The organism is Pseudomonas sp. Irchel s3f10, from assembly GCF_900187515.1.
Classification (GTDB): domain Bacteria; phylum Pseudomonadota; class Gammaproteobacteria; order Pseudomonadales; family Pseudomonadaceae; genus Aquipseudomonas; species Aquipseudomonas tensinigenes.
In genome coordinates this window covers 569627-682562 of the sequence record NZ_FYDZ01000002.1, presented here as the reverse complement: position 1 = coordinate 682562, position 112936 = coordinate 569627, and the positions used below count along the sequence as shown (strand labels likewise).

The window sequence follows — 112936 nt, the reverse complement described above, 5'->3', positions numbered from 1 at the left end:
CTTCCGCACTGGTCAATGAGAAGGTCGAAGTGGCCGAGCTGATCGGCATGGATCCCAATCCCTTCACCCATCGAATCATCATCAATAAAGGTGAGCGCGACGGCGTGGTGCTCGGTCAGCCGGTGCTCGATGCTCGCGGTCTGATGGGGCAAGTGGTCGAGTTGATGCCGTACACCTCGCGTGTATTGCTGTTGACCGACACCACCCACAGCATTCCTGTGCAGGTGAACCGTAACGGACTACGGGCGATTGCCAGCGGTACCGGCAACCCGGAGCGCCTGGAATTGCGGCATGTCGCTGACACGGCGGATATCAAGGAAGGCGATCTGCTGGTCAGCTCCGGGCTCGGACAGCGTTTCCCGGCGGGTTATCCGGTGGCGACGGTCAAGGAAGTGATCCATGACTCTGGCCAGCCATTTGCGATCGTTCGCGCGGTACCGACCGCTGCGCTGAACCGCAGTCGCTACTTGCTGCTGGTGTTCAGTGACTCGCGTACGGCTGAGGAACGCGCCAACGACGCTGCGCAGGCTCAGGAAATTCTGGATGCCCATGGCGGCGGTCCGATGATGCCTGCCAACGTTTCGAAACCTCTGGTCATGCCGGTGCCTGCCGCCCCTTCGACTCCCGAACAGGCGCCGGCAACCACAGCGCCCGCCGCGACGGCGGTCAAACCGGGTGCAAGCAAACCGCCAGCGACTGTACCGGCTGCGTCGAAGCCGCCGGCCTCTTCGCCAGCCGCCGGCAAACCGACCGCCAAACCACCGGTCACGGCGCCAGTCACCACCAGGGGACGAGAATAATGGTCGGTGTGAAAGCTTCTCGAAATGGCTGGATGGTCTGGCTGACATTTTTGATCGGCCTGTTGCTCAGCGTGTCACCGTTGCCGATCTTCATGGAAATCCTTCGCCCGCTGTGGCTGGCCTTGCTACTGACGTTCTGGGCGCTGTACATGCCGCAGACGGTCGGCATGGTCACAGCGTTCTGTCTGGGGTTGGCCGAAGACGTATTGCAAGGCGATCTGTTTGGGCAAAACGCGCTCATCCTCTCGCTGATTACGTTCCTGGTGCTGTCATTGCAGCAGCGCTTGCGGATGTTCCCGATGTGGCAGCAGTGTCTGGTGATCCTGGTGATCTTTGGCCTCGCGCAACTGGTGCAATTGTGGCTCAGCGCCCTGACTGGCAACCGCCAGCCGACCCTGGCGCTGGTACTGCCGGCGCTGGTCAGCGCATTGCTCTGGCCCTGGGTCAGCTTCGCCCTGCGTGGATTGCGCCGCCGCTACAAAATCAATTGAGCCGGTGAAGCAGGGCACTGAACAGGGAGATGTTTTGATGAAGCCGCTTTACCTCGCCTCCGGATCGCCGCGTCGCCGTGAATTGCTCACGCAGATCGGCATTCCGTTCTCCGCCATCAGTGCGGATATCGACGAAACCCCGTTACCCGAAGAATCGCCGTCGACCTATGTCGAGCGTCTGGCGCGCGGCAAGGCCGAAGCCGGGCGTCGCAGCGTCGTGTCCGCTCAGCCATGCTGCGTGCTGGGTGCCGACACCGCCGTGGTGCTTGATGGCAAAATTCTTGGCAAACCGGTGGACGAAGCCGATGCATGCGCCATGCTGATGATGTTGTCCGGCAAGGAGCATGAAGTGCTGACCGCCATCGCCGTGCTCGAAGGCGATCGTTGCGAATCGCGGGTGGTGCGCAGTCTGGTGCGGTTCCGGCCGATCAGCGGGGATGAAGCTGCCGCCTATTGGGCTAGCGGTGAACCGCATGACAAGGCCGGCGGCTATGGCATTCAGGGGCTCGGCGCGGTATTCGTCGCCGGGCTCAATGGCAGTTACTCGGCGGTGGTCGGGCTGCCAGTTTGCGAAACCGCAGAACTGTTAGGCCATTTCGGCATACCCTGTTGGCAAAACCTGAACGCGCAATAAGCGTCGTACGAATCCAGATGCGGCCATTATCGTGAACACGCCTGAACGAGATCCTGCCATGAGTGAAGAGATTCTGATCAACATCACGCCGATGGAGTCGCGCGTGGCGGTGGTCGAAAACGGTGTGCTGCAAGAAGTCCATGTTGAGCGCACGCAAAAGCGCGGGATTGTCGGCAACATCTATAAAGGCAAGATCGTCCGCGTGCTGCCGGGTATGCAGGCAGCATTCGTCGACATCGGCCTGGATCGCGCGGCGTTCATTCACGCTGCCGAAATCTCCCTGCGCGAAGGCCCGGCAGTGGAAAGCATCAGCGCGCTGGTGCACGAAGGCCAAAGCCTGGTGGTGCAAGTCACCAAGGACCCGATCGGCTCCAAAGGCGCGCGGTTGACCACGCAGTTGTCGATTCCGTCGCGCTATCTGGTGTACATGCCGCGCACCGCCCACGTCGGCATCTCCTTGAAAATTGAAGACGAAGCCGAGCGCGAACGCCTCAAACAGGTGGTCAGCGATTGCGTGGCCAAAGAAGGCATCAAGGAGGCCGGCGGTTTCATTCTGCGCACCGCCGCCGAAGGCGCTGGCGCCGATGAAATCCTCATGGACATCCGTTACCTGCGACGCCTGTGGGATCAGATCAACGAGCAGATCAAAACCATCTCCGCGCCTAGCGTGATTTACGAAGACCTCGGTCTGGCGTTGCGTACGCTGCGTGATCTGGTCAACCCGAAGATCGAGAAGATCCGCATCGATTCCCGGGAAACCTTTCAGAAAACCACGCAGTTCGTCGCCGAACTGATGCCGGAAATCGCCGATCGTCTGGAACACTATCCAGGTGAGCGGCCGATTTTTGACCTGTACGGCGTCGAAGACGAAATCCAGAAAGCCCTCGAGCGCAAGGTACCGCTGAAATCCGGCGGTTATCTGGTGGTGGATCCGGCGGAAGCCATGACCACCATCGATGTGAATACGGGCGCGTTCGTCGGCCATCGCAACCTCGAAGAAACCATCTTCAAGACCAATCTCGAAGCGGCCACCGCGATTGCCCGGCAGATGCGCCTGCGCAACCTTGGCGGGATCATCATCATCGACTTCATCGACATGGAAGACGAAGAGCATCAGCGCCAAGTGCTGCGCACCCTGGAAAAACAGCTGGAGCGCGATCACGCCAAGACCAACATCATCGGCATCACTGAGTTGGGCCTGGTGCAGATGACCCGCAAGCGTACCCGCGAAAGTCTCGAGCAAGTGCTGTGCGAACCGTGCAGCAGTTGCCAGGGCCGCGGCAAACTGAAAACCGCGGAAACCATCTGTTACGAGATTTTCCGCGAGATCCTCCGTGAAGCCCGGGCTTATCAGGCCGAGGGTTATCGGGTGCTGGCGAACCAGAAAGTGGTCGACCGCTTGCTCGATGAAGAGTCGGGTAACGTCGCCGAGCTTGAAGGTTTCATTGGTCGCACCATACGCTTCCAGGTGGAAACCATGTATTCCCAGGAACAATATGACGTGGTGTTGCTCTGATCCCCTGCGTCACTTTTATTCCACCGCGGCTGGCCTCAGCTTTTCGCAGTATTTTTGCCATGGGAGCCGACTGACATGGAGCGTCTGACACGCATTTTGGCCGCACTCACCCGCTGGGGGCTGGGCCTGTGCGCGTTGGTTCTGGTGTTGATGGCGTTGTATGTCAGTCTCGGCCGCGAACTGACCCCGCTGGTGGCTGAGTACCGCGCCGACATTGAAGACAAAGCCAGTGCCGCCCTCGGCATGCCGTTGCAGATCGGCGAACTGGAAGGCAACTGGAGCGGTTTTGCCCCGATCGTGCTGGCCCACGACGTGATGGTCGGCAGTGGCGCCAATGCCTTGCGTCTGGATCGGGTGCGCGCGGTACCGGATTTGTGGGCCAGCCTGTTGGCGCGCGAAGTGCGCATTGCCCACTTGGAACTCAACGGCCTGAAAATCAGCCTCAAGGAAGCCGGGGACGGCACTTGGGCGTTGGAAGGTCTGCCGGTGCAGAATGATCAGCCGCTCGATCCGCAGCAATTGTTCAATCGCTCGCAAATGATTCAGCAACTGTCGGTACTCGACAGTCAGGTGACCTTGCAGCCCCTCGATCACGCGCCACTGACGCTCACCTATGTCGGCCTCAATCTGAAAACCGGCGCCAGCCGTCAGCGCCTCGATGCCCGTTTGACGTTGCCGGATGGCCAACCCGTTGCACTGAGCCTGCGCACGCGGATTCGCCCCGAGCAATGGCAGGACAGTGTGGTGGACGGTTACGCCAGCCTGCCGCAAAGCGACTGGTCGAAGTGGCTGCCGGAGCGTCTTACCCAACAGTGGAATTTCTCCGAGATCAAGGCTGGCGGCGAGCTCTGGGTCAATTGGGCCAAGGGCACGCTGCAAAGTGCCGCGTTACGCTTGAATGCACCACAACTGACCGGCGCCTACGCCGATCGCAAGCCGATCCAGATCAATAATCTGGCGCTTAACGCCTACTACGAGAACAGTGATGAGGGCGCGACCGTTACCCTCGATTCACTGGCGATGAATTTCGGCGAAAACCGCTGGGAGTCACATGTACAGGTGAAGCAGACGCGCGCGACCGACAAGGTCGAAGAACTCTGGCACTTGCAGGCGGATCGCCTCGATCTGACCCCGATCACTCCACTGCTCAATGCCTTGGGGCCGTTACCGCAAGGTTTCGCCACGGCCATTGATCATCTGAAAGTCACCGGTGGCCTGCGTAACGTGCTGCTGGATTTCCGCCCCAATGCCACCGACGGCAACAAATTCAGTTTCGCCACCAATCTGGAAAACGTCGGTTTCGATGCCTACCACGGCGCGCCGGCGGCTCGGAACGTCAGCGGCAGCCTCAGCGGCAACCTCAACGGTGGCGAGTTGCGCATGGACAGCAAGGATTTTGTCCTGCACCTCGACCCTATTTTCGCCAAGCCATGGCAGTACATTCAGGCCAACGCACGCCTGACCTGGAAGCTCGATAAAGACGGCTTCACCCTGATCGCCCCGTATCTGAAGGTGCTCGGCGAGGAGGGCAAGATTGCCGGTGACTTCCTGATTCGCCTGCATTTCGACCATAGCCAGGAAGACTACATGGACCTGCGTGTCGGTCTGGTCGAGGGCGACGGTCGCTACACCGCCAAATACCTGCCCGAAGTCTTGAGCCCGGCGCTCGACGAGTGGCTGCGTACGGCCATCCTCAAAGGTGCGGTCGACCAGGGCTTCTTCCAGTATCAGGGTTCGCTGAGCAAGAATGCCGGTGAGGCCGACCGCAGCATCAGCCTGTTCTTCAAAGTGCACGATGCCGAACTGGCGTTCCAGCCGGGCTGGCCGCACGTCAGCAAGGTCAGTGGTGACGTGTTCATCGAAGACAGTGGCGTACGGATCTGGGCCAATAAAGGTCAGTTGCTCGACACTCAGGTCAGCGATGTCTTCGTCAATATTCCCCACGTACCGGCCGGGCAACACACGCACATGTATCTCGATGGCGCGTTTGCCGGTGGCCTCGGTGATGGCCTGAAAATCCTTCAGGACGCACCGATCGGTACCGGTGAGACCTTTGCCGGTTGGGAAGGCGCGGGCGATCTGCAGGGCAAGCTCAAGCTCGATATCCCGCTGGACAAGGGCGGCGACCAGCCGAAAATCCTCGTCGACTTCAAAACCGCCAATGCGCGGCTGAAACTGGCTGAGCCGAAACTGGAGCTGACTCAGCTCAAAGGCGATTTCCGCTTTGACAGCGCCAAAGGACTCAGCGGGCAGAGCATTGCGGCGCGCGCGTTCGACAAACCGGTGACCGCGCAGATCTTCGCCGATGGCAGCCCTGGCAAACTCAGGACTCGGGTGGCGGCATCCGGGCAGGTCGAAGTGAAAAAACTCACCGACTGGCTGGGCGTGACACAACCATTGCCGGTTTCCGGAACCATTCCTTATCAATTGCAATTGAATCTGGACGGCGCCGACAGCCAGTTGCTGGTCAGCTCCAGCATGAAAGGTGTGGCGGTGGACTTACCCGCGCCGTTCGGCATGGCGGCGGACGTCGGGCGCGATACGGTGTTCCGCATGACCTTGCAGGGGCCGGAGCGGCGTTACTGGGTCAACTACGACCAACTGGCCAATTTCACTTTTGCGGCACCACCGACGAACTTCGCCGATGGCCGAGGCGAGCTGTTCCTCGGAGCCGGCGAAGCCGTGCTGCCGGGTGCCAAAGGCCTGCGGATTCGTGGAGTACTGTCGGAGCTCGACGTCGCACCGTGGCAGGACCTGGCCAACAAATACGCCGGGCAGGATCCGGGCGGCAGCGCCAAACAGTTGCTCAACAGTGCTGATTTCAAGGTTGGCAAACTCACGGCATTCGGGACCACGCTGGATCAGGCGTCGGTTCAGGTCAATCGCAAGCCAGGCGCGTGGAACCTGGCCCTCGACAGCCAGCAGGCGAAAGGATCGGCAAGTCTTCCTGACGCCAAGGGCGTGCCGATTGCCGTCAATCTGCAATACGTGAAACTGCCGGCGCCGGACCCGACGGTACAGGCTGACGAAAATTCGCCAGACCCGTTGGTATCGGTCGACCCGACGAAAATTCCGGCACTGGATATCACCGTCAATCAGCTGTTTCTGGGGCCGGATCTGGTCGGCGGCTGGTCGTTGAAGGTTCGGCCGACTGCCAAAGGCATTGCCCTGAACAACCTCGACATGGGCCTCAAAGGCATCCTGTTGCAGGGTAACGGTGGCTGGGAAGGGCCGCCGGGCGCGACCACCAGTTGGTATAAGGGGCGCATTGGTGGCAAGAACCTCGCGGACGTCCTCAAGGGCTGGGGCTTTGCCCCGAGCGTGACCAGCGAAGAGTTTCACATGGACGTCGATGGCCGCTGGCCGGGCTCTCCGGCATGGCTGGCGACCAAGCGCTTCTCCGGCACCCTCGACGCATCGCTGAACAAAGGCCAGTTTGTTGAAGTGGAGGGCGGCGCGCAGGCGTTGCGAGTGTTCGGTCTGCTCAACTTCAACTCCATCGGCCGCCGTTTACGTCTGGACTTCTCCGATCTGTTCGGCAAAGGCTTGAGCTATGACCGGGTCAAAGGTTTGCTGGTCGCCACCAACGGTGTCTACGTGACCCGCGAACCGATCCGCCTGACCGGCCCGTCGAGCAATCTTGAACTCGACGGCACGCTGGATCTGGTCGGCGACAAGGTCGACGCCAAGTTGCTGGTGACGTTGCCGGTGACCAACAACCTGCCGATTGCGGCGCTGATCGTCGGCGCACCGGCGGTTGGCGGCGCGTTGTTCCTCATCGACAAGCTGATCGGCGACCGGGTGGCGCGCTTTGCCAGTGTGAAATACACCGTCAAAGGCCCATGGAAAGAGCCGAAAATCACCTTTGACAAGCCTTTTTGAGTAGCATGACTCTATTGCCGATGTAGGAGCTGCCGCAGGCTGCGATCTTTTGATTTTGCTTTCTAAGAGCCAGATCAAAAGATCGCAGCCTGCGGCAGCTCCTACACGGTTATGTGCAGATCCCGAGGAGTGGCCATGTCTTTAGCGGTGATTCAAATGGTCAGCCAGAGCGACGTGCTGGCCAATCTGGCTCAGGCCCGACGCCTGCTCGAACAGGCTGCAGCCGGCGGTGCGAAGCTCGCGGTGCTGCCGGAAAACTTCGCCGCCATGGGCCGTCGCGACGTCGCTGACATCGGCCGTGCCGAAGCATTGGGCGAAGGACCGATCCTGCCATGGTTGAAACAGACCGCCCGCGACCTCAAGTTATGGATAGTGGCTGGCACCTTGCCGTTGCCGCCGGTTGATCAACCGACGGCCAAGGCCAATGCCTGCTCGTTGCTGGTCGATGATCAGGGCGAAACCGTTGCCCGCTATGACAAGTTGCACCTGTTCGATGTCGATGTGGCGGACAATCGCGGCCGTTATCGCGAATCCGATGACTATGCTTATGGCAGTGGCGTCGTGGTTGCCGACACGCCGGTGGGCAAGCTCGGTCTGACTGTGTGTTATGACTTGCGCTTTCCCGAGTTGTACAGCGAATTGCGTGCCGCCGGTGCCGAGTTGATTACCGCACCGTCGGCCTTTACTGCGGTGACAGGCGCAGCGCACTGGGATGTCTTGATCCGTGCGCGGGCCATCGAGACACAGTGTTATGTACTGGCCGCAGCGCAAGGCGGAACCCATCCGGGACCGCGGGAAACCTTCGGCCATGCGGCGATCATCGACCCGTGGGGCCGTGTGCTGGCGAGTCAGGATCAAGGCGAAGCGGTGTTGTTGGCCGAACGCGACAGTATTGAACAAGCGTCCATCAGGGCGCGAATGCCGGTGGTGAGTCATCGGCGGTTTTTCTCGCAGGGCGCACAGCGGCCTGCTTCAGAACACGAATTTAAGGCGTAAACCTATGAGCGAGTTGTTGTCCTCAGTCAGTGATCACCTGTTGGCGCCCGGCGGCGTGACGATCGAGAGCCTGCAAGGCGTGCTCGGTGATCTGGCCGGTCCTGGCATCGATGCGGCCGACCTGTATTTCCAGGGCCAGATCTCCGAGTCGTGGGCGCTGGAAGACGGCATCGTCAAGGAAGGCAGCTTCAATCTCGACCAGGGTGTCGGCGTGCGCGCGCAGTCCGGTGAGAAAACCGGTTTTGCCTACAGCAACGCGATCACCCTCGAAGCGCTCGGCGCAGCGGCTCGTGCTGCGCGTTCGATCTCCCGCGCCGGGCAGAATGGCACGGTGCAGGCGTTCACCACGCAGGATGTCGCGCAACTGTACGCGCCGGATAATCCGCTTGAAGTATTGAGCCGGGCCGAGAAAGTCGAGCTGCTCAAGCGCATTGATGTGGCTACCCGCGCGCTCGACCCTCGTATCCAGCAGGTCAGCGTGAGCATGGCCGGGGTTTGGGAGCGCATTCTGGTGGCATCCACCGACGGCGGGCTGGCGGCGGATGTGCGGCCACTGGTGCGCTTCAACGTCAGTGTGATCGTGGAGCAGAATGGCCGTCGCGAGCGCGGCGGACATGGCGGCGGCGGGCGTACCGACTACCGTTATTTCCTCGCTGAAGACCGCGCCATGGGCTATGCCCGCGAGGCGCTGCGTCAGGCGCTGGTGAATCTGGAAGCGATTCCGGCACCGGCCGGTACTCTGCCGGTGGTGTTGGGTTCGGGCTGGTCTGGCGTGCTGTTGCACGAAGCGGTCGGCCACGGTCTGGAAGGTGATTTCAACCGTAAGGGCAGTTCGGCGTACAGCGGTCGTATGGGTGAAATGGTTGCGTCGAAACTCTGCACCATTGTCGATGACGGCACCTTGAGCGGTCGTCGCGGTTCGCTCAGCGTCGACGACGAAGGCACGCCGACCGAGTGCACCACGCTGATCGAAAACGGCGTACTCAAGGGCTATATGCAAGACAAGCTCAACGCGCGGTTGATGGGCGTGGCCCGCACCGGTAACGGTCGTCGTGAATCCTACGCGCACCTGCCGATGCCACGCATGACCAACACCTACATGCTCGGTGGCGAAAGCGATCCGGCAGAAATCATCGCGTCGGTGAAGAAGGGCATCTACTGCGCCAACCTCGGCGGCGGTCAGGTCGATATCACCAGCGGCAAGTTCGTGTTCTCCACCAGCGAGGCGTACCTGATCGAAGACGGCAAGATCACTGCGCCGGTCAAAGGCGCGACGTTGATCGGCAACGGCCCCGAGGCGATGAGCCGGGTGTCGATGGTCGGTAACGATCTGGCGCTGGACAGCGGTGTGGGCACGTGCGGCAAGGATGGGCAATCGGTGCCGGTAGGCGTCGGTCAGCCGACGTTGAAAATCGATGCGATCACCGTGGGTGGCACGGGCGCATAAATAAACGTGTTTAGGAGCTGCCGCAGGCTGCGATCTTTGCTCTTAAGATCAAAAGATCGCAGCCTGCGGCAGCTCCTACAGGGGCGAGATATCAACGCAGGCCGCGTTGAGTCTCGTCCAGCTCACGGATGTACTTGAAGATCTTGCGGCTGGAAGCAGGAGGTTTGTTTTGCGCAACCTCGTGCTGAGCCTGACGGATCAGGGAACGCAATTGCTGGCGATCGGCGTCCGGGTACTCGACGACGAATTTTTCCAGCACGGCATCGTCGCCCGCGATCAGGCGATCACGCCAGCGTTCGAGATTGTGGAAACGCTCGTTGTACTGACGAGTCGAGGCATCGAGTTGATCGAGCAAGGTCAGAATCGCGTCAGTGTCCTGATCGCGCATCAGTTTGCCGATGAACTGCAGGTGCCGTTTACGCGCGATGTTCGCGGTGTGCTTGGGCGCATCGGCCAAAGCCCGGCGCATGGCGTCGGTCAGTGGCAGTTTTGCAATCAAGTCAGGCTTGAGTGTTGTCAGGCGCTCGCCGAGGTCAACCAGAGCATGCAGCTCGCGTTTGACCTGAGATTTGCTTTTTTCTCCCGTATCGAGGGAGTCGTCGTAAGAATCAACCATGGTGGCAGTCCGCAAAGAAACGCCGCCATGATAACCAGTCGGGGGCCGCTTGTCCGGCCCGGTCGCTCGATGACCCCAGCCGAAAGCAGAATTTGAGTGGAGATGAGCATGAGTGCAGTTCAAAGCGTCGGCCCGCAGGCATTGCCGGCACTGCAGGAGCAGGTCGAGCAGATCATCGCCGAAGCCAAGCGTCAGGGCGCCAGCGCCTGCGAAGTAGCCGTGTCGCTGGAGCAGGGCCTGTCGACCTCGGTGCGTCAGCGCGAAGTCGAAACGGTTGAATTCAACCGTGATCAGGGCTTTGGCATCACGCTGTATGTGGGCCAGCGCAAAGGCTCGGCCAGCACCTCCGCCACCGGGCCGGACGCCATTCGCGAAACCGTCGCGGCGGCACTGGCTATCGCCAAACACACTTCCGAAGACGAAGCCTCGGGCCTGGCCGATGCGGCGTTGATGGCCAAGGAACAGCACGATTTCGATCTGTTCCACGAGTGGGACATCACGCCGGAGCAGGCCATCGAGAAGGCCTTGCTCTGTGAAGCAGCGGCATTCGACGCCGATGCGCGGATCAAGAACGCTGACGGCACCACCCTCAGCACTCATCAGGGCTGCCGTGTGTACGGCAACAGTCACGGTTTCATCGGTGGCTACGCATCGACCCGACACAGCTTGAGCTGCGTGATGATCGCCGAGGCCGACGGCCAGATGCAGCGCGATTACTGGTACGACGTGAGCCGTCAGGGCGAATTGCTCGACGATCCGGTCAGCATCGGTAAGCGTGCTGCGCAACGAGCCGCGAGTCGCCTGGGCGCGCGGCCGGTGCCGACCTGTGAAGTGCCGGTACTGTTTTCCGCTGAGCTGGCCGGTGGCCTGTTCGGCAGTTTTCTTTCCGCAGTGTCCGGCGGCAGTCTGTATCGCAAATCGTCGTTCCTTGAAGGCACTCTGGGGCAAAAATTGTTCCCGGAATGGCTGACCATCGATGAGCGTCCGCACCTGATGCGCGCAATGGGCAGTGCTTCGTACGACGGTGATGGGCTGGCGACGTACGCCAAACCGTTCGTCGAAAAGGGCGAATTGGTCTCGTACATTCTCGGCACGTACTCCGGACGCAAACTAGGCATGCCGAGCACCGCTAACGCGGGTGGCGTGCACAACCTGTTCGTCACTCATGGCGATGAGGATCAGGCGGCGCTGTTGAAGCGCATGGGCCGTGGCTTGTTGGTCACCGAGCTGATGGGCCATGGCTTGAACATGGTCACCGGCGACTATTCGCGCGGGGCGGCGGGTTTCTGGGTCGAGAACGGTGAAATCCAGTTCGCGGTGCAGGAAGTTACCATCGCCGGCAACATGCGCGACATGTTCAAGCAGATCGTGGCCGTTGGTAATGATCTTGAGCTACGCAGCAACATTCGCACCGGTTCGGTGTTGATCGAGCGGATGACTGTCGCGGGCAGCTAAACCGCAGCCGTCATACACAAAAGGCGCGCCACCTCATCGGGTGGCGCGCCTTTTTTATTGGCTCCACACAAAACCAATGTGGGAGCGAGCCCGCTCGCGAAAGTGATTTTACTGCCGACCGCCCGGGAGATTGACAGGACGCCTTCGCGAGCAGGCTCGCTCCCACAATGGAGTCTGTGTAACTAGGCACTCTTGTTTTGGTTCTCATTATCATCTAATAATAAATCTCATTATCGGATGAGCCCGGATCATGAGTTCTGCCTTGCACGAGCAGCCGTACCTCGAAAGCTGGCGCTGGATGAGTCGCCAGATCCGTTGCGCGATGGATCCCGACGAGCCGCGCCTGATCGAACACTATCTGGCCGAAGGCCGGTATCTGGCCTGTTGTACGGCAACTTCTCCCTGGACCATCGCTGAAACTTCCTTCCGTTTGCTGCTCGACACGGCCACCGACATCGCCTTGCCGTGGCACTGGCGCAGCCTCTGTCTCGATCAAGCCTGGCGCCCGCTGCGTGAAATGGAGCGCCTGTCCCTGTGCAAATGCCGGCTCAACCGCTGGCAACGCTACACCTGGCAGCTCGCCACTTGCGAACTGCTTCCCTCGATTCCTCTCATTGAATTAGTCCAAGGATTTACCGATGACCAAGACACGTATTGAGCGCGACAGCATGGGCGAACTGCAGGTGCCGGTGGACGCTCTCTACGGCGCGCAAACCCAGCGCGCAGTGGATAACTTCCCGATCAGCGGCAAGCCGATGCCGACGCAATTCATCCGCGCACTGATCTTCGCCAAAGCCGCCGCAGCCCGCGCCAACGTCGAACTCAACCAGATCACTGCCGCTCAGGGCAAAGCCATCAGCGACGCCGCGCAAGGTTTGCTCGAAGGCGATTTCATGCAGCATTTCCCGGTGGACATCTTCCAGACCGGCTCCGGCACCAGCTCCAACATGAACGCCAATGAAGTGATTGCCACCCTGGCCAGCCGTTTGCTCGGCGAGCCGGTCAACGCCAACGATCACGTCAACTGTGGCCAAAGCAGCAACGACATCATCCCGACCACCATCCACGTCAGCGCTGCGCTGGCCCTGCACGAACAACTGCTGCCGGCGCTGCTGCACCTGGTGCAAGTGATCGAACAAAAGGCCGGGCAAGTGCATCACCACGTCAAAACCGGCCGCACGCATTTGATGGACGCGATGCCGGTGCGCATGAGCCAAGTGCTCAATGGCTGGGCGCAGCAGCTCAAGGCCAACATCGGCCACCTGCAGGATTTGCTGCCGAGCCTGCAATCGCTGGCGCAGGGCGGCACGGCGGTCGGCACCGGGATCAACGCGCATCCTGAATTCGCCGCGCGTTTCAGCCGTCAGTTGAGCCAACTGACCGACGTGCAGTTCACCCCGGGCAAGGATCTGTTCGCGCTGATCGGTTCGCAAGACACCGCCGTCGCCGTTTCTGGCCAGCTTAAAGCCACCGCCGTGTCGCTGATGAAAATCGCCAACGACCTGCGCTGGATGAACTCCGGCCCGCTCGCCGGCCTTGGTGAAATCGAACTGGAAGCCCTGCAACCGGGCTCGTCGATCATGCCGGGCAAGGTCAATCCGGTGATCCCGGAAGCCACCGCCATGGTCGCCGCGCAAGTCATCGGCAACGATTCGGTGATCACCATCGCCGGCCAGTCGGGCAACTTCGAACTCAACGTGATGCTGCCGATCATCGCGCAAAACCTGTTGAGCAGCATCGAACTGCTGGCCAACTCCAGCCGCCTGCTCGGCGACAAAGCCATCGCCAGCTTCAAGGTCAACGAGTCGCGCTTGAAAGAAGCGCTTTCGCGCAACCCGATTCTGGTCACCGCGCTCAACCCGATTATCGGTTACCAGAAAGCCGCTGAGATCGCCAAGCAGGCCTACAAGGAAGGCCGCGCGGTGATCGACGTCGCCCTCGAACATACCGACCTGTCGCGCAGCCAGCTGGAAGAGTTGCTCAATCCCGAGAAACTCACCGCCGGCGGCGTGTAAAACCTGCAACCGCTTTGGAGGCTCACCATGGAGCACTGGAAACGCACGATCGAACGGGCCAATCGCTGCTTCATGCTCGGCGAATTGATCGACGCCCGTGAGGCTTACCTGCAAGCCCTGGCCCTGGCGCAAGTGTTGTTTGAACGCTGGGCGGACGCCGACGAAGCGGTGGCGGCCTGCGTCATCTCGCACCACAACCTCGCGGATTTGCACTTGCGTCTGAACCAGCCGGAGGAGAGCGCCGAATACCTCTGCGCGATCCATCAACGACTGTTGCAGACCATGCAGGACGAACGTCAGCGCCTGGCGTTGCGTGAAGCGGCGCTGCGCCAGAGCAGCAAGACCTACGTCGAGCTGCTGAATTTCATCAGCGAACACGGCGAATACCCGCGCACCCAGCGCCTGCTGCACCCGGATACCGGCAATGCGCGCCGTGCGCCTGCCCCACATCACCATGGAGTCCATTGAAATGGCTTTTACCTTGCCTGCCTTGCCTTACGCCTACGACGCCCTCGAGCCGCATATCGATGCGCAGACCATGGAAATTCACTACACCAAGCATCACCAGACCTACATCAACAACCTCAACGCGGCGGTAGAAGGCACTGAATACGCCGAATGGCCAGTGGAAAAACTCGTCGCCAGCGTTCAGCAATTGCCGGAAAAGCTCCGTGCGGCGGTGATCAATCAGGGCGGCGGTCACGCCAACCACTCGCTGTTCTGGGAAGTCATGGTGCCGAGCGGTGGCGGTAAGCCGGACGGCGTACTGGCCAAGGCGATTGATGAGCAACTGGGTGGTCTCGACAGTTTCAAGGAAGCCTTCACCAAAGCCGCGTTGACCCGTTTCGGCAGCGGCTGGGCCTGGCTCAGCGTCACCCCGGAAAAGAAACTGGTGGTGGAAAGCAGCGGCAATCAGGACAGCCCGTTGATGAATGGCAATACGCCGATCCTCGGTCTCGACGTCTGGGAGCACGCCTATTACCTGCGCTATCAGAACCGTCGCCCGGAATACATCAATGCGTTCTACAACGTGATCAATTGGCCTGAAGTGGCTGCGCGCTATCAGGCCGCACTGGTTTAAGTCTTCTATAAAAACAATCCAAGGCTGACTATGGGCACTGAAACACTGGCGATCGGAAGTGGGCGTATGTTTCGTTACGCAGTGGGATCGCTGTTGCTGTTGGCGGGCATGACCTTGCTGGTCGCCCACGGGCTGGAATGGCTGAATCTCGAACCGAGGCTGTCGCGGGCGTTGCAGGGTGGTGCGATCTGCGCCCTGGGCACGGCGCTTGGCGCTGTGCCGGTGCTGGTGATTCGGCGTATGCCGCAGGCGCTCAGCGATACTTTGCTGGGGTTTGGCGCCGGCGTGATGCTAGCGGCGACGGCGTTTTCGCTGATCGTACCGGGAATTGCCGCCGCCGAAAGCCTGGGTCTGACTCCGTGGGGTGCCAGCGGCCTGATCTGTTTCGGCATCATGCTTGGTGCGTTCGGGCTGTACCTGGTCGATCGCAAGATTTCCGGCGCTTCCCCGGAAATGCTCGTCGGCACCGTCGAGCATCCGGTGATACCGCCGCGGATCTGGCTGTTCGTGTTCGCCATCATTGCCCATAACATTCCTGAAGGTATGGCCGTTGGCGTTTCTGCCGGCGGCGGCATGCCGGACGCGGACAGTCTGGCCATGGGCATCGCTTTGCAGGATGTGCCGGAAGGTCTGGTGATTGCGCTGGTGTTGGCCGGGGCGGGGATGTCGCGGGTCAAGGCGTTTCTGATCGGCGCGGCGTCAGGTCTGGTCGAGCCGGTGTTTGCGCTGTTGTGCGCGTGGCTGGTCAGTCTGGCGCAGGTGTTGTTGCCGTTAGGTCTGGCACTGGCGGCGGGGGCGATGCTGCTGGTGGTGACCCACGAAGTGATTCCCGAGTCGCGACGCAATGGTCATGACAAACTGGCCAGTCTTGGCCTGTTGATCGGGTTTTGTCTGATGATGGTGATGGATACGGCGTTGGGCTGAAGCAGATCAAAAGATCGCAGCCTTCGGCAGTTCCTACAGGGAACGCATTCCAATGCAGGAGCTGCCGAAGGCTGCGATCTTTTGTTTTTGGCTATCAGCCGCCTTCGTCGAAATAGTTGTTGATCAACGCCACCAGCGCATCCAGCGCTTCCTGTTCCTGATGCCCTTCAGTACTCAGATAGATCTTGGTGCCCTTGCCTGCCGCCAGCATCATCATCGCCATGATGCTTTTACCGTCAACCGTGGTCTCTGGTGTACGACCCACTCTGATAGTGCAATCCGGATACTGCCCGGCCACCCCGACAAACTTGGCCGATGCGCGGGCATGCAGGCCCAGCTTGTTGATGATTTCGATTTCCAGAGCAGGCATCGCGGTGTGAATCCTTTAAGTGAGGTCGCGGTGGCGAACCTGGACGTTCTTCAGGGTTTTCTGCAGGGCCTGACCCAGACGTTCGGTCAGGTAGACGGAGCGGTGATGCCCGCCGGTGCAGCCAATGGCAATGGTGACGTAGGCACGGTTGCTGGCGGCGAAGCGCGGCAGCCATTTGTGCAGGTAGGTGAAGATGTCCTGAAACATCTCTTCGACCTCCGGCTGTGCCGCCAGGTATTCAGCCACCGGCGCATCGAGACCCGATTGCGCACGCAGTTCCGGCTTCCAGTACGGATTGGGCAGGCAGCGCACATCGAACACCAGATCCGCATCCACCGGCATGCCGCGCTTGAAGCCAAATGACTCGACCAGAAACGCGGTGCCCGGCTCCGGCTGATTCAGCAGGCGCAGCTTGATGGAGTCGCGCAACTGGTACAGGTTGAGGTTGGTGGTGTTGATTTTCAGATCGGCGAGGTCGGCGATCGGGCCGAGCAGGGCGGTTTCATCCTGGATCGCTTCGGCCAGCGAGCGATTGGCGTTGCTCAGTGGATGGCGACGGCGGGTTTCGGAGAAACGCTTGAGCAGGGTTTCTTCGTCGGCGTCCAGATACAGGACATCACACTGAATGTGCTTGGCCCGGACATCTTCAAGCAACTCGGGAAAGCGCGTCAGATGGCTCGGCAAGTTACGCGCATCGATCGACACGGCCACCAGCGGTTGCGCCAGCTCAGTGTGAATCAGTGCGCGTTCGGCCAGTTCCGGCAGCAAGCCTGCGGGCAGGTTGTCGATGCAGTAATAGCCGTTGTCCTCAAGGACATCCAGAGCCGTACTTTTACCCGAGCCGGAACGGCCGCTGACGATGATCAAACGCATGATTAATGCCCGTTCTGCTCGCTCAGGACGACCTGATACAAGGCTTCGCTACTCGGTGCGCTACGCAGCTTTTCGCGCACTTCCTTACGATCCAGCATGCTGGCGATCTGACGTAGCAACTCCAGATGCGCATCGGTGGCGGCTTCCGGGACCAGCAAAACAAACAGCAGGTCAACCGGAGCGCCGTCAATGGCGTCGAAATCGATCGGAGCGTCAAGGTGCATCAGCGCGCTGATCGGCGCCTGGCAACCCTTGAGGCGGCAATGGGGGATGGCGATGCCGTTACCAAAACCGGTGGAACCGAGTTTTTCACGGGCAATCAACGCCTCGAAGACATCCTGCATGGCCAGATCCGGCACTTCGCGGGCGATCAGGTTGGCAATTTGTTCGAGGGCTTTCTTTTTACTGCCACCCGGCACGTTCACGAGGGAACGGCCGGGGGTCAGGATACTTTCAAGTCGGATCATGGAATGGGGGGTTATCGACCTGTCGCGCCCTGGAGGAGGCTTTGGGTCTTTTCCTTATGCTTTTTGAGTTGGCGATCCAGCTTGTCGGTCAGTAGGTCAATGGCGGCATACATGTCGTCATGCTCGGCATTGGCAACCACTTCTCCGCCGGGAATATGCAAGGTGGCTTCGATTTTCTGCTTCAGCTTTTCGACGCACATCGTGACTTGCACGTTGGTGATCTTGTCGAAATGGCGCTCTAATCGGTCGAGTTTTTCGTTGATGTAGGTGCGCAGAGGTTCGGTCACTTCCAGTTGGTGTCCACTGATGTTGACTTGCATACAGCTTCTCCTTCGTTGCCAGTGCATAAAGCGGCAGGCTGGATAGCCTGCCACTGGAACGCTGTAACGTGGCTTACATCAACCGCTTGCGTTCGCTCGAAGGCGCGATCCCTAAGGATTCGCGGTACTTGGCGACGGTGCGGCGAGCCACCTGAATGCCTTGTGCCTCCAGTAAACCAGCGATCTTGCTGTCACTCAACGGCTTTTTCTGATTTTCCGCAGCAACCAGTTTTTTGATGATCGCGCGGATCGCCGTGGACGAGCATTCGCCGCCTTCGGAGGTGCTGACGTGGCTGGAGAAAAAGTATTTCAGTTCATAAATACCGCGCGGGGTATGCATGAACTTCTGCGTGGTCACCCGCGAAATCGTCGATTCGTGCATGCCCACGGCTTCGGCGATGTCATGCAGCACCAGTGGCTTCATGGCTTCGTCGCCGTACTCCAGGAAGCCGCGTTGATGTTCGACGATCTGGGTAGCAACTTTCATCAGGGTTTCGTTGCGGCTCTGCAGGCTCTTGATGAACCAGCGAGCTTCCTGCAACTGATTGCGCATGAACGTGTTGTCGGCGCTGGTGTCGGCGCGACGGACAAAACCGGCGTACTGGGCGTTGACGCGCAGACGTGGTACCGATTCCTGATTCAGCTCGACCAGCCAGCGCTCGTTGTCCTTGCGCACGATGACATCAGGGACGACGTATTCCGCTTCAGTGGACTCGATCTGTGAGCCCGGACGCGGATTGAGGCTTTGCACCAGCTCGATGACCTGGCGCAACTCGTCTTCCTTGAGCTTCATGCGCCGCATCAACTGGCTGTAGTCGCGGCCGCCGAGCAGGTCGATGTAATCGCTGACCAGACGCTTGGCTTCAGCCAGCCAAGGCGTCTTGGCTGGCAGCTGGCGCAATTGCAGCAGCAGGCACTCGCCAAGGTTGCGGGCGCCGATGCCGGCCGGCTCAAACTGCTGGATGCGGTGCAGGACGGCTTCGATTTCGTCCAGTTCGATGTCCAGTTCCGGATCGAACGCCTCAAGGATCTCTTCGAGGGTTTCGTCCAGGTAGCCCTGATTGTTGATGCAGTCGATCAGGGTCACGGCGATCAGGCGATCGGTGTCGGACATCGGCGCGAGGTTCAGTTGCCACAGCAGGTGGCTTTGCAGGCTCTCGCCAGCGGAGGTGCGGGTGGTGAAGTCCCACTCGTCATCATCGCTGCTGGGCAGGCTGCTGGCGCTGGTCTGGTAAACGTCTTCCCAGGCGGTGTCGACCGGAAGCTCGTTGGGAATGCGCTCGTTCCATTCGCCGTCCTCGAGGTTGTCCACCGTCGGGGCGGTTTCCTGATAGGAGGGTTCCTGGATTTCGGTGGGTTTCTGTTCGGCGTTGTCGGCCATGGGGTCGGAATTGTCGAAGTCGTCGCCTTCTTCCTGGCGTTCGAGCATCGGATTGGATTCCAGAGCCTCCTGGATTTCCTGTTGCAGATCCAGGGTCGACAATTGGAGCAGGCGGATGGCCTGTTGCAGCTGCGGTGTCATCGTCAGCTGCTGGCCCATTCTCAAGACTAGCGATGGTTTCATGGCAGGGGCTTAACACCTTATTCGCCGGCGCTATGCGCCATCCACTACAGGGCGCCGGGGCGCCAAACTTAAGCAAATTATATGCCTGAAACTGAAGTGTTTGCCTAGAGCGCTGTAACAATTAAAGCGTATTAATTCCTGCTTGAATCGATACAGCGCCCGGGCGGCGCACCGGGCACTGTTACGCTTACAAGCGGAACTCGTGACCCAGATACACTTCCTTGACCAGATCGTTGGCCAGGATGGTTTCTGCATCGCCTTCAGCAATGAGTTGGCCATCGTTGACGATGTAAGCGGTTTCGCAGATGTCCAGCGTCTCACGGACGTTGTGGTCGGTGATCAATACACCGATGCCCTTGGCCTTGAGGTGGTGGATGATCTGCTTGATGTCGCCGACCGAAATCGGATCGACACCGGCAAACGGTTCGTCGAGCAGGATGAATTTCGGTGCCGTTGCCAGCGCGCGAGCGATCTCCACCCGGCGGCGTTCACCACCGGACAGGCTCATGCCAAGGTTGTCGCGGATGTGGCTGATGTGGAATTCCTGCAGCAGGCTTTCCAGCTCTTTGCGGCGACCGGCCTTGTCGAGTTCCTGACGGGTCTCGAGGATGGCCATGATGTTGTCAGCCACCGACAGTTTGCGGAAGATCGACGCTTCTTGCGGCAGATAGCCAATGCCGGCCTTTGCACGACCGTGCATCGGCTGGTGGCTGACGTCCAGATCGTCGATCAGTACGCGGCCCTGATCGGCCTGTACCAGGCCGACGATCATGTAGAAGCACGTGGTCTTGCCGGCACCGTTCGGGCCGAGCAGACCGACGATCTGGCCGCTGTCGATCGACAGGCTGACGTCACGCACGACCTGGCGGCTTTTATAGGCCTTGGCCAGGTGCTGAGCTTTCAGAGTTGCCATTACTGGGTTTTCTCGTCGGTTTTCTTCTTCGGCTGGATCACCATGTCGATGCGCGGACGCGCCTCGGTGACCTTGCTTCCGGTAGCGCGACCGGCGCTGGCCAGTTTCTTCACGGTGTCATAGACGATTTTCTCGCCCTGAGTGACGTTGCCGTCTTTGTCGACGACCTTGGCCTTGTCGATCAGCACGACGCGGTTTTGCTGGGCGTGGTATTGAATCGTCACGCCGTAGCCCTGAACCGGTTTGGCGTCGCCCTGGGTTTGCAACTGCTCGAAGTAAGCCAGGTTGCCCACGGAGGTCACTACGTCGATATCGCCATTCGGCGCGCGAGTCATGGTGACGGTGTTGCCTTTAACGATCATCGAGCCCTGGGTGATGATCACATCACCTTTATAGGTAGCGATGCCGTTCTTGTCATCCAGTTGGGCGTCGTCGGCCTGAATACGGATAGGTTGCTGCTGATCGTTCGGCAGAGCCCAGGCGCTCACGCTTCCCAGTGCTGCGCCCAGACTGAGCAAAATAGGGAGGGTTTTAACGAGCCTCATACTGTCCTCTTACGTTCGATAGCAGGTGTATCCTGCTTTCCTTCAGGTACGCTTTCATTCCAACGCCAGTCGATACACCGCCAGCGCCGTCGATTCTAACGGGTTGCTCGGTCTGCGCATATTCCTGCTGCGGGAACACGGTCATGCGAGTGGAAGTGATCAGGATGTCACGCTTCTTTTCATCGGTGCGCGCAACGCGTACCGAATCGATCAGTTCGACTTCGGTGCCGCCTGAGTTCACTTCACCGCGCTCACTGGTCACGTGCCACGGAAATTCCGTTCCGCGATACATGTTCAGGTCGGGTTTGGTCACGAGCGTGACGTCAGTTGCCTTCACGTGCTCGGCTTTCTCGGACGTCATTTCATACTGCACCTTGCCATCCGGCAGGTATTGCAGGGTATGGGTGTTGGTTGCATACCAGTCGATAGGCGTTTCCACCGAGGTGACCGGTGGTTTGTCGAGAAAGCGTTCCGGGCTGATATTCCAGTAGCCGACCGCTGCGAAAATCGCAGCGATGCAGCCGAACAGCAGGAAGTTACGAAATTTTTTGCTGAACATGGTTTGGCTCACAGGTACGCGGCGTTGGCCGCATCGAGGCGGCCCTGGGCGCGCAGGATCAATTCACAGAATTCGCGGGCAGCACCTTCGCCGCCGCGAGCCCGGGTAACGCCATGGGCGTGTTCGCGGACAAAATCAGCAGCGTTGGCCACTGCCATGCCCAGACCAACCCGGCGGATCACTGGCAGGTCGGGCAGGTCGTCACCGAGATAGGCGACCTGTTCATAGCTTAGGCCCAGTTGCTCAAGCAGGCCGTCGAGAACGACCAATTTGTCTTCGCGTCCCTGAAACAGGTGGGGGATGCCGAGGTTTTTCGCCCGGCGTTCGACCACTGGAGTCTTGCGACCACTGATGATGGCGGTCTGCACGCCGGCGTTCATCAGCATCTTGATGCCCTGACCGTCGAGAGTGTTGAAGGTCTTGAATTCGCTGCCGTCTTCAAGGAAGTACAGGCGACCGTCGGTGAGAACGCCGTCGACGTCGAAAACCGCCAGTTTGATCGCTTTGCCGCGTTGCAGCAGATCGTTGCTCATTACATCACTCCTGCGCGCAGCAGATCGGAGAGGTTGAAGGCGCCGACCGGGCGATCTTCTTCGTCCACAACGACCAGTGCGTTGATTCGGTGGTCTTCCATGATTTTCAGGGCTTCGGCGGCGAGCATTTCGGGCCGGGCAGTCTTGCCGTGGGCCGTCATTACCTGGTCGATGGTGGCGCTGCGGATATCAATGCTGCGATCCAGGGTTCGGCGCAAATCGCCGTCGGTGAAGATCCCGGCGAGTTTGCCGTCAGTTTCGAGGATGACGGTCATGCCCAGACCCTTGCGGGTCATTTCCATCAGCGCGTCCTTGAGCAGCGTACCGCGTTGTACTTGCGGCAACTCCTGCCCGGCGTGCATGACGTTCTCCACTTTCAACAGCAGGCGACGGCCAAGGGCGCCACCCGGATGAGAAAAGGCGAAGTCTTCGGCAGTGAAACCGCGCGCTTCCAGCAACGCTACGGCCAGCGCATCACCCATGACCAAAGCTGCGGTGGTCGAGGAGGTCGGCGCCAGGTTCAGCGGACAGGCTTCATGCTCGACGTGAACGTTGAGATTGACCTCGGCCGCCTTGGCCAGCGGCGATAGCGGGTTGCCGGTGAGGCTGATCAACTGGATGCCCAGACGTTTGATCAGCGGCAGCAGGGTGACGATTTCGTTGGTCGAGCCGGAATTCGACAGGGCCAGAATCACGTCATCACGAGTGATCATGCCCATGTCGCCATGGCTGGCCTCGGCCGGGTGCACGAAAAAAGCCGGGGTACCGGTGCTGGCCAGAGTCGCGGCAATCTTGTTGCCGATGTGCCCGGATTTGCCCATGCCGACCACAACTACACGGCCCTTGCTGGCCAGAATCATCTCGCAAGCGCGTACGAAATCGGCGTCGATATGGGGCAACAAGCCTTGTACGGCTTCCACTTCGAGTTGGATGGTGCGTTGTGCCGATTGAATCAGGTCGCTGGATTGGCTCATGTCAGAAATCGTATAGCCCGATGAAAAGGCGGCGATTATAGCGGTTATGTGGCAAAGCCTCACGCAAGTTCGTCGTGCTTTGTCATTACTCGTTACCAAAACCCGGTAAAAGAGCCTGCGCACCTGTCATATCGCCGAACTCAGGCTGGTACAAGCCTTGGGCGCGTAGCCTTTGCAGTGATATAGTTCGCCGCCAGTTCGGCCTGCCCGGGATGTACGTACTTTTTAAGTAAAGACAGGCGTCCGAGTGAGAGGCTGCATCGCAAGGAGTTTAGATGAGTGCCGATAACGCCTACGCGGTCGAGCTGAAGGGAGTCTCCTTCAAGCGCGGTGCGCGCAGCATTTTCAATAACGTCGATATTCGCATACCGCGCGGCAAGGTCACCGGCATCATGGGGCCTTCCGGGTGTGGCAAGACCACGCTGCTGCGATTGATGGGCGCACAATTGCGTCCTGCCAGCGGCGAAGTCTGGGTCAACGGCCAGAACCTGCCTGCGCTTTCGCGCAGCGATCTGTTCGATGCGCGAAAGCACATGGGTGTGCTGTTTCAAAGCGGCGCGCTGTTCACCGATCTCGATGTGTTCGAGAACGTGGCTTTCCCCCTGCGTGTTCATACCGATTTGCCGGAAGAAATGATCCGCGACATCGTCCTGCTCAAGTTGCAGGCGGTTGGTCTGCGCGGTGCCATCGAGTTGATGCCGGATGAGCTGTCCGGTGGCATGAAGCGCCGCGTCGCACTGGCGCGAGCGATTGCGCTCGATCCGCAGATCCTCATGTACGACGAACCGTTCGTCGGGCAGGACCCGATCGCCATGGGCGTGCTGGTCCGTCTGATTCGCCTGCTCAACGACGCGCTGGGGATCACCAGTATCGTGGTGTCCCACGATCTGGCGGAAACCGCTAGCATCGCCGACTACATCTATGTCGTCGGTGATGGTCAGGTGCTGGGGCAGGGTACGCCGGACGAGTTGATGAACTCGGACGAGCCGCGTATCCGTCAGTTCATGACCGGCGATCCCGATGGCCCGGTGCCGTACCATTTTCCAGCGACGGATTACCGCGCAGATCTTCTGGGGAAGCGCTGATGCGCAGAATTTCATTAATAGAACGCGTGCGCCGGTTCGGCGAGGCGGCGATCGACGCCGTCGCGGTGTTCGGTCGTGCGACGCTGTTCCTGTTTCATGCCTTGCTGGGGCGTGGCGGGATCAGCGGCGGTTTCGGCCTGTTGGTCAAACAACTGCATTCGGTCGGCGTGATGTCGCTGGTGATCATCGTCGTTTCCGGGATTTTCATCGGCATGGTGCTGGCGCTGCAGGGCTTCAGCATTCTGTCGAGCTACGGTTCGGAGCAGGCGGTGGGGCAGATGGTTGCGCTGACCTTGCTGCGTGAGCTGGGTCCGGTGGTGACTGCACTGTTGTTTGCCGGTCGTGCCGGGTCGGCGCTGACCGCAGAGATCGGCAACATGAAGTCCACCGAACAGCTTTCCAGCCTGGAAATGATCGGCGTCGATCCGCTCAAATACATTATTGCCCCGCGCCTGTGGGCCGGCTTCATTTCCCTGCCGGTGCTGGCAATGATTTTCAGCGTCGTGGGCATCTGGGGTGGTTCATGGGTGGCCGTCGACTGGCTGGGTGTGTATGAAGGCTCTTATTGGGCGAACATGCAGAACAGCGTGAACTTCACCAGTGACGTGCTCAATGGCGTGATCAAAAGCATCGTTTTCGCCTTTGTAGTGACCTGGATCGCCGTATTCCAAGGCTATGACTGTGAGCCCACTTCCGAGGGCATCAGTCGCGCCACCACCAAGACTGTAGTGTTTGCCTCGCTGGCAGTGCTCGGCCTGGACTTTATTCTGACTGCTTTGATGTTTGGAGATTTCTGATGCAAAACCGCACCCTGGAAATCGGTGTCGGCCTGTTCCTGCTGGCAGGGATCCTGGCTTTGTTGCTGCTTGCTTTGCGGGTCAGTGGTCTGTCTCCGACGTCGACCACCGACACCTATAAACTGTATGCCTACTTCGACAATATCGCCGGTTTGACGGTCAGAGCCAAAGTGACCATGGCCGGTGTGACTATCGGCAAGGTCACGGCAATCGATCTGGATCGCGACAGCTTCACCGGTCGGGTAACCCTGCAAGTGGATAAAAAGGTCGACAACCTGCCGACCGACTCCACAGCGTCTATCCTGACCGCTGGTCTGCTGGGCGAGAAGTACATTGGTATCAGCGTAGGCGGGGAAGACAAGCCGCTGAAGGATGGTGGAACCATTCACGACACGCAGTCGTCACTGGTACTGGAAGACCTTATCGGTAAATTCCTGCTCAATACCGTTAGCAAAGACGCCAAATGAGGAGCTTTTGAATGATCTCTATCTTGCGACGTAGCCTGTTGGTGTTACTGGCGGCTCTGCCGTTGATGGGTAACGCCGTGGCTGCTGCAACTTCGGCACATGATCTGGTGCAGGACACGACCAGCCGGTTGCTGGCCGACCTGGCTGCCAACAAAGAGAAATACAAGCAGGACCCGACCGACTTCTACACAGCGCTCAACAACATCGTCGGGCCGGTGGTGGATGCCGAAGGCATTTCCAAGAGCATCATGACGGTCAAGTACTCGCGCAAGGCCACGCCAGCGCAGATGCAGACCTTCCAGGAAAACTTCAAGAAAGGCCTGTTCCAGTTCTACGGTAACGCCTTGCTCGAGTACAACAATCAGGGCATTACCGTTGACCCTGCCAAGGACGAATCGGGTGACCGCACCAGCGTCAACATGACCGTCAAGGGCAGCAGCGGCGCAATCTATCCTGTGCAATACACGCTGGAGAAGATCAACGGCGAGTGGAAACTGCGCAACGTGATCATCAACGGCATCAACATCGGCAAACTGTTCCGCGATCAGTTCGCTGACGCGATGCAGCGCAATGGCAACGATCTGGACAAGACCATCAATGGTTGGGCCGGTGAAGTGGCCAAGGCCAAGGAAGCCACCGAAAAGAATCCAGCACAATGAGTGAGGCCGCAGTTCGTATGAGTGATGTCGACGAGCTTCTGCTCAGCGGAGTGCTGGACTATCGCACCGGCGCCGACCTGCGCAAGCAAGGCCAGACGCTGATCAAGTCCAGCAAGGCTGCTTCGCTGGTGATCGACTGCTCGGCGGTGAAGAAGTCCAGCAGCGTCGGCTTGTCGTTGCTGCTGTGCTTCATGCGCGATGCGAATGCGGCCGGAAAGGCTGTCAGCATCCGCTCGATGCCCGAAGACATGCGCGAAATCGCTCAGGTCAGTGAACTGACCGAACTGTTGGCGCACCCCTGAAACAGCATCTATAAAGAAGCCCCCCGTCAGAGTCCTGCCATGCGGGGTTCGCAGGCGCGGGGCTTTTTTGTATGATGTCCGACCCGTGCGCACAGGGCGCCGATTGAGGTTGAGCATGCAGGCCGTAGAAGTGAAGAGCTTCCTTGAAGGAAAGCTGCCCGGAACGTTGGTAGAAGTTGAGGGCGAAGGCTGCAATTTCCAGCTGAACGTGATTAGCGATGAACTGGCGGCGTTGAGCCCGGTGAAGCGTCAGCAGCAGATCTATGCCCATTTGAACCCGTGGATCACCGATGGCAGCATCCATGCGGTCACTATGAAATTTTTCAGCAGCGCGGCCTGGGCCGAGCGCACCTGAGCCTAAGGGCGTCGAGATTCTTATGGATAAATTGATTATTACCGGTGGCGCTCGTCTTGATGGCGAGATCCGCATTTCCGGCGCAAAAAACTCCGCCCTGCCGATCCTGGCTGCCACGCTGCTGTGCGATGGCCCGGTGACCGTTGGCAATCTGCCGCACCTGCACGACATCACCACCATGATCGAGCTGTTCGGTCGCATGGGCATCGAGCCGGTGATCGACGAGAAACTCAGCGTCGAAATCGACCCGCGCACCATCAAGACCCTGATCGCGCCGTACGAACTGGTGAAAACCATGCGTGCGTCGATCCTGGTACTGGGCCCGATGGTTGCCCGTTTCGGTGAAGCCGAAGTGGCACTGCCTGGCGGTTGCGCCATCGGTTCGCGTCCGGTTGACCTGCACATCCGTGGTCTCGAAGCCATGGGCGCGGTCATCGACGTCGAAGGCGGCTACATCAAGGCCAAGGCCCCTGAAGGCGGCCTGCGCGGTGCACACTTCTTCTTCGATACCGTCAGCGTGACCGGTACCGAGAACATCATGATGGCCGCCGCTCTGGCCAAGGGCCGCAGCGTGTTGCAGAACGCCGCTCGCGAACCTGAAGTGGTTGACCTGGCGAACTTCCTCAACGCCATGGGCGCCAAGGTTTCCGGTGCTGGCACCGACACCATCACCATCGATGGCGTCGAGCGTCTGGGTTCGGCTTTCTATAAGGTCATGCCTGACCGTATCGAAACCGGCACCTACCTCGTTGCCGCTGCCGTGACCGGTGGTCGCGTCAAGGTCAAGGACACCGATCCGACCATCCTCGAAGCCGTTCTGGAAAAACTCCGTGAAGCCGGCGCAGAAATCACCTGCGGTGAAGACTGGATCGAGCTGAACATGCACGGCAAGCGTCCGAAAGCAGTCAACGTGCGCACCGCGCCGTACCCGGCTTTCCCGACGGACATGCAAGCGCAGTTCATCTCGCTCAACGCCATTGCCGAAGGCACCGGTGCGGTAATCGAGACGATCTTCGAAAACCGTTTCATGCACGTGTACGAACTGCACCGCATGGGCGCCAAGATCCAGGTCGAAGGCAACACTGCCATCGTTACCGGTACTGAAGTCCTCAAGGGCGCGCCAGTGATGGCCACCGACCTGCGGGCTTCGGCCAGTCTGGTGATCTCGGCACTGGTTGCCGAAGGCGACACGCTGATCGACCGCATCTACCACATCGACCGTGGTTACGAGTGCATCGAAGAAAAACTGCAGATGCTGGGCGCCAAGATCCGTCGCGTTCCGGGCTGATAGCTGCATTGGGACACAGGGACGTGTCCACTGATTTTAAGAGTCGAGCCGGTTTCCGGCTAGATGTGTGTCCGGCGCCGATTGCGACCGGACATGAGTACCTTGATAAGGACTGACGTTTCCCATGTTGACCATCGCACTGTCCAAGGGCCGCATCCTTGACGACACCCTGCCGCTTCTCGCCGAAGCGGGCATTGTGCCGACCGAGAATCCGGACAAGAGCCGCAAGCTGATCATCCCCACGACGCAGGACGACGTTCGTCTGCTGATCGTGCGTGCCACCGATGTGCCGACTTACGTTGAGCATGGCGCGGCTGACCTCGGCGTTGCCGGTAAAGACGTGTTGATGGAATACACCGGCCAGGGCCTGTACGAGCCACTGGATCTGCAGATCGCCCAGTGCAAGCTGATGACCGCCGGCAAGATCGGCGCGCCTGAGCCCAAGGGCCGTCTGCGTGTGGCGACCAAGTTCGTCAACGTCGCCAAGCGCTACTACGCCGAGCAGGGCCGTCAGGTCGATATCATTAAGCTCTACGGCTCGATGGAGCTGGCACCGTTGATCGGTCTGGCCGACAAGATCATCGACGTGGTCGACACCGGTAACACCCTGCGCGCCAATGGCCTGGAACCTCAGGAACTGATCGCCACGATCAGCTCGCGCCTGGTCGTCAATAAAGCTTCGATGAAAATGCAACACGCCCGAATCCAGGCGTTGATCGATACCCTGCGCAACGCAGTGGAATCGCGACACCGCGGCTGATTTACCTGCGCGCCGTTAAGTCGCGCCCGTCTATCCGCCTCATAGCCAGAATCTCAGGTGCCCAAGCGGAAACGACTGCTAAGTTAGGGCGCCTGAGTTTTTGCCATTCCTATGAGGCTCTCGCTATGACCGCACCGACTGCAATTCGCCGACTCAACGCTGCTGACCCGGATTTCGCGCATCATCTGGATCATCTGCTGAGCTGGGAAAGTGTGTCTGACGACTCGGTCAATCAGCGCGTGCTGGACATCATCAAGGCTGTGCGCGAACGCGGTGACGCGGCGTTGGTCGAGTTCACCCAGAAGTTCGACGGCCTCGAAGTCGCGTCGATGGCTGACCTGATCCTGCCGCGTGAACGTCTGGAACTGGCCCTGACCCGCATCACCGTGCCACAGCGCGAAGCACTGGAAAAAGCCGCCGCTCGCGTGCGTAGCTACCACGAAAAACAGAAGCAGGATTCCTGGAGCTACACCGAAGCTGACGGCACGGTATTGGGCCAAAAGGTCACACCGCTGGATCGTGCCGGCCTGTACGTGCCGGGTGGCAAGGCGTCGTACCCGTCGTCGGTGTTGATGAACGCGATTCCGGCCAAGGTCGCCGGCGTGACCGAAGTGGTCATGGTCGTGCCGACCCCGCGCGGTGAGATCAATGAGCTGGTGCTGGCGGCTGCGTGCATCGCTGGCGTTGACCGGGTATTCACCATCGGTGGCGCACAAGCTGTCGCTGCCTTGGCTTACGGCACCGAAAGCGTGCCGAAAGTCGATAAGGTGGTTGGCCCGGGCAACATCTATGTCGCCACCGCCAAGCGTCACGTGTTCGGTCAGGTCGGCATCGACATGATCGCCGGCCCTTCGGAAATCCTCGTGGTGTGCGACGGCCAGACCGATCCGGACTGGATCGCCATGGACCTGTTCTCGCAAGCCGAGCACGACGAAGATGCGCAGGCGATTCTGGTCAGCCCGGATGCAGAGTTCCTCGACAAGGTCGCCGCGAGCATCGACAAATTGCTGCCGACCATGGACCGCGCGACCATCATCGAAACCTCGATCAATGGTCGCGGTGCACTGATTCACGTGAAGGACATGGCCCAAGCCATCGAAGTCGCCAACCGCATCGCTCCGGAACACTTGGAGCTGTCGGTCGCTGACCCACAGGCCTGGCTGCCGCAGATCCGCCACGCTGGCGCGATCTTCATGGGCCGTCACACCTCCGAAGCGCTGGGCGATTACTGCGCAGGCCCGAACCACGTGCTGCCGACCTCGGGCACCGCGCGGTTCTCCTCGCCGCTGGGCGTGTACGACTTCCAGAAGCGTTCGTCGATCATCTTCTGCTCCGAGGCCGGTGCTTCCGAGCTGGGTAAAACTGCATCCGTGCTGGCCCGTGGCGAATCGCTGAGCGCGCACGCGCGTAGCGCCGAATACCGCATCAAAGACGAAGACTTTCTACAAGGGCAGGGGAACTGAGCGATGAGTAAATTCTGGAGCCCGTTCGTCAAGGATCTGGTGCCGTACGTGCCGGGCGAACAGCCAAAGCTGACCAAACTGGTCAAGCTCAACACCAACGAAAACCCGTACGGCCCGTCGCCAAAAGCCTTGGCCGCGATGCAGACCGAACTGAATGACAACCTGCGCCTGTACCCGGACCCGAACAGTGATCTGCTGAAAACTGCGGTCGCCAGATACTACGGCGTGCAGAGCAATCAGGTGTTCCTCGGCAACGGTTCGGATGAAGTGCTTGCGCACATTTTTCACGGCTTGCTGCAACACGATAAGCCGCTGCTGTTCCCCGACATCAGTTACAGCTTCTATCCGGTGTATTGCGGTTTGTACGGCATCGAGTTTGATGCGGTGCCGCTGGACGCGCAGTTCCAGATCGACCCGGCCGACTACGCCAAGCCGAACGGCGGGATCATTTTCCCGAATCCGAATGCGCCAACCGGTTGCCTGCTGGCGCTGGACGCGGTCGAGCAAATCCTCAAGTCCAGCCCGGATTCGGTGGTCGTGGTGGACGAGGCGTATATCGACTTCGGCGGCGAAACAGCGATCAGTCTGGTGAACCGTTATCCAAACCTGCTGGTGACGCAGACCTTGTCCAAGTCGCGTTCGCTGGCGGGTTTGCGCGTTGGTTTTGCGGTCGGCCATCCCGATCTCATTGAGGCGCTGGAGCGGATCAAGAACAGCTTCAACTCTTATCCACTCGATCGTCTGGCGATTGTCGGTGCGGCAGCGGCGTTCGAAGATCGTGAGTATTTCGACAAGACTTGCCGTCTGGTCATCGAGAGCCGTGAGTGGGTGATTGCGCAGTTGCAGGCCAAGGGTTTTGAAGTGTTGCCGTCGGCGGCGAACTTCATCTTCGCCCGGCACCCGCAGCATGATGCGGCGGGGCTGGCGGCCAAACTGCGTGAGCAGGGCGTGATTGTGCGGCACTTCAAGCAGGAGCGGATTGCGCAATTTTTGCGGATTTCGATTGGTACGCCGGAGCAGAATCAGGCGCTTATCGATGGACTTGGCGACCTCTAAAAGCAAGAGCCCCTCACCCTAACCCTCTCCCAGAGGGAGAGGGGACTGATTGGGGGATATTGCAGAGCTTCGTCGACGTGAAAGTGCTGTACCGAATCCATAATCGACTCGGTCTTTCAGGTCGACGTACTTCGCAAGACAACTCGGTCGGCCCCCTCTCCCAGAGGGAGAGGGGACTGATCGGGGGATGCTCCCGAGTTGCACCGACCTGAACTTGCTTTACCGAATCCATAATCGACTCGGTAATTCAGGTCGATGCATGACGCCTTACAACTCGGTCGGCTCCCTCTCCCGGAGGGAGAGGGCTGGGGTGAGGGTCTGCTCTTATTCGTGATGCGCTTCGCCAAGGAACGTCAGTGAGGTAAACAACCCACGACTATCCACATCCACACTGCCCTTCACCGGCACTTCTACCTGCGCCGCAATCACATTCAACCCTTCATTCCTCACCAATACCTGCGCCCGACCATCCTTGTCAGTCTCGGTGCTCAACGTGTTCGGCGCATTGCGATAGTCGCCAATCAGCTTCACCCCTGCCGCCGGTTTGCCATCGAGCAACACCCGCACCGGCAATGACTTGCCCGGCCCAACCGTCAGCGGATCAACCTCCGGCAAAATCAGCAACTTGATCTGATCAAGCTTGGGCAACTTCGCCCCCGGCTGATAAATCGCCAGGCTGTACTTGAACGTCTCGGTTGCCTCAATGGCGCCCGGCACTTTGCTGCGACCTTGGTTGATCCATTTCTTGTCAGCCGTCTGCGACCACATGCCATTGTTCAATGCCACGGCCATCACCGCAGGCGCCTTCAAAGGTTTCAAACGAGCATGATCCGCCAGGCGCTCGACGCTCACCGGAATCATCCTGCCGGCCGCATCGTAGGCCCAGGCACCGCTGACCTTCTGCGCTTTGAACGCGTTGTCCTCAGCGCCGTGACCGTAGACCACTTCGATATTGCCGCGCCGTTGCTCCGTCCACAGGCCATGGGCCGAGACCTGGCCTGTGAACAGCGCAGCGATGAGCACAAAGGTTTTGCCGTATTGCATGGTGACGTCCTTTTACAGGTTGAGTGTCAGGCTGACGGTGAAATTGCGCGGCTCACCGGGGTTGACCCAGTAATTGCTGTAAGAGCGCTCGTAATACTTTTCGTCGAAGACGTTATTGAGGTTCAGGCCGACAGTGACGTTGTCGCTGGCCTTGTAATGCGCGAGCAGGTCGACGGTCTGGTAGGCCGGTAATTCGAAGTCGCTGCCGGATTCGCCTGAGCGATCACCGACATAGGTGAACGCTGCGCCGACGTCCGAGCCGCGCAAATGTCCATCCTGAAACTCATAAACGCCGAGCAGGCTGCCGCTGCGTTTGGCCACGCCGAGGATGCGGCTGCCGGTGGCAATCACCGCGTCGCCCTTGGTCACTTCGGCGTCGATGTAGGCGAAGGCGCCGATGATTCGCACCGCATCGGTGATTTGCCCGGTGACCTGCCAATCGAAACCGCGACTGCGTGCCTTGCCCATGGCGCGGCTGGTGTCGGTGGCCGGGTCGAGGGCAAGGACGTTTTCCTTGTCGATGTGGAAGAAGGCGAGGGTGCTGCTCAGGCGCTCATCGAACAGTTCGTTCTTGATCCCGACTTCATAGCCGACGCCTTCTTCCGGATCGAAGGATTTGCCGGAGGCGTCGAGGCCGTTGTTCGGTTTGAACGAGGTTGAGGCGTTGGCGAACAGACCGGTGTCTGGCGTCAGTTGATAGAGCAGGCCGACACGCTGGGTCAGGGCGTCGTGGCGTTGGTTGCTTGTGGCGTTGCGGCTGTGGTCGTCGATGTGCTGATCGAAATGCTCGAAGCGCGCACCGATCATCCCGCGCAGTTTGTCGGTGAAGATGATTTGATCCTGCAGGTTCAATGCATGACTTTCGACCTGTTCGAAAAAGTCGCTGCCCGAGCGTGCGCCGTTGGGTTTTGGCTGGCCGTAGACCGGCTTATAGATGTCGATGGCGTAAGGGCCACCGGCAATCGTGGTAACGCGCTCGTTCTTGCGGAAGTTTTCATACTCGGTGCCGATCAGCAGTTCGTGCTGCCAAGGGCCGAGGTCGAACAGACCGCGCAGCTCCAGTTGGGTAATGCTGTCGTGCCAGTTCGTGTCGCGCTCGCGATAGCGGCGGTTGACGGTGTGACCATCGGCGTTCAGCGCTCGTTGTTCCGAGGCGTCGCCCCAGAGTTTGCCTTCCTTGTAATGGCTGGCCAGGCGCAACTTCCAGTTGTCGTTGAGATGATGTTCCAGCGTGGCCTGCAGCAGATTGTTGTGGTTGTCGATGTTGCCGTCGTTGGGTTCGCCGAGGAAGGTCGAGCGCGAGACGCCGCTCCATTTGTTGTTCGGCGCGACGATACCGCGATCGAAGGTTGAGCTGTGACGGACGATTTCGCTTTCCACCAATAGCGACGTGTCCGGGTTCAATTGCCAACTGATCGAGGGCGCGACGAATACACGTTTGCTGTCAACGTGATCGCGAAAACTGTTGTTGTCTTCGACCGCGAGGTTGATCCGCGAGAGCACATTGCCCTGATCATCCAGCGGCGTGTTGACGTCCAGCGCAGTGCGATAGCGATCCCAACTGCCGGCGCTGGTTTGCAACGTGGTGAAAGCTTCGGGCTGTGGTTTCTTGGTGACGATGTTAACCGTGCCGCCGGGATCGCCCCGACCGTAGAGGCTTGCGGCCGGGCCTTTGAGCACTTCGATGCGCTCGATGTTGGCTGCATCCGGTGTGCTCGGATAGCCGCGATTGGCGCTGAAGCCGTCCTTGTAGAACTCTGAAGTGGTGAAGCCGCGCACGCTGTATTCGTACAGCGTCAGGCCGCCGAAGTTGTTCTGCTTGGATACGCCGCCGGCAAAATCCAGCGCGCGCTCGACACTGCTGCTGCCCAGATCCTTGAGCACGCTGGCGGGCACCACGCTGATGGCTTGCGGGATATCACGGATCGCCGTGTCGGTCTTGGTCGCGCTGGATGAACGTGTAGCGCGATAGCCCTTGACCGGGCCGGTCGGCGATTCATAGTTGGAGACGACGCTGATGGCGTCCAGTTCGAGGGGTTTTGATTCTTCGGCGAAGGCTGGATCGACCAGCAAACCGAGGCTCAGGCCGAGCAGGGAGGCCTTTGTTCGAGACGACATGTTATGTTGTTCCAATTCTTAGAATTGAAACAATATAACATGCCCGTTGAGAATGTCTGTTATTCGCGCGTCTGGCGCGAGAAAAGTTTTACTCTTCTTTTTCTTTCACCGGCGCCGGTGGCGGACGCAGGCCGATTTCAGCCGTGAGCTTCAGCTCTTTGCCGTTGCGCATCACCTGAATCGTCACTTTGTCGGTCGGTTTGATCCGTGCAACCTGGTTCATCGAACGACGGCCATCGCCGGCCGGCTCACCATCGATGCTCAGAATCACATCGCCCAATTGCAGGCCAGCCTTCTGTGCCGGGCCATCGCGGAAGATCCCCGCCACGACAATTCCCGGACGCCCGGACAGACCAAACGACTCGGCCAGTTCCTGGGTCAGCGGCTGCACTTCAATGCCCAGCCAGCCGCGAATCACCTGTCCGTGTTCGATGATCGACTTCATCACTTCCATCGCCAGTTTCACCGGGATCGCAAAGCCGATGCCTTGCGAGCCGCCGGACTTGGAGAAGATCGCCGTGTTGATGCCGGTCAGGTTGCCGTTGGCATCGACCAGCGCGCCGCCGGAGTTGCCCGGGTTGATCGCCGCGTCGGTCTGGATAAAGTCTTCGTAGTTGTTCAGGCCCAACTGATTACGCCCGGTGGCGCTGATGATGCCCATGGTCACGGTCTGGCCGACGCCAAACGGGTTGCCGATGGCCAGCGCGACGTCGCCGATGCGAATGTTGTCCGAGCGGCCGACGGTGATCGCCGGCAGGGTTTTCAGATCGATTTTCAACACCGCGAGGTCGGTTTCCGGATCGCTGCCGATGACGCGGGCGAGGGTTTCGCGGCCATCCTTCAACGCCACGACAATCTGATCAGCACCGCTGGTTACGTGGTTGTTGGTCAGAATGTAGCCTTCCGGGCTCATGATCACGCCGGAGCCGAGGCTCGATTCCATGCGTTTCTGCTTCGGCGAGTTGTCACCAAAGAAACGGCGGAACTGTGGATCCTCAAACAGCGGATGCGCCGGTTTGTTGATGACTTTGGTGGTGTAGAGGTTGACCACCGAAGGTGCGGCGATGGTCACCGCGTCGGCATAGGACACCGGCCCCTGTTGCACGCTGGTGGTTTGCGGGGCCTGTTGCAGGTTGACGTCGAGGCTCGGAAGCCCGACCCACTGCGGGTAACGCTGAATAATCAACAGAGCGATAAGCACACCGGCCAACAACGGCCAGCCGAAAAAACGCAGCGCCTTGAGCATTAAGCACGTCCTGGAAGAGTTGCAGGCGGGGTCAGACCGCCCATAATGTCGCGCATTATACGAGGCCGCGCGTGCCTCTGAACGGGATATTTAGGAGTCTTTCATGGCCGTTGCCCTCAGCACCCTCGTCGAAGAAGCCGACCGTTACCTTGGCAGTGCGAAAATTGCCGATTATTGCCCGAATGGATTGCAGGTTGAGGGCCGTCCTCAGGTGATGCGGATCGTCAGCGGCGTCACGGCCAGCCAGGCGTTGCTCGATGCAGCCGTCGAGGCCGAGGCCGATCTGGTGCTGGTGCATCACGGTTATTTCTGGAAGGGCGAAAACCCTTGCATCACTGGCATGAAGCAGCGTCGATTGAAGACCTTGCTCAAGCATGACATCAGCTTGCTGGCCTATCACTTGCCGCTGGATCTGCACCCGGACGTTGGCAATAACGTGCAGTTTGCTCGGCAATTGGACATCACTGTGGAAGGCCCGCTGGACCCGGACAATCTGAAAATCGTTGGTCTGGTCGGGTCTTTGAAAGAACCGCTGACCGCTCGCGATTTCGCCCGCAAGGTGCAGGAAGTCATGGGCCGCGAACCCTTGCTGATTGAAGGTAATCCGATGATTCGTCGGGTTGGCTGGTGCACCGGCGGCGGTCAGGGCTATATCGATCAAGCCGTCGCGGCGGGCGTCGATCTGTACCTGAGCGGTGAAGCGTCCGAGCAGACCTTCCACAGCGCCCGTGAGAACGACATCAGCTTTATTGCCGCCGGCCACCACGCCACCGAACGCTACGGCGTGCAGGCGCTGGGCGACTACTTGGCGAAACGCTTCGCCGTCGAACACATCTTCATCGACTGCCCCAACCCCATCTGAAAACTACCGCATTTCCCCTGTAGGAGTGAGCCTGCTCGCGATAGCGGTGTGTCAGTCACCACTATGTTGTATGTGACAGAGCTATCGCGAGCAGGCTCACTCCTACAGGGGATCGTCGCCCAAACGAGTGGGCATATTCATATACCCTTTCGATCTAGTTGGCGTCCTGATTAGAAGAGGCCGCTGTGCTAGGATTTCCCGCTCGAACACGGCCCGCTGGCCGTTCATAAGAAAGTTTTCGTGAGTAGCCATGGTCGACAAACTGACGCATCTGAAACAGCTGGAGGCGGAAAGCATCCACATCATCCGCGAGGTGGCCGCCGAGTTCGATAACCCGGTGATGCTGTACTCCATCGGTAAAGACTCCGCCGTGATGCTGCACCTGGCACGCAAGGCGTTCTTCCCGGGCAAACTGCCGTTTCCGGTGATGCACGTCGACACCCGCTGGAAATTCCAGGAGATGTACAAGTTCCGCGACAAGATGGTCGAAGAACTGGGCCTGGACCTGATCACCCACATCAACCCCGATGGCGTGGCGCAGAACATCAACCCGTTCACCCACGGCAGCGCCAAGCACACCGACATCATGAAGACCGAGGGCCTGAAACAGGCACTCGACAAGCATGGTTTCGACGCAGCGTTCGGCGGCGCCCGTCGCGATGAAGAGAAATCCCGTGCCAAAGAGCGCGTGTACTCGTTCCGCGACAGCAAGCACCGCTGGGACCCGAAAAACCAGCGCCCGGAGCTGTGGAACGTCTACAACGGCAAGGTCAACAAGGGCGAATCCATCCGCGTATTCCCTCTGTCGAACTGGACCGAACTGGACATCTGGCAGTACATCTACCTCGAAGGCATCCCGATTGTGCCGCTGTACTTCGCCGCCGAACGCGAAGTGATCGAGAAGAACGGCACGCTGATCATGATCGACGACGAGCGCATCCTCGAGCACCTGTCCGATGAAGACAAAGCGCGCATCGTCAAAAAGAAAGTGCGTTTCCGCACCCTTGGCTGCTACCCGTTGACGGGCGCCGTGGAGTCCGAGGCCGAAAGCCTGACGGACATCATTCAGGAAATGCTCCTGACGCGAACTTCCGAGCGCCAGGGCCGAGTCATCGACCACGATGGCGCAGGCTCGATGGAAGATAAAAAACGTCAGGGGTACTTTTAAGCTTCGAGTTACAAGCGGCAAGCTGCAAGTTAAAGGCGGTATGCGTAACTTTGCGGTTTGGCGCTTGCGGCCGGTTGCTGCGAGCCGGAATCGGATGACTCGTAATGGATTTCGAGAAACTGGTTGTTTGGCAGCGAAGCAAATGCTTGGCGGTGGGGATTTTTAGAGAGTTTGCGCGATGCGGGGATTTTGGATTCAAGGATCAGATCACCCGCTCTGCAATGTCAGTGCCTTCCAATATTGCTGAAGGCATGGAGCGTCGGGGTTGCAAAGAAAAGGTGCACTTTCTTTGGATCGCGAAGGCTTCTTGCGGAGAGTTGCGAACCCAGATCCTGATAGGCCGAGATATCGCTTACATCGCAGAACCGCTGGCTGAAAATTGGATTATGGAAACCCGTGAGCTTTCTAGAATGCTGGGCGGGTTGATCAACAAAATTTCTGACTAGCTGTACGCCGACAAGCTTGCCGCTTGAAGCTTACAGCTCGGAGCTTGAATGCAATGAGCCACGTATCTGATTTGATCAGCGAGGACATCCTCGCCTACCTGGGCCAGCACGAACGTAAAGAGCTGCTGCGCTTTTTGACTTGCGGTAACGTCGACGACGGCAAGAGCACCCTGATCGGGCGCCTGCTGCACGACTCGAAGATGATCTACGAAGATCACCTCGAAGCGATCACCCGCGATTCGAAGAAAGTCGGCACTACCGGTGACGATATCGACCTGGCATTGCTGGTCGACGGCCTGCAAGCCGAGCGTGAGCAGGGCATCACCATCGATGTCGCCTACCGCTACTTCTCCACCGCCAAGCGCAAATTCATCATTGCCGACACCCCTGGCCATGAGCAGTACACCCGCAACATGGCCACCGGTGCATCCACCTGTGACCTGGCGATCATCCTTGTCGACGCGCGTTACGGCGTGCAGACCCAGACCCGTCGCCACAGCTTCATCGCCTCGCTGTTGGGGATCAAACACATTGTCGTCGCCATCAACAAGATGGACCTGAAAGACTTCGATGAAGGCGTGTTCGAGTCGATCAAGGCCGACTACCTGAAGTTCGCCGAAGGCTTGAAGATGAAGCCGACCAGCATGCACTTCGTGCCGATGTCTGCCCTCAAGGGCGACAACGTGGTGAACAAGTCCGAGCGCTCGCCTTGGTACACAGGCCAGTCGCTGATGGAAATCCTCGAGACCGTGGAAGTCGCGGGCGATCGTAACTTCACCGATCTGCGTTTCCCGGTGCAGTACGTCAACCGTCCGAACCTGAACTTCCGTGGTTTCGCCGGCACGCTGGCCAGCGGCATCGTGCACAAGGGTGACGAAGTCGTGGTGCTGCCGTCGGGCAAGAGCAGCCGGGTGAAATCCATCGTCACCTTTGAGGGTGAGCTGGAACACGCCGGTCCAGGTCAGGCTGTAACGCTGACCATGGAAGACGAAATCGACATCTCCCGTGGCGACCTGCTGGTGCATGCCGACAACGTGCCGCCGGTTACCGACAGCTTCGAAGCGATGCTGGTGTGGATGGCTGAAGAGCCGATGCTGCCGGGCAAGAAATACGACATCAAACGCGCCACCAGTTACGTGCCGGGCTCGATCGCCAGCATCGTCAACAAGGTCGACGTCAACACCCTCGAAGAAGGCCCGGCGAGCGCGTTGCAGCTCAACGAAATCGGCAAGGTGAAGATCGCGCTCGACGCGCCGATCGCCCTCGACGGTTACGAAAGCAACCGCACCACCGGCGCGTTCATCGTCATTGACCGTTTGACCAACGGCACCGTTGGCGCCGGCATGATCGTCGCCCAGCCAGTGACCCATGGCACTACCACGCATCACGGCAAACTGGCGCACGTTGCCACTGAGGAACGTGCTCAGCGCTTCGGTCAGCAACCGGCCACTGTGTTGTTCAGCGGCCTGTCGGGCGCCGGCAAGAGCACGTTGGCTTACGCGGTTGAGCGCAAGCTGTTCGACATGGGCCGTGCGGTGTTTGTACTGGATGGCCAGAACCTGCGTCACGACCTCAACAAAGGTCTGCCACAGGATCGCGCCGGGCGTACCGAGAACTGGCGTCGTGCCGCGCATGTTGCGCGTCAGTTCAACGAAGCCGGTCTGCTGACCCTGGCTGCGTTCGTTGCGCCTAGCGCCGAAGGGCGCGAGCAGGCCAGGGAACTGATCGGCAAGGATCGTCTGCTGACGGTCTACGTGCAGGCCTCGCCGGCTGTTTGCGCCGAGCGTGATCCGCAAGGTCTGTATGCCGCCGCTGGCGACAACATCCCGGGCGAATCCTTCCCGTACGACGTGCCGCTGAATGCCGATCTGGTGATCGACACGCAGACGCTGAGCCTGGAGGACAGCGTCAAGCAAGTGCTGGATCTGCTGCGCAAGCGTGGCGCGATCTAAGCACTGAAGCAGCGACAAGCTTCCAGTTTCAAGCTGCAAGAAAAAGCCCGCCGATGAGTGATCATCGGCGGGCTTTTTTATTCGGGCCAACTCGGTCAATTGTAGGAGTGAGCCTGCTCGCGATAGCGGTGGATCAGCCACCAACAATGTTGAATGACACACCGCTATCGCGAGCAGGCTCACTCCTACAGGGGGTTAGTGTTTGCCCGGATATTTCGTGATCGTTCCCACGCTCTGCGTGGAAACGCAGCCCGGGACGCTCCGCGTCCCATCTAAAGCGGACGCAGAGCGTCCAGTGAGGCATTCCCACGCGGAGCGTGGGAATGATCATACGGAAGGGTATTCGCGGTGCATCTGTTCGAGCAACGCATCCTTGTCCAGCCACAGTTGGTTGATCCAGCCCTGAAACTGCAGGCGATACTCGCCGTCCTGATCGTAATTCTTGCCAATGAACTGCTGCGGAATCTTCAGCTCTTCAAAGTGCACCACCACATCGCGCACATTGCCGCAGAGCAAGTCCCAGAACCCCGGACGCCCGGCCGGGTAGTGAATCGTCACGTTGACGATCGACTCCAGTTGTTCACCCATCGCATCCAGTACAAAGCCAATGCCACCAGCCTTGGGCTTGAGCAGATATTTGAACGGCGATTGCTGCTGCGCATGCTTGCCTTCAGTGAACCGCGTGCCTTCGACGAAGTTGAAAATCCCCACCGGATTATTGCGAAACTTCGCGCAGGTCTTGCGCGTGGTTTCGAGGTCTTTGCCTTTCTTCTCCGGGTGCTTGGCCAGGTAGGCCTTGGAGTAACGCTTCATGAATGGAAAGCCCAGCGCCCACCACGCCAGACCGATCACCGGCACCCAGATCAGCTCCTGCTTGAGGAAGAATTTCAGCGGCTGAATCCGGCGGTTGAGCACGTATTGCAGCACCAGAATATCGACCCAGCTCTGATGGTTACTGGTGATCAGGTACGAGTGCTGATAGTCGAGCCCTTGCAGGCCGCTGATGTGCCAGCGCGAGCGCCGCACCAGATTCATCCAGCCCTTGTTGTTGCTGATCCACGCTTCGTGGGTGTGGCTCATCAACCACAGCGAGGCGCGTCGGGCGAGGTCGAACGGCAGCACTTTGATCAGCGCCACGCAGAACAGAAACGAGCACAGCAGAATCGTATTGAGTGCCAACAGCAGCGAGGCGATCACGCCGCGCAATGGTGCAGGTAGAAAGTCCAGCATTTACACATCCATAGGTCGGTTGGCGGCTTGAATCGCGGTGAGGGCGATGGTGTAGACGATGTCATCGACCTGCGCGCCGCGCGGCAAGTCATTCACTGGTTTGCGCAGGCCTTGCAGCATCGGCCCGAGGCTGACGCAATCGGCGCTGCGCTGCACCGCTTTGTGGGTGGTGTTGCCGGTGTTCAGATCCGGGAACACAAACACCGTGGCGCGCCCGGCGACCTGACTGTTCGGTGCCAGTTGCCGGGCGACTTCGGCGTTGGCCGCAGCGTCGTATTGCAGCGGGCCGTCGATCAGCAGCGAGTGCTGTTGTTCGTGGGCGAGCAGGGTGGCTTCGCGCACTTTCTCGACTTCCTCTCCGGTCGCCGATTCGCCGCTGGAGTAACTGATCATCGCCACGCGCGGGGTGATGCCGAACGCGGCCGCCGAGTCGGCGCTTTGCAGGGCAATCTCGGCCAGTTCGGTGGCACTCGGATGCGGGTTCATCACGCAATCGCCATACACCAGCACTTCTTCCGGGAACAACATGAAGAACACCGACGACACTAGCGTGCAGCCCGGTGCAGTCTTGATCAGCTGCAGCGCCGGGCGGATGGTGTTGGCGGTGGTGTTGATCACGCCCGATACCAGGCCGTCCACTTCATCCAGTGCGAGCATCATGGTGCCGATCACCACGGTATCTTCCAGTTGTTGCTCGGCCATTGGCGCATTGAGGCTTTTGGTTTTGCGCAGCGCGACCATCGGCTCGACGTAGCGCTCGCGGATCAGATCCGGATCGAGAATCTCCAGGCCCGGCGGCAACGTAATGCCTTGTGCGCGGGCCACGGCTTCGACGTCTTCCGGTTTGGCCAGCAACACGCAACGGGCGATCCCGCGTTCCTGACAGATCGCCGCCGCTTGCACAGTGAACGGCTCGCTGCCTTCGGGCAGGACGATGCGTTTGTTCGCCGCTTGCGCGCGTTGAATCAATTGATAGCGGAACACCGCCGGCGACAGGCGCATTTCCCGTGGCGTGCCGCAACGCTGGTGCAGCCATTTGGCGTCGAGATGGCTGGCGACGAAATCGGTGATGATCTCCGCGCGCTCGCGGTCGTCGATCGGGATTTCCTTGTTCAGGCCGTTGAGCAGGTTGGCGGTGTCGTAGGAACCAGTGCTCACCGACAACACCGGCAAACCGGCCTGCAACGCGCCGCGGCACAGATCCATGATGCGCGGGTCGGGCAGGGTGTCGCTGGTCAGCAGCAGGCCGGCCAGCGGCACGCCGTTGATCGCGGCGAGACTGACGGCGAGGATGATGTCGTCGCGATCGCCCGGGGTCACCACCAGCACACCTGGCTTGAGCAGTTCGACGGTGTTGCGCATGGTCCGTGCGCAAATGATGATTTTGGTCATGCGCCGGGTTTCGTAATCACCGGCATTGAGCACTTGCGCGCCCATCAGATCGGCGACGTCGCGGGTACGCGGCGCGTTGAGTTCCGGCTGATAGGGAATGCAGCCGAGCAGGCGGAAATCACCGCTGCGCAGCAACGGCGAATGCTCCTTCAGACGCGCGGCGAAGGCGTCCATGCTCTCGTCGGTCTTGACCTTGTTGAGGATCACGCCGAGGACTTTCGGGTCTTTCGGGCCACCGAACAGTTGCGCCTGCAATTCGACGCGGCCGGAGAGTTCGGCGAGCACTTCGTTTTCCGGCGCCGAGACCAGAATCACTTCGGCATCGAGGCTCTTGGCCAAGTGCAGGTTGACCCGCGCGGCGTAACTGGCGCTGCGGGTCGGCACCATGCCTTCGACGACCAGCACGTCTTTGCCGATGGCGGCTTGCTGATAGAGGGCGATGATTTCTTCGAGTAGCTCATCAAGCTGACCGTCGCCGAGCATCCGCTCGACGTGGGCCAGACCCAACGGTTGTGGCGGTTTCAACCCGTGGGTGCGCGACACCAGTTCGGTGGAACGCTCAGGGCCGGTGTCGCCCGGATGCGGCTGCGCGATCGGCTTGAAGAAGCCGACTTTCAGCCCGGCGCGCTCAAGCGTGCGTACCAGCCCGAGGCTGATGGAGGTCAGACCCACGCCAAAATCGGTGGGGGCGATAAAAAAAGTTTGCATGCGAATTCTCTAAAGTTGCATGGCAATGGCGGTCGCTTATAGCTGACGACCTACCGAAATTCAGTCGCCAAGGTTAGCGCTAACCGAGCCTTGTGCGCACCAACCGCAGGCAAAGGGTTGGCCTATTTTTTCAATACGTTGCGCCGGGTCGAGCACCCAGGCACGTGATTGCCACGGCGGCTGATGGCGCAGGTGTTGGGTGTGGCCACAGGAAAGCTCGGCCACCCAATGGCCTTCCTCGTCTTGATGGAAGCCTGCGATCGTCGAAACCCGTTTGTCCGGGTTGTGTTCGCTTTCGCGCGTTTGCTTCGCTAAACTTGGCCTTTCTATATTCTTCTGCAAAAGGTCTCGCCCCATGCTGATCGCCGCCAATAAGGCTGTCTCCATCGACTATACCCTGACCAACGACGCTGGTGAGGTCATCGACAGCTCCGCCGGCGGCGCTCCGCTGGTCTACCTGCAAGGCGCAGGCAACATCATCCCGGGCCTGGAAAAAGCTCTGGAAGGCAAAGCTGTTGGTGACGAGCTGGAAGTTTCCGTTGAACCGGAAGACGCTTACGGCGAATACGCCGCTGAGCTGGTCAGCACCCTGAGCCGCAGCATGTTCGAAGGCGTTGACGAGCTGGAAGTCGGCATGCAGTTCCACGCTTCGGCGCCGGACGGCCAGATGCAAATCGTCACCATTCGTGACCTCGACGGCGACGACGTAACAGTCGACGGCAACCACCCACTGGCCGGTCAGCGCCTGAACTTCAAAGTGAAGATCGTTGACATCCGTGACGCCAGCCAGGAAGAAGTCGCTCATGGCCACGTCCATGGCGAAGGTGGCCATCACCACTGATTTTCTGCGCTAAGCTTCGAGTACTGGAGAGGCGCCTGCGGGCGCCTTTTTAGTCCGCGGCTGTCCTTGGTGACTTCGCCAAGTGGCTGTTTCGAGTAGAACACGGGAATCTTGGAGTTCGTCATGAGTGCTTTTCACGACCTTAAGTTGACAGCCCTGGATGGTCAGGAGCTACCGCTGGCGCCGTTCAAGGGCCAAGTCGTGCTGGTGGTCAACGTCGCCTCCAAATGCGGCTTGACCCCACAGTACGCGGCGCTGGAAAACCTCTATCAGCAATTCAAGGGCAAAGGCTTCAGTGTGCTGGGCCTGCCGTGCAACCAGTTTGCCGGTCAGGAACCTGGCAGCGAACAGGAAATTCAGGATTTCTGTAGCCTCAACTATGGCGTGACGTTTCCGTTGTCGAGCAAGCTCGAAGTCAACGGTCATGATCGTCATCAGCTCTACCGTCTGCTGGCGGGCGAGGGCGCGGAGTTTCCCGGTGACATCACCTGGAATTTCGAGAAGTTCCTGCTCGGCAAGGACGGCCGGGTGCTGGCTCGGTTCTCACCGCGCACGGCACCGGATGACCCGACCATTGTGCATGCGATTGAAAAAGCGCTGAGCTGAAACAGCAAGATCAAAAGATCGCAGCCTTCGGCAGCTCCTGCAGGTGACTTCAAAACCCCATGTAGGAGCTGCCGAAGGCTGCGATCTTTTGCTTTGCGTCTTTTAATCCTTAATCACCCAAATCAATAGTGCTGTTCAAAGGGTTCGCGTCTCCATATTATCGCCGTCATAAAGCCATCTCTGTGGAGCCCTTCGATGCCCGTTCAAGCCTTGTTCAAACCGTTCCACCTCGGTGCCCTCGAACTGCCGACCCGCGTGGTCATGGCACCAATGACCCGCTCGTTTTCCCCGGGCGGCGTGCCTAATTCGAAAGTCATCGAGTACTACCGTCGTCGCGCAGCAGCCGGCGTTGGCCTGATCATCACCGAAGGCACCACCGTCGGCCACATTGCCTCCAACGGCTACCCGAACGTGCCGCAGTTCTTCGGTGAAGCGCCATTGGCCGGCTGGAAGAAGGTCGTTGATGCGGTTCACGCCGAAGGCGGCAAGATCGTTCCGCAACTGTGGCACGTGGGCAGCGTACGCCGCATCGGCACCGAGCCGGACGCCAGCGTGCCGGCTTACGGCCCGTCGGAAAAACTCAAGGACGGTCAGGTCGTGGTGCACGGCATGACCAAACAAGACATTCAGGACGTAATCGCCGCGTTCGCCCAGGCTGCCAAGGATGCGCAAAGCATCGGCATGGACGGCGTGGAAATCCACGGCGCTCACGGTTACCTGATCGACCAGTTCTTCTGGGAGGGCAGCAACCAGCGAACTGACGAATACGGTGGCAGCCTGGCCAACCGTTCGCGTTTCGCCATCGAACTGATTCAAGCCGTACGTGCGGCCGTAGGCGAAGGCTTCCCGATCATCTTCCGTTTCTCGCAATGGAAGCAGCAGGATTACACCGCGCGTCTGGTGCAAACCCCGCAAGCGTTGGGTGAGTTCCTCAAGCCGCTGTCCGACGCTGGCGTGGATATTTTCCACTGCTCGACGCGGCGTTTCTGGGAGCCGGAGTTCGATGGTTCCGAGCTGAACCTCGCGGGCTGGACCCGCAAGCTCACCGGCAAGCCGACCATCACCGTCGGTAGCGTTGGCCTCGATGGCGAGTTCCTGCAGTTCATGGTCAACACCGACAAGGTCGCGCAACCGGCCAGTCTGGAAAACCTGCTGGAGCGTTTGAACAAAGAGGAATTCGATCTGGTCGCGGTGGGGCGTGCGCTGCTGGTCGATCCGGACTGGGCGCAGAAAGTCCGCGAAGGGCGTGAGCAGGATATTTTGCCGTTCAGCCGTGAGGCGTTGATGACGCTGGTTTAAGCGCCGCTCTTACCGACCCCTTCGCGAGCAGGCTCGCTCCCACAGGTTTCTCTGCTGTTCACAAAATGTGTGTTCACTGAAGATCCCCTGTGGGAGCGAGCCTGCTCGCGAAAGCGGTTCTAAGGTTAGCAAAGATTCAAGGCAATGTTTGCGCATTCGGGACAACCAACTCCCCCACACAAGCCCCGCGCAAATGCTTTTCAAACTGCTCGATAACCGCCGGCCAGCCTTGGCGACTCGCATGCTGCCGCGCATTCAGGCGCACGCAGCGCAACCGCTCATCCTCTTCCAGTAACCATGCAGCGGCGTCGCAAAACGCCTGCTCATCTCCCGGCATCGCCAGCACGCCGTTGTAGCCATGGCGAATATGCTGCGCCGCTGCCGCTTGATCGTAAGCCACCACACCGAGGCCCGACGCCAAAGCTTCGAGCACGACATTGCCGAAGGTTTCCGTCAGGCTCGGAAACAGAAACACATCGCCTGACGCGTAGTGCGCCGCCAACGCCTCACCGCGCTGTGCGCCGCAGAAGATTGCCTCGGGCAATTCCTTTTCCAGCGCGAGCCGCTGCGGCCCGTCACCGACCACGATCAGTTTCAGATTACGCTGTGGATAAGTCTCGCGCAGGGTTGCAAAGCTGCGCTTGAGCAGGCCCAGGTTTTTCTCCGGAGCCAAACGTCCTACGTGAATCACGGCGACGTCGCGCTCGCTCAGTCCCCATTGCTCACGCAAGGCATTCAGCCGTTTGCTTGGATGAAACAGCTGGCTGTCCACCCCTCGAGACAACAATGCCAAACGCTCGAAATGCCGTCGCTCCAGTTCCAGGCGCTGACTGACACTCGGCACCAACGTCAGCGCCGAGCGATTGTGAAACCAGCGCAGATAGTGCGTGAGCATCCGCGTCAGCAGACCGAGCCCATATTGACTGGTGTATTGCTGAAAGTTGGTGTGAAACCCGCTGACCACCGAAATGCCCAGACGCCGCGCCGCACGCAGGGCCGATAACCCGAGCGGTCCTTCCGTGGCGATGTACAGCACATCCGGGCGCTGACGCTTCCAGCGCCGCAGCAGTTTGTGCATCGACGACTGACCCCATTGCAGCCCGGGATATCCCGGCAGCGGCCAGCCTCGGCACAGCAGAAGCGCATCATCTTCGCTGCGCTGCGGATCACCCGCCTGACGCGGGCGTACCAGTTCCACTTGGTGACCACGCGCGCGCAGGCCATCGCACAAGCGGCCAAGAGTATTGGCCACGCCGTTGATTTCCGGTGGGAAGGTTTCGCTGATCAGAGTGATGTTTAGAGCTGTCGTCATGACCTCAGTGTCGGCTGAGGCCATGTCGTGCTTGTGACGTTCGGATGATGGATTTGTGACGTCGCGTTAGCGCTGAGTCACCAGATTCTCTGCGCCGCGCTCACGCACCCAGAACAACGTCGCCCCGGCCACCGCCGCCGGCATCATCAGAATATTGACCACCGGAATCAGCAGCACCAGATAGACGATCCCGCCAAAACTCATGCTCTGCCAGCGCTTCTGCCGCAGCCAGGCGAGCATTTCGTTCCAGCCCAGTTTGTGGTTGTCCGCCGGGTAGTCGATGTACTGGAAAAGCAAGATACATTGTCTGAAAGCCGCCTCATTCACCGCCCTTTCCCAAGGGAGTGAAAAGGAAATGTATCAGTTAGGTGGATGTCCTGAAAGCCCGCACGTGGGGCAGTGTTCGATTCAATGCGCCACTCACTAACGCCGCTGATGCGGGCCGATGGGGGAGAATTACGACTCACCTGCTCAAAGAGCTTTTCGCGGTTGCTTGCAAGTGAGCGGGTGGCAGTCTGCCCAAGGGCGAGTAGCGTTATATCGCCACCGTGATTTAAATCGACTCAGGTAGCAGTTATGGAGGTGGCTGGTGGGTTGCCACAGATGAAACCGCGTAGGCCTCCTCCCAGATTTCAAGCTTGTACTGGGGGCTTCCGAATGTGGCAGACGGCAAAGCATTTCGCACTTCCGACTTGAAATGTTGTCGCCTTAAGAGCTGCATCAATACCGTATTTTTTGAAAGTGTTTAGCAACTGCCCGGCGAAGTTGTCACAACACTTAAGCATCTTGTTTGCGAACATTTCGGCTCTATCGCTTGAGGCGTATACCAGCAAAGTGTTGCTTGGGAGCAAATGGTTCGCGTAGTACGGTAGGGCGCGAGCATTGATGTCTATGTGCTTCCCCAGCTCACTATCTACAATCATTCCTAGGCGCTTTGACCGCAGGAATGGGGTATCGCAGTGTCTGGTTAAAGCTAGATGCCAACCCAGTGGCTCAGCCTTAGCTTCATCGCCAGCATCCAGAATTAAATACGAAGCCAGTGGCTGAAGTTGGAGTTCTGTACCCCACTCCTGCAATGGTTCGTTGATCGCTACGACTGTACATGCACTTGCGGTGAAGCCATTGAACCGTACTGGTCCGCTACCGTCTCGGATCGTGTTGGTATCCACCGCAAGCACGAAATCAAACTTAGTCTTCAGATGTTCCGTAGGACTGAGTGTCAAACCGAAATCATCAGCAGGTGCTGAGAACAATACCTTGTCGTCCTTGTTCACTCTGGCGTGCGTGATCTGGCGACGGATACTTGCTGGGTCAAGCTCAGGGATGGAGATGCTGCCAGAAGGCGCAAAGTGGATGGTGAGATGAGAGGTCTTCTCGGAGGCGTAGCCGTATACCCAGTCGTCACGCGGGATTTCAGGCTCTCCGTCGCGCTTCTTTGCCATTGTAAATACTCCCCTAGATGTACGTGTCTGCTAATGGTGGCTTCCATAAGGCAGATTTATTTTGGTCTGGAGAAAATCCCTAATTTGCAACCCATTTATAACGCCGGGTAGTTGATATGCCACCAGTTGAACAGAGCAACACATATGCTCATGCCACCCAAAACGAAGGGGGTGACTTGATCGAAGAACCAAGGTGACACAATAGCGCCTCTGGCGAACACATACCATTTGACTAGCTTCGCAACGAGGCGAGAGGGAGTTGTCTTGAGCGTTTGACCAGCATTCAGATGATGATCGTTTCCTCTGACCGTGTAGTGGATGTAAAACCAATAGCGAATCTCGTTTCTAGTAGCTCTATCTAGCTTTCGCACCAATGCAAGCTTGTCTGGAGTATCTGTGCCTTTTGGCGGGGTTCTTTCATAGTGCGTCATCTTCCCCTTGGCAGTATATAAATGAAGTTTGACTTCGCCAGGTATCGTTTCGGGACTGTCGTTAACCTGTTCCAAAACATGACTTAGCATCTTCTTCTTATCTACACGCTTCATTACCTCGATGAGAGTTTTGTCATACAAGTCGTGCATGGCAAGATCAAAGCGGAAGCTGCCTTCGGGAGTGCGTTGATACAGCCTCAACCACAGATAGGCGTTGATTCCAGCAAGAACCATCCAGACGTTTTGAACGTTTTCCTTGAGGCTGATCTCATTCCCGAGCAGCTTGAAAGTCGAAAGGTCAGCACCGAAGTACCACAACAGCAGAACTAAAGTTGAAAAACCGATCAAGTAGCCTCGTGCCTTGTTGAAGTCTGGTGTATCCGTTTCACCCATGATCTTGTTTCCTTGCACCTAATAGCTCAGTCGCAATCGTGATTCCGATTGACGGGGTAGTTGGATACTTATAAAGCTCTGGAAGTCTTGAACAGCGTGGCTTCCAGCCTGATTTGTGCCCTCACCATGGTGAGAGAACTAGGCACTGGTAGGCGTGCAACGCTTCGCTTTTATATCCTGCGTCCCTAATACAACTGTCGATATAGCCCAATCATTACAAGTTTCGATATACCTCCCCCCTCCTCGTAGGTCGTGGCCTGTAGCCTATTTCGCACGTATACGGTTGGAACGAAGTGTTTCAATCTCCGCGTCTGTCCTGTCGTGCTTGAGGCTGTGCGAAGTCTTACGCTCGTACTCTACTGCCAGAGTTACTACGTTCCAACTCAAGATAGCGCTCCCTGCCAGTATTGGTGAGCAGATACCAATCTGCGCCATAGAAGTTTTCATTGCGGCTAATGAGACCGCTCTCCGAAAGCGCCTCTAAAGCATGCTCTGTAGCATTCCTTGATCGGCCCACGCTTTGAATTACGATATCGTGGGTCGGTTCAGTACCGTTATCGATAGATCGTCCAACGAACATAAACACTGCAAGCTGCTCTGGAGTCAGTGGCGTCGATTCGGGCCGTTCGCTTATACGAGTATTTGGTAGCAGTAGCCAAACGAGCGGTACGAGAAAACCGACCAGGAGAATGGTCTGCACAAGTACAAGCCATGTCGGCATGCTTGTTTGCCCGCTAAGCCAATTCCATAGAGGCAAAAGCCAGCTCCCCAGTTTAGAAAAAACCGCCCCAAGCCCATCAGGAAACTTGCCTTCCTTTATCAACGAATCAGCTACAGGAGCGGCGATGATGCTCACTGTGGCAGCTCCAACACCTGCCGCCCATTTCCACAACGCCATGCTGCTCTCCCTAGACGCAAAACGATGACTTTACCAGATAAAGGATGGCTCATAGCCATTCAGGTTTGCCAGAGTCATCCCTTGGCTTGTCTCACAGCAAGGTCACGGATGGTCTGTAGGTAACGGTGGATCGCTGAGAGGACTAACCATAAGCCAGGCATCAGGCAGCCCACGGCGAAGCTGATCAGGGCTCCAAGATACTCAAGCAAGGTTGCCCTGCATGAGGCCGAACCCGGTCACGGTTGCCGTTTCGAAATTGGCGCGGTCTGCAAATAGTGCGTTCCAATCCTAATCTATGCTCTTGGGAGTGACCCGTAGCCACCATTCAAAGACCTTTCCCAACCATTTATCCTCCGCACCTCCAGCAATTGACATGGAACAGAGGCAATACGCAACATGGGACCGGGGATAGTCCAGCTCCCGAGGGAAGGTTTGACGACGGGAAGGACAATATCTCCAGAACCTGGCCCCCGCCGTTTTCAATCTTGCATATGATGAGGTCGATCAGTGTTCTGGTCGGGAAAAATAAGATGTGGCCCGCCTGCACCTCTGGACTGTCCCCAGAATTTCGGGGCGGGCGAGCACAGGAAAAGTCTATCAGCACCGAAAATCTTAGAGAAATCTCCACGCTGTTAATCAGAGCAGCGAAGTGCGTTGCCGATTCGACCGCACCGCAGCCTTGAACCGCACCTACACCTCCACTACGACCCTCTCTGCTGTCGTCTGTCGGCGCTTCTTGGATTCGGCAAAAAACCGATCGACATCTGTCTCGAAATCGCGTAAATTCCACGCCTCGTATGAAGGCGATGATTTTTCTCGCCGTGGGAGGAAAGCAGATGACACGACCAATTGGAATAGATCTCTTCGCGGGGGCAGGCGGGATGTCCCTCGGATTCGAGCAGGCGGGGTTTGATGTAGTCGCTGCCGTTGAGATCGACCCAATCCATGCTGCCGTGCACTCTTACAATTTCCCAAACTGTGTGGTGATTCCTGAATCGGTGTCCTCGCTAACTGCTGAGGATATTCGCGACGCAGCTAATATTGGCCGCCGAAATGTAGATATCGTATTCGGTGGAGCTCCGTGCCAAGGCTTCAGCTTAATGGGGCAACGTGCCCTTGATGATCCGCGTAACTCGCTGGTCAAAGACTTTGTACGCATTGTCGTAGGCTTGGAGTCTTCATATTTCGTTTTTGAGAATGTCAAAGGTATTACAGTCGGCCGACACAAGCAGTTTCTTGCAGAGCTCATTGAAGAGTTTCAGAGCAACGGCTATGACGTTTTGCCTTGGAGAGTACTCAATGCAGCGAACTATGGCGTGCCACAGGAGCGAGAGCGTTTAATTTTGATTGGGGCGAAGCGTGGATTAAAGCTTCCTGAGTATCCAGAGCCGACAACTAGGTCACCTAGATCATCTACGCTAATAGATGCAGAGCTGCCAGATGGACCATCTTGCCAAGATGCTCTGGGGGATATTCCTGATGCAGAAGACTACGACGCTTTGATTGAAAGTGATTCAACAGTCGTAAACTGGGGGCGTCCAAGCGCCTATGCCAAAATTCTTCGCGACATGGTTGCCGAGTCGACCTACTACGGCTACAAAAGAAAATGGAGCAAAGAGTTACTCACGAGCAGCCTCCGCACTAACCACTCTGAAATATCTCGTGCTCGATTTGCGTCTACCGAAATGGGACAGGTAGAGCCAACTTCTCGGTTCTTTAAGCTGCACGCGAACGGGGTATCTAATACGCTTCGTGCGGGCACCGATTCTGCGCGCGGTGCATTCACCAGTCCCAGACCGATCCATTACAAGTATCCACGCTGCATAACTGTGCGTGAAATGCTTCGATTACACGGTTTTCCTGACTGGTTTCGTACGCACGTTACGAAATGGCACGGCGCAAGACAAGTCGGGAACGCTGTCCCACCTCCATTGGCCCGAGCAGTAGCGGCAAGCATCATTGACGCCATTGGCTGGGAACCGACCAGTCCAACCGGCGCCATTTTGATGGGGGATGAAAGATTACTTTCGATGGACATGGGCGAAGCCTCTCGCCATTTCGAAATCAACGTTCCTATCAAGCAGCGAGATCGCAAGGGGACACCGAAACCTAGGCAGTCAGCCACTCAGCCCGCGTAGTTAAATGCCCTTTACCTTTGGCTGAAGCACGAACATAGCGTCTCGATGGAAAGTCGGGACGCTAAACTGATCTAAGTTATCCCTAGCCACCGCTGCAAACTCGACCACATAAATCCCTTTATTCCTGATTGCTGCAATGGCCACAGGTATGACGAGATCAGTATCGGTCGATTCAAAAGCTGCTATCACTTGGCGGCCAATTTGCTCAGTTAAAATGCGTTGATTACCTTGCTTAGCTTCTACAGTGATGAGTACTTCAGACTGTTTGCCATCAGGTGCGGCACGAAGCGCTCGGAACAGCGCATCGATCTGAACCTTTCTCAGCTTGATATCCATTTGAAGGTGCGTGAGCTCCAATGCCTCAATCTGGCTGCTCGCAGCGATGGCAAAGTGGCTCTCGATGATTCGTAGATTCACGGCTACCTGAAGAAGCCATGACTCATCTGTACGACCTAGCGCCTTCGACGCTAGCGGCAGGCTGAGGCTTTGTACTTGGAAGCTTGGCGTTAAGACAGATGGAAGAAAATCCTCATCGAGGCTATCTAGTGCACCGTCCACCCCGTGAACAAATTCGAAAATCGCTCCATCTCCCGTCCTTTGGGATCCACTGATCTTTAGATCCTTCAGGCGTTGCGGCCAAATCTTCGATGCACTTTTGCCTCTGACTATATCCTTCATGAAATTATACGCGTTGCCGTCAGGCTTCAGCTTGGTTCCATAGTGCTCTGCGCAGTAACGTTTCGCCTCTTGAACGTCTACGTTGTTAACCAATGTGCGCGAAAACGTCTGGGTTTTTTCGTCATAAAGCGTATCGAAAATCCGTTCGATGACTATCGTTTTATCGCTAACGGCCATCCGCCAGTCTCCCTCTAATTTCACGATCAGAGATGGTAGCAAGAAAGTGCAGTGGGACGCCGAATGGTTATCCCCCGGAAAAAGGGCTTTGACGAGGGATAGATGATGTCGGAGCCTAGACTGACGCTAGGACGGTGACGCGCTGCTGTTTCATCTCCTGTCCAAGCTCTATGAGCACACCAGCGTAATCATCTCGCCTACCTCAGCCACTCGAAATGTTCGCGTGTTTTCGGCGACGCCAAGAATGACCACCGCGCAGCTGGATTGACTGACGCACACGGCCACATCTTTGAGACGGGTAATGAATCTTATTGTCTGCAACAGAGCACCCTAGCTGACCAGGCAAGGATCAAAACACGTGAACAAAAGCGTAAGCAGTTGAGGTCGAAGAGCCTTTTTAATCCCATCGGACGATGCCCTATCAGATGCACGCACGTGGCGGGACTTTCGATCTTTTGAGGTCGGACAGGACTGCTACGCTAATCCAAAATTGCTGATGACAAATCGGCAAGCTGCCTTGGGTCATCTTCAATCTGCGCCAGCACCTTGGGTTTTGTCGGAGTATCTTTGGTTACCAGTGACGCGTATGAAACTGTCTGGCGTTGCCGTGGGTTTGCCCCGGAACCATCTGGTTGGTTTCGTTACCCATGATTCCGGGAGAGAGCATCTTACTCGAGTAATCGACGCCGGCACCGAGTGATCAGAATAGCGCTCAGTCTATGCTACGCCACACCCCAAAACCCATGAGACGGGGCACTAAACACATGGTGCTTAAAAATCAATCCACCTAGGGATTGACTAATAATGTCCCATGGTGAAAAATAGCGAAACTCCAAGGGGAAAAGACCTGAGAAATCGAGTCCTTGGAGCGACGCTTCAATAATCATGAATGACTATTAGGAACCACTATTATGTACCCAACTAACGGCAGTCTGCCAAGCCCGATGGTCGATTCGGACATGGCTGTAGAGTATGACAACCGCCACGGCGCGGGCGACGCAAACGAAACTCCGCTTAAAGTCTTCATTGGCCACAATCTAGGGTTCCGTGTCTTCCTGATGTCGATCCCCTTCCGTAAGTTCGTCGAACTCTCAGAGGTGGCTAACGACGCCTCCGGTGAGGTAGCCCAGCGCGCCCTTGATGAGAACCATGCGAAAAAGCTGGGCATTTACATGCTTAAGGGGCTGGTATCGGCTGCCAAGATGGCCCGCATAGCAAAGAAAATCTCTGTACCACCGGCATTCGACAATCTGCTTAACTCGCTCGGCGAGCAGCCATATTTCTCGCTGCAACCCATTGTGTGCAACATCCGGGACGTAGCGCCGTTGCCGATGTCTGATGGTGTCGACGGGATTCGGGGTTACCCTGTCATTTCCTCTGCCAATGAATACGCATCGCACCAGATCTTCCTGTCTCAGCGCCACATCCTGTGGGTTGTCGACGGCCAGCATCGTCGTCATGCCGCAAAACTGGCCCTCAACTTCTTGGATGACCTGCGATCGCTACGCAAGTATCCAAGTAAGGGCTTGGTACTAGCCTCGAAGAAGGGTGAGTCAGTGTCCGAAGATGAGATGTTCGTATGGAACGAGGCGGCGACCGCTGCCCGTGGCTTCGCAACGCTGACCGTTGAGGCGCATCTCGGCCTGAACATTGACCAAGAACGTCAGTTGTTCCACGACCTGAACCGTTTGGGCAAAAAGGTTGATTCGTCGCTGGCCTTCCAGTTCGACGGCTCGAACCCGATCACACTCTTCATCAAAAACAAGCTGTCGGGTGATCTGGGCGTCGCAGTGACGAGCGTTGAGGCTAAAGACTGGTCGCAAGACACTGGCGCGGTGCTGCTGAAAGACATGGTAGGCATCAACGCCATTGCGTTCCTCAATAAGGGCAACGTGAGCGGTGCGACTCCGGCGGTTATTGAGCCTCGCGAGGCTATAGTACAGGAGCTGTGGGGCAAGATAAGCGAGATTCCTCACTTCGGCAGCGAGCAGGCGAGAGAGAAGACAATCGCCGCGCAGCCAGTCGTGTTGAAGGCCATGGCGAAAATCGTCTACGACCTGAACTTCAGCAACCGCCGCCCGGCGAACGCAGACGTGCTGTTTCAGCAGTTCTTGGAGCGCCTGCCATCGGTGGACTTCTCCCACGATAATCCGATGTGGAACTACTACGGCTTGAGCGCCGATGAGCGTCTGGAGTTCGGTCTGGCTGATCTAGCTGAATACCTGCCAGAGGATGCTCCAGGCACCGTCCGCGACGTAGGTGTGAAGCAGGGCGAATTCATTCGCTTCAGCGTCAAGCATAACGACGTGTTCCCGCTGCTGGGTGACATGCTCCGCTGGGCCACCGGCCTACCGAGCCGCCGCTCGACCGACAAGTGATACTCTACTGACAAGAAACCGCCCTTCGGGGCGGTTTTTTATTTGCGTCAGTTTGCTGGCATTGTCCCTTTAATGGGAGCAGTGGACGACAAAAGCTTTGGTCCGTAGAACTGGACTGAAATGGCATTGTGGGATGTGACCTGCGCGTTGGAGGGGATTGAGCTGAAATGGCGGGCGAGCGACATGCTCAGAGAGCACGGCATAGCGGCGGCAGTCAAGATCAATCCGTACGAGAATTGCCATCGCCATCGGCCTGACGTCCGAGGTTAAACGGCGAAGAATATGCTTGCGGCTGCTGCCCGCTCCCTCGTCTGAGTGAATCGTTTCGAGCGCTTCAACCACCTCACTCCAGCGTTAAGCTTTAGCTTTCAGATGGAGGCGACGTCAGAACCGATGACCAAAACCTGTTCAATGTGGCTCGGTGTTAAGAGCCATTGCCGTACCAACCTGCCTGCCGGAAATATGATTTCAAAATATCGCAGTACGAAAGAGCCGTCTGGAGGCGGCTGCAAGACTGATGGACGTTACGCGCTGGTCAACTCTTTCTTGATCCGGTAGACAGTTGCCACACCAACGCCAGTTAACTTGGCAACATCAGGGGCAGACATCGTTGGATGCTTTGCCATTACCGTCTGCACCCCATTCCACTTAGCAGCATTCTTGCCTTTGCCTGTTGGCTTCCAGCCAGGTTCAGCCGCACGCTTGTTCACCAGACCTTGCCGAATGCGTTCTACCCGCTTCTCTTGATCGAGGCGGCTCATGGTCGCCATCAAATCAATCAGCATTCCATTGATCACTTCCATGATCTGGCCCGTGATGCCCTTGTCCTCAATCAGCATATGGCTAGTGGGCAGGTCGGCTACAACCAGACGCAACCCTTTAGCCTTGATGGTTGCCTTGAGCGTGTCCCAGTCGCCTGTTGAAAGACGGCTCAGTCGGTCTACCGACTCCACTAGCAGCACCTCACCCTTCTCGGCAGTGTCCAGAAGGCGCATCAACTCAGGCCGGTTGAGCTTGGTGCCAGAGATGTTTTCGGCGTACACGCCAGTGATGGTTAAACCCTTCTCAGCGGCGAATGCTTCCAGTGCAACTCGGGCACGGTTGGCGTCCTGATCCTTGGTCGATGCACGCAGGTACAGATGTGTGTTCATGGCCTACTATCCTTTGCACTCATATTTGATAGACCTATGATAATACAGCTGAAATACTATCAGTTAGCTATTTTTTCTAGCTATATGATGTATCCGATAGACGTTTATCTGACTACCAGACTTGTCTACTTCATTGATAGGGCCGTTTCCAGCTGCTACCCCAGCCCCTGGCTTAGTCGAGACGCTGGTGGCAGTGCGTGCTGTGGCTATGAAATGGTTGGTCGGAGGTTTTCCGTACAAAGTCGTTATCAGAGGTGTTCGCTTTGTACTCTATGGGAGAGTACAAAGCCCGAGCACCGATATTCAGGTCGTACTCCTGCCCAGAGTACGAACGACCCCGGCTGGTTAGCTGGTTCAGAGTTGATCCTTCATTGCCGCCGAGATCACGGCACTAGCCAATAACCATGGTTATTATGTGGAATTAAAGAAGACGGGGCGATCTGCTTGATACCAATGCTTGTATTCCCCGGAAACAGAGGCTTTGGCGAGTCTAGGGTGGTGTAGGGGAGCTGACCAACGCCTGGGAGCGGATAGATACTGATTAGTTATTGATCAGCTGTATCGGGGTAAGAGAGGTCGACATCTTTCACTCGCTGAGAACCAGGGCCTCCACATCGGCGATGAGAGCAGAGGGCTTGCACTTCAACGCAACGGCAAGCTTGAAGATGATGTTGATGGTCGGTTGATTGACGCCTCGTTCGATGAGACTTACGTAATTCCGCTGAACATCGGCCTCCAGTGCCAGCTGCTCTTGGGTCAGCCCTGCAAGCTTTCGTCGCTCGCGAAGAACCCTACCGAATGCCAACCCTGCGTCCAAGCCATAACCCCCTGAGTGAGGGGTGAACTGTCGTTCCCATGGCTTACTACGTCTTCACAATATACTGTGAATATTTCGTTCTACATGGCACCATTCGCCTTAACGCTTTTGGCATTTCGGTCAGCCTGAGGGCCAGGCTAGAGCCATCGTGTGAGCTAGTTAAATTGACTACACACCCCCCAGGGAGCTGCGTGATGAACGAACAAAAAGGTACGTCCCCATATGTCGCTGATGGCGAAGGTGAAGCCTTATACGCCAACCCATCAGCTTTTATGGAGTTGAGTCGGTTGAATCGAACGAATCCGCACGCTGTATCAGTGATGCTTACGCTGATGTCGATCATGGGTGGCGACGGACTTGTACAGACTACCCTGGCGAAAGTGGCCAAACACTGCAACTCCACGCTGCAACAGGTCGAGAAGGCCATCGCTGACCTTGCGGATGCCGGTTGGATCATCTCCGTAGATGCGAGCACGGAGCCTGGAGGTCCTCTGGTGTGCTTTGTAAACACTGACCTGGCCAGAACTGAAAAGCCTGACGAGCAGATGTAAACCAACTCTCGGCTCCATGGTAGAGAACTGACTGATGACTGATAGAAAAGTACCTGAAGACCAAGCAGTACATGCACCACGGTATGCGTTTGAAGTCATGGCGGCTTGTACAGCGCTGGACGAGGACAAGGTGGCAGTGATGCTACTACTGCTGGTGCGGATGGACAGTAACCGTGGTGTGAGGATCGACACGTCTCTGTTACCTGATTTCCTTACGCTCAGTAATGAGCGGGTGGAACGTGCAGTCTCGAGCATCATTAAGAAGGGCTGGGTAGATTCAGTTGATGAAGATGCAATGCGGCACCGTGTCCTCGATTGCGTTGTCCACTCAGCCTTCATCCACTCGGATTTCGATACGCTGATGAGGGTGGTAAACACCCGCTTAACGGCAGTGGATGTTCACTAGGCGGAGAACTCTCCCAAACCCATCTCTGCACGCTAATGATCACATCTGGACGTTAACGTGCGTGGGAAGGGCTACCCCTAGCCCACCTAGATGGGCTACTTAAAGAATCTCAAATCGTGCTCGCTGCATTCCGATGCTTCGCCACCTGTATGCTAAGGTGCATTGACTGAGCTACCCCTAGCTCATCTGGCGAGCTACTTATGTGGCTTACCCGTGGGGCAACCCTGCACGTTAGTGATCAGTTCATTCAGGCTCCCTATGCCGCTCGGCATGGTTAACATGAAGATGAAGGGGGGCGGCTGCACCTTCCTTCCACCCTACTGGCATAAGATGTAATCGGTGGGGCAAGGGCAAGAAGCCCCACAAGCTTTTGACTTTAACTGTGCAGGTATATGGTGACTGAAAGTCACGGATTCTCAGACCTCTAGGTTTGTACTCTCCAAGATTACTACCTGTGCCTCAGGGCACGAGTAACAACTGTACATAGCACAGGGGAAAGATGGGGATTAACCCATCCCCTGATCTTGCTTTTTATTGTGCAAGGGACAATGGTGCCATAGGCATAGACTTATTCCCTGTGACCATAGTCACAGCTAACCTTCCTGCATTGATTAATCGTGGCTCACGCCACAAGGTATATCTGCAAGGTTCAGAGCAAAAGCAAAAGCGGGGAGGGGCTTCTGCCCCCTATCGCCCCTAGTTGTATAGAGTTGTAATCCGTGCCTCGGGCACAGGTTATTATGCTGTAGCGTAGACGCCACAAGATAAATATATAAAAGAGTTAATCTCATACAGTAGCGTGTCCGGCTCCCGCCATACACTAAGTATGGTAGGCGCGAATGATGGCTTTCGGACAGGCGAGAGTAATTCTCAACTATATGAACCTGTTGGCCACTTCCTTTATCCATCCCTGCGACTCTACAAATTCGAGGAAAGCGTCCCGTCGAGGGGGTTCAGGGTAGTAGTCCTGTTTATCTTCTTTGGCATAGCTACCGCCATAATTCTGGCCGGATTTGGATAGAGGGGCATCGGGAGTTTTCTCTAGCTCGTCCACGAGTGTTGCGGTTCTTTCCAGTAGTTTGTCAATTGGCTCTTTGCCGTAGTTCTTTACCGCTAGCTTCAGCAAGTATCTTTCGACTGCATAACGTTGCTTGACCTGTGCAAGCCGAGCTTCATCACTGTCCTCGTTCCATCGGGTTGCATGTAGGGCCATGTACTCAGCAACATGTTCATTGATTCTACTCACTAATCCATCTGCGGCGGAAAGTAGGTATTGGCTACTTGCCCTTGGGTCTTCTTCGCTTATCCAGTCCATGGTGAAGATTATGTCACATTCTTCCGTGATTGCTCGCTCCCTAACTTTTGCTCTTACGCGTTTTAACTTATCGCTGTCATAGTCGCTATTGTATCGTCCAGTTGATGTGTCCCAAGTACTACCGTACTCTTCATGCATTATGTGCCGAAGTTCGTAGTCACGAATACCACAAGGGCGACTAGCCAGTGTAAAGACTAGTTCCGTAGCCCTGACTAGTGGCGTTGGGATTTTCGTGACGGCCTTCTGTTTGTTTGGTGGCTTCGCGATATGAGCGGTCAATCGTTTGACTTGGCGTTCTGGTAGTCCAGTCTCCTTCATGATGTTAGCGATTGACATGCCGCCTTCACGAAGTTTGATAACGGTTGTCTCTGTTGAGGTTTCTGTAGTGCAGGTTGATGGGGTAGTGCTAGTTTTCATAGTGTTTCTTTATGTTCATTAAGCTCGTTTCATAGGCGAGTCTTCAGTTGGTCCACGGTTGTTCATTACCGGGAACATGCAAACCAATATCGCAGACGACAGGAATTCGCTTTGCTCAGTGGCCTGGCGGCATGAGCAAACAAAGTTATGGCATGGTTAGACGAAGTGTTGCGGGTCCAGCATCTGTCGCCGGGTATTGTTTCGGCATTTCAATGAAGTGTACATAGCGAATGGCCAGTGTGTAGTCACCAACCACCGCTCAAAAATACATCGCCAAGATCGGTCCATAAGGTCGCTCCCGGCTCAGTATTTTCCCAGTTTGGACTACGTCACTTAATTGGCAATGATGATGTTGTTATACGCATAAACTGCCAACTTTGCAGCGTCGAGCCAATCGTATTACAGACCATCTCGACCGTTCTGTTCAATGAACCGGCTAAGCCAAATCAAACCTTTTCCGGTGAGCATCGGATGCGCCTTTGCTTCAATCTCGCCAGTCTTACGATTTTCGTAGTCACCCAGCTTAACCTCAAATAGTCCGGCGTCCAGGTACTTCTGGTATGGCATATTAATACGGTTCGGACGGCTCATCAGAATCTTATGGTCACGCAGATACTGTAAATAGTTAGTGCGTCCTGTACCGAGAAGTTTAGAGGCTGTGATTGGGTTTAATAGGTCTTCTGTACCAGCCATACTGTCATAAAAACTCACCTTTACGGCGTCCTGTTGAATCTTCTCATCCTGCTTCCGTAGATGATTCGTGCAGGTGAACACTAGGGCCTGAAGGGTGGGGATATCGCTCAATGCCCGGAATGGCTTCAAGATGTCTCCCTCCAGTTCATGCAATCGATCAATAACCTTGGCCCGCAGGGATACGCTATAGCCTGTAAGCAGGATTTCTACCTCTCGGCGTGGAAGCATAATTTCCGAGGTGTATCCGCGAGAGTCTTCGCGAATTTCTACATGACGCAGTTCTGCGTCATCCTCCAGACCAAGGTCCGTAAGCATCACCTTCACGTCGCGAATAACATCTCCGTGGCGCTTTTTTGTTAGCTTTGCTAATTCTCTAGTACTCATGGTGATGAGGGGGGCTGAATTACCAATGTAATCAACCGCGTCGCTCTGCATATGGTGAGCGATAGGGCTCCCATTAGCCATGATGACAGCAATTGCGGTTGGGCTGTGTGAAGCGCTTGCGTATGTGTTTTGCATTTTCATATTATTCGTATCTTTATAAATTAAGGATGTAGCTTCCCGTCGCTACAACTTAGTAGCGTTTGATACGGGAGTAGGTAAACGTGTCTCGCACATTGTTGCAATACTGGGCGAGTTCAGTAGGTGTGTGGAGCGGTGCTAGGTCATAGCTGTGTCCTATAGTGTGTTATTCGGATTTCTCGGGGCAGCAGAAGGACGCCACGGGAACTTAGAGTACCGTTGTATTGTTAGGGGTTTTGGAATCAAAGTGCTTTATGGCTCTATGCTCAGCCAAGTATGCGAAGGCGATTCACTTATGTCATTTTATGTTCTCCGTCATTGATTGAGGGGTGGCACAGTCTTATCTTGCAATTATGGCATGGTAGTTACTCGTATAATTGAAACTAGGGCTACAAGTTATGGAGTTGACAAATCGCAGGCACGCAAAAAACCCTGTGCAGTTCTCGGTATTCCCGAGCTCGGCAGAGAGTTGTGGTGCTTCTTTGTCCGATGGACCTGTACATCTGGGTGAGGCGTGCTGCTAATCTTAGCGAGTTGGTCATCGCTGTCAACAGGTATTCGCGATTTTTTGTAACTTGGTGGAGGCACCTTTGACAGGGCTGTTGTTTCGTGTTGCTTTTTGTTGGTCTGAATACTATCAGGGTGGTGCGGATTGTCAAAGTAAACTTTTTCGCAAGTTCGGGGTATTTGAACTTCTGGCAACTTTGGTATCAGTGCGCCATCAACTTCCAGGAAGAGTAAATGACGCCGGCTTGTTTATCGTAGCGACACATCTTTGTATAAGGTGACTTTGTCCTGAGCGTCGGGCATCGCCTTCAGCGGGCTGCGTCTGCCATAGATGCTGAACGTGACCGAACCGTTTTCGTGTCCGGCAATTCGCTTCGATGGGGATGGACGGGCGTTCCTCATACGGTCTGCTTATCCAGGGTTACGGGCCGCCCCCCCGTCAATCTCGGTTCACCCATGCAATCTTCCTTTTCCATTGGAAGCAGACCAGCAGCTTTCGCGAGGCTGGGGAGCTTCTTTATCTCCGAGGCCATTCGCGACAGCGGGTTGGTGCCATAGCTGTCCCCCATGTGCCCTGAAGCATGCCCGGTGATCCAGTCGCTGACCTCTTTGGGTATGCCGTGTTCTCTAGCCAGTGTCTTGAAGCTGTGTCGGAACGCGTGCAGGGGATGGCGACCTAGTTGATACACGCCGCAGAGCTGAGTAATCGGACGCCATGATTTGGAGACGATTCCTGCAAAACCATCGGAGACTTTGAGCAACTGAGGGAAAACCCTCGTTCCCGGCTCGCGTTGCTGTACGAGGGACAGCAGGCCAAGGGCGATCAGGTCAGGATGGACAGGAATTTCCCTTCGACTGCTGTCCGTTTTGACGGACTTGTCGGGGCGGTCGTCAATGACGCGGATGAACCATGAGTCCCCTTCGTGCTGGTGAATGTCTTCAACATACAGCTGAGCCAGCTCTTCGCGACGGCCACCGGTGTAAGCGGCTATCAACGGTATCCAGAACACTGCGTTGCCCGGACGGCCCTCGGCAGTTCGAAGCCGCTGGAACTCGGCGTGACTAAAAAGTGTGACCAGTTCGCTCCAGCTGTACCCTCGGTTATCGTCTAGGCGGCGCTTCGGTTTACCTGATCCTAAACGCTTGTGAATCCGAGATGTACTGACGGGATTGGTTTCAATCAAGCCGGAGTCCACCGAAAACGTCAGCACCGATGACAGCCTTGCCAATAACAGTCGCGTAGATGAGGTAGCCAGAGGCTTGACCTCGGGCTCCGAAGGCTGGATCAGGTTGCTAGCGAACTTGTGGACATCCGAAGGCTGGATTGCCGCAATGGTCATGTCGCCCATGTCAGTGATGTAGCGATTGACAGCACGGGTGTAGTCGACAGCATGACGACGAGAAACGTACTCCGACCTGCCCGACATGGAGATGGACTGGACGTAGCGGGCAAGCGCTTCTGAAAGCTTTATGGAGGTTTCTATGCGTGCAGGCAGATAAGAGGCAGTTGGGGGCCTGGCTATCACCTCTAGCGTATGGTGCTCAATGCAGAGCCCTTGGCGGGCATCACTGAATAGTCGTTCGGAATCCGCGTACGCAACGGCAAACGCGGCCTTCGCTTGGTGGTGGTTTCGCGTGTTCAGCGAACGGCGAATCTCGGTCTTGCCGATTATATCCCTTAGATCATCCGGCACCCTGCGTCGGAGGTAGTAGATGCCCGAGTCGGGGTGCCGGAATGGTTGTGCTATGAGTGCCATGTGTACCAGCCTTGTGTATCAGTTGGCTGGGAAAGGGCAGTTCAAGTGTGATCAGCAAACGTGTTCTTACAGTCAATCATGACCGCGTTAGCGCTGAGTCACCAGATTCTCGGCGCCACGCTCACGCACCCAGAACAACGTTGCCCCGGCCACTGCGGCCGGCATCATCAGGATGTTGACCACCGGAATCAGCAGCACCAGATAGACGATCCCGCCAAAACTCATGCTCTGCCAGCGCTTCTGGCGCAGCCAGGCGAGCATCTCGTTCCAGCCGAGTTTGTGGTTGTCCGCCGGGTAGTCGATGTACTGGATCGCCATCATCCACACACCGAACAGCAGCCACAGCGGTGCGGCGATGATGTTCACCACCGGGATGAACGAGAGGATGAACAGGCCGATGGCGCGGGGCAGGAAGTAGCCGAGTTTGCGCATTTCCCGGGCGAGGGTGCGCGGGACCATCGCAATCAGTTCACCCCAGCTGAACGCCGGGAAATCATCGGTGCCACGCACCACCACTTCGACTTTTTCCGCAAGAAAGCCGTTGAACGGTGCGGCGATCACGTTGGCCAGCATCGTGAAGGTGAAAAACACCATCAACGCCACCAGCACCACGAACAAGGGCCAGAGGATGTAGCTTAGAAAGCTCAGCCATTCGGGCAGCGATGGCATCAGCGTATCGACCCACAGGCTGAACTGGTGGCCGGCCAGATAGATCAATCCGACGAACAGCACCAGATTGATCGCCAGCGGCAACAACACGAACAGGCGCAAGCCAGGGCTGAGAACCAGTTTCAGGCCTTCGCGCAGGTATTGCGGGCCGGACAGAACAGGGGCGGGCATAAGGTGCTCCGAGCAAGGGAAAACGCGCCGACCTTACCGACTTTGCAACGGCGGCGAAAGCGCGGTAGAGCGATCGACATTCACTGTAACAAAGACGTCCATCTCGTCAGTGTGTCGGCATAGAGACCACCTATGAGCTGGATTGTTAAACCGTATTTCCTTAATCTTGCCCCCCTCGATACGCTGCACCCAACTTTTTACAGGACTGTCGAGCTCAAGCCTTCCCCAAGGTTTTCCACGGTCCTTTTTTATTCCCGCCGGCAGTCCGGCGATCCGGGCCTGTGTTTCGGCCCGGTCAACAGGAGCAGGTCATGTCTGAAGTCCGTCATTCGCGAGTGATTATTCTCGGTTCCGGCCCTGCCGGTTACAGCGCAGCGGTATACGCGGCCCGTGCCAACCTCAAGCCACTGCTGATCACCGGCATGCAGGCTGGCGGTCAACTGACCACCACCACCGAAGTCGACAACTGGCCGGGCGACGTTCACGGCCTGACTGGCCCGGTGCTGATGGAGCGCATGCGTGAACACGCCGAGCGTTTTGAAACCGAGATCGTCTTCGACCACATCAACGCTGTGGACTTCGCTTCCAAGCCGTACTCCTTGACCGGCGATAGCGCGACCTACACCTGCGACGCCCTGATCATCGCTACTGGCGCCAGTGCTCGTTACTTGGGCCTGCCGTCGGAAGAAGCGTTCATGGGTAAAGGTGTTTCCGCCTGCGCAACCTGCGACGGTTTCTTCTACCGCAACAAGCCGGTAGCTGTGGTCGGTGGTGGCAACACTGCGGTTGAAGAGGCACTGTACCTGGCCAACATCGCCAGCACTGTGACGCTGATCCACCGTCGCGAAACCTTCCGCGCCGAAAAGATCCTGATCGACAAGCTCAACGCTCGCGCCGCTGAAGGCAAGATCATCCTCAAGTTGAACGCCAACCTCGACGAAGTGCTGGGCGACAACATGGGCGTGACCGGTGCGCGTCTGAAGAACAACGACGGCAGCTTCGACGAAATCACCGTCGACGGCGTGTTCATCGCCATCGGCCACACCCCGAACACATCGCTGTTCGAAGGCCAGCTGACCCTCAAAGACGGTTATCTGGTGGTGCAGGGCGGCCGTGACGGCAACGCGACTGCGACCAGCGTCGAAGGTATCTTCGCCGCCGGTGACGTGGCTGACCACGTTTACCGTCAAGCCATCACCTCGGCCGGCGCCGGCTGCATGGCGGCACTGGACACCGAACGTTACCTGGACGGTCTGCAGAACGCTTCGTTCTAAGATCGCAGGCATAAAAAAACCGGCCAGAGATTGGCCGGTTTTTTTGTGCCCGTTATTCCTGCTCCAACGCAATTCATTGTAGGAGTGAGCCTGCTCGCGATAGCGGTGTACCGGTCAACATATGAGTCGACTGATACACCGCTATCGCGAGCAGGCTCACTCCTACAGGGGGGCGTTGCAGCTGGGATCAGCGGCGAGTCAGGGGCGGGGCGGTAAACTTCACGCCAATCAGACCGTGTTTGATCAACGCGCGAATATTGCCGTGATCACTGCCCTCAGGCGTCGCCACTACCGAGCGGTAATGCTCGCCGAACGCCAACAGCGCTTCTTCATCGCTCAGACCTTCCAGCAGCGCCAAGCCCAGGGTCTTGCACGAGCCTTCGTTCTGTCCGGCGGCGTTTTCCACGCCACCGTTGTTGAAGGCTTGCGGCTGGTAGTCGTAACCGGCGGCGATGAACGCCAGGGTGTCGGCGAAAGCGTGTTCGCCGCTGTTGAGGCTGGCGCGCAGGGTGTTCAGATCACTCATGGGTTTTTCCTTTGGCGAACGCCGCTTGCTGGTCGGCGTTGGCTTCTTGCTGATATTGGGCTTTCCACTCGGCGTATGGCATGCCGTAAACCACTTCGCGGGCATCGTCGAGGCTGACCTCGATCTGGCGCTCGTCGGCTTCGGCCTTGTACCACTTCGACAGGCAGTTGCGGCAGAACCCGGCGAGGTTCATCAGGTCGATGTTCTGCACGTCCTTGCGGCTGTCCAGGTGGGCGACCAGCCGGCGGAAAGCGGCGGCTTCGAGTTCGAGGCGTTGTTGATCAGTCATGGGGGTCTCTGCGAGACAGCTTTGAGCGGCAAGCTTCAAGCTGCAAGATTGGATCGGGGTCGGCCGTTAGCTTACCGCTTGCAGCTCGAAGCTTGAAGCTCAGCGGCTAGCCGCGAGCGTGATCGACACCGACTCGGCAAAACGCAGCGCATGCGGCTTGTCGACTTCGACTTCGGCGTACAGCACCGAACCGTTACTCATCACCAGATCGAGCAATTCCTGCGTCAGCCGTTCGAGCAGCGCAAAGCGATTGCCCTCGACGTGCGCGATGATCGCTTTGGTGATGGTGCGGTAATTCAGCGCGTGGTCGATGTCGTTGTCACGCACCGCTTCCTGAGCGGCATACAGAATGGTCAGGTTGATCAGCACATCCTGTTTGTTGAGGATTTCCTCCTCGTTGATCCCGATAAAGGTGCGCAAGCGCAGATCCTTGACTCGGATGCGCGCCATTCCCGGTTGAAGTTGTGGCATTTACTTGCTCCGTCCAATCAATTGCAGGAACTCCTGACGGGTGTTGCTCGACTCGCGAAAGGCGCCGAGCATGACCGAGGTGTTCATGGTCGAATTCTGTTTTTCGACACCGCGCATCATCATGCACATGTGTCTGGCCTCGATGACCACCGCGACGCCGGCGGCATCGGTGACTTGTTGCACCGCATCGGCGATTTGCCGGGTGAGGTTTTCCTGAATCTGCAGGCGGCGGGCGAACATGTCCACCAGGCGCGCGATTTTCGACAGGCCCAGCACCTTGCCTGTCGGAATATAAGCCACATGGGCCTTGCCGATGAAGGGCAGCAGGTGATGTTCGCACAAAGAGTACAACTCGATGTCGGCGACAATGATCATTTCGTCGCTGTCGGAGGCAAACAGCGCGCCATTGACGATCTCGTCGACGCTCTGCTCATAGCCATGACACAGGTATTGCATGGCCTTGGCCGCGCGCAGCGGGGTGTCGAGCAATCCTTCACGGTCGGGATCTTCCCCGAGGCCGATGAGGATTTCGCGGTAATTCTCGGGCAGTGAGCGGGCCATGGACTTCCTCGCAGGCAGGCGTTATTTGACGTGCCTTCCGCCGTTGACGGTCAGGGTTGTCCCGGTGACATAAGGGTTGTCGAGCAGATAACGCAGGCTCTGATAGATCACTTCGCTGCCGGGTTCGATGCCCAGCGCGGATTTCGCCAGCGCCTTGGCGCGGTACGCCGCGTCGTCGTCGGGATTGAACAATAGCAGGGCCGGGGCGATGCCGTTGACCTTGATGGCCGGCGCATAGCGGGCGGCGAAGGACAGCGTCAGGTTGTCGAGCCCGGCCTTGGTGGCGCAATAACCGATGTGCTTGCTGCTGCCTTTGCGGGTGACATCGTCGCTGATATGGATGATGTCGGCGGGCGTCGAGCGCCTCAACAATTCACCGCAGTGCAGGTTGATCAGGTACGGCGCGAGCATGTGCAGATTGAACATGCGCGTGAAGGCTTCGGCCTCGCTGTCCGGGGTTTCGGCCAGCCACTCGGAAGCGTTGTGCACGATGGCGCGCAGGCTCTCGGTGTGGGTTTTCAGTGTTTCGATGAAGACGAGAATCCCGGCTTCGCTGGAGAAATCGGCGAACAGGCCGATGGCGCCCAGATCGCGCAGTGTCTGCACGCCGGGGCGTTCGCTGCGGTAGGTGAAGATGACGCGATGGCCTTCTTCGAGTAACCGCTGCGCGCAATGCAGACCGACACGCTGGCCGGCACCGGTGATGAGGATCGGGGCTGAGGAATCAGGCATGAACGGCTCGCATCGCGGTGGGAGCAAAAACTATAACAGCGACGAGCCTGAAAAGATCGCAGCCTGCGGCAGCTCCTACCCCGGTCTGTATTCAGTCCTGTAGGAGCTGTCGAGTGCAACGAGGCTGCGATCTTTAATGTTTTTGAGGTGTCGCCGAAACAGGCAGGCGCACCGGCGTGCTGTTCAGCCAGTTCGCCAGCAGGCGCGTCGACAGCGGTATAAAGAGGTAAACCATCAGCGGCGTCAGGCACGCCGTGCTGATCAATACGCGCGGCAACAAACCCATGTCAGCGAGCAACGGGCCGAGGACAAAGTTGAACAACAGTGACACCGGAAAAAACGCCAGCCAGATCGCGACAGCCTGCTTCCAGCGCGGTGGACGCTGACCGGCCGCGCCGAACCAGCCTTCGATTCCACTGACCCGATGCTCTTTCGGGTGGGCGAAGAGATCGCTGCCACGGCTCAACCACGCGGTACGGGATGCCGAATGCTCCCACGCATGCAACGTCTGCTCATCGACAAAGCGAAAAATGATCTGGAATTCGTTATCGCCGGGTGGCGGAGCGAGCACGCCAGAACCCAGGTAACCGGGGAAATCTGTGGCCAGTTGTTCGCCTTCGCGCAGCCAAGCGATCAGATCCTGATAGCGACCATCGGCGACGCGACGCGCTACCATCAGCGTGACGGGGGAAGTAGACATTTTGTATCTCCGTATTTCGAGTGCGTCACTCCGGGTAGGAATTTCGCCTGACGCAGGGCCGGGGTAGAGGCCTGCGTTTTCAACAAGCAAGGATTATTCCGGTTTTTCACGATTAAACCAGCGACTTTCGTCGCATTTCATCACTTGAATCCCATTGGGGCATAAGCGTTAGAATGGGATCCAATTGAACCGACATGGAAGTTGAACGCCATATGCCTGTCATAACGGACGCAAGCCCAGCTACGCAGGCCTCTGTTACGCTCGAACGCGCTGATCTGTTCCCGATCCGTGAGGTCGCACGCCTCACCGGTGTAAACCCGGTGACCTTGCGCGCCTGGGAGCGACGCTATGGTTTGATTCAGCCGACACGCACCGAAAGCGGGCATCGGCTCTATTCGATGACCGATATCGAGCGGGTGCGCAGCATCGTCGACTGGATTGATCGCGGTGTCGCCGTGAGCAAAGTCGGCAAGATCCTCGCCAAGACCGAACCGATGAAAGTGCTGGCGCACATCATCCCCGATGATCTGGTGCAGGCTGATTACCTGCAGTGGCAGGAACAGATTCAGCAGGCGGTCAGCGCATTCGATGATCAGCAACTGGACCGTGTCTATGGCCAGATTTTCTCTTCTTACTCATTGCCGGTGGTGTTTCAGGACATCCTGATGCCGCTGTGGCTGCAATTGTTGCAGCGCCAGGAGGCTTTCGGGCAAACCAGCGAGTGGCTGTTTTTCGATGGCTTCCTGCGGGCGCGGGTGTTGCAACGGATCGTCATGCTGCGCGGCACCCAACCGCGCCGTGTGATCGTCAGCGCGCTGGCCGGGCAATGTCGAGAGCTGGAGTTGCTGGTGGCGGCGCTGTTTCTCAGCGACAGCAATGCCGGTGTTCGCGTGCTGACGACAGGTCAGCCGTTCGATGAGCTGACGTTGGTGTGCGAAAAGATCAAACCTGATGCACTCGTGCTGTTTTCCAATCACGCGCCCAGCACCGAGTTGCCTCGGCGTCTGAACCGGTTGGCGTTGAGCCTCGATTGTCAGTTGATGCTGGCGGGCGATGCTTCAGATCTGGCGCAGGACAGCCTGGCCGGATCCTCTGTTGCCTGTCTGGGCAATGAAGGGGCGAACATGCGTCAGCGCATGCTGCAGTTTCTGGCCGGGAAGCTGGATACCTGAAACTCAGGTGTGAAGCGCAGGATGGGTGAGGCGATGTTGCTGCAGGATGAACTGACGCAGGCGTTCGGTTTCGTCGGTGTCGGTCTGGCTCAGTTCGTAGGCATAGAAACCATTTTCGGTTTCCCGTTCGAAATTGCCACGCAATGAAATCCGCTCGTAACCCGAAGGGCTGAACCACAACGCGAAATGCTTGGGTGGTTTGGTCTTGTTGCGCACTTCCAGTAGCACACCTTTGTGCGAAACCTCGTGGACCCACAACGTGCCCGGCTGACCCTTGGCGTTCTCCAGGGCGACTGGCTCTTCGAGAGTCAGTCGCCATGGCCGCACCATCGGGCCGTCTTCATAAATGCTCGGTACGCCGAGGCGCAGATGCAGCGCGTGAAACTCGTCCTCCACCAAATGCAGCGGGAAGGTCATTTGCTGGTTTTCGAAGTTGGCCTGAATGGTCACTTGCTCGTGAGCGGCCAGGCGCGTGAGCAAATCTCGGATCTGCGAACCGCCATTAACCAGCAGACTCGACGTCGCATCCCGCACGTTCAGTTGCGGGTTGTGCTGCATGGTCTGGATGAAATCCAGCTCATCCTGAGTGAGAAGGGCGTCGCGCTGCATGGCTAACTCGAAAGATATAGATACAAAGTCATTGGTGATTGTAGTTAATGACACTTAGTTCGCGATTTTGTTTTGACCGTTTGTCGCTTTCAGTGCAGCCAATTCTGCTTTGAGGGCAGCGACTTCAGCTTCCAGTTGAACAACGCGCTGTTGCGCCTTGACCTGAACGGTGACGTCCTTCTGCACGCCAACGAAATACGTTTGCCCGTCTTCGACGTTTTTCACCGTCGAAATCGACAGTTCATTCCAGAACGGCGTACCGTCCTTGCGATAGTTGCGCAGGATTTCCCGGCACGAGCCGCCGTTATCCAGCGTTTCGCGAATCAGTTTCAGGCTGTCCTGATCTCGGTCACCAGACTGCAGAAAGCGGCAGTCCTGATAGAGGATTTCCTCACTGGTGTAGCCGGTCAGTCGTTCAAAGGCCGGGTTCACATAGATCAGGATATCGTTCTGTTCACCTTCCTTTTCGGCGACCACGATGCCGTCGTTCGACGCGTTGATTACCATTTGCAGCAGGCTGGCGTTGATCATCTTTGAATCCTTTCAGAGTTGTCAGTGGCTCGCATTCTAGAAGAACCGTAGGCGCTGTCTACTGGCCATTATCGCCAGTTGAGATTCAATCGCAGCTTTGCGTTGGAGGCTGTTACTATCGCCGCTCTTTTTTTCAGTTTCAGGATCAGATTGATGAAAGTCGCCATCCTCTCCGGTTCGGTCTACGGCACCGCCGAAGAAGTCGCCCGTCACGCCCAGAACCTGTTGAAAGCCGCGGGCTTTGAAACCTTCTACAACTCGCGCGCCAGCCTGGCGGACATTCAGTCGTTCGCTCCTGAAGCGTTGCTCGCGGTGACTTCCACCACCGGCATGGGCGAGTTGCCGGATAACCTGCAACCGCTGTATTCGGCGATTCGCGACCAATTGCCAGCGGCATTGCTCGGTTTGCCGGGCGCAGTGATTGCCTTGGGCGACGCCAGTTATGGCGACACTTTCTGCGGCGGTGGCGAGCAAATGCGGGAACTGTTCGGCGAGCTAGGCGTGCGTGAAGTGCAAGAGATGCTGCGCATCGACGCCAGCGAAAGCGTCACCCCGGAAACCGACGCCGAGCCTTGGCTGGCGCAGTTGATCGAAGCCCTCAAGGACTGATTCCGCGCTCGCGCAACAGCGCCAGCCATGCCTGCGCCGCTTTCGACAGATACGCGCCGCGACGCCAGATGAAGGCGATATCCCAACGCAGATAATCCGGTGCGCGCAAGGTCAGGCGCACCACGCCTGGCCGCACCAGACCGCGTGCAACCACGCTGGGCAACAACACCACGCCTTGCCCGGCGGCGACCAGCGCCGCAAGAAAATCGGCCTGACCGCTGCGTCCGCCTTCCTTCGGCGTGAAGCCCAATTGCTGGCATGCCTGCAGCAAGCGGTCGTTGAGCACGAAGCTGCGCTGATAGAGCAGAAAGGGCGTCTCGGCCAATTCCTCCAGACCGATCTCACCCCGCTCGGCCAGTGGATGATCCACCGGTAGCAGGGCGTCGAGTGGCTCATCGCAAAACGGCTGCCAGTCGAATTGCGGATCCTTTGGCAACAGACTGCCGCCCAACTCCAATTCACCGCTCAGCACAGCCTGCTCGATATTGCGGCTACCACCCTCGAGCAACTGGATGCTGATATTCGGATAGCGCCGCCGGTATTCCGCAAACAGTTCGGCGAATAGCGCGTCGCTGCCGAGTAATGGCAGGCCGAGGCGCAGCTCTCCACGTGCCATATGACTGAGGTCGTCCAGCTCCGCGAGCAGTTCGTTGCGCAAACGCAGCATGCCCTCGGCCCGTTGCAGCACGACGCTGCCAGCGGCGGTCAGGCGCAATTGCGAACCGAGCCGTTCAAGCAAGGGCGTGCCGAGACTCTGCTCCAGTTGTGCGATCTGTTTGCTCACCGCTGACTGGCTGATGTGCAGGGTTTTTGCGGCCTGGGTGAAACCGCCCTGATGCATGACTTCGACGAAACTGCGCAGCTGTTTGAATTCCATTGCCTGATTCCATTTTGGAATGGCTTTGAGTCTAACAATTCGCTTCGGCGATGGCAGGGCGCTTCGTAAAATAAGCGCCTGTCAGGAGCAAAATCATGAACGCCGTCACCCTCAAGCATCTCTCTCGTCTTCTCGCCGAACTTGCCGTATTGCTCGGTCTCTACCTGCTCGGCTGCCAACTGGCTGCCTGGCTGGCGTGGCCAATCCCCGGCGGCGTCATCGGTATGGCGCTGTTGCTGCTGGCATTTGCCTTTGGCTGGGTCAAACCGGCAGCGCTGCAATTGGGCGCGGGACTGCTGATGGCCGAGATGTTGTTGTTCTTCATCCCGGCGCTGATGAGTCTGCTCGACTACGGCGCGCTGCTGCGCAATGACGGCTGGCGGATCCTGCTGGTCATCGCTGCCAGCACCTTGATGGTGATGCTGGTGACGGCTTTCACCGTAGAACTGGCCGTGCGCATGAGGCGGTCCCATGAAGCTTGAATGGATGCCGATGTTCTGGCTGGCCTTCACCCTGTTGGCGTATCTGTTCAGCCGCTGGTTGTATCGGCGCACCGGGCGCTACGTCTTGTCACCACTGATTCTGGTGCCGGCGTTGCTGCTGGCGCTCGCCGTGCCCCTGCACACCGCCTATGCCGAATATTCCAGCAACACCCACTGGCTGATGCTGGTGCTCGGCCCGGTCACCGTGGCTTTCGCCGTGCCGATCTGGCAGCAACGCCGTTTGTTGATGCGGTACTGGTCGGCGCTGCTATTGGGCATGGTTGCCGGCAGTGCGGCGTCGATCGGCACCTCATTCGGATTGGCCAGGGCGCTGGCGCTCGACAGCTCGGTGACGATGTCACTGGTGCCGCGCTCGATCACCACACCGTTCGCCATGCCACTGGCGCAGAACCTCGGCGGCGTGCCGGAGTTGACGGCGGTATTCGTGATGTTCACCGGTGTGTTCGGCGCGATGCTCGGCGGGGTGCTGTTGAAGTGGCTGCCGTTGCGCAGTGCCTTGGCGCGCGGTGCATTGTTCGGGGTTGGCGCGCACGGTGCCGGGGTCAGCCGGGCCCATGAAGTGGGCGGGGAAGAAGGCTCAGTCGCCGGGCTGGTGATGGTCTTGACCGGGTTGCTCAATCTGTTTGCCGCGCCTTTGTTGGCGTCGTTGCTTTGACATGGATCCAGACTGTTTGCATCGCTGACTCGGTCAGTCATCAAGCTGGCTGCCAATGCAACTACGCGATGCTCTGCGCCTGACTAGACTGCTCGTACGTGCAGAACAATAAGAACGCAGAGGTGCATACAGTGAGCGTAGCCCCCGTCCAATCGTCCCTTAATGTCAAAGACCTGGTCAGTGCTGCGGAATGGCAGACCCGAGTCGATCTCGCCGCTTGTTATCGTCTGGTCGCGCTGCATGGCTGGGACGATCTGATCTTCACCCATATCTCGGCCAAGGTGCCGGGCACCGAAGATTTCCTGATCAACCCGTTCGGTCTGATGTTTCATGAGATCACCGCCTCGAGCCTGGTGAAAGTCGATCAGGCCGGCAACAAACTCATGGACAGCCCTTACGAAATCAACCCCGCCGGCTACACCATCCACAGCGCCGTGCACGAAGTGCGACACGATGTGGTTTGCGTGCTGCATACCCACACCGCTTCCGGTGTCGCGGTGTCGGCGCAAAAGCAGGGCGTGTTGCCGATCAGTCAGCAGTCGCTGTTCGTGCTCTCGAGCCTGGCTTATCACGCCTATGAAGGGGTGGCGCTGAACCACGAAGAGAAAGCGCGCCTGCAGGCCGACCTCGGCGAGAACAATTTCCTGATGCTGCACAACCACGGTCTGCTGACCTGTGGCGGCACCATCGCCGATACTTTTCTGATGATGTTCACCTTCCAGCGCGCCTGCGACATTCAGGTCATGGCGCAAACCGGCGGGGCTGAACTGATCGCCATCGAACCGCAAATTCTGGCGGGCGCCAAAGCGATGATCGCCGGCGTCACCAAAAGTGCTCAAGGCATGGGTGGTGCGCTGGCCTGGCCGGCGTTGCTGCGCAAACTCGATAAACAAGACCCCGGATATAAACTCTAATGCCTCTTGCCGAGATTCCTCTGTGTGTCTGGCGCAAACGCAGCCAGACGTTTGTCTTTCGTGGCCAGCCGGTCCGTTACTGGGCGGCGGGGCAGGGTGAGCCGCTGTTGCTGATCCATGGCTTCCCGACCGCCAGTTGGGATTGGCATTATCTGTGGCAACCGCTGGCCCAGCGTTATCGGGTGATTGCCTGCGATATGCTCGGTTTTGGCGATTCGGCCAAACCGATCAATCACACCTACAGTTTGCTTGAGCAGGCGGATTTGCAGCAGGCGTTGCTCGCGCATCTGCAGATCGACCAGCCGGTGCATGTGCTCGCGCACGATTACGGTGACAGCGTTGCCCAGGAACTACTCGCCCGGCACTACGAAGACAAGATCGAAGTGGCCAGTTGTGTGTTTCTCAACGGTGGATTGTTCCCGGAAACCCATCGCCCGGTACTGATGCAGAAACTGCTGCTCAGCCCGTTGGGCTGGATGATTGGTCGGGCGTTTACTCGTGATGCTCTGGTGAAAAGCTTCCGGCAGATCTTCGGCCCGCAAACGCGGCCGAGCGAAAGTGAACTGGACGACTTCTGGAGCCTGGTCGACAGCAATCGCGGGCCACGGATCATGCACAAATTGATCAGCTACATTCCCGAACGCCGAGTGCAGCGGGATCGCTGGGTAACGGCGATGCAGCGCGGCGAGATTCCGTTGCGGGTGATCGATGGTGACGTCGATCCGATTTCCGGGGCGCACATGGTCGAGCGTTACTGCGAATTGATCCCCGACGCAGACACGGTGCTGTTGCCGGGCATCGGTCACTATCCACAGACCGAGGCGCCAGTGCAGGTGCTCAAGCACTACCTAGCGTTTCGTGAGCGTTTTGTGCTGCCGCCGCGCAAAGTCGCCTGCTCCTGAAAATCAAAAGATCGCAGCCTTTGGCAGCTCCTACACAAATCTAATGTAGGAGCTGCCGCAGGCTGCGATCTTTTGATCTTCACTATCCCCCAGCCTTATCGCGCACCATTCAGCCTCAGCCGTATTCATTGTGACCAAAAGCCCCGTGCCTGACACTCGGGATCACTACTGGTCTGCTGGAGTTGCTGCGATGAATGAGTCTGTGCGTTTCGAAGAAAAAGTCGTCATCGTCACCGGAGCGGGTGGTGGCCTCGGACGGGCTCATGCGCTGTTGTTCGCCAAACAGGGCGCCAAAGTGCTGGTCAACGACCTCGGCGGCTCGACTCAGGGCGAAGGCGCCAACGCCTCCGCCGCCGACCGCGTAGTGGCAGAGATTCGCGAAGCGGGCGGTACCGCCGAAGCCAACCACGACTCGGTCACCGACGGCGACAAACTGGTGCAGAACGCCCTCGATGTCTTCGGCCGTGTCGACGTCGTGGTCAACAACGCCGGGATCCTGCGCGACAAGACTTTCCACAAAATGGACGATGCCGACTGGGATCTGGTTTACCGCGTCCACGTCGAAGGCGCCTACAAAGTCACCCGCGCCGCGTGGCCGCACCTGCGCGAGCAAAACTACGGCCGGGTGATCTTCACCGCCTCGACCTCAGGCATCTACGGCAACTTCGGCCAGTCCAACTACGGCATGGCCAAACTGGGTCTCTACGGGTTGACCCGCACGCTGGCCATCGAAGGTCGCAAGAACAACATCCTCGTCAACGCCATCGCGCCAACCGGCGGCACGCGCATGACCGAGGGGCTGATTCCTCCGCAAGTGTTCGAGCAATTGAAGCCGGAGCTGGTCAGTCCGCTGGTGGTGTATCTGGCCAGCGAGCAATGCCAGGAAACCTCCGGACTGTTCGAAGTCGGTGGCGGCTGGATGGGCAAGGTGCGCTGGGAGCGCAGCCTCGGCGCCGGCTTCGACCCACGCGTGGGTTTCTCGCCGGAAGACGTGGCGGCGCACTGGCAGCAGATTTGCGATTTCGAAGGGGCGGCGCATCCGAAGGACAATATCGAGGCGCTGAAGGAAATGATGGCGAATTTGCAGAAGTATTCGCTTTGATCCCTGCGCATCAATAGACAGGATTCATCTGGATCCTGTCATCCCTCTGAAAACCTCTTCTGCACAAAATTCATTGCCCATAAAAAAGGCCGCTGCAAACGCAGCGGCCAAGGTAAGACGTTGGATCAAGGAGCTACAAATCAACGTCAGTGAACACCGGGGCGATAAACCGAAGTCTTCGATTCATCTGAAATCTGTCAGCAGTGGCCTGAGTTCTCAAGGGCCAGTGCTTGGTGCTTTGCGGCGTGTCCCGTGAAAGCGCGTTCAGAATAAGGTCTTGATCGCGTAGGAAAAATACCGATTCCGGACATGCACTGTTGCGGGGCATGCAACAGTCCCGTGATCCGATGTGCACCATGCGCTGCACTGATGATCCTCCATCCAGCCGATCCATGAACGGCGCAAAGCCCCGTCGCGCAAGGCCATTCATCCTTTCGAGCGACAACACGAATACCTCCTTGGTGCGCTTATCGACGCGGTTGCCCGGCAGTAGGGTGGGGCCTTCTGTCACTCACCGGGGAAGACGCATGACAACAAAAACAATGCGCGCCATCTTCACACCGCAGGCGCTGGCAGCCGCGGTGGCTTTGGGTTGCTGCGCCCAGGCGCAAGCGGTTGCGTTCAACATTGGCGAGATTGAAGGCACCTTCGACTCGTCGTTGTCGATCGGTGCGAGTTGGGGCATGCGCGATGCCGACAAGTCGCTGGTCGGCACGGTCAATGGTGGTACCGGGCAATCTTCGACTGGTGATGACGGGCGATTGAATTTCAAGAAGGGCGAGACCTTCTCGAAAATCTTCAAAGGTATTCACGACCTCGAACTCAAGTACGGCGACACCGGTGTCTTTGTGCGTGGCAAATACTGGTACGACTTTGAACTCAAGGACGAAGACCGCGAGTTCAAGCCGATCAGCGATAGCGGGCGCAAGGAAGGTGCCAAGTCCTCCGGTGCGCAGATTCTCGATGCATTCGTCTATCACAACTACTCCATCGCCGATCTGCCGGGCACTGTGCGTGCGGGCAAACAGGTGGTGAGCTGGGGCGAAAGTACTTTCATCGGCAACTCGATCAACAGCATCAACCCGATCGACGTCTCGGCGTTTCGTCGCCCTGGTGCGGAGATCAAGGAAGGTCTGATTCCGGTCAACATGTTGTTCGGCTCGCAAGGTCTGACCGATCAACTGACCGTCGAAGGTTTCTATCAACTGGAATGGGATCAGACCGTTCTCGACAACTGCGGCACCTTCTTCGGCGTCGATGTGGCGGCGGACGGGTGCAACAACGGCTACACCGTCGGCAACCCGGCGATCGCACCGTTTGTCCCGTTGACTCAGGCCTTTGGACAAGGCATTCAGGTGACTCGCGAAGGCGTGGTGATCCCGCGTAGCGGCGACCGCGATGCGCGGGATTCCGGGCAATGGGGCACGGCGTTGCGCTGGCTCGGTGATGACACTGAGTACGGTCTCTACTTCATGAACTACCACAGTCGTACGCCGACGGTAGGCACTACCACGGCCGGGCTTTCGACATTGGCGGCGTTGCCGGGCATGGTCGGTATCGCCAATGGCCTGGCACCCGGCAGCGGTTCCGGTCTGGCGCAGAGCGTGATGCTCGGACGCGGCCAGTACTACCTTGAGTATCCGGAAGACATTCGCCTGTACGGCGCGAGTTTTTCCACCACATTGCCCACCGGTACCGCGTGGACCGGCGAGATCAGCTACCGGCCGAATGCCCCGGTGCAGGTCAACACCAACGACCTGACGCTGGCGCTGCTCAATCCGATTGCCGGTGGCACTGCCTCACCGCTGGCTACCACGGCGGGGTCTGACAACAAGGGCTATCGGCGCAAGGAAGTCACGCAAATCCAGAGCACCCTCACGCACTTCTTCGATCAGGTCTGGGGCGCTCAGCGTTTGACCCTGGTCGGTGAAGCGGCGGTGGTGCGGGTCGGCGGCCTGGAGTCGCGCGACAAGCTGCGTTATGGCCGTGACTCGGTGTACGGCCAGTACGGTTTCGGCGGCGACACCGACGGTTTTGTCACCTCGACCTCTTGGGGCTACCGCGCCCGGGCGATCCTCGATTACGCCAACGTGATCGGCGGGATCAACCTCAAACCCAACCTGTCGTGGTCGCACGACGTCGCTGGTTACGGGCCCAACGGTCTGTTCAACGAAGGCGCGAAAGCGATCAGCCTCGGCGTCGATGCCGACTACCGCAACACCTACACCGCGAGCCTCAGTTACACCGACTTTTTCGGTGGCGACTACAACGTCCTCGAAGACCGTGACTTCGTGGCCTTGAGCTTCGGCGTGAACTTCTGATCTGCCCGAGAAGGATGACTGCAATGCGCAAAAAAATTCTGCAATGTGGCGTGCTGGCCCTGAGTCTGCTGGCGGCCAATGTAATGGCGGCGGTGTCGCCGGACGAGGCCAACAAGCTCGGCACCAGCCTGACCCCGCTGGGGGCCGAGAAGGCTGGCAACGCTGACGGTTCGATTCCGGCATGGACCGGCGGCATCCCGAAAAATGCTGCAGCGGTGGACAGCAAAGGCTTTCTCGCTGACCCGTTCGCCAATGAAAAACCGTTGTTCACCATCACTGCGGCCAACGTCGACAAGTACAAGGACAAGCTCTCCGACGGTCAGGTGGCGATGTTCAAACGTTACCCGGAAACTTACAAGATCCCGGTTTACCCGACCCACCGTACGGTGGCCGTGCCGGCGGAAATCTACGAATCAGCCAAGCGTAGCGCGCTCAACGTGACCACCATCAACGATGGGAACGGCCTGGCCAATTTCACCGGCAATCGCTACTACGCGTTCCCGATTCCGAAGAACGGCGTCGAGGTATTGTGGAACCACATCACCCGTTACCACGGCGGCAACGTCAGGCGCATCATCACCCAGGTGACCCCGCAGACCAACGGCAGCTACACGCCGATCCGCTTCGAAGAAGAGATCGCCGTGCCGCAACTGATCAAGGATATCGACCCGGAAAAAGCCGCCAACGTGCTGACCTTCTTCAAGCAGTCGGTGACTGCGCCAGCGCGTCTGGCCGGTAACGTATTGCTGGTACACGAGACCCTCGATCAGGTGAAGGAACCGCGCCTGGCGTGGATCTACAACGCCGGTCAGCGCCGCGTGCGTCGTGCGCCGCAAGTAGCCTATGACGGTCCGGGCACCGCCGCCGATGGCCTGCGTACCTCGGATAACTTCGACATGTTCTCCGGCGCACCGGATCGATACGACTGGAAACTGGTCGGCAAAAAGGAAATGTACATTCCGTACAACAGCTACAAACTCGATTCGCCGAGTCTCAAGTACGACGACATCGTCAAGGCGGGGCACATCAATCAGGACCTGACGCGCTATGAGTTACACCGGGTCTGGGAAGTGATCGGCACCGTCAAACCGAATGAGCGGCATATCTACGCCAAGCGCCACATGTATATCGACGAGGACAGTTGGCAGGTGGCGCTGGCTGACCACTATGACGGTCGCGGACAGCTGTGGCGCGTCGCCGAAGGTCACTCTGAATATCACTACGAGCATCAGGCACAGGCTTACACACTCGAAGCGCTCTACGACATCATCGCCGGTCGCTACATTGCCCTGGGGATGAAGAACGAAGAGAAGCACAGTTATATATTCGACTTCGAAGCCAAGGCTGCCGACTACACCCCAGCGGCCTTGCGTGCAGAGGGTGTGCGGTAACGGTTCTGATACATCAGTGGACAAAAGGCGACCGCTCGGTCGCCTTTTTTATGGCTGCCAATCAGCGCGCTGAATACTCGTCAACAAGTCCATGGGAGAGGGCTAGGGTGAAGGCACAACGATAAAAAGGCTCACCCGATGACCGCCATGACTGCCTGTCTGGATCGCCCCGGATTTCTGCCCAGACTTTCTTCTCATCATCAGCCTCGCCCTCGCTTGAGCGAGCCACTGCTTGAGTCGGTGGCGCGGGTCAGGTTGATCTGCGCACCTGCCGGCAGTGGCAAGAGTGCGCTGCTTGCCGAGTGCCTGCTGCAGGCACCGCCACGCTGCGAAGTAGGTTGGTTGCCGCTGGCGGGCGCGGCATTGAGTACCAGTGACTTTTGTCTGCGCCTGGCGCAGGCGTTGGGACTGGTCGAAGCAACGGAGTCCGCTCTGGTCACTGCGCTGAGTCGCTGGTCGAGGCCGACCTGGCTGTTTATCGATGACTACTGCCGTTTGCCGGATCCGTCGCTGGACGCGCTGCTTGATCGGTTATTGACGGTCAGCAGTCCCGCGTGTGTCTGGTGGATCGGCGCGCGTAGACGTCCGCAATGCAACTGGCCCCGTCTGCTGCTCGATGATGAACTGTACGAGTGCGAAAGCCCGACGCTGGCGCTCACCCAAACAGAAATCGCCCATGCGCTGAAGCACTTGCCCGCCGAGCAGGCGAGGGACGTGGCTGCGCGAATCTACCAGCGAACCGCTGGCTGGTGTGCCGGCGTCCGCATGGCGCTATTGCGCAAATGCGATTGGTCGCAGACAACTGAACCACAGCAACGCGTCGATACGCTGCTCGATTACCTGCAACATGAACTCTTCAGTGGCCTCACGCCGGAACTCATCGAAGTCTGGCGCGTGCTTGCACAAATGCCGCGCTTCAATGCGCAACTATGCGAGCATTTGTTCGGCGCCGGGGAGGGGGCTGTACACCTGCGTACATTGCAAATGCTTGGCTGCTTTATTGAGCCTTGGAATGATTCCGGGGACTGGTTGCACATCTTCCCGCCACTGTCCCGCGTCGTGTGCGAGAAGCAATTACCGTCGCGCTGCACATGGCATCGACGTGCCTGTCAGTGGTTCAGTGCCGCACGGGATTGGCGCTCGGCATTTGAACAGGCGTTATTGGCAGAAGAATATGAAGCGGCAGTCAGCCTGCTGCAGCACTTTGGTTTCGAGCAGTTGTTTGAAGAGCAAACGGTCGTGTTATTGGTGCGATTGCACGAGCAACAAGGTGGGGAGTTGACCCTGAGCACTCCGCAACTGGTCGAGCTGATTACCGCTGCGTTGCTCTTTGCCGGTCGTTTTGAACAGGCAGCGAAATGCATCGGGCACCTGGGGGTATTCATTCCCCAGCCTTCGCCAGCGCTTGAGCGGCAGTTGATTTCGCGTTGGCAAACGTTGCAAGGCTGGTTACTGCATCTGGAAGGGCGAATGGTGGCCGCTCATGAACACTTTTCGCAAGCGCTGGAAGTACTCGATCCCGATAAGTGGATCGCTCGGGTGATGTGTCTGTCAGGGTTGACCCAACAGGCTCTGTTGCGCGGGGAACTGGATTTGGCCCACACGCTGAATCGCCAGGCGCTGTGTCTGGCGCGGGCGCAAGGTTCGCTGGTTGTCGAAGCTCTGCTTGAACTCGATCACGGGCAACTACTCGAGCAGCGCGGCGCGGCGCCTCGGGCTGAAAGTCTGCTGGCGAGCGTGCATGATTTGCTCGCCCGGCAGTCGAACCGCCTGAGTCCTTTGCTGGGGCGAATAGCCTTGCGCCGTGGGCGCATCGCACTGAGTCAGGGTCAGGATGCCTCGGCGGCTGTGTTTTTTCAGTCGGGGCTGGACGATTGCAAGCGCAATCAAGACAAGCGGGTGTTGTATGGCTATCTGGGATTGGCGCAGCTGGCCGCCAATGAGGCGGATTATCAAAAGGCATTCGTATGGCTGCGTGACGCGGAGCGTCTGATGCAACAAAGGTTGATTCCGGAAACAGTGTACCGGGGCGTGCTGTTGCAAGTCAGCAGCCTGTTCTGGTTACAGCAGGGACGTCCCGAACTGGTATGCGAGGCCATGACACGTCTGCTGCGACACTACCAAGGACCGAATGCTTTGCAAGCGCCACCCGCGACACTTGAGTTGATTCCACGCATTGAATACTTGTTGATCCTTGCGCAAGTTGGCTTGCGCAAAGCGCACAATCCGCTCGGCCGCCTCCAGCTTTTGCTGGAGGCGGCGCAACAACGCAAAATGTTGTGGCTGGAAACCGACCTTCATCTGGTGTTGGCCGAATCTGCCTACATTCAAGGCGATCTGACTTCGGCACGTCGTCACTTGCAGAAGGGGTTGGAAATGTCCAGTCACCATGGTTTGCACCAGGCATTAAATGAACTGAAACTGCGTCAACCTGATTTGTTGAGTACATTCAATAACAAGGTCGTCGAATCGTCTGGTAACAAGGCCATAAGTGACAGCGGTCTGCTCAGTCTACGAGAGTTGGAAGTTTTAGGTCTGATTGCCAAGGGATACTCAAATCAACAAATTGCGGATCAACTGTTTATTTCTCTGCATACGGTAAAGACGCACGCCAGACGCATACACGGGAAGTTAGGTGTTGCGCGACGAACTCAGGCCGTGGCGAGTGCCAAGTCAATGGGTATGGTGTTTTAGTGTTTTTTTATTTGTGTTCTTTAGGGAGTAAGTGGCTGCGCTTCTTGTGATGAGTTTCTTGAGTGTAAGTGTCAATGTCTGGTGGTTGGCGCGTTTAAGTTTCTGGAGATGTCGGTATGGGTAAATAAGTAATTCGTATTGTTTGTGCGGAATGTTCAATTTTACTCGAGTACAAGATTGGAAAAGTATTCCGAGTGTCTTTTCGAGAACTTCCTGGTTTAGTTTGAATTGGCGAAGCAAATGTCATTTGGATATTTGTAAGTTCAGACTGAAAAGGTTTTTTGCAATGGAAGTTCGTAATCTTGAGGATACCGGGTTCACGGGATTGGGTGAGGCACTGGCCGCACTGTCGGATCACTTGAAGGGCATGCCTGTATTTGATTTTATCTTGCGTGTTTGTCTAAAGCGTGCACTTGACGAATTCGCGCCAGGCGTTGATGACCGTCTTGTCAATATTAATGTTCGTAGCAATGTCAAACTGAAGCAAATGGAACCGGTAGGCGGCTTGTTTCAAGTTTTGAATGACTGCCTTCAGCGCGGCAGGGCGCCAACATACGATGCACAGTATTACGCGATTTATGATCGCCCGCTTTCTACCGATTATCGAGATATCTATTCTGCGGTCTCTCTGGCGGCTGTGGAGAAGTTGCTGCTGCATCTGTTTCGAAAATTGCCGGACTACTATGTTGCGGCGCTGCAAGAGTACTGGGCGGGAAAAGACGAAAGTTATGGACGGTTTTCCCTTTCGCGAAAAATGACCCTGAGCGAGCTTCAAGCCAGTCTCTTTCTGCATGAGCTTGAGGTGCTTTCTAATGAGGGCGGTATTAGCCGGGCCGAACTTCAGCGTATCCGTTTTATGATTCAGCCGGGTTCGCGTGGGGAGTGGTATGGCGTATTTATCGGCAGTCGAGGAGACGCTTATAGCGAGCAACGTTCAATGTTCGCCATCCCACTCGAAGCGCCAGTCATGAATGAGCTCGTTCCGCGGGCCGATACAGCGATAGTGCTCTATTCCCCGACCCATGGAGTCGAAAAGTTCTCCTCCTCTGCTGAGTTGCATCAGACGCTGGAGCAACGCTTGATGTCAGGTGACAGTCGTGAGGTTTTCTTGCAGTCACTTGCGATCAATGAGCGAGAAAATTTCCCGACGCTACCTGAGTTCCGTTACTTGAAAGTTGAGGCCGATCTGTTTGCACGCGTCAGCGATAACGGGATTGAGAAGTCCTGTGGTGATGTTGTGAAACAGCTGGCCCGGTTCGCTGATCCGGATTCGGATTCGGATTTTGCTTCGGTAGTCGCGTCGGTGACCTCTGCTCAGGCTCTACCGGATATTCCTGGCCAGGCGAAGGCTCGCCAGGTAGCACTTCTGCGAAGAGCGCAAAAAAACAGGTGGCCGGCCTGGTTGAAAAATGCCGGTTCGACGAATCAGGAGATTTATGAGGCATTGCAACAGCGCCTGCTGGAAAGTGAGGTTCAATACCATGAACTGACCAAGGGGTTCGCATCGCTCAAGGACTTTGCAAAAAATGAAGTGGAAGAATTCATTTCGCCGGGTAAGGACGTTCGGATTGACCCCGATAGCGTCTTCGTCAATGTTCGACATTTATTGAAAGTAACAAACGGCCAACAGATTGAGACACGGGAGCGCAAAACGCTCACCCAGGCGTTCATGTACGGCGTACATGATCAAGAAGGTCAGTATGAGATTGCTGTGGAAAATCAGCCTTACAATCCCAAACTAACGCCTTCGAATCTGATCAATTCGATCATTTCGCTGAATGTACGGAACCGTTATAACGACGTGCGGCAAGCGGTCTATTCCAGGCGTGAAGTTTTAGAAGCGCTTCGAGATCTGGAAGGCAAGAGGACGGCGCTGTCGATATTTAGCGCGGTGCTGCAGAAACATTTGACTTCGCCTGCCAATGACATGGTCAATCGCTATAATCTTGGTGATTTGTCTTTTATGTCCGGAGAGATCAAACTCGGTCAGCAGTATCAAGCATTCAAGGATTTAAGGTATTTTACAAGAAAGCTTGATCGAGAAGGTTTCATCGTGTTGTATGCGCCGGGTTTTCCATCCGGACAAGAGTGGTTTGAGTTTCTCACTCCCAAACAGTTAAGGAATAAGTTATTAGAATGGGTTCAGGATGATGAAAGTTGGGAGTATTTGAAGTCTCAGGCCGTTATGTCTGATGTAACCAGAATGGTGGCTGAAGTCACAGGAGATAGTTGGGCTCCACGGTGGATTGGCCAGTTGAGCTTTGAGTTCCCTTTTGCTACTGAAGACTATCCGCTGGAAAATGCGGTAAAAAATATCCTCAGCTGGGAAACCAAGCAGATAGAAGCCTACACTCCTCAATGGTTCAGAAAAGCCTCGCTGGAGGAACAAGGGTTATCTGTTCGATTGCATACAGAGTTCAAAGCTATTCAGAACGTTGCAAAAGACGATCTGAAAATCGTGCCTTTCAAGGAGTTTTCTCGTGATCTGGTGATGAAGACATTCACCCGATATTGGGAGCTTAAGGGACTTAAAGTTCCTGTCTTCGATCCGAATGATGTAATGGTCAAAATTCATAATGTTCCAGAAATGACGCTCACTAATCTGTTCATTCAGTGGCAGATTTGGCGTAGTGATGTCACGGTTTTTGAAAAAATCGTGAGTGCCGTCGTTCCAGGCGTTTCCATAGCAATAAATGAGTTGAGAGATTATCTTCGAACTGCCAGATTCAGCGGTGCCGGTGTAGTACGGGCATTAAATGTACAGGTCATCAATGATCTTATCGATTTGAAACCCGGTGAACATTACGAGGTGTATCTTGAAAAACAATTCATCTCGAACCCACGTCGGGTTCTGAAGGAAGTTTTTTACCGAGAGTTGAAGCAGAACGAAATGCTCACCGCAGCCCTGGCCCAGAAAATCCGGCGCACGATATCCAGTGAGGATTTCAATTGGCTGAAAACGCTTATTGAAGGTCTTGATAGCAACATCCGCTGGGGCGGGTATACAAGCGTACCAAACGTGGGCGTTTATCATTTCACCTTGGAAGGCAAAAGAATTCACGGTGCTTATGTTCTTAGTCGCCAATTTAACGGGCGTCTGCAGTCTGTTGTCTACGTACCGGGGACCCATGACGGGAATGATTTCTTCCCGGTCGAACAATTGTCGGCGCGGCTTAAAAGTTCCGCCTTTAAAAGCCATGTTTTACGAATGGTCAGTCTTGAGGATCAAAAGGCGGTCAAGAAACTCACATCCAAGTACGATTTCGGGGGGGCGCCCGAAGCACTACCCAGGCTGTACAACGCCTACAAGGTGGGCAACGAGTTCAAAGACGAATACGAGGCCATGATCAAGCGTTTCAGGGCTGACGTGGATTATCAAACCACCAGCACTTGGGAGGCGGTCTGGGTCGATGCCAAGATTCTGATCGGTATCGCTTTGGATGTTGTCTCGTTGTTTGTGCCTCCGGTAGGGGCGGTAGTGAGTGTGCTGCGAATCGCCTACACGATCGTTGAGGGCATTTCTGCCTCGCTGGACGGCGATAAGGCATTAGCCAATGCTTACTTTGCCAGTGCCTGGAGGGCGGCCATCATGTTTTATATCGGCAATATCGCCGGAGTCGGCAACTCTGTCAGCGCGATCGGACTGTTGTCTCGGGTCAATGATTACGCAGACCTGCTCTCGGCGGTAACCGGTGTCCCTGTTGGTATCAGTTATGTCAGTGCAGTTGCCGTCCCGCCTCACAGGGTGGAAAGCACCACGCGACTGATCGGTTGATCCATTAATCGAGGCGCCGGCTACCCGTTCAGGACGCAGGCGTTTCGAATCCCATGCGCCAACTCACGGCCCGTGTCGCCGCCAGCAAGCGCTGCGCCGCCGGGCCGTTTTCGTCGGCGTGGAACAGTGAGGTCGGGCCAACGATGGTCAACACGGCGGCGACCTGGCCAACGGCGTTGAACACCGGGGCGGACAACGCATCCACACCCGGCATCAGCAAACCATGCACATGGTGCAGACCGCGTTCGCGGATCTGTTCGCACAGCGTTGCATACGTCTTCTCGTCCTTCAGCGGATGATCGGCAGCGGCGATCTCCTGCTCGCGCAACTCACCGGTTTCCCGATGCGGCAGATAGGCACTGAACACCAGACCCGTCGATGAACTGAGCAGCGGCAACACTGAACCCAATTGCGTCACCACCGTCACCGCACGCACCGCCGGTTCGATGTGCACCACAGTCGCGCCCTGATTGCCCCACACCGCCAAAAAGCAGGTTTCGTTGAGTTCGTCGCGCAGTTCGGCCAACGGCAGGGCGGCGACTTTCAGCACGTCCATACTGTTGAGGGCGGCCAAGCCCACGCGCAACGCTTCACGGCCGAGACCGTAATGGTTGGTGGCGGCGTTCTGCTCGGCAAAACCCGAGGCAATCAACGCCTGTAGATAGCGATGCACTTTGCTCGCCGGCATCTGCACATGTTCGGCCAGCCGCGACAACGAAGTCGACGGCGACAACTCGGCCAGAGCCTTGAGGATGTCGGTGCCGACTTCGGCGGAGCGGACTTTCTGTTTGCCGTTGCTGTCGCTGGTTTTTTCCATGGTGCGGCCGGGTTCCGAAACGAATGGGCGTCTTTATAGCTTGACGCTGGATAGCGAGCAAATTACGTTATGCGTAATCGAATTACGATAATAACAACCCCGGCGTGCCGAAACCTCTGAGCCAGAGCGATGGGCCACTGCCGACTCCCTGTTCAGGAGGCTCCATGAACCTCGATTCAACCGCGCAGGCCTTGGCTTATCAGTCCGGTTTCGGCAACGAATTCAGCACTGAAGCGTTGCCCGGCGCGCTGCCGGTCGGCCAGAACTCGCCGCAAAAAGCTCCGTACGGCCTCTATACCGAATTGTTTTCCGGTACCGCGTTCACCATGACCCGCAGTGAAGCGCGGCGCACCTGGATGTACCGGATTCAGCCGTCGGCCAACCACCCGGCCTTCGTCAAACTGGAGCGGCAACTGGCGGGCGGTCCGTTGGGTGAAGTGACCCCCAATCGCCTGCGCTGGAATCCGCTGGAGATCCCGGCCGAGCCGACCGATTTCATCGACGGCCTGGTGAGCATGGTCGCCAACGCTGGCGCCGAAAAGCCGTCCGGTATCAGCATTTACAACTATGCCGCCAACCGTTCGATGGAGCGCGTATTCTTCAACGCCGACGGTGAACTGCTGCTGGTGCCGCAACTCGGGCGTCTGCGCATTGCTACCGAATTGGGTGTGCTGGAAGTGGCGCCGCTGGAAATCGTCGTGCTGCCACGTGGCCTGAAATTCCGCGTTGAATTGCTCGACCCGCAAGCCCGCGGTTACGTCGCCGAGAACCACGGCGCACCGCTGCGCCTGCCGGATCTGGGGCCGATCGGCAGCAACGGTCTGGCCAATCCGCGCGACTTCCTGACGCCGGTCGCCGCTTACGAAAACCTGCAGCAACCGACCACGCTGGTGCAGAAGTTCCTCGGCCAATTGTGGGCCACCGAACTCAATCACTCGCCGTTGAACGTAGTCGCCTGGCACGGCAACAACGTGCCGTACAAATATGATCTGCGCCGTTTCAACACCATCGGTACGGTGAGTTTCGATCACCCGGACCCGTCGATTTTCACCGTATTGACCTCGCCGACCAGCGTGCACGGTCTGGCCAACCTCGATTTCGTGATCTTCCCGCCGCGCTGGATGGTCGCCGAAAACACCTTCAGGCCACCATGGTTCCACCGCAACCTGATGAACGAATTCATGGGCCTGATCCAGGGCGAATATGACGCCAAGGCTGAAGGTTTTGTGCCCGGCGGTGCCTCGCTGCACAGCTGCATGAGCGCCCACGGCCCGGATGGCGAGACCTGCACCAAAGCGATCAACGCCGAACTCAAACCGGCGAAAATCGATAACACCATGGCCTTCATGTTCGAGACCAGTCAGGTGCTGCGCCCAAGCCGTTTCGCCCTCGACTGCCCGCAACTGCAATCCACTTACGACGCTTGCTGGGCCACTCTGCCCGCGACGTTCGACCCGACCCGGAGATAACCCATGACGCAGAATTCCATCACCCGCAGCTGGGTTGTATCGGCCAATGGCCACGCTGATTTCCCGCTGCAGAACCTGCCGCTCGGTGTGTTCAGCAGCAACGATGCGGCGCCGCGCGCTGGCGTGGCGATTGGCGAACACATCTTCGATCTGCAAGTGGCGCTGGAAGCCGGGCTGTTCGACGGTGTCGCGCGCAGTGCGGTCGAAGCCATGGACGGCGGCCAGTTGAACGCGTTCTTCGAACTCGGTCGCGAAGCACGTGTGGCGCTGCGCACACGCCTGCTGGAACTGTTCAGCGAAGGCAGCACTCACCGTGGCAACATCGAAGCCCAAGGCGCGAAACTGCTGCCACTGGCCGCCGATTGCCAGTTGCATCTGCCGGCGCGCATCAGCGATTACACCGATTTCTATGTCGGCATTGAACACGCACAAAACGTCGGCAAACTGTTCCGTCCGGATAACCCGCTGCTGCCGAACTACAAGCACGTGCCGATCGGTTATCACGGTCGCGCTTCCACTGTGCGCGCCTCCGGCACCGACGTGCGTCGTCCGAAAGGCCAGACCTTGCCAGCCGGTCAGACCGAGCCGACGTTTGGCCCGTGCGCACGCCTGGACTATGAGCTGGAACTGGGCATCTGGATCGGCCAGGGCAACGAGATGGGCGATTCGATCGCCATCGGTGACGCCGCTGATCATATCGCCGGTTTCTGCCTGCTCAACGATTGGTCGGCACGCGATATCCAGGCTTGGGAATACCAGCCGCTGGGGCCGTTCCTGTCGAAAAGCTTTATCACCAGCGTCTCGCCATGGGTTGTAACTGCTGAAGCCTTGGAACCGTTCCGCACCGCGCAACCGAAGCGTCCTGAAGGTGATCCGCAGCCGCTACCGTACCTGTTCGACAAACGCGATCAGGACGGCGGTGCCTTCGACATCGAACTGGAAGTGTTGCTGCTGACCGAAACCATGCGCGAGCAGAACCTGCCGGCCCATCGCCTGACCCTGAGCAACACGCGCTACATGTACTGGACCGTCGCGCAAATGGTCGCGCACCACAGCGTCAACGGTTGCCAGTTGCAGGCCGGTGACCTGTTCGGTTCGGGCACCTTGTCCGGCCCTGAAAACGGTCAGTTCGGCAGCCTGCTGGAAATCACCGAGGGCGGTAAAAAACCGATCGAACTGGCCACTGGCGAGGTGCGTAAATTCCTCGAGGACGGTGACGAAATCATTCTGCGCGCACGTTGTGCCCGTGATGGTTTTGCTTCGATCGGATTCGGCGAGTGCCGTGGCAAAGTGCTGGCGGCGCGCTGACAGGAGCGGCTCATGGACCTCTATACCTATTACCGTTCCACTTCGTCGTACCGGGTGCGGATCGCGCTGGCATTAAAGGGGCTCGACTATCAGGCGCTGCCGGTCAACCTGATCGCACCGCCGGGTGGCGAGCATAGGCAAGCGGCGTACCTGGCGATCAACCCGCAAGGGCGAGTGCCGGCGCTGCGCACTGACGAAGGCGGTTTGCTGATTCAGTCGCCGGCGATCATCGAGTATCTGGAGGAGCGTTATCCACAGGTGCCGTTGCTGCCTGAGGATCTGCTCGCCCGCGCGCAGGTGCGCGGTGTGGCGGCGGTGATCGGTTGCGATGTACATCCGCTGCACAACGTCAGTGTGCTTAATCGCCTGCGCCAATTGGGGCAGGACGAGCCACAGGTGGTCGAGTGGATCAGTCACTGGATCAGCCAAGGGCTGGCGACGGTGGAGCAGTTGATTGGCGACGAGGGTTTCTGTTTTGGTGAGTGGCCGTGCGTGGCGGATGTGTACCTGATTCCGCAGTTGTATGCGGCTGAGCGGTTCAACGTCAGCCTTGAGGCGTATGCGAAAATTCGTCGGGTCGCCGCATTGGCGGCTGAACATCCAGCGTTCATCAAGGCTCATCCTGCCAACCAGCCAGACACCCCATAACCCTGTAGGAGTGAGCCTGCTCGCGATGAGGGAGTGTCAGTCACTGATGTTCTGACTGAACCACCGCTATCGCGAGCAGGCTCACTCCTACAAGGGAATATCGCCATTCGCATAATCATAAAAACAAAACAGGTACCTTGCGATGCACAACCAGATTGCCAGCTTTCGCGCGGCACTCGACGCCCGTCCTGTGTCCCGCTATCAGTGGTTGCTCTTGATCCTGCTCGCCTTGCTGCTGGTCACCGACGGCTATGACGCCCAGGTGCTCGGTTATGTGGTGCCCGCGCTGGCGCAGGACTGGGGGCTGGAAAAGCCGGCGTTCGGGCCGGTTTTCAGTGCCAACTTGCTTGGCCTGACCATTGGTTCATTGGCGGTCACGCCGCTGGCTGACCGCTTTGGCGTGCGACGGATCCTGCTCGCCTGCGTACTGATCTACGCCACGCTGACCGTGCTGATGGTCTTCGCCGATTCGCTGAACACACTGATGATCGCGCGCTTCATCTGCGGCATCGGCATGGGCGGCGCGATGCCCAGTGCCATGGCGTTGATGTCGGAATACTCGCCACCGCGTTTACGCACCTTGATGGTGACGCTGGCGGCCTGTGGCTTTTCATTCGGTGGGGCAGCCGGTGGTTTCGTCGCCGCAGGGTTCATCGACCAATTCGGTTGGCAAGCGGTGTTCCTCGCCGGTGGCGTCACGCCGTTGCTGCTGTTTCCGTTTCTCTGGTGGATGCTGCCGGAGTCGCTGCCACGCCTGTTGCGTGATGCACCGCCGTATGTACGACTGCGCAAAGTTACCGCAAGGATGCTGCCGGATTGGCAACCGCCCGTTGCCAGTGTCGAGCAGAACGAGCGCGAGCAGGGCAGCAAACTGACCGTGGTCGAGTTGTTCCGCAACGGCTACGCGCGGCCGACCTTGCTGATCTGGGCGACTTTTTTCGTCAGCCTGATTCTGCTGTATTTCATGATCAGCTGGCTGCCCACGCTGCTGCTGGAAAGTGGTCTGAAACTCAACGAGGCGAATCTGGTGACGTCGATGTTCCTGTTCGCCGGTACCCTGGGTGCGATCTGCATGGCGTGGTTCGCCGACCGCTTGAAGCGCAAGGTGCGGTTGTTGTCCGGCGTGTTGGCGGGCGCAGCGCTGTGCACGATTCTGCTGGGGCTCAATCACGACAATCCGCGTTATCTGGTGGCCTGCGTCTTCGCCGCCGGGTTCTGCATCATCGGCGGGCAACTGACGCTGAATGCGTTTGCCAGTAACTTCTACCCGGCGCATGTGCGCGCGACGGGCACCGGTTGGGCATTGGGCGTGGGGCGCTTCGGTTCGATTCTCGGGCCGCTGTTCGGCAGCCTGTTGTTGGCAATGCACATTCCGGTCGAACAGATTTTCTTCTTCTGTGCGATCCCGGCGGTGATTGCCGCACTGCTGATCATCCAGGTGCGTTCGCCCTCCGAAGGCAGTTCGGCTGTTGGAGTGGGGATGTCTGTCAAATCCTGAGTAAAAGATCGCAGCCTTCGGCAGCTCCTACAGGGAAATACATAATTCAATGTAGGAGCTGCCGAAGGCTGCGATCTTTTGCTTTTAATGGACGACTGAGTTGGGCGGCAGGTGGCCGAGTCGTTCGGTCAGGCGCAGTCGCTGGATCGGATCGTCGCTGAGCAGCAAGGCGTGCTCCAGATCGAAGCGCTCGGCATTCGGGCAGTCGAGCCGCTGATACAGACTGGCCCGGGCCAGATAATCGGCGGCGCCAGCGTCGCCCAGTTCGAGCACACGTTCGGCGTCGATCAGCGCGGCAATGAAGTCATCATGCGTCAGGTGCAACTGCCGCAGGTTGCGTGACAGCCGCTGCAGCATCTGCACGGGCGTCGCCGTAGCCAAGTGCTCGGCGTTGAGCTTCATGTTTGGCCCATATTGGCGCTGCAAGAGCTCACGACAATCGTTGGGGTACAAGCGTCGCCCGCCGCACGGATCAAGGAGATGATCGGCACCGGGCACCTTCAACAGGAAGTGCCCGGGGAAGTTGACGCCTACCAGCGGAATCTCCAGGCCGCGCGCCAGCTCAAGCGCAATCAACGCCAGCGCCAAAGGCTGGCCGCGATGGGTTTGCAAGACTTTATGCAACAACGCCGCCTGCGGACGCAGCGGCAGAAAATCGTCCTGGGCAAAGCCCAATTCAATCATGCGCCGTAACAGCGGCTGTGCCAGCTCGCTCACCGGCAGCATCGGCAAGCCGTAACTGACCCGCTGTTGCAGCTCCTTGAAGTCTTGCAGGAGTGCCGCTGGATCCACGTCTTTTTCGTGTTCAGCCGCCATCCACAGCGCAGCTTCCAACAGCGCAGGCGGTGAACGGTGCAGGCATTCGAAAAAACGTTGGCGCGGACTCATTGAAATCTCCGGGGAATGCCTCGTTTTAGCCCCGTCTGCGAGATTCGTCCAGTGCCCTGCAGCGCAGGTTCGGGGTTATGCCGCAAAGCCGTTGTCCCAGCAGGTGCTTATTCCGGTGCGCTCCAGCAATTTTCAGGCGCAGGCCTATACTGGCGTTCTACAAGAAGTGATTCGGGAGCCCAACGATGTTTGCGCTCATGCAAAGCACTCGCCTGGAATCGCTGCACCTTAGCGTTGACCCGGTCACCGGGTTGAAGGCGGTCATTGCCATCCATAACAGTCGCCTCGGCCCAGCCTTGGGCGGATGTCGTTATCTTGCCTATCCCAATGACGAATCTGCCGTCGAGGACGCCATTCGCCTGGCCCAAGGCATGAGTTACAAGGCCGCGTTGGCGGGGCTGCCGCAGGGCGGTGGTGTTGCAGTGATCGTGCGTCCGGTGCACGTGGAAAACCGTGGCGCGCTGTTCGAAGCCTTTGGCCGCTGCATCGATCAGCTCGACGGTCGCTATATCACCGCGATCGACAGCGGTACCTCGGTGGCGGACATGGATTGCATCGCCCAGCAGACCCAGCATGTCACCAGCACCACGTCTGCCGGCGATCCGGCACCGCACGCGGCGATGGGCGTGTTCACCGGCATTCGCGCGACGGCCATGGCACGGTTGGGCAGCGATAACCTCGAAGGCTTGCGCATCGCGATTCAGGGCTTGGGCAATGTCGGTTATGCATTGGCCGAGCAGCTGCACGCCGCCGGGGCTGAACTGCTGGTCAGCGATATTGACCACGGCAAGGTGCAACTGGCGATGGAGCAACTCAACGCGCATCCAATCGCCAACGACGCGTTACTCAGCACCCCGTGCGACATTCTTGCACCGTGTGGTCTGGGCGGAGTTCTGAACAGCCACAGCGTCACGCAACTGCGGTGTTCGGCCGTGGCGGGTTCGGCGAACAATCAACTGACGCATCTGGATGTCGCCGATCAACTGGAGCGGCGCGGGATTCTGTATGCGCCGGATTATGTGATCAATGCCGGTGGTTTGATCTACGTTTCGCTCAAGCATCGCGGCGAAGAATTGACCACCATTACCGCGCATCTGTCGAAGATCAGTTCGCGGTTGACCGAGGTGTTCGGCCATGCGCAGGCGGAAAAACGTTCGCCGGCGCGGGTGGCCGATGAGTTGGCGGAGAAAGTTTTGTATCGCTGAAACGCAAAAGATCGCAGCCTTCGGCAGCTCCTACATTTGGAATATTTATCCCTGTAGGAGCTGCCGAAGGCTGCGATCTTTTGATGTGGCGCTGATTACTTCGGCGCTTTTGCCGCTTTAGCAGGCTTGGCCGGCGCTTCAGCTGCCTCCACCACCTCAGCTTGTTCAGCAGCCTCGGCCGGAGCGTTGAGCAGTTCGGACAGTGCATCCGGCTGGCTCTTGAACGCCCGGGCGAACACATCGCGATTCTTCGCCATGTAGATCCCGGCTTCTTCCACTTGCTGTTCAGTCAGGGACGGAACGGCTTTTTGCAGGACATCGGCCAGATATTCGGCCAGTTCGAGCATTTTGTCATGACGGTCAGCTTCGGCTTTATCCATGAACAAGCGCTCCAGATCTCGGCTGCTGCGGTATACCACTTCGACGGCCATTCACCACCTCACATGCCTTCACATTAAGTTGTCTTGACGACTACTGTATCCATATACAGCGAAAAGGATAAGCGAATCCCTGCGCCATGGGTAGTGGCTTTTCAATGTAGACCGGATTTCGGGTTTGTCAGGGAGACCGTGTCGCTGCATTCGCGAGCAGGCTCGCCCACAAAAGCACAGCGGTGCGACCAAACGCCACGGCGCGGGTTTGACGGCGTCTCGCCATGATGGCGTGGCCTCTTTTCTGCATGAAAACGGTTACGTGCAGAAAACCGTCACGTCCAACACGCATCATCCGCTCGCATTCGAGCTAAGGAACATCATCGTGAAAATAAACTGGGCCGAGAAACTGCGGCAAAACGTGCATCAACTGGCCGAGTCCCTGGGCAACCTGTTCGTCGAGACCTTCCACTATCTGGCGTTGTTCGCCATCGGTGCGGTAACGGCGTGGGCGGCGGTGATGGAGTTTCTCGGGATGCTCGAGGAAGGCCACATCAAGATCGATGACATTCTGTTGCTGTTCATCTATCTCGAGCTGGGAGCGATGGTCGGGATTTACTTCAAGACCAACCACATGCCGGTGCGCTTTCTGATCTATGTGGCGATCACCGCGCTGACCCGTCTGCTGATCTCCAATGTCTCGCACCACAACCCGCCGGACATGGGCATCATTTACCTGTGCGGCGGGATTCTGCTGCTGGCGCTGGCGATTCTGGTGGTGCGTTACGCTTCGTCGCAATTTCCGTCGGTGAAGATCGAAAAACCACAGCGCACGCTGGGCACGGGTTCCAGCGAACATCCTGAAGTCGAGAAGGGTGAGCTTTAAAGCCCGGCCGCCGGTCGTGGCTGACCGATGACGCGTGGCGGTGGCGGCGTCAGCCCGCTGCCGCTGGTCATGGCTTCGAGGATCGCCATGGCGCTGTGGCCCTGTTCGATGGCGATGCCGAACTGAATGCTTTGCACCAGGCGCTTGAGACGCGCGGGGTCGTTGCGCTGCTCGGCGCTGATCATGCGTTTGGCCACGATCCGGCCGCTATTGGACAGGGTCAGCATGATGCTGCCGTCCAGACCCTGAATGCTCAGGTTGATCTGATAGTCCGGCGCGAAGGCATCGGTAATGATCTGAAAAGGATTGTCCATGATGCGTCACCGCCTGATTGAACGTGCAGTTGTTGACCGGCCGTGATCGGGTTGGTTCGCCAAACCGGATCATCGGCTATTCCGTGGTCTGTGTTGTTGCTTTGTGTAGGAACTGCCGCAGGCTGCGATCTTTTGCTCTTCAATGTTTTGATTTCGGTCACGAAGATCAAAAGATCGCAGCCTGCGGCAGCTCCTACAGGTATGTAGCAAGGGCTGTGCCGGGAAAATTGTCGAACAATGAACACGGGCATAAAAAAGGCGAGCTACGCGGCTCGCCTTTTTTAATGGCCCGTTTTCAGGGCAGAACCAGGTAGATGATCGCTGACAGTGCAATCAGACCGATCAACGCCACAAATACGTTGGACGCCTGCCCCGAATACTGGCGCAAGGCTGGCACGCGGCGGATGGCGTACATCGGCATCAAGAACAGCAGGCAGGCAATCACTGGCCCACCGAAAGCCTCGATCATGCCGAGGATGCTCGGGTTGAACGTTGCCACGGCCCAGCAACTGAGAATCATGAACACGGCGGTTGTGCGGTTCAGCCAGCTCGTCGACATCACTCGGCCACGGCTGCGCAGGCTTTTCACGATCATGCCCTGAAAGCCTTCGCTGGCACCGATGTAGTGGCCGAGGAAGGATTTGGTGATCGCCACCAGCGCAATCAGCGGCGCGGCGTAAGCGATCACTGGCGTCTGGAAGTGGTTGGCCAGGTACGACAGGATCGAAATGTTCTGCGCCTTGGCCGCTGCCAGATCCGCCGGCGACAACGCCAGTACACAGCTGAAGCAGAAGAACATCACCGTGATGACCATCATGCCGTGCGCCATGGCGAGGATGCCACTGCTCTTGCGTTCTGCCTGTTCGCCGTAGCGCTGTTTTTGATCAACGGCAAACGCGGAAATGATCGGCGAATGGTTGAACGAGAACACCATCACCGGGATTGCCAGCCACAGCGTCTTGAGAAATACGGACATCGGCATGGCTTCTTGAGCACTGGCGAAAAACGCGCCGTTCCAGTTCGGAATCAGGCTGACCGCGAGCAGCAGCAACGCGGCGACGAATGGATACACCAGCACGCTCATGGCTTTGACGATCACGCTCTGACCACAACGAACAATCGCCATCAATCCGAGGATCAGCACCAGCGAGAGAATCGCCCGTGGTGGCGGGGCGATGTGCAATTGGTGTTCGAGGAAGCTGCTCAGGGTGTTGGTCAGCGCCACGCTGTACACCAGCAGGATCGGGAAGATAGCGAAAAAATACAGCAGTGTGATCAGCTTGCCGGCACCGATGCCGAAGTGTTCTTCGACCACTTCGGTGATATCCCCGGAGCGCCCGGACAGCACGAATCGGGTCAGGCCACGGTGGGCAAAAAACGTCATCGGGAAAGCCAGCACGGCGAGAATCAGCAACGGCCAGAAACCACCGACACCGGCATTGATCGGCAGGAACAACGTACCGGCACCGATGGCGGTGCCGTACAGACCAAGCATCCAGGTGGTGTCGAATTTGTTCCAGCCCTTGTGGGCCGTTTCTGCATTGCGGGTGCGGTCTACAGCGGGATTTTCGGCAGCAGGTGTACGTACATCGGTCATCGGTATCGCCTCGTTATTATTTTTGCTCGGGCTCACGGTTGGCAGGCCGCACTGGGCGGCCTGCCGGGGCGGTCAGGGAATGCGCGTCAGCACTCCACCCAGTTCACAGCCAGGCCGCCCCGTGAAGTCTCTTTGTATTTGTCATGCATGTCGGCGCCGGTATCGCGCATGGTGCGGATCACCCGGTCGAGGGAAATGAAATGGTTGCCGTCGCCGCGCAGGGCCATTTGTGTGGCGTTGATGGCTTTCACCGCAGCGATGGCGTTGCGCTCGATGCACGGCACTTGCACCAGACCGCCGACCGGGTCGCAGGTCAGGCCAAGGTTGTGTTCCAGGCCGATTTCGGCGGCGTTTTCCAGTTGCTCCGGAGTGGCGCCGAGTACGTCGGCCAGGCCCGCTGCTGCCATCGCGCAAGCCGAACCGACTTCACCCTGGCAGCCGACTTCGGCGCCGGAGATCGAGGCATTTTTCTTACACAGAATGCCGACAGCGGCCGCGCCGAGGAAGAAAGCGACGACATCATCGTCAGACGCGTCCGGATTGAATTTCATGTAGTAGTGCAGCACCGCCGGGATGATCCCTGCTGCGCCGTTGGTCGGCGCGGTGACCATGCGCCCGCCAGCAGCATTCTCTTCGTTGACGGCGAGGGCGAACAGGTTGACCCATTCCATTGCCGACAGCGTTGAACTGATCACGTTGGGCTTGCCGATTTCCAACAGGCTGCGATGCAGTTTCGCCGCGCGGCGCGGCACATTCAGACCGCCGGGCAGGATGCCTTCATGACGCAGGCCTTGTTCGACGCACTCACGCATCACCGACCAGATGTGCAGCAGACCTTGGCGGATTTCCACGTCGCTACGCCAGGCGCGCTCGTTGGCCATCATCAGTTCGGAGACGCGCAGGTTGTGCTGTTTGCACAGTGACAACAGTTCGGCGGCGCTGGAGAAATCGTACGGCAACACCACGTCACCGGCCGGCGCCACACCGGACTCGGCTTCCGCCGCTTCGATGATGAAACCGCCGCCAACCGAGTAGTACGTCTGCTCGAACAACTCGGCGCTTTCGCCAAAGGCTGTCAGCGACATGGCGTTGGGGTGGTAGGGCAGGCTCTCGTCGAGCAGCAGGAGATCACGCTGCCAGTCGAAGGCAATTTCTCTCTGGCCGGCGAGGGTCAGTTGGCCTGTCTCGCGCAGTTGCTGGATACGTGGATCGATGGTCGCCGGATCGATGCTGTCCGGCCATTCGCCCATCAGGCCCATCACCGTGGCACGGTCGGTGGCATGACCGACGCCGGTGGCTGACAGCGAGCCGTATAAACGGATTTCAACACGACGCACATCGTTCAACAAATGCTGATCAATCAGCGCTTGAGCGAAGGTCGCCGCCGCGCGCATCGGACCGACGGTGTGGGAGCTGGACGGGCCGATACCGACTTTGAATAGATCGAAAACACTGATAGCCATGCTAAACCCTTACAAGCAATGGAGTACGAATCGCTGCCATTTTTTGTAGGACAAGCGCAATGTCGGCGATACTGCCTACCTCGGTTCGACGTGACTAACGAAACTTCCTAAGTAAGCCTTTAGCAGGACTAAACGATGAGTCGTCAATTGCATGCCCAGACCTACGTCTGGCTGCAGGTGTTTTCCTGTGCCGCGCGGCACCTGTCGTTCACCCGTTGTGCCGAAGAACTGCACATCACCCCGGGGGCGGTCAGTCAGCAGATTCGTCAGTTGGAAGAGCGCCTGGGTTTTCGCCTGTTTCACCGGCGCGCACGGGGCGTTGAGTTGAGCGCAGAAGGGCAGCGGTTGGCGATCACCGTCAACGAGGCCTACGGCAGCATTGATGCCGAATTGCGTCGACTGGATGCCGGAATGATCAGCGGGATTTTACGCGTACGTTCGATTCCGTCGTTTCTCAGCAAATGGCTGACTCCACGCTTGCCGCGGCTGCAACAGCGCTATCCGGACATTCAGCTTCGGCTGGTCGCCGAGGACAGTAGCGTGCCGTTGCACGAAGGCGACTTTGATCTGGCGATCGATTTGAACGACGGCAGTTACCCGGGATTGTTATCCACAGCCTTGCTCGACGAGCAGATTTTTCCCGTGTGTGCACCGAGCCTGTTGCGTGGGCGACCGCCGCTGCACGGGCCGGCGGATCTGGTGCATTTTCCGTTATTGCACGACATCACCGCTTGGCGTGGCAGTTATGAATACGCGGAGTGGGAGTTCTATTTAAACGCGATCGGTTTTGAAGGCGCCGACGTACGGCGTGGGCATACCTTCAATCGCAATCACCTGACCATCGAAGCGGCGATTGCCGGCATGGGCGTGGCGATTGCCCGTCGTACATTGCTCAACGATGAGCTGGAACGGGGGACGTTGATTGTGCCGTTTGGCCTGGCGGTACCCAATCACAAACGCTACGTGCTGCTGTATGCGCCGGGGGCATTGAGCCATCCGGGCGTGCGTGCGGTGCATGACTGGCTGGTGGAGGAAGCGGGGATTTTTCGCAGCTTGCACCCGTTGAATGACGGGCAATTGTGAACAAAAATTGCTGGGTCGCGAGGCGACCCAACTCCCGACCTTACCAGTGCTTTGCTCGGTTGTCCGGCTTTTTTTGCGAATGAAAATTTATCTTTTTTCAGGGGTTGAAATGTTCGCCGGTCGGGCCGATTGTTGTAACCAAGGGGTCAGGAAATTCAATTCAAGGCCCCTCGCGAGCTAGCTGAAATAAGGGATGAACTATGCAAATCCAAGTCAACAGCGATAACCATATTCAAAGTAGTCAACGACTGGAGGAGTGGGTACGTACAACCATTGAGAGCACGCTCGAACGTTATGAAGAAGACCTGACCCGCGTCGAAGTCCATCTGGCCGACGAGAACGGTGACAAACCAGGTCCCCATGACTTGCGCTGCCAACTGGAAGCGCGGCCAAAAGGCCATCAACCGATTTCCGTGACCCACAAGGCCGATTCGCTGGAACAGGCGATCGACGGTGCAGCCGAAAAACTCGAGCACGCTCTGGAGCACCTTTTCGGCAAACTGCGAGGTAAGCCACGTGCTGCTGTGGTGCCATTTAGCAAGGCGAATGACGCACTGCTGGAGGAAGAATTTCTTGAGAACGAACAGGCAGCGATCAACAGTTGATGCGCTGACTTTATAAGCCACCCAATGAAAACGGGCCTGCGGAAGCAGGCCCGTTTTTTGTTTGTAGCAGAAAAGCCCCTCACCCCAGCCCTCTCCCGGAGGGAGAGGGAGCCGACCGAGGTGTTTTGCGGGCTACATCGACCTGACAGACCGAGTCGATTATGGATTCGGCACAGCACGTTCAGGTCGGCGTACCTCGCAAGCATCCCCCGGTCAGTCCCCTCTCCCTCTGGGAGAGGGTTAGGGTGAGGGCATTTTTCGATTCGCCGCAATTCTTATGATCTGCTCCAGTACGTCATCCATCTGCTGAGCTACCTCAAGATTACTGAAACGCACGACTTCAATGCCCTTTTGGTTCAGATAGCGTGTCCGGCGCTGGTCATGAATCAATCCCGCTGTTTCAAAATGCTGCCCACCGTCCAGCTCAATCGCCAATTTCAGCTCCGCACAGTAAAAATCCAGCACGTAAGGCGGACACGGAAACTGCCGGCGAAATTTCAGATTGGCGATTTGGCGGGAGCGGAGTTTTTGCCAGAGCAGCTGTTCGCAATCGGTTTGGTTGACTCGTAGATGGCGGGCGAACTGGGCGAGGGTGGGGCGGGTTTGCATGCTTCACGATCCTTGTGAAGTTGGTTTGAAGTTTTACTGTAGACCATGACCTGTTGACCTGTTGACCTGTTGACCTGTTGACCCTCACCCCAGCCCTCTCCCGGAGGGAGAGGGGGCCGACCGAGGTGTCTTGCGGGGTACATCGACCTGAAAGACCGAGTCGATTATAGATTCGGCAAAGTGGTTTCAGGTCGAGTCGATTATGGATTCGGCAAAGCAGAATCAGGTCGGCGTACCTCGCAAGCATCCCCCGGTCAGTCCCCTCTCCCTCTGGGAGAGGGTTAGGGTGAGGGGCTTTTCAACCCTCAGAACGCCACAGAAGTCTGCACATAAACTGTCCGCGGCTCACCCACATACTTACCCTTGTTGTTGTCATCAAACGAGCGCGTGAAGTACTGCGTGTTGAAGATGTTCTTCACGCCTACCGCCACATTCAAATCCGACAACTGCGGCCCGAAGTCATACCCGGCGCGGCTGCTGAACAGCATGTAACCCGGGATCTTGCCGGTGCTGCCATCGGCACTTTCCTTCGAGGTGTTGGCGTTGTCGGCGAACTGATCGCTCTGGAAGCTGCTATCCAGATTCAACTTCCAAGGGCCTTCGGTGTAACCCACGCCAATCGTGCCTTTGTGTTTCGACGAGAACGGCACGCGATTGCCCTTGTTCGGCCCGTCTTCGCGGATGGTCGCGTCTACATAGGCATAGCTGGCGTAGACGTCGAAACCAGCCAGCGCCGGGCTCAAGTCATCCAGCGCGTAATTGACGCTGGTCTCGATCCCTTGATGGCGAGTTTCGCCACGGGCAATCACCGAATCGTTGGTCTGATTACTTTCATACTGGTTGTCGAAGTTGATCAGGAACGCGCCGATCTCGGCCCGCAACGCACCGTTGTCATAGCGCGTGCCGAGTTCCCAGGTGCGCGCCTTTTCCGGTTTCACTTCGCCGCTGGTCACACGGTTGGGCATCTGGCTGTATTGCACGCTGCCGAACGAGCCTTCGGTGTTGGCGTACAGGTTCCAGCTGTCGGTCAGGTGATAGAGCACGTTCAGCGCCGGCAACGCGGTGTTGTAATCGCCCTTGTATTTGACGTTGGTCAGGTTGTTGGTCTGCTGCGATTCGATCATCTCGTAGCGCACGCCCGGGGTGATTGTCCATTTGCCGATGTCGATGCGGTCATCGACGAAGAACGCATTGGCTTCGGTGCCGCCACGGGTGTCGCGGTCATTGCGACTGTTGGTGGTCGGGTATTCGTTGCTGGCGATCGGCGTGCGATAGCGCAGTTCGTGGCCAGCCTCGTTGATGTAGCGGTAGCCGACGCCGACTTCGTGGCTGGTCGGGCCGAGGTCGAAGCCTTGGGCGAAACGGGTTTCCAGGCCGCGCACCCAATACTCGCGCGGCGACAGCGACAAGAAGCTGCCCTGATCCAGATAACCGCTGCGCAGGGTCTTGGTGAAGAAGGTGTTGGCGGTGAATTCGCGGCGATCTTCCTGGTAGCGATAGCCGAAGTTGAACATCGTGCGACGGCCCCAGAACTGGTCTTTCGGTCGCGTCGACTGGTACGGATCGGCGTCGTAGTCGGCGACATTCAAACCGCCGGGCATGTCAGCCTTGCCTTCGTAATACTGGGCCATGGCGTTGAAACTGTTGGCCTCGTCGAGCTGGTATTTGCCCTTGAGGATCAGGTCGTCGATCTCGGTGTCGCTGTGCTCACGCCAGTCACCGCCACGGGTGCCGGAGTAGAGCAACGCGCCGCCGAGACCATTGGCGTTGGTGCCGCCGGCCAGCAGGTTGGCGCTGGTCTTGAAGCCATCGTGACTCGATGAAGGGCTGGTTTCCGTCTGGAAGCCACCCTTGACCGTTGGCTCGTCAGGAATCGCCCGGGTCACGAAGTTGACCACGCCGCCGACGTTCTGCGGGCCATACCGCACTGCGCCACCGCCACGCACCACGTCCACGGCATCCATGTTGCCCATGCTGATCGGCGCGAACGACAACTGTGGTTGACCGTAAGGCGCGAACGGCACCGGAATGCCGTCCATCAACACCGTCGAGCGCGCGGCCAGGCGCGGGTTCAAGCCACGGATACCGAAATTCAGCGCCATGTCATGGCTGCCGGTGCCGTTGTTTTCCGGGGCGTTGACGCCGGGGATACGGTTGAGCACATCACGGGCCTGCGTTGCGCCCTGACGTTCGAACTCTTCGCGACGGATCACATCACGGGCACCGGGATGTTCGAAGACGTTGATTTGCGCAGCATCGCCGAGCCAGTCGCCGACGACTTTCGACGTGTCCAGTTCCAGCGCGGCATCCGCCACCGGTTGCAGACTGAACGCATTGTTGCCTTCGGCGCGCGCTTGCAGACCGGTGCCTTCAAGCAATGCATTCAAACCCTGCTCAGGTGTGTAACTGCCTTCCAGGCCACGGCTTTGCACACCGCTGGTGACTTGCGAACCAAACGAAATCAGCACGCCCGCTTCACGACCAAACTGGTTGAGGGCGTTTTCCAGTGACGACGGCGCGATGTGATAAGCCTTGGCATCAGCGGCCAGCGCGGCGGGCAGGGCACTGAAACTCAGGCTGGCGCCGAGGACAAGATTGCGCAGGCTGCGGGCCAGTGGCGTGAGGCGGGTTGGGTGCATGGTGGTTGATCCTGAGAAGGTTGAATCAAGGGGGCTTTCCTTCTCTGTCACGCCAGATCTGAAAAACGGCTCATTTATTTTTGATGTTTTTTAAACCCGTGCTTCGACGCTCACCCAGTAACGGGTAAAGCGCCTCACCTTCACCGGCAAACTGATTTCCAGCAGGTCGAGAATCCGCTCGCTGTCGTCCAGCGGGTAAGTCCCGGAGATCAGCAGGTCGGCGACGTTCTTGGCGCAATTGAGCTGGCCGCGACGGTAGCGAGCCAGTTCATCGAGGAAGTCGCCCAGACGCATATGTGCCGCCACTATCATGCCGTCGGCCCAGGCGCCGCTGTTGGCGTCCAAAGGCTTGGCTTCGGCGACTGAAGCAGAGGTAAAACTCAACTGACGCGCGAGCGGCAGCAGCATCGGCGCGCGTCCATTGCTGCTCAGTTCGACGCGGCCTTCAAACAGCGCAACCTGGGTGTGATCGGCAAATTGCCGCACATTGAGGCGTGCGCCGTGAGTTTTCAGAGTGCCTTGGGCCGTGCGCACTTCGAACGGTTGCGCGGCAGTCAGGAGGATTTCGCCTTCGAGCAAGCGGATCAGTCGCGCCGAGGTGTCGACATCCGCAGCACTGGCGGTGTTGAGTTGCAACTGATCGCCGGCACCGAGTGCCACCTTGCGCCGTTGCCCGATCGGGCTGCGGTAATCGGCGAACAGCGACGGCAGCGGGGTGTGTTCGCGCATGCCCCAGGTCACCGCCGAACCGGCACCGAGAATCAGCAGCAGTTTCAGCGCCTGACGACGGCTGCCGGACTTTGGTCCGTTCAACGTCGCGTGTGCCAGCGGCGAAGACACACCGCGCAAGCGCTGGTTGACCCGTTGAATGTGTTCCCACGCCCGCCGGTGTTCGCTGTGCGCGTCCAGCCATTGTTGCCAGGCGTGTTGCTGGTGCGGGGAGAGCGTGCCTTGCTGCATTTCCATCAACCAATACACGGCCTGTTCAGCCACTTGGGAGGAGAAATCCGGCGCGCGGTTCATAGGGCGAAGTAGCAGCGCATCGCCGCTTTGTTCAAATGACGTTTGACCGTGGCCACAGAGATGTCGAGTTCAGCGGCGATCTGTGGATAAGTCAGGCCATCGACCTGCGCCAGCAAAAAGGCACGTTTGACCTGGCGCGGCAAACCGTCGAGCAACTGATCCAGCTCCATCAGGGTTTGCAGGATGATCGCCTTGTGTTCTTCCGACGGCGCGACCATGTCCGGCATCTGCGCCAAGGTGTCGAGGTAAGCGCGTTCGACATCCTGACGGCGGTAATGATTGAACAGAACGCGCTTGGCCAACGTCGTCAGAAAGGCGCGCGGCTCGATGATCACCGGCGGTTCGCGGGCGGTCAGCACCTTGATAAACGTGTCCTGGGCAAGATCCGCCGCGCTGTCCGGGCAGCCGAGTTTGCGCCGCAGCCAGCCAGTCAGCCAACTGTGATGAGCCTGATAGAGCGATTCGACGAGATGGGCGGACGACAACGGTATTACTCCGGGCGCTTGATGGCGCGGTAGAGAGTATGCGTTAGAGAACAAGAACTGTTCGCATTGTAAGGGGCGAAACGCTAAACCGGCAATCAGATGCTTTTGCGTATGAGAATATTTATCATTAATATTGGTTGCCTGTAGGTTCGGCTGATCGGCCGGACGTTTTTCGTTTCAGGGTCGAAACATGAAAGGCAAACTCGCCACACTTCCCATGTCCTATCGTCTGGCCGTCACCTCACGGGTGTTGGCGGCGGTGTTTGGCGGCTATCTCGTTGCGGCGCTGGCCAGTGTCACCCTGACGCTGTGGCTGCCGTTGAGCCGCGCCGAAGCGGTGGTGACCGGCATGACCATTTCCTTTCTGGTCTATCTGGTGGCGGTGCTCTGGTGCTTTGCCTGCCGTACGGCGTGGTCAGCCTGGGTCGGTTTGCTGGTGCCGAGCGTGATTCTGGCAACCATCTCCGGCGCAGCACGCGGATTGGGCCTGGCATGAAAGAGGGTTTTCGTCAGGCGATGGCCTGGCTGCACACCTGGGCCGGACTGCTGTTCGGCTGGTTGCTGTTCGCGATTTTTCTGACCGGGACGCTGGCCTATTTCAAGGATGAAATCAGCCACTGGATGCAGCCGGAAATCCCTGCTCGTTCGGTGAGTGCCGAGACCAGCCTGACGCTGGCCCAGGATTATCTGCAACAACACGCGGCGGGCGCTTCACGCTGGCTCATCGATTTGCCCGATGCCCGTGATCCCGGCCTGACCGTGCGTTGGCAGCAAGCACCGGCAAAACCGGGTGAGCGCGGACGTTTCGAAGCCAAAACTCTGGATGCGCAAACCGGCGCCGAAGTGCAGGGCCGCGACAGCATGGGCGGCGAGTTCTTTTATCGCTTCCACTTTCAGCTACAAATGCCTTACCCGTGGGGCCGTTGGCTGTCGACCATTGCTGCGATGGTGATGTTTGTCGCGTTGATCACCGGAATCATCACCCACAAGAAAATCTTCAAGGACTTCTTCACCTTCCGCCCGCGCAAGGGTCAGCGCTCCTGGCTCGACGGGCATAACGCGGTCGGCGTATTGGTGTTGCCGTTTCACTTGATGATCACCTACAGCAGCCTGGTGATTTTCATGTCGATGGTCATGCCGGCGAGCATCGTCGCGTCTTACGGCAGTGACGTGCGCACGTTTTATGACGAAGTTTTCCCCGCTTCGAAGACCCCGGAACGCGCCGATATCGCTGCGCCTTTGACGTCCATGGCGCCGCTGTTGAGCAAGGCCAGCGAGCAATGGTCGGGCGGCCATACGGCGCGTCTGTCGGTGAGCAATCCGGGGGATGCCAATGCGACGGTGGTGCTGTCCCGTGCGGGGGATCGCGTGGTGCATGATTTCGGCCGCGCCGTGACCTTCAACGGTGTGACCGGGCAGATGCTCGGCAGCACACCGGAACAGCCGCTGGCGATGGCGGTGGGCGGTGCGTTCTATGGTTTGCACATGGGCCACTTCGCCGGGTCGGTGTTGCGCTGGCTGTATTTCATCTGTGGGCTGGCCGGCACCGCGATGATCGGCACCGGGCTGGTTATCTGGCTCGGCAAGCGGCAACTCAAACATGCCAAGAGCGGCGTGATGCCGTTCGAACTGCGGCTGGTGGAAGTACTGAACATCGCCAGCATGGCCGGGCTGGTGTCGGCGGTGGCGGTGTTCTTCCTGGCCAATCGTCTGTTGCCGGTGAGCCTTGCCGGGCGTGCCGATTGGGAAGTGAACGCTTTCTTCATGGCCTGGGGCCTGAGCGTGCTGCACGCGCTGTTACGGCCGGGGCGCAAGGCCTGGATTGAACAGCTTGTGCTCGGTGCCGCGCTGTTTGTCGCGGTGCCGCTGATCAATGCGCTGACCACTCCTTGGAACCTCGGCGTGGCTTTGCTGCAGCGCGATTGGGCGTTGGCCGGTTTTGATCTGACCTGCCTCGCCACAGGTCTGTTTCTGGCGTGGGCCGCATGGAAAATGCAGCGCGCCGGCAGCACCGTCAGCGTTAAAAAGCCACGTCGCGAAACGCCACGGACGATCACTCTTGAGCAAGGGGTTAACTGATGCTGCTGGCCCTGTTGCTCACCTACGCCGGATTCACCGCGTTGTGCCTGTCGATGCCTCGGCACCACGATGAATTGCTCAGCCGCAAGCCTTCCACGCGTCGCCGTCAGGGCCTGAAACTGGCCGGGTGGTTTTTGTTGGGCTTGTCGCTGTGGGCCGCCGTTTCTGCCAATGGCTGGAGTTTCGGTCTGGTCGACTGGTTCGCCGTGCTGATGCTCAGCGCCCTGGCGTTGGTATTGCTGCTGCCGTATCGCCCGCGTTTCGCATTGGCACTGGCCGGTGTCAGTCTGCTGGCCAGCCCGGTCGCCGCATGGGCGCAGTGCTGAAGTGCTGATCGATCATCCGCCGGAATCCCGCGACGACGAGCCGCGCGGGGCGCGTGCGCATTTTCTTCAGGTGTTTTTGTCCCAGCGTTCGCAGATGGAGGCGCTGGTGAACCGCCGCGTCGGTTGCCGGGCGACGGCGGCGGATCTGGTGCAGGACCTGTTTCTGCGTTTCTGGCGGCGGCCGCTGGTGCAGGTCGAAGAACTCAGCACCTATCTTTTACGCTGCGCCGGCAACATTGCCATCGACCATTTGCGCAGCGAAGGCACGCGCACGCGCGTCAACGAAGGCTGGCAACCGGACGCGCCGCACAGCCACGGCAGCGAACCGCAAGCGGCGCTGGAAGCGGGCAATGATCTGCGCCATGTCGAAGCGGCGTTGCGTGCGTTGCCCGAGCGTACCCGGCAGATCTTTTTGCTCAATCGCATCCACGGCCGCAAGTACGCGGAAATCGCCAAAGCCATGGGCCTGTCCCAAAGTGCCGTGGAAAAACATATGATGCGCGCCCTCGAGGCCTGCAAGGCCAGCCTGCGCGAACCCGCGCCACGCCTGCCAGGGAAAGCACCGTGAACCGATCCGATTCGATCATCCCGACGCCCGCGCAAGAGCAGGCCGCGTTTGCGTGGCTGAGCCTGTTGCATGATCGGCCGAGTGCGGGCGATCAATTGACCTTCAGCCAATGGCTGCGGGCGGATCCGGCGCATGCCGAGGCCTATGCGCAGGCGCAGGTGGTCTGGGAACTGAGCGAAAGCCCGGCGCGCACGCTGGCCGATGAAGAGGCTTTGGCGTTGCAGGGCTTTCTCGATGCGATGGATCGCCCGCGCCGTCCGCAGCTTTTGCGTTGGTCGGGGGCGCTGGCGATGGCCGCGTGTCTGTTGCTGATGGTCAGCCTTGGCACCGGCTGGCAACCGCAGCGCTGGATCGATGATCTGGGCGCGGATTACGTTTCAGCACCGGGGGAAATTCGCACCGTGACCCTGGCTGATCAATCGCAAGTAACGCTGGATGCTGACAGTGCGATTGCCGTGGATTTCAGCCGTGGCGAGCGGCATGTCCAGTTGCGTCGCGGTGCCGGATTTTTCACGGTTACGCACACCGGCGAGCCGTTTGTGGTCGAGGCCGAGAAAGGTCAGGCGCGGGTGCTCGGGACGCAATTCGAAGTGCGACTGCAACCGCAAGGCGCGCAGGTGACGGTGTTGTCCGGGCGCGTCGGGGTGACGGCGGAGCGTGGTGGTGAACAACAGATTCTCACAGCCGGCCAGCAGGTTGCTTACGGTGACGGTGCGGCGGAAAAACTGCATGCCGTGGACAGCGAAGGGCAATTGGCGTGGCGTCAGGGCTGGCTGACTTACTACAAGTCGACGCTGGGCGATGTGGTGGAGGATCTGCGGCGCTATTACCCAGGGCGGATTGTGTTGCTCAACGATGAGCTGGCGGCGCGCAAGGTCAGTGGCAGTTTTCCGAGCAAGGATCCGCAGGCTGTGTTGAGTTCGCTGCAAGGGGTGATGGGGTTTGAGCAGCATCAGGTGTTGGGGCATCTGATTATTTTGCGTTGAGGCAAAGTCAAAAGATCGCAGCCTTCGGCAGCTCCTACAGGGATCGCATTCCAATGTAGGAGCTGCCGAAGGCTGCGATCTTTTGATCTGCAAAAATATTTTCAGATTTGTGGTGAGGTAAACCCGAGCCCAATCCGTGTAGTGACTGAAACTGCGATTCATTCGCATCCGTAGCGGTTCTACACAGGTCATTGAGTCATGAAGTCCAGGGCAAAATCGGGTTCGGTCAAACAGTGGTTGGGCGTGTCGGCATTGAGTTTTTCGGCATTGGCATTGCTGCCGATAAGCGTGTCTCTGGCCGCTGAAACCGTCAGCAGCCAGGCGCAAAAGCAGTTCAATTTTTCCCTGGCCGCCAAACCGCTGCCGCAAGCCTTGAGCGACTTCAGCCGCGTCACCGGGCAGAGCGTGGTCTACACCGACGAAGCGCCGTACGGCCTCACCGCACCGGCCGTCAATGGCCAGATGAGTGCCGAACAGGCCCTGCAACGTCTGCTCAGCGGTTCCGGCCTCAACTTCCGTCGCACCGATAGTCACACGCTGGCACTGGAACCCAAACCCACCGAAGGCGCGTTGAACCTCGGCGCCACCACCATCACCTCGACCCGCGACGAGTCGATGAGTTACCAACCACCGGAAACCAGTTCGGTGATGCGTTCCTCAGCGTCGTTGCAGGAAGTCCCGCAGACCATCAACGTCATCCCGGCGCAAGTGATCCGCGATCAGGCGCCGCGCAATCTGGATGACGCGCTGGCCAATGTCAGCGGCATTACCCAAGGCAACACCTTGGGCAGCACGCAGGATTCGGTGATGACCCGCGGTTTCGGTGACAACCGCAACGGCTCGATCATGCGCGACGGCATGCCGATCGTGCAGGGCCGTGGCATGAACGCCACGGTTGATCGCGTCGAAGTGCTCAAAGGTCCGGCCTCTTTGCTGTACGGCATTCAAGACCCCGGTGGTGTGGTCAACATGGTCAGCAAGAAGCCCGAACTGACGCAATACAATGCGCTGACCTTGCGCGGGTCGACTTACGGCGAGGGCAAGAACGGCAGCGGCGGCACCTTCGACAGCACCGGCCCGTTGGGCGATTCCGGGCTGGCCTATCGCATGGTGCTCGACCACGAAGACGAAGATTATTGGCGCAACTTCGGCACCCATCGTGAAACCCTGATCGCCCCGTCGCTGGCCTGGTTCGGCGAGAGCACCAAGCTGTTGTTCGCCTACGAGCACCGTGAATTTCTCACGCCGTTCGACCGTGGCACGCTGATCGATCCGCGCACCAATCACCCGCTGGACATCTCGCGCAAGGAGCGTCTCGACGAGCCGTTCAACAACATGGAAGGCCGCTCGGACCTGTATCACTTTGAAGCCGACCACGACCTCAACGACGACTGGAAAGCGCATTTCGGCTACAGCTGGAACCGCGAAACCTACGACGCCAGCCAGGTTCGCGTGACCGCCATCGACACCAACAAAGGCACGCTGACCCGCAGCATGGACGGCACCCAGAACGCGATCAGCACCGACCGTTTCACCACCGCCAGTCTCGAAGGCAAGGTCAACGTGCTGGGCATGCAGCATGATCTGGTGTTCGGCGTCGATGACGAGTACCGCAAGATCTACCGCGAGGACTTGATCCGGCAGAAAAGCCTGACCACGTTCAGCTACCTCAGTCCGGTGTATGGCCGCGAAGTCGCCGGTACGACCGTCAGCGCCCCCGACAGCGCGCAGACTGATGAACTGCGCAGCGATTCGGTGTTCATGCAGGACTCGATTCACCTCAACGACCAGTGGATTCTGGTCGCCGGCGGACGCTTCCAGGAGTACGACCAGTACGCGGGCAAAGGCGTACCGTTCAAGGCCAACACCGACAGCAACGGGCAGAAGTGGGTGCCGCGCGCCGGTCTGGTGTATCGCTACACCGACGCCTTGTCGTTCTACGGCAGCTACACCGAATCGTTCAAACCCAACTCGACTATCGCCCCGCTGAGCGGCAGTAGCACCGTGCTCGACGGCAGCATCGCGCCGGAAGAAGCCAAGTCATGGGAGCTCGGCGCGCGTCTGGATATGCCGGGGCGCGTCACTGGCAACATCGCGTTGTTCGACATCAAGAAACGCAATGTGCTGGTGGCCAATTCCGAAGGCCCGACGACGATTTACAGCGCGGCCGGCGAGGTGCGTTCGCGCGGTCTGGAAATGGATTTGACCGGCCAACTGACTGATCACTGGAGCATGATCGGCAGCTACGCCTACACCGATGCCGAAGTGACCGAAGACCCGGACTACAAAGGCAAGCGCCTGCAAAACGTGGCGAAGAATTCCGGCTCATTGTCGGCGGTGTATGACTTCGGCAGTGTGATCGGCGGTGACCAGTTGCGCGTCGGCGCCGGGGCGCGGTATGTCGGTGAACGTGCGGGGAACGCGGTGAATGACTTTGATCTGCCGAGCTATACCGTGGCCGATGCGTTTGCCACTTACGACACCAGGGTTGAGGGGCAGAAGGTCAAGTTTCAGCTCAA

106 protein-coding genes and 3 pseudogenes (2 of these 109 cut by a window edge) are annotated in these 112936 nt (G+C 58.0%); 61 read left to right on the top strand and 48 right to left on the bottom strand.

Annotation, left to right across the window (positions count from 1 at the left end):
* The 7 genes from mreC to tldD all read left to right on the top strand — a co-directional run.
* Positions 1 to 800: the 3' portion of a rod shape-determining protein MreC gene (gene mreC / locus CKW17_RS08350; RefSeq protein ID WP_095119487.1), read on the top strand. 328 nt of this gene lie to the left of the window's left edge; only the last 800 of its 1128 coding nucleotides appear in the window; its start codon lies off the left edge, out of view; the stop codon is at positions 798 to 800.
* Entirely contained in the window at positions 800 to 1291 is a 492-nt protein-coding gene (mreD, locus tag CKW17_RS08345) for a rod shape-determining protein MreD (protein WP_016984171.1), read from the top strand. Before mreC ends, mreD begins: the two co-directional genes overlap by 1 nt.
* Positions 1292 to 1328: 37 nt before the next feature.
* The gene (locus tag CKW17_RS08340; protein ID WP_095119486.1) at positions 1329 to 1925 is read left to right on the top strand and encodes a nucleoside triphosphate pyrophosphatase; all 597 of its coding nucleotides are present in this window, start codon (positions 1329 to 1331) and stop codon (positions 1923 to 1925) included.
* Positions 1926 to 1983: 58 nt separating this feature from the next.
* Positions 1984 to 3441, top strand: a complete 1458-nt coding sequence (gene rng, locus CKW17_RS08335; RefSeq protein ID WP_034154470.1) for a ribonuclease G — start codon at positions 1984 to 1986, stop codon at positions 3439 to 3441.
* Positions 3442 to 3516: 75 nt separating this feature from the next.
* Positions 3517 to 7323, top strand: a complete 3807-nt coding sequence (locus tag CKW17_RS08330) for a YhdP family protein (protein WP_095119485.1) — start codon at positions 3517 to 3519, stop codon at positions 7321 to 7323.
* A 135-nt stretch (positions 7324 to 7458) separates the two neighbouring features.
* Positions 7459 to 8319: a carbon-nitrogen hydrolase family protein gene (locus CKW17_RS08325; protein ID WP_095119484.1), complete on the top strand. Its 861-nt coding sequence runs from the start codon at positions 7459 to 7461 to the stop codon at positions 8317 to 8319.
* A 4-nt stretch (positions 8320 to 8323) separates the two neighbouring features.
* Entirely contained in the window at positions 8324 to 9766 is a 1443-nt protein-coding gene (tldD, locus tag CKW17_RS08320) for a metalloprotease TldD (protein WP_034154473.1), read from the top strand.
* A gap of 91 nt (positions 9767 to 9857) precedes the next feature.
* On the opposite strand, the gene yjgA is transcribed toward tldD, so the two are convergent.
* On the bottom strand, positions 9858 to 10382 hold the full coding sequence (gene yjgA / locus CKW17_RS08315; RefSeq protein ID WP_007915377.1) for a ribosome biogenesis factor YjgA: 525 nt from the start codon (positions 10380 to 10382) through the stop codon (positions 9858 to 9860).
* Between the two features lie 108 nt (positions 10383 to 10490).
* On the opposite strand from yjgA, the gene pmbA reads away from it, so the two are divergent.
* The 6 genes from pmbA (at position 10491) to CKW17_RS08285 (ending at position 15857) form a co-directional block, all read left to right on the top strand.
* Positions 10491 to 11837: a metalloprotease PmbA gene (pmbA, locus tag CKW17_RS08310; protein ID WP_095119483.1), complete on the top strand. Its 1347-nt coding sequence runs from the start codon at positions 10491 to 10493 to the stop codon at positions 11835 to 11837.
* Positions 11838 to 12087: 250 nt separating this feature from the next.
* Positions 12088 to 12495 (top strand): FagA protein, encoded by a 408-nt coding sequence (locus CKW17_RS08305; RefSeq protein WP_095119482.1) that lies wholly within the window; start codon positions 12088 to 12090, stop codon positions 12493 to 12495.
* Positions 12476 to 13852, top strand: coding sequence for an aspartate ammonia-lyase (locus CKW17_RS08300; protein ID WP_095119481.1), 1377 nt, complete (start codon positions 12476 to 12478; stop codon positions 13850 to 13852). The genes CKW17_RS08305 and CKW17_RS08300 overlap by 20 nt, the downstream gene beginning before the upstream one ends.
* A 27-nt stretch (positions 13853 to 13879) precedes the next feature.
* Positions 13880 to 14320: a hypothetical protein gene (locus CKW17_RS08295; RefSeq protein WP_016984162.1), complete on the top strand. Its 441-nt coding sequence runs from the start codon at positions 13880 to 13882 to the stop codon at positions 14318 to 14320.
* Between the two features lies 1 nt (position 14321).
* Positions 14322 to 14933, top strand: coding sequence for a superoxide dismutase (locus CKW17_RS08290; RefSeq protein ID WP_095119480.1), 612 nt, complete (start codon positions 14322 to 14324; stop codon positions 14931 to 14933).
* 30 nt (positions 14934 to 14963) lie between these two features.
* Entirely contained in the window at positions 14964 to 15857 is an 894-nt protein-coding gene (locus CKW17_RS08285; RefSeq protein WP_095119479.1) for a ZIP family metal transporter, read from the top strand.
* A gap of 94 nt (positions 15858 to 15951) precedes the next feature.
* Here CKW17_RS08285 and CKW17_RS08280 read toward each other — a convergent pair whose 3' ends face one another.
* From CKW17_RS08280 to CKW17_RS08235, 10 genes are all read right to left on the bottom strand, one after another.
* A complete protein-coding gene (locus CKW17_RS08280) occupies positions 15952 to 16227 on the bottom strand; it encodes an HPr family phosphocarrier protein (RefSeq protein WP_008085079.1) in 276 nt (91 codons plus the stop codon).
* Positions 16228 to 16242: 15 nt separating this feature from the next.
* Positions 16243 to 17100, bottom strand: a complete 858-nt coding sequence (gene rapZ / locus CKW17_RS08275) for an RNase adapter RapZ (protein ID WP_038357533.1) — start codon at positions 17098 to 17100, stop codon at positions 16243 to 16245.
* Positions 17101 to 17102: 2 nt separating this feature from the next.
* A complete protein-coding gene (ptsN, locus tag CKW17_RS08270) occupies positions 17103 to 17567 on the bottom strand; it encodes a PTS IIA-like nitrogen regulatory protein PtsN (protein ID WP_077571129.1) in 465 nt (154 codons plus the stop codon).
* An 11-nt stretch (positions 17568 to 17578) separates the two neighbouring features.
* Positions 17579 to 17887, bottom strand: coding sequence for a ribosome hibernation-promoting factor, HPF/YfiA family (hpf, locus tag CKW17_RS08265; protein ID WP_093435973.1), 309 nt, complete (start codon positions 17885 to 17887; stop codon positions 17579 to 17581).
* A 73-nt stretch (positions 17888 to 17960) separates the two neighbouring features.
* Positions 17961 to 19451 carry an RNA polymerase factor sigma-54 gene (locus CKW17_RS08260; protein ID WP_016984155.1) on the bottom strand — a complete coding sequence of 497 codons (1491 nt, stop codon included), beginning with the start codon at positions 19449 to 19451 and terminating at the stop codon, positions 17961 to 17963.
* A 187-nt stretch (positions 19452 to 19638) separates the two neighbouring features.
* Positions 19639 to 20364: an LPS export ABC transporter ATP-binding protein gene (lptB, locus tag CKW17_RS08255; protein WP_008085069.1), complete on the bottom strand. Its 726-nt coding sequence runs from the start codon at positions 20362 to 20364 to the stop codon at positions 19639 to 19641.
* Positions 20364 to 20909, bottom strand: coding sequence for a lipopolysaccharide transport periplasmic protein LptA (gene lptA, locus CKW17_RS08250; protein WP_095119478.1), 546 nt, complete (start codon positions 20907 to 20909; stop codon positions 20364 to 20366). Before lptA ends, lptB begins: the two co-directional genes overlap by 1 nt.
* Positions 20896 to 21468 (bottom strand): LPS export ABC transporter periplasmic protein LptC, encoded by a 573-nt coding sequence (gene lptC / locus CKW17_RS08245; RefSeq protein WP_038357537.1) that lies wholly within the window; start codon positions 21466 to 21468, stop codon positions 20896 to 20898. The genes lptA and lptC overlap by 14 nt, the downstream gene beginning before the upstream one ends.
* An 8-nt stretch (positions 21469 to 21476) precedes the next feature.
* Positions 21477 to 22001: an HAD family hydrolase gene (locus CKW17_RS08240; RefSeq protein ID WP_095119477.1), complete on the bottom strand. Its 525-nt coding sequence runs from the start codon at positions 21999 to 22001 to the stop codon at positions 21477 to 21479.
* Complete coding sequence (locus tag CKW17_RS08235; protein ID WP_095119476.1) at positions 22001 to 22975, bottom strand: KpsF/GutQ family sugar-phosphate isomerase; 975 nt, start codon at positions 22973 to 22975, stop codon at positions 22001 to 22003. The genes CKW17_RS08240 and CKW17_RS08235 overlap by 1 nt, the downstream gene beginning before the upstream one ends.
* Positions 22976 to 23250: 275 nt before the next feature.
* On the opposite strand from CKW17_RS08235, the gene CKW17_RS08230 reads away from it, so the two are divergent.
* The 10 genes from CKW17_RS08230 to hisC all read left to right on the top strand — a co-directional run bounded on the left by CKW17_RS08230 (position 23251) and on the right by hisC (position 31207).
* Positions 23251 to 24060: an ATP-binding cassette domain-containing protein gene (locus CKW17_RS08230; protein WP_007912403.1), complete on the top strand. Its 810-nt coding sequence runs from the start codon at positions 23251 to 23253 to the stop codon at positions 24058 to 24060.
* Positions 24060 to 24857 carry a lipid asymmetry maintenance ABC transporter permease subunit MlaE gene (gene mlaE, locus CKW17_RS08225; protein WP_003221704.1) on the top strand — a complete coding sequence of 266 codons (798 nt, stop codon included), beginning with the start codon at positions 24060 to 24062 and terminating at the stop codon, positions 24855 to 24857. Before CKW17_RS08230 ends, mlaE begins: the two co-directional genes overlap by 1 nt.
* Positions 24857 to 25324 carry an outer membrane lipid asymmetry maintenance protein MlaD gene (mlaD, locus tag CKW17_RS08220; protein ID WP_007912400.1) on the top strand — a complete coding sequence of 156 codons (468 nt, stop codon included), beginning with the start codon at positions 24857 to 24859 and terminating at the stop codon, positions 25322 to 25324. The genes mlaE and mlaD overlap by 1 nt, the downstream gene beginning before the upstream one ends.
* Positions 25325 to 25335: 11 nt before the next feature.
* Positions 25336 to 25983, top strand: coding sequence for a phospholipid-binding protein MlaC (locus CKW17_RS08215; RefSeq protein ID WP_095119475.1), 648 nt, complete (start codon positions 25336 to 25338; stop codon positions 25981 to 25983).
* Positions 25980 to 26285 (top strand): lipid asymmetry maintenance protein MlaB, encoded by a 306-nt coding sequence (locus CKW17_RS08210; RefSeq protein ID WP_095119474.1) that lies wholly within the window; start codon positions 25980 to 25982, stop codon positions 26283 to 26285. Before CKW17_RS08215 ends, CKW17_RS08210 begins: the two co-directional genes overlap by 4 nt.
* A gap of 115 nt (positions 26286 to 26400) precedes the next feature.
* Positions 26401 to 26640, top strand: a complete 240-nt coding sequence (locus CKW17_RS08205; protein ID WP_007912386.1) for a BolA family protein — start codon at positions 26401 to 26403, stop codon at positions 26638 to 26640.
* A gap of 22 nt (positions 26641 to 26662) precedes the next feature.
* Entirely contained in the window at positions 26663 to 27928 is a 1266-nt protein-coding gene (gene murA / locus CKW17_RS08200) for a UDP-N-acetylglucosamine 1-carboxyvinyltransferase (protein ID WP_007912385.1), read from the top strand.
* A 124-nt stretch (positions 27929 to 28052) separates the two neighbouring features.
* Positions 28053 to 28688, top strand: coding sequence for an ATP phosphoribosyltransferase (gene hisG / locus CKW17_RS08195; protein ID WP_007912384.1), 636 nt, complete (start codon positions 28053 to 28055; stop codon positions 28686 to 28688).
* A gap of 125 nt (positions 28689 to 28813) precedes the next feature.
* Positions 28814 to 30151: a histidinol dehydrogenase gene (gene hisD / locus CKW17_RS08190; protein ID WP_095119473.1), complete on the top strand. Its 1338-nt coding sequence runs from the start codon at positions 28814 to 28816 to the stop codon at positions 30149 to 30151.
* Positions 30152 to 30154: 3 nt separating this feature from the next.
* On the top strand, positions 30155 to 31207 hold the full coding sequence (hisC, locus tag CKW17_RS08185; RefSeq protein WP_095119472.1) for a histidinol-phosphate transaminase: 1053 nt from the start codon (positions 30155 to 30157) through the stop codon (positions 31205 to 31207).
* A 324-nt stretch (positions 31208 to 31531) separates the two neighbouring features.
* On the opposite strand, the gene CKW17_RS08180 is transcribed toward hisC, so the two are convergent.
* From CKW17_RS08180 to algW, 3 genes are all read right to left on the bottom strand, one after another.
* Positions 31532 to 32251 (bottom strand): DUF4198 domain-containing protein, encoded by a 720-nt coding sequence (locus CKW17_RS08180; RefSeq protein WP_095119471.1) that lies wholly within the window; start codon positions 32249 to 32251, stop codon positions 31532 to 31534.
* Positions 32252 to 32263: 12 nt separating this feature from the next.
* Positions 32264 to 34369, bottom strand: coding sequence for a TonB-dependent siderophore receptor (locus tag CKW17_RS08175; protein WP_095119470.1), 2106 nt, complete (start codon positions 34367 to 34369; stop codon positions 32264 to 32266).
* An 88-nt stretch (positions 34370 to 34457) separates the two neighbouring features.
* Positions 34458 to 35615 carry a Do family serine endopeptidase AlgW gene (gene algW / locus CKW17_RS08170; RefSeq protein WP_038357545.1) on the bottom strand — a complete coding sequence of 386 codons (1158 nt, stop codon included), beginning with the start codon at positions 35613 to 35615 and terminating at the stop codon, positions 34458 to 34460.
* A gap of 103 nt (positions 35616 to 35718) precedes the next feature.
* Here algW and CKW17_RS08165 point away from each other — a divergent pair, with 103 nt between their 5' ends.
* The 4 genes from CKW17_RS08165 (at position 35719) to cysN (ending at position 40043) form a co-directional block, all read left to right on the top strand.
* Positions 35719 to 36477, top strand: a complete 759-nt coding sequence (locus CKW17_RS08165) for a Nif3-like dinuclear metal center hexameric protein (protein WP_095119469.1) — start codon at positions 35719 to 35721, stop codon at positions 36475 to 36477.
* 250 nt (positions 36478 to 36727) lie between these two features.
* Positions 36728 to 37645, top strand: coding sequence for a sulfate adenylyltransferase subunit CysD (gene cysD, locus CKW17_RS08160; protein WP_007912374.1), 918 nt, complete (start codon positions 36728 to 36730; stop codon positions 37643 to 37645).
* Positions 37646 to 37749: 104 nt separating this feature from the next.
* Positions 37750 to 38091, top strand: coding sequence for a four helix bundle protein (locus tag CKW17_RS08155; protein ID WP_095119468.1), 342 nt, complete (start codon positions 37750 to 37752; stop codon positions 38089 to 38091).
* A 53-nt stretch (positions 38092 to 38144) separates the two neighbouring features.
* On the top strand, positions 38145 to 40043 hold the full coding sequence (gene cysN, locus CKW17_RS08150) for a sulfate adenylyltransferase subunit CysN (RefSeq protein WP_095119467.1): 1899 nt from the start codon (positions 38145 to 38147) through the stop codon (positions 40041 to 40043).
* Between the two features lie 327 nt (positions 40044 to 40370).
* Here the strand turns inward: cysN and CKW17_RS08140 are convergent, their stop codons facing one another.
* Genes CKW17_RS08140 through CKW17_RS08130 form a run of 3 tightly spaced genes read right to left on the bottom strand, consistent with a single transcriptional unit; the run spans position 40371 to position 43760 of the window.
* Positions 40371 to 41273: an acyltransferase gene (locus CKW17_RS08140; RefSeq protein WP_095119465.1), complete on the bottom strand. Its 903-nt coding sequence runs from the start codon at positions 41271 to 41273 to the stop codon at positions 40371 to 40373.
* Positions 41274 to 43373, bottom strand: a complete 2100-nt coding sequence (gene pta / locus CKW17_RS08135) for a phosphate acetyltransferase (RefSeq protein WP_095119464.1) — start codon at positions 43371 to 43373, stop codon at positions 41274 to 41276.
* Between the two features lie 60 nt (positions 43374 to 43433).
* Positions 43434 to 43760, bottom strand: a complete 327-nt coding sequence (locus CKW17_RS08130) for a DUF3565 domain-containing protein (RefSeq protein WP_077571443.1) — start codon at positions 43758 to 43760, stop codon at positions 43434 to 43436.
* On the opposite strand from CKW17_RS08130, the gene CKW17_RS08125 reads away from it, so the two are divergent.
* The 3 genes from CKW17_RS08125 to CKW17_RS08115 all read left to right on the top strand — a co-directional run bounded on the left by CKW17_RS08125 (position 43729) and on the right by CKW17_RS08115 (position 46119).
* A complete protein-coding gene (locus CKW17_RS08125) occupies positions 43729 to 44214 on the top strand; it encodes a peptidylprolyl isomerase (RefSeq protein WP_095119463.1) in 486 nt (161 codons plus the stop codon). The genes CKW17_RS08130 and CKW17_RS08125 overlap by 32 nt on opposite strands.
* A 123-nt stretch (positions 44215 to 44337) precedes the next feature.
* The gene (locus CKW17_RS08120) at positions 44338 to 44820 is read left to right on the top strand and encodes a glutathione peroxidase (RefSeq protein ID WP_095119462.1); all 483 of its coding nucleotides are present in this window, start codon (positions 44338 to 44340) and stop codon (positions 44818 to 44820) included.
* 195 nt (positions 44821 to 45015) lie between these two features.
* Positions 45016 to 46119: an NADH:flavin oxidoreductase gene (locus CKW17_RS08115; RefSeq protein WP_095119461.1), complete on the top strand. Its 1104-nt coding sequence runs from the start codon at positions 45016 to 45018 to the stop codon at positions 46117 to 46119.
* Positions 46120 to 46255: 136 nt separating this feature from the next.
* On the opposite strand, the gene CKW17_RS08110 is transcribed toward CKW17_RS08115, so the two are convergent.
* The 5 genes and pseudogenes from CKW17_RS08110 to CKW17_RS08090 form a co-directional block, all read right to left on the bottom strand.
* On the bottom strand, positions 46256 to 47455 hold the full coding sequence (locus tag CKW17_RS08110) for a glycosyltransferase family 1 protein (RefSeq protein ID WP_095119460.1): 1200 nt from the start codon (positions 47453 to 47455) through the stop codon (positions 46256 to 46258).
* Positions 47456 to 47497: 42 nt separating this feature from the next.
* Positions 47498 to 47731, bottom strand: a pseudogene (locus CKW17_RS08105) (EI24 domain-containing protein); the annotation flags it as partial.
* A gap of 332 nt (positions 47732 to 48063) precedes the next feature.
* Entirely contained in the window at positions 48064 to 48873 is an 810-nt protein-coding gene (locus tag CKW17_RS08100; protein ID WP_095119459.1) for a hypothetical protein, read from the bottom strand.
* 95 nt (positions 48874 to 48968) lie between these two features.
* Positions 48969 to 49697, bottom strand: coding sequence for a hypothetical protein (locus tag CKW17_RS08095; protein ID WP_095119458.1), 729 nt, complete (start codon positions 49695 to 49697; stop codon positions 48969 to 48971).
* Positions 49698 to 50040: 343 nt separating this feature from the next.
* A complete protein-coding gene (locus tag CKW17_RS08090; RefSeq protein WP_095119457.1) occupies positions 50041 to 50595 on the bottom strand; it encodes a hypothetical protein in 555 nt (184 codons plus the stop codon).
* 836 nt (positions 50596 to 51431) lie between these two features.
* Here CKW17_RS08090 and CKW17_RS08085 point away from each other — a divergent pair.
* Positions 51432 to 52733: a DNA cytosine methyltransferase gene (locus CKW17_RS08085; RefSeq protein WP_256586200.1), complete on the top strand. Its 1302-nt coding sequence runs from the start codon at positions 51432 to 51434 to the stop codon at positions 52731 to 52733.
* Here CKW17_RS08085 and CKW17_RS08080 read toward each other — a convergent pair whose 3' ends face one another.
* Positions 52734 to 53588, bottom strand: coding sequence for a hypothetical protein (locus CKW17_RS08080; RefSeq protein WP_095119455.1), 855 nt, complete (start codon positions 53586 to 53588; stop codon positions 52734 to 52736).
* A gap of 133 nt (positions 53589 to 53721) precedes the next feature.
* On the opposite strand from CKW17_RS08080, the pseudogene CKW17_RS30715 reads away from it, so the two are divergent.
* Positions 53722 to 54047: pseudogene (locus CKW17_RS30715) on the top strand (ATP-binding protein); the annotation flags it as partial.
* 452 nt (positions 54048 to 54499) lie between these two features.
* Positions 54500 to 55966: a DNA sulfur modification protein DndB gene (locus CKW17_RS08070; RefSeq protein WP_095119454.1), complete on the top strand. Its 1467-nt coding sequence runs from the start codon at positions 54500 to 54502 to the stop codon at positions 55964 to 55966.
* A 524-nt stretch (positions 55967 to 56490) separates the two neighbouring features.
* Here the strand turns inward: CKW17_RS08070 and CKW17_RS08065 are convergent.
* Positions 56491 to 57117, bottom strand: coding sequence for a recombinase family protein (locus tag CKW17_RS08065; protein WP_095119453.1), 627 nt, complete (start codon positions 57115 to 57117; stop codon positions 56491 to 56493).
* A gap of 586 nt (positions 57118 to 57703) precedes the next feature.
* On the bottom strand, positions 57704 to 57934 hold the full coding sequence (locus CKW17_RS08060) for a helix-turn-helix domain-containing protein (protein ID WP_095119452.1): 231 nt from the start codon (positions 57932 to 57934) through the stop codon (positions 57704 to 57706).
* A gap of 194 nt (positions 57935 to 58128) precedes the next feature.
* Between CKW17_RS08060 and CKW17_RS08055 the strand changes: the two genes are divergently transcribed.
* Complete coding sequence (locus CKW17_RS08055) at positions 58129 to 58485, top strand: hypothetical protein (protein WP_095119451.1); 357 nt, start codon at positions 58129 to 58131, stop codon at positions 58483 to 58485.
* A 34-nt stretch (positions 58486 to 58519) separates the two neighbouring features.
* A complete protein-coding gene (locus CKW17_RS08050) occupies positions 58520 to 58891 on the top strand; it encodes a hypothetical protein (RefSeq protein WP_095119450.1) in 372 nt (123 codons plus the stop codon).
* Positions 58892 to 59765: 874 nt separating this feature from the next.
* Here the strand turns inward: CKW17_RS08050 and CKW17_RS08045 are convergent.
* The 4 genes from CKW17_RS08045 to cysZ all read right to left on the bottom strand — a co-directional run bounded on the left by CKW17_RS08045 (position 59766) and on the right by cysZ (position 64942).
* Positions 59766 to 60623 (bottom strand): hypothetical protein, encoded by an 858-nt coding sequence (locus CKW17_RS08045; protein WP_141234559.1) that lies wholly within the window; start codon positions 60621 to 60623, stop codon positions 59766 to 59768.
* A 399-nt stretch (positions 60624 to 61022) separates the two neighbouring features.
* Positions 61023 to 61841 carry a phage antirepressor KilAC domain-containing protein gene (locus CKW17_RS08040; RefSeq protein ID WP_095119448.1) on the bottom strand — a complete coding sequence of 273 codons (819 nt, stop codon included), beginning with the start codon at positions 61839 to 61841 and terminating at the stop codon, positions 61023 to 61025.
* Between the two features lie 902 nt (positions 61842 to 62743).
* Positions 62744 to 64102, bottom strand: coding sequence for a site-specific integrase (locus CKW17_RS08035; protein WP_095119447.1), 1359 nt, complete (start codon positions 64100 to 64102; stop codon positions 62744 to 62746).
* An 87-nt stretch (positions 64103 to 64189) separates the two neighbouring features.
* Positions 64190 to 64942, bottom strand: coding sequence for a sulfate transporter CysZ (gene cysZ / locus CKW17_RS08030; protein WP_007912358.1), 753 nt, complete (start codon positions 64940 to 64942; stop codon positions 64190 to 64192).
* Positions 64943 to 65253: 311 nt separating this feature from the next.
* Between cysZ and trxB the strand changes: the two genes are divergently transcribed.
* Positions 65254 to 66216 (top strand): thioredoxin-disulfide reductase, encoded by a 963-nt coding sequence (trxB, locus tag CKW17_RS08020; RefSeq protein ID WP_095119446.1) that lies wholly within the window; start codon positions 65254 to 65256, stop codon positions 66214 to 66216.
* 187 nt (positions 66217 to 66403) lie between these two features.
* Here trxB and CKW17_RS08015 read toward each other — a convergent pair whose 3' ends face one another.
* The 6 genes from CKW17_RS08015 to CKW17_RS07990 all read right to left on the bottom strand — a co-directional run bounded on the left by CKW17_RS08015 (position 66404) and on the right by CKW17_RS07990 (position 69495).
* A complete protein-coding gene (locus CKW17_RS08015) occupies positions 66404 to 66742 on the bottom strand; it encodes a HopJ type III effector protein (RefSeq protein WP_095119445.1) in 339 nt (112 codons plus the stop codon).
* A complete protein-coding gene (locus tag CKW17_RS08010; protein ID WP_016987026.1) occupies positions 66735 to 67031 on the bottom strand; it encodes a DUF1244 domain-containing protein in 297 nt (98 codons plus the stop codon). The genes CKW17_RS08015 and CKW17_RS08010 overlap by 8 nt, the downstream gene beginning before the upstream one ends.
* A 99-nt stretch (positions 67032 to 67130) precedes the next feature.
* Positions 67131 to 67502: a dihydroneopterin triphosphate 2'-epimerase gene (gene folX, locus CKW17_RS08005; protein ID WP_095119444.1), complete on the bottom strand. Its 372-nt coding sequence runs from the start codon at positions 67500 to 67502 to the stop codon at positions 67131 to 67133.
* Positions 67503 to 68063 (bottom strand): GTP cyclohydrolase I FolE, encoded by a 561-nt coding sequence (gene folE, locus CKW17_RS08000; RefSeq protein WP_095119443.1) that lies wholly within the window; start codon positions 68061 to 68063, stop codon positions 67503 to 67505.
* 21 nt (positions 68064 to 68084) lie between these two features.
* Positions 68085 to 68795, bottom strand: a complete 711-nt coding sequence (gene folM / locus CKW17_RS07995) for a dihydromonapterin reductase (protein WP_095119442.1) — start codon at positions 68793 to 68795, stop codon at positions 68085 to 68087.
* Positions 68796 to 68928: 133 nt separating this feature from the next.
* On the bottom strand, positions 68929 to 69495 hold the full coding sequence (locus tag CKW17_RS07990) for an antibiotic biosynthesis monooxygenase (RefSeq protein ID WP_095119441.1): 567 nt from the start codon (positions 69493 to 69495) through the stop codon (positions 68929 to 68931).
* Between the two features lie 212 nt (positions 69496 to 69707).
* Between CKW17_RS07990 and CKW17_RS07985 the strand changes: the two genes are divergently transcribed.
* Positions 69708 to 70667: a MerR family transcriptional regulator gene (locus CKW17_RS07985; RefSeq protein ID WP_095119604.1), complete on the top strand. Its 960-nt coding sequence runs from the start codon at positions 69708 to 69710 to the stop codon at positions 70665 to 70667.
* Positions 70668 to 70670: 3 nt separating this feature from the next.
* Here the strand turns inward: CKW17_RS07985 and CKW17_RS07980 are convergent, their stop codons facing one another.
* Positions 70671 to 71276, bottom strand: a complete 606-nt coding sequence (locus tag CKW17_RS07980) for a hypothetical protein (RefSeq protein ID WP_034154507.1) — start codon at positions 71274 to 71276, stop codon at positions 70671 to 70673.
* 54 nt (positions 71277 to 71330) lie between these two features.
* Positions 71331 to 71807 (bottom strand): PAS domain-containing protein, encoded by a 477-nt coding sequence (locus CKW17_RS07975; protein ID WP_095112662.1) that lies wholly within the window; start codon positions 71805 to 71807, stop codon positions 71331 to 71333.
* 153 nt (positions 71808 to 71960) lie between these two features.
* Here CKW17_RS07975 and CKW17_RS07970 point away from each other — a divergent pair, with 153 nt between their 5' ends.
* Entirely contained in the window at positions 71961 to 72416 is a 456-nt protein-coding gene (locus CKW17_RS07970; protein ID WP_095119440.1) for a flavodoxin, read from the top strand.
* On the opposite strand, the gene CKW17_RS07965 is transcribed toward CKW17_RS07970, so the two are convergent.
* Positions 72406 to 73293 (bottom strand): LysR family transcriptional regulator, encoded by an 888-nt coding sequence (locus CKW17_RS07965; RefSeq protein ID WP_095119439.1) that lies wholly within the window; start codon positions 73291 to 73293, stop codon positions 72406 to 72408. The genes CKW17_RS07970 and CKW17_RS07965 overlap by 11 nt on opposite strands.
* A gap of 95 nt (positions 73294 to 73388) precedes the next feature.
* Here CKW17_RS07965 and CKW17_RS07960 point away from each other — a divergent pair, with 95 nt between their 5' ends.
* From CKW17_RS07960 to CKW17_RS07920, 9 genes are all read left to right on the top strand, one after another.
* Positions 73389 to 73775 carry a CidA/LrgA family protein gene (locus tag CKW17_RS07960; protein ID WP_095119438.1) on the top strand — a complete coding sequence of 129 codons (387 nt, stop codon included), beginning with the start codon at positions 73389 to 73391 and terminating at the stop codon, positions 73773 to 73775.
* Positions 73765 to 74451: an LrgB family protein gene (locus CKW17_RS07955; RefSeq protein WP_095119437.1), complete on the top strand. Its 687-nt coding sequence runs from the start codon at positions 73765 to 73767 to the stop codon at positions 74449 to 74451. The genes CKW17_RS07960 and CKW17_RS07955 overlap by 11 nt, the downstream gene beginning before the upstream one ends.
* 131 nt (positions 74452 to 74582) lie before the next feature.
* Complete coding sequence (locus CKW17_RS07950) at positions 74583 to 75365, top strand: class II aldolase/adducin family protein (RefSeq protein WP_095119436.1); 783 nt, start codon at positions 74583 to 74585, stop codon at positions 75363 to 75365.
* Positions 75365 to 76267, top strand: a complete 903-nt coding sequence (locus tag CKW17_RS07945) for an alpha/beta fold hydrolase (protein ID WP_095119435.1) — start codon at positions 75365 to 75367, stop codon at positions 76265 to 76267. Before CKW17_RS07950 ends, CKW17_RS07945 begins: the two co-directional genes overlap by 1 nt.
* Before the next feature lie 190 nt (positions 76268 to 76457).
* On the top strand, positions 76458 to 77369 hold the full coding sequence (locus tag CKW17_RS07940) for an SDR family oxidoreductase (RefSeq protein ID WP_095119434.1): 912 nt from the start codon (positions 76458 to 76460) through the stop codon (positions 77367 to 77369).
* Positions 77370 to 77896: 527 nt separating this feature from the next.
* Positions 77897 to 79690 carry a DUF1302 domain-containing protein gene (locus CKW17_RS07935; protein WP_095119433.1) on the top strand — a complete coding sequence of 598 codons (1794 nt, stop codon included), beginning with the start codon at positions 77897 to 77899 and terminating at the stop codon, positions 79688 to 79690.
* A gap of 23 nt (positions 79691 to 79713) precedes the next feature.
* A complete protein-coding gene (locus CKW17_RS07930) occupies positions 79714 to 81081 on the top strand; it encodes a DUF1329 domain-containing protein (RefSeq protein ID WP_095119432.1) in 1368 nt (455 codons plus the stop codon).
* 138 nt (positions 81082 to 81219) lie between these two features.
* Positions 81220 to 83775: a LuxR C-terminal-related transcriptional regulator gene (locus CKW17_RS07925; RefSeq protein WP_095119431.1), complete on the top strand. Its 2556-nt coding sequence runs from the start codon at positions 81220 to 81222 to the stop codon at positions 83773 to 83775.
* Positions 83776 to 84061: 286 nt separating this feature from the next.
* Complete coding sequence (locus tag CKW17_RS07920; RefSeq protein WP_095119430.1) at positions 84062 to 87550, top strand: dermonecrotic toxin domain-containing protein; 3489 nt, start codon at positions 84062 to 84064, stop codon at positions 87548 to 87550.
* A gap of 28 nt (positions 87551 to 87578) precedes the next feature.
* Here the strand turns inward: CKW17_RS07920 and CKW17_RS07915 are convergent, their stop codons facing one another.
* Positions 87579 to 88367, bottom strand: a complete 789-nt coding sequence (locus CKW17_RS07915) for an IclR family transcriptional regulator (protein ID WP_095119429.1) — start codon at positions 88365 to 88367, stop codon at positions 87579 to 87581.
* 164 nt (positions 88368 to 88531) lie between these two features.
* Here CKW17_RS07915 and hmgA point away from each other — a divergent pair, with 164 nt between their 5' ends.
* The 4 genes from hmgA (at position 88532) to CKW17_RS07895 (ending at position 93290) form a co-directional block, all read left to right on the top strand.
* Positions 88532 to 89836: a homogentisate 1,2-dioxygenase gene (hmgA, locus tag CKW17_RS07910; protein WP_095119428.1), complete on the top strand. Its 1305-nt coding sequence runs from the start codon at positions 88532 to 88534 to the stop codon at positions 89834 to 89836.
* Between the two features lie 3 nt (positions 89837 to 89839).
* On the top strand, positions 89840 to 91144 hold the full coding sequence (gene fahA / locus CKW17_RS07905; protein ID WP_095119427.1) for a fumarylacetoacetase: 1305 nt from the start codon (positions 89840 to 89842) through the stop codon (positions 91142 to 91144).
* 12 nt (positions 91145 to 91156) lie between these two features.
* The gene (maiA, locus tag CKW17_RS07900) at positions 91157 to 91792 is read left to right on the top strand and encodes a maleylacetoacetate isomerase (protein WP_095119426.1); all 636 of its coding nucleotides are present in this window, start codon (positions 91157 to 91159) and stop codon (positions 91790 to 91792) included.
* 142 nt (positions 91793 to 91934) lie between these two features.
* Positions 91935 to 93290 (top strand): aromatic acid/H+ symport family MFS transporter, encoded by a 1356-nt coding sequence (locus CKW17_RS07895; RefSeq protein ID WP_095119425.1) that lies wholly within the window; start codon positions 91935 to 91937, stop codon positions 93288 to 93290.
* A gap of 84 nt (positions 93291 to 93374) precedes the next feature.
* On the opposite strand, the gene CKW17_RS07890 is transcribed toward CKW17_RS07895, so the two are convergent.
* Entirely contained in the window at positions 93375 to 94178 is an 804-nt protein-coding gene (locus CKW17_RS07890) for a SirB1 family protein (RefSeq protein ID WP_095119424.1), read from the bottom strand.
* Between the two features lie 185 nt (positions 94179 to 94363).
* Between CKW17_RS07890 and CKW17_RS07885 the strand changes: the two genes are divergently transcribed.
* Complete coding sequence (locus CKW17_RS07885) at positions 94364 to 95383, top strand: Glu/Leu/Phe/Val dehydrogenase dimerization domain-containing protein (RefSeq protein ID WP_095119423.1); 1020 nt, start codon at positions 94364 to 94366, stop codon at positions 95381 to 95383.
* 176 nt (positions 95384 to 95559) lie between these two features.
* Here the strand turns inward: CKW17_RS07885 and CKW17_RS07880 are convergent.
* A pseudogene (locus CKW17_RS07880) lies at positions 95560 to 95814 on the bottom strand (YebG family protein); the annotation flags it as partial.
* A gap of 325 nt (positions 95815 to 96139) precedes the next feature.
* Here CKW17_RS07880 and CKW17_RS07875 point away from each other — a divergent pair.
* Positions 96140 to 96640: a phosphate-starvation-inducible protein PsiE gene (locus CKW17_RS07875; protein ID WP_095119603.1), complete on the top strand. Its 501-nt coding sequence runs from the start codon at positions 96140 to 96142 to the stop codon at positions 96638 to 96640.
* Here the strand turns inward: CKW17_RS07875 and CKW17_RS07870 are convergent.
* The 3 genes from CKW17_RS07870 to CKW17_RS07860 all read right to left on the bottom strand — a co-directional run bounded on the left by CKW17_RS07870 (position 96637) and on the right by CKW17_RS07860 (position 100014).
* Positions 96637 to 96954, bottom strand: a complete 318-nt coding sequence (locus tag CKW17_RS07870) for a DUF3509 domain-containing protein (RefSeq protein ID WP_095119421.1) — start codon at positions 96952 to 96954, stop codon at positions 96637 to 96639. The genes CKW17_RS07875 and CKW17_RS07870 overlap by 4 nt on opposite strands.
* A gap of 295 nt (positions 96955 to 97249) precedes the next feature.
* The gene (locus CKW17_RS07865) at positions 97250 to 98551 is read right to left on the bottom strand and encodes a serine/threonine transporter (RefSeq protein ID WP_095119420.1); all 1302 of its coding nucleotides are present in this window, start codon (positions 98549 to 98551) and stop codon (positions 97250 to 97252) included.
* Between the two features lie 86 nt (positions 98552 to 98637).
* A complete protein-coding gene (locus tag CKW17_RS07860) occupies positions 98638 to 100014 on the bottom strand; it encodes an L-serine ammonia-lyase (RefSeq protein WP_095119419.1) in 1377 nt (458 codons plus the stop codon).
* Between the two features lie 135 nt (positions 100015 to 100149).
* Here CKW17_RS07860 and CKW17_RS07855 point away from each other — a divergent pair, with 135 nt between their 5' ends.
* Complete coding sequence (locus CKW17_RS07855; RefSeq protein ID WP_095119418.1) at positions 100150 to 101097, top strand: LysR substrate-binding domain-containing protein; 948 nt, start codon at positions 100150 to 100152, stop codon at positions 101095 to 101097.
* 200 nt (positions 101098 to 101297) lie between these two features.
* Complete coding sequence (locus CKW17_RS07850; RefSeq protein WP_016986992.1) at positions 101298 to 101702, top strand: HPF/RaiA family ribosome-associated protein; 405 nt, start codon at positions 101298 to 101300, stop codon at positions 101700 to 101702.
* A gap of 240 nt (positions 101703 to 101942) precedes the next feature.
* On the opposite strand, the gene CKW17_RS07845 is transcribed toward CKW17_RS07850, so the two are convergent.
* The 4 genes from CKW17_RS07845 to CKW17_RS07830 form a co-directional block, all read right to left on the bottom strand.
* Positions 101943 to 102311 carry an endonuclease domain-containing protein gene (locus CKW17_RS07845; RefSeq protein WP_095119417.1) on the bottom strand — a complete coding sequence of 123 codons (369 nt, stop codon included), beginning with the start codon at positions 102309 to 102311 and terminating at the stop codon, positions 101943 to 101945.
* Between the two features lie 305 nt (positions 102312 to 102616).
* Positions 102617 to 104950, bottom strand: coding sequence for a TonB-dependent Fe(3+) dicitrate receptor FecA (gene fecA / locus CKW17_RS07840; protein ID WP_095119416.1), 2334 nt, complete (start codon positions 104948 to 104950; stop codon positions 102617 to 102619).
* Positions 104951 to 105040: 90 nt separating this feature from the next.
* Positions 105041 to 105973, bottom strand: a complete 933-nt coding sequence (locus CKW17_RS07835) for a DUF4880 domain-containing protein (RefSeq protein ID WP_095119415.1) — start codon at positions 105971 to 105973, stop codon at positions 105041 to 105043.
* Entirely contained in the window at positions 105970 to 106458 is a 489-nt protein-coding gene (locus CKW17_RS07830; protein ID WP_095119414.1) for a sigma-70 family RNA polymerase sigma factor, read from the bottom strand. Before CKW17_RS07830 ends, CKW17_RS07835 begins: the two co-directional genes overlap by 4 nt.
* A gap of 190 nt (positions 106459 to 106648) precedes the next feature.
* On the opposite strand from CKW17_RS07830, the gene CKW17_RS07825 reads away from it, so the two are divergent.
* From CKW17_RS07825 to CKW17_RS07800, 6 genes are all read left to right on the top strand, one after another.
* The gene (locus CKW17_RS07825; RefSeq protein WP_016986986.1) at positions 106649 to 106954 is read left to right on the top strand and encodes a DUF3649 domain-containing protein; all 306 of its coding nucleotides are present in this window, start codon (positions 106649 to 106651) and stop codon (positions 106952 to 106954) included.
* Positions 106951 to 108537 (top strand): PepSY domain-containing protein, encoded by a 1587-nt coding sequence (locus CKW17_RS07820; RefSeq protein WP_095119413.1) that lies wholly within the window; start codon positions 106951 to 106953, stop codon positions 108535 to 108537. The genes CKW17_RS07825 and CKW17_RS07820 overlap by 4 nt, the downstream gene beginning before the upstream one ends.
* The gene (locus tag CKW17_RS07815; RefSeq protein ID WP_095119412.1) at positions 108537 to 108863 is read left to right on the top strand and encodes a DUF3325 domain-containing protein; all 327 of its coding nucleotides are present in this window, start codon (positions 108537 to 108539) and stop codon (positions 108861 to 108863) included. The genes CKW17_RS07820 and CKW17_RS07815 overlap by 1 nt, the downstream gene beginning before the upstream one ends.
* A 1-nt stretch (position 108864) precedes the next feature.
* Positions 108865 to 109431, top strand: a complete 567-nt coding sequence (locus CKW17_RS07810) for an RNA polymerase sigma factor (protein ID WP_095119411.1) — start codon at positions 108865 to 108867, stop codon at positions 109429 to 109431.
* Positions 109428 to 110417 (top strand): FecR family protein, encoded by a 990-nt coding sequence (locus tag CKW17_RS07805; RefSeq protein ID WP_095119410.1) that lies wholly within the window; start codon positions 109428 to 109430, stop codon positions 110415 to 110417. The genes CKW17_RS07810 and CKW17_RS07805 overlap by 4 nt, the downstream gene beginning before the upstream one ends.
* A gap of 198 nt (positions 110418 to 110615) precedes the next feature.
* A protein-coding gene (locus tag CKW17_RS07800; RefSeq protein ID WP_095119409.1) for a TonB-dependent receptor crosses the window boundary here: on the top strand, positions 110616 to 112936 show its 5' portion. Its footprint extends 109 nt past the window's final position; only the first 2321 of its 2430 coding nucleotides appear in the window; it begins with the start codon at positions 110616 to 110618; its stop codon lies off the right edge, out of view.

Excerpts from the sequence above, each read along its gene's own strand:
- mreD (WP_016984171.1), top strand. The coding sequence starts at position 800 with ATGGTCGGTGTGAAAGCTTCTCGAAATGGCTGGATGGTCTGGCTGACA.
- CKW17_RS08340 (WP_095119486.1), top strand. The coding sequence starts at position 1,329 with ATGAAGCCGCTTTACCTCGCCTCCGGATCGCCGCGTCGCCGTGAATTG.
- rng (WP_034154470.1), top strand. The coding sequence starts at position 1,984 with ATGAGTGAAGAGATTCTGATCAACATCACGCCGATGGAGTCGCGCGTG.
- CKW17_RS08330 (WP_095119485.1), top strand. The coding sequence starts at position 3,517 with ATGGAGCGTCTGACACGCATTTTGGCCGCACTCACCCGCTGGGGGCTG.
- CKW17_RS08325 (WP_095119484.1), top strand. The coding sequence starts at position 7,459 with ATGTCTTTAGCGGTGATTCAAATGGTCAGCCAGAGCGACGTGCTGGCC.
- tldD (WP_034154473.1), top strand. The coding sequence starts at position 8,324 with ATGAGCGAGTTGTTGTCCTCAGTCAGTGATCACCTGTTGGCGCCCGGC.
- yjgA (WP_007915377.1), bottom strand. The coding sequence starts at position 10,382 with ATGGTTGATTCTTACGACGACTCCCTCGATACGGGAGAAAAAAGCAAA.
- pmbA (WP_095119483.1), top strand. The coding sequence starts at position 10,491 with ATGAGTGCAGTTCAAAGCGTCGGCCCGCAGGCATTGCCGGCACTGCAG.
- CKW17_RS08305 (WP_095119482.1), top strand. The coding sequence starts at position 12,088 with ATGAGTTCTGCCTTGCACGAGCAGCCGTACCTCGAAAGCTGGCGCTGG.
- CKW17_RS08300 (WP_095119481.1), top strand. The coding sequence starts at position 12,476 with ATGACCAAGACACGTATTGAGCGCGACAGCATGGGCGAACTGCAGGTG.
- CKW17_RS08295 (WP_016984162.1), top strand. The coding sequence starts at position 13,880 with ATGGAGCACTGGAAACGCACGATCGAACGGGCCAATCGCTGCTTCATG.
- CKW17_RS08290 (WP_095119480.1), top strand. The coding sequence starts at position 14,322 with ATGGCTTTTACCTTGCCTGCCTTGCCTTACGCCTACGACGCCCTCGAG.
- CKW17_RS08285 (WP_095119479.1), top strand. The coding sequence starts at position 14,964 with ATGGGCACTGAAACACTGGCGATCGGAAGTGGGCGTATGTTTCGTTAC.
- CKW17_RS08280 (WP_008085079.1), bottom strand. The coding sequence starts at position 16,227 with ATGCCTGCTCTGGAAATCGAAATCATCAACAAGCTGGGCCTGCATGCC.
- rapZ (WP_038357533.1), bottom strand. The coding sequence starts at position 17,100 with ATGCGTTTGATCATCGTCAGCGGCCGTTCCGGCTCGGGTAAAAGTACG.
- ptsN (WP_077571129.1), bottom strand. The coding sequence starts at position 17,567 with ATGATCCGACTTGAAAGTATCCTGACCCCCGGCCGTTCCCTCGTGAAC.
- hpf (WP_093435973.1), bottom strand. The coding sequence starts at position 17,887 with ATGCAAGTCAACATCAGTGGACACCAACTGGAAGTGACCGAACCTCTG.
- CKW17_RS08260 (WP_016984155.1), bottom strand. The coding sequence starts at position 19,451 with ATGAAACCATCGCTAGTCTTGAGAATGGGCCAGCAGCTGACGATGACA.
- lptB (WP_008085069.1), bottom strand. The coding sequence starts at position 20,364 with ATGGCAACTCTGAAAGCTCAGCACCTGGCCAAGGCCTATAAAAGCCGC.
- lptA (WP_095119478.1), bottom strand. The coding sequence starts at position 20,909 with ATGAGGCTCGTTAAAACCCTCCCTATTTTGCTCAGTCTGGGCGCAGCA.
- lptC (WP_038357537.1), bottom strand. The coding sequence starts at position 21,468 with ATGTTCAGCAAAAAATTTCGTAACTTCCTGCTGTTCGGCTGCATCGCT.
- CKW17_RS08240 (WP_095119477.1), bottom strand. The coding sequence starts at position 22,001 with ATGAGCAACGATCTGCTGCAACGCGGCAAAGCGATCAAACTGGCGGTT.
- CKW17_RS08235 (WP_095119476.1), bottom strand. The coding sequence starts at position 22,975 with ATGAGCCAATCCAGCGACCTGATTCAATCGGCACAACGCACCATCCAA.
- CKW17_RS08230 (WP_007912403.1), top strand. The coding sequence starts at position 23,251 with ATGAGTGCCGATAACGCCTACGCGGTCGAGCTGAAGGGAGTCTCCTTC.
- mlaE (WP_003221704.1), top strand. The coding sequence starts at position 24,060 with ATGCGCAGAATTTCATTAATAGAACGCGTGCGCCGGTTCGGCGAGGCG.
- mlaD (WP_007912400.1), top strand. The coding sequence starts at position 24,857 with ATGCAAAACCGCACCCTGGAAATCGGTGTCGGCCTGTTCCTGCTGGCA.
- CKW17_RS08215 (WP_095119475.1), top strand. The coding sequence starts at position 25,336 with ATGATCTCTATCTTGCGACGTAGCCTGTTGGTGTTACTGGCGGCTCTG.
- CKW17_RS08210 (WP_095119474.1), top strand. The coding sequence starts at position 25,980 with ATGAGTGAGGCCGCAGTTCGTATGAGTGATGTCGACGAGCTTCTGCTC.
- CKW17_RS08205 (WP_007912386.1), top strand. The coding sequence starts at position 26,401 with ATGCAGGCCGTAGAAGTGAAGAGCTTCCTTGAAGGAAAGCTGCCCGGA.
- murA (WP_007912385.1), top strand. The coding sequence starts at position 26,663 with ATGGATAAATTGATTATTACCGGTGGCGCTCGTCTTGATGGCGAGATC.
- hisG (WP_007912384.1), top strand. The coding sequence starts at position 28,053 with ATGTTGACCATCGCACTGTCCAAGGGCCGCATCCTTGACGACACCCTG.
- hisD (WP_095119473.1), top strand. The coding sequence starts at position 28,814 with ATGACCGCACCGACTGCAATTCGCCGACTCAACGCTGCTGACCCGGAT.
- hisC (WP_095119472.1), top strand. The coding sequence starts at position 30,155 with ATGAGTAAATTCTGGAGCCCGTTCGTCAAGGATCTGGTGCCGTACGTG.
- CKW17_RS08180 (WP_095119471.1), bottom strand. The coding sequence starts at position 32,251 with ATGCAATACGGCAAAACCTTTGTGCTCATCGCTGCGCTGTTCACAGGC.
- CKW17_RS08175 (WP_095119470.1), bottom strand. The coding sequence starts at position 34,369 with ATGTCGTCTCGAACAAAGGCCTCCCTGCTCGGCCTGAGCCTCGGTTTG.
- algW (WP_038357545.1), bottom strand. The coding sequence starts at position 35,615 with ATGCTCAAGGCGCTGCGTTTTTTCGGCTGGCCGTTGTTGGCCGGTGTG.
- CKW17_RS08165 (WP_095119469.1), top strand. The coding sequence starts at position 35,719 with ATGGCCGTTGCCCTCAGCACCCTCGTCGAAGAAGCCGACCGTTACCTT.
- cysD (WP_007912374.1), top strand. The coding sequence starts at position 36,728 with ATGGTCGACAAACTGACGCATCTGAAACAGCTGGAGGCGGAAAGCATC.
- CKW17_RS08155 (WP_095119468.1), top strand. The coding sequence starts at position 37,750 with ATGGATTTCGAGAAACTGGTTGTTTGGCAGCGAAGCAAATGCTTGGCG.
- cysN (WP_095119467.1), top strand. The coding sequence starts at position 38,145 with ATGAGCCACGTATCTGATTTGATCAGCGAGGACATCCTCGCCTACCTG.
- CKW17_RS08140 (WP_095119465.1), bottom strand. The coding sequence starts at position 41,273 with ATGCTGGACTTTCTACCTGCACCATTGCGCGGCGTGATCGCCTCGCTG.
- pta (WP_095119464.1), bottom strand. The coding sequence starts at position 43,373 with ATGCAAACTTTTTTTATCGCCCCCACCGATTTTGGCGTGGGTCTGACC.
- CKW17_RS08125 (WP_095119463.1), top strand. The coding sequence starts at position 43,729 with ATGCTGATCGCCGCCAATAAGGCTGTCTCCATCGACTATACCCTGACC.
- CKW17_RS08130 (WP_077571443.1), bottom strand. The coding sequence starts at position 43,760 with ATGGAGACAGCCTTATTGGCGGCGATCAGCATGGGGCGAGACCTTTTG.
- CKW17_RS08120 (WP_095119462.1), top strand. The coding sequence starts at position 44,338 with ATGAGTGCTTTTCACGACCTTAAGTTGACAGCCCTGGATGGTCAGGAG.
- CKW17_RS08115 (WP_095119461.1), top strand. The coding sequence starts at position 45,016 with ATGCCCGTTCAAGCCTTGTTCAAACCGTTCCACCTCGGTGCCCTCGAA.
- CKW17_RS08110 (WP_095119460.1), bottom strand. The coding sequence starts at position 47,455 with ATGGCCTCAGCCGACACTGAGGTCATGACGACAGCTCTAAACATCACT.
- CKW17_RS08100 (WP_095119459.1), bottom strand. The coding sequence starts at position 48,873 with ATGGCAAAGAAGCGCGACGGAGAGCCTGAAATCCCGCGTGACGACTGG.
- CKW17_RS08095 (WP_095119458.1), bottom strand. The coding sequence starts at position 49,697 with ATGGGTGAAACGGATACACCAGACTTCAACAAGGCACGAGGCTACTTG.
- CKW17_RS08090 (WP_095119457.1), bottom strand. The coding sequence starts at position 50,595 with ATGGCGTTGTGGAAATGGGCGGCAGGTGTTGGAGCTGCCACAGTGAGC.
- CKW17_RS08085 (WP_256586200.1), top strand. The coding sequence starts at position 51,432 with ATGACACGACCAATTGGAATAGATCTCTTCGCGGGGGCAGGCGGGATG.
- CKW17_RS08080 (WP_095119455.1), bottom strand. The coding sequence starts at position 53,588 with ATGGCCGTTAGCGATAAAACGATAGTCATCGAACGGATTTTCGATACG.
- CKW17_RS08070 (WP_095119454.1), top strand. The coding sequence starts at position 54,500 with ATGTACCCAACTAACGGCAGTCTGCCAAGCCCGATGGTCGATTCGGAC.
- CKW17_RS08065 (WP_095119453.1), bottom strand. The coding sequence starts at position 57,117 with ATGAACACACATCTGTACCTGCGTGCATCGACCAAGGATCAGGACGCC.
- CKW17_RS08055 (WP_095119451.1), top strand. The coding sequence starts at position 58,129 with ATGAACGAACAAAAAGGTACGTCCCCATATGTCGCTGATGGCGAAGGT.
- CKW17_RS08050 (WP_095119450.1), top strand. The coding sequence starts at position 58,520 with ATGACTGATAGAAAAGTACCTGAAGACCAAGCAGTACATGCACCACGG.
- CKW17_RS08045 (WP_141234559.1), bottom strand. The coding sequence starts at position 60,623 with ATGAAAACTAGCACTACCCCATCAACCTGCACTACAGAAACCTCAACA.
- CKW17_RS08040 (WP_095119448.1), bottom strand. The coding sequence starts at position 61,841 with ATGAAAATGCAAAACACATACGCAAGCGCTTCACACAGCCCAACCGCA.
- CKW17_RS08035 (WP_095119447.1), bottom strand. The coding sequence starts at position 64,102 with ATGGCACTCATAGCACAACCATTCCGGCACCCCGACTCGGGCATCTAC.
- cysZ (WP_007912358.1), bottom strand. The coding sequence starts at position 64,942 with ATGCCCGCCCCTGTTCTGTCCGGCCCGCAATACCTGCGCGAAGGCCTG.
- trxB (WP_095119446.1), top strand. The coding sequence starts at position 65,254 with ATGTCTGAAGTCCGTCATTCGCGAGTGATTATTCTCGGTTCCGGCCCT.
- CKW17_RS08015 (WP_095119445.1), bottom strand. The coding sequence starts at position 66,742 with ATGAGTGATCTGAACACCCTGCGCGCCAGCCTCAACAGCGGCGAACAC.
- CKW17_RS08010 (WP_016987026.1), bottom strand. The coding sequence starts at position 67,031 with ATGACTGATCAACAACGCCTCGAACTCGAAGCCGCCGCTTTCCGCCGG.
- folX (WP_095119444.1), bottom strand. The coding sequence starts at position 67,502 with ATGCCACAACTTCAACCGGGAATGGCGCGCATCCGAGTCAAGGATCTG.
- folE (WP_095119443.1), bottom strand. The coding sequence starts at position 68,063 with ATGGCCCGCTCACTGCCCGAGAATTACCGCGAAATCCTCATCGGCCTC.
- folM (WP_095119442.1), bottom strand. The coding sequence starts at position 68,795 with ATGCCTGATTCCTCAGCCCCGATCCTCATCACCGGTGCCGGCCAGCGT.
- CKW17_RS07990 (WP_095119441.1), bottom strand. The coding sequence starts at position 69,495 with ATGTCTACTTCCCCCGTCACGCTGATGGTAGCGCGTCGCGTCGCCGAT.
- CKW17_RS07985 (WP_095119604.1), top strand. The coding sequence starts at position 69,708 with ATGCCTGTCATAACGGACGCAAGCCCAGCTACGCAGGCCTCTGTTACG.
- CKW17_RS07980 (WP_034154507.1), bottom strand. The coding sequence starts at position 71,276 with ATGCAGCGCGACGCCCTTCTCACTCAGGATGAGCTGGATTTCATCCAG.
- CKW17_RS07975 (WP_095112662.1), bottom strand. The coding sequence starts at position 71,807 with ATGATCAACGCCAGCCTGCTGCAAATGGTAATCAACGCGTCGAACGAC.
- CKW17_RS07970 (WP_095119440.1), top strand. The coding sequence starts at position 71,961 with ATGAAAGTCGCCATCCTCTCCGGTTCGGTCTACGGCACCGCCGAAGAA.
- CKW17_RS07965 (WP_095119439.1), bottom strand. The coding sequence starts at position 73,293 with ATGGAATTCAAACAGCTGCGCAGTTTCGTCGAAGTCATGCATCAGGGC.
- CKW17_RS07960 (WP_095119438.1), top strand. The coding sequence starts at position 73,389 with ATGAACGCCGTCACCCTCAAGCATCTCTCTCGTCTTCTCGCCGAACTT.
- CKW17_RS07955 (WP_095119437.1), top strand. The coding sequence starts at position 73,765 with ATGAAGCTTGAATGGATGCCGATGTTCTGGCTGGCCTTCACCCTGTTG.
- CKW17_RS07945 (WP_095119435.1), top strand. The coding sequence starts at position 75,365 with ATGCCTCTTGCCGAGATTCCTCTGTGTGTCTGGCGCAAACGCAGCCAG.
- CKW17_RS07940 (WP_095119434.1), top strand. The coding sequence starts at position 76,458 with ATGAATGAGTCTGTGCGTTTCGAAGAAAAAGTCGTCATCGTCACCGGA.
- CKW17_RS07935 (WP_095119433.1), top strand. The coding sequence starts at position 77,897 with ATGACAACAAAAACAATGCGCGCCATCTTCACACCGCAGGCGCTGGCA.
- CKW17_RS07930 (WP_095119432.1), top strand. The coding sequence starts at position 79,714 with ATGCGCAAAAAAATTCTGCAATGTGGCGTGCTGGCCCTGAGTCTGCTG.
- CKW17_RS07925 (WP_095119431.1), top strand. The coding sequence starts at position 81,220 with ATGACCGCCATGACTGCCTGTCTGGATCGCCCCGGATTTCTGCCCAGA.
- CKW17_RS07920 (WP_095119430.1), top strand. The coding sequence starts at position 84,062 with ATGGAAGTTCGTAATCTTGAGGATACCGGGTTCACGGGATTGGGTGAG.
- CKW17_RS07915 (WP_095119429.1), bottom strand. The coding sequence starts at position 88,367 with ATGGAAAAAACCAGCGACAGCAACGGCAAACAGAAAGTCCGCTCCGCC.
- hmgA (WP_095119428.1), top strand. The coding sequence starts at position 88,532 with ATGAACCTCGATTCAACCGCGCAGGCCTTGGCTTATCAGTCCGGTTTC.
- fahA (WP_095119427.1), top strand. The coding sequence starts at position 89,840 with ATGACGCAGAATTCCATCACCCGCAGCTGGGTTGTATCGGCCAATGGC.
- maiA (WP_095119426.1), top strand. The coding sequence starts at position 91,157 with ATGGACCTCTATACCTATTACCGTTCCACTTCGTCGTACCGGGTGCGG.
- CKW17_RS07895 (WP_095119425.1), top strand. The coding sequence starts at position 91,935 with ATGCACAACCAGATTGCCAGCTTTCGCGCGGCACTCGACGCCCGTCCT.
- CKW17_RS07890 (WP_095119424.1), bottom strand. The coding sequence starts at position 94,178 with ATGAGTCCGCGCCAACGTTTTTTCGAATGCCTGCACCGTTCACCGCCT.
- CKW17_RS07885 (WP_095119423.1), top strand. The coding sequence starts at position 94,364 with ATGTTTGCGCTCATGCAAAGCACTCGCCTGGAATCGCTGCACCTTAGC.
- CKW17_RS07870 (WP_095119421.1), bottom strand. The coding sequence starts at position 96,954 with ATGGACAATCCTTTTCAGATCATTACCGATGCCTTCGCGCCGGACTAT.
- CKW17_RS07865 (WP_095119420.1), bottom strand. The coding sequence starts at position 98,551 with ATGACCGATGTACGTACACCTGCTGCCGAAAATCCCGCTGTAGACCGC.
- CKW17_RS07860 (WP_095119419.1), bottom strand. The coding sequence starts at position 100,014 with ATGGCTATCAGTGTTTTCGATCTATTCAAAGTCGGTATCGGCCCGTCC.
- CKW17_RS07855 (WP_095119418.1), top strand. The coding sequence starts at position 100,150 with ATGAGTCGTCAATTGCATGCCCAGACCTACGTCTGGCTGCAGGTGTTT.
- CKW17_RS07850 (WP_016986992.1), top strand. The coding sequence starts at position 101,298 with ATGCAAATCCAAGTCAACAGCGATAACCATATTCAAAGTAGTCAACGA.
- CKW17_RS07845 (WP_095119417.1), bottom strand. The coding sequence starts at position 102,311 with ATGCAAACCCGCCCCACCCTCGCCCAGTTCGCCCGCCATCTACGAGTC.
- fecA (WP_095119416.1), bottom strand. The coding sequence starts at position 104,950 with ATGCACCCAACCCGCCTCACGCCACTGGCCCGCAGCCTGCGCAATCTT.
- CKW17_RS07835 (WP_095119415.1), bottom strand. The coding sequence starts at position 105,973 with ATGAACCGCGCGCCGGATTTCTCCTCCCAAGTGGCTGAACAGGCCGTG.
- CKW17_RS07825 (WP_016986986.1), top strand. The coding sequence starts at position 106,649 with ATGAAAGGCAAACTCGCCACACTTCCCATGTCCTATCGTCTGGCCGTC.
- CKW17_RS07820 (WP_095119413.1), top strand. The coding sequence starts at position 106,951 with ATGAAAGAGGGTTTTCGTCAGGCGATGGCCTGGCTGCACACCTGGGCC.
- CKW17_RS07815 (WP_095119412.1), top strand. The coding sequence starts at position 108,537 with ATGCTGCTGGCCCTGTTGCTCACCTACGCCGGATTCACCGCGTTGTGC.